Genomic DNA, 97,779 nt, shown 5'->3' with positions numbered 1-97,779 from the left:
AAAATCAGCAAGAAATAAAAAATTATCTTGAAAGTGGAATCCGAAAAACCTGAATTAATGTTTTTAGTGGACAATCTTGTTTTTACCAAAAAAAAGAAGCTGTCCTTTTGAGACAGCCTCTTTTTTTAATTGGTCAAAAGCAATTATCGCAGTGCAAATCTTAATTTAAGACCATATGAAACAAGTCTGACATTACTGCTCAAATTTGTATCAAATATGCTGTTGTATCCTAATTCTACAGGCAGCTCAGGATTGTATTGTACAAGATGTTTATCTCCGCTTTTATCGTAGATATTATTTAAACCGTAATCAAAATAAACACCAATGTATATTGAATTTCTGTTTCCGATAACTTGTTTCAAACCTGTTTCAAAAGTTGCTGAATATGAAACTTTGGTATCAAGGTCGTGTTTGTTTGTGACTAAATTATCAGTGCTTGCAAAACCTGCAAAGGCTGGTGAGAACAATTCTGCATTGTATTGTGGATAATAACCGCTCGTTGTTACATTTTGAATAGTCGTTTGATAACTTCCGCCTGAAGCGAAACCAATTTTACCACCGGCCGCAATATAAAATTTTGATGTACCCGGAGTTTCAAATTGTATTGTGATTGGAACATTAATATAATCCATTTTTTGTTCTTCTCTTAAATTAGCAGCTCTGTATCTAAACTGGAAATTTTCATTTTCAGCGTCAGTAGCTGCATATGATCCTCCTAAGGAATTGAATTTTAAATCAGAACTGTAGGTTTGATATTCAACTCCAATTCCGATGCTTAATCCTTCATTTAAATAATAAGAATAACGAAAACCTGCGCTTACACCGTTTCCGGGTACTGTTTTTCCTGCTGAATTTGAATCGATATAGGAAAAAGGCCCTCCTAAAGAAATCGAGAATTCTTGTTTTTTATCCTGGCTATAACTATTTAAAGACGCTGCGAGAAATGCCGTAAAAATGGCAATCGATGTGATATAGCTGTTAATATTTTTTTTCATCTTAAGTTATTATATTATGCCAGTACTATTTTTATCTAGTACTGGCAGGGTTTATTTATTTTACAATTACCTTGAAAGATTTTTTGATATTTGGTGTTTCAAGAACTACCATGTACATATTGCTCTCAGTTGTTTGAGGTAATTGTATTTCGGTTTTAGCTGTAGATGATTGTACAGTTTTTACCAATTGGCCGGTAACTGTGTAAAGACTAATTTGCATTTTCTCTAATTCTTCTGCAGGGAAATCTGCTTCGACAGTAATTACTTTTCCAATTTCAATTGGGTTAGGATAAAGTTTTGCCTGCAGAGTATTTGTCAATGTAATTTTAGAAGCACATGCATACAGTACTTTTCCATCTTTAGTTGTCATTTTTACACTATAATCTGCCGTTGGGTCTAATAACGAAGTAATGCTGTTTCCTGCAGAATAATACTGACCGGTTCCTATTAGCTGTTCGTTTTTGAACCATTCGTAAGAAACAAACTCATAACCGCCATTTGTCTGCGGATTGTTATTTACAAGAAGTACGTTATTAAATTTCTGTTTAACAATGTCAAAGAAATTAAATGGTTTCACGATTATGATAGTGTATGTTGCAGATAAACTTCCGTCTTGTGATGTAATTGTTACATTCTGATTGTAAATTCCCGGTTTAGGAGTTTGAATTGTAAAATTAGCAGAAGGAGTTATAACTGCACCCGATTCATTTAAGACAGAAACAGTTGGATTTGTTTCTCCGCATGGCAGAACATAAAAAATTGTTTTTCCAGGGTTTTCAAAAGCTTTTGTTCCTATAGTGATTCTCTTAACATCGATATTGTTATTTAAGATAACTAACAATTGTGAAACATCGGCAGCAGGAAGATAATTGTTATCTCCAGCCTGATGAGCAGTAATTAATACTTCACCAGATCTTAACATATTTACTTCACCAGCAGCAGAAACTGTAGCAGGAGCCAGCGGTGTATTGTATGTTGATGTGTAAGTAACAGCTAAATTTGAATTTGAAGCCGCTGTTAAATTAAAAGTATTATTTGCTCCAAGTGTTTTAACCGGAATTGCACCAAATGTAATTTGCTGTGCAGCTTTATTAATAACAAGATTTGCCGTAAGAGTTACAACCGTACAATTTGGCGCACTAGCAGATGGTGTTATCGTAGCAGTAACTACATAAGTACCAGCATTTGTTGACGTATTATTTGCAGAATATGTAACAGTTGCTCCTGTTGGAAGATTCGCAACCTGCAGTGCATGAGCATTTCCATCATACGTAAATTGAGCGTTGCTAAAAGTTACTGCATTCAATGGAGAAGCAATTACTTTTATAGTTTGCGGCTGTGTTGTAATGTTTCCATTTCCGTCATCGTATTTCCATGTAATTACATAAGTTCCTGCAGCATTGTAGCTTAAAGGGTCAGTTGTAGTTCCATTTAGAATTCCGGCACAATTATCTGTAGCAGTTGGAATAGCGATTTCTGCTGCTAATACTGAACAATAGTTAGTAATTTCTGGAAGATTAGCTACAGTTGGTACTGGCGCCGTTACGTCTGGAGTTGTAATAATAGCTACAGATTGTGCTGCAGTACAACCATTGGCGTCTGTAATAGTTACAGTATAAGTTCCTGCACTTAATCCAGTTGCTGTTGCAGCTGTTCCTCCAGAAGGGGTCCAAGAATAAGTATAAGCTCCAGTTCCTCCGGTTACAGTTACCGTTGCAGTTCCGTTAGTTCCTCCGTTACAAGAAACATCAGTTTTAGATATTGTTGCCGCAAGAGCATTTGGTTCTGTAATTGAAATCGATTCTACTGTTGTACAACCATTAGCATCTGTAACTGTTACAAAATATTCTCCTGCGCTTAATCCTGCAGCAGTTGCAGCAGATCCTCCAGAAGGTGACCATGCATAAGTATAAGGTGCAGTTCCTCCTGCAGCAATTACTGTCCCAGTTCCGTTAGCCCCTCCATTGCATGAAACATCTGTACTAGTAGACGTTGCAGTAAGAACAATTGGTTCAGTAATTACGATAGACTCAGTTGCGATACAACCGTTAGCGTCTGTAATAGTTGCAGTATAAGTTCCTGCGCTTAATCCAGTTGCTGTTGCAGCTGTTCCTCCAGATGGCACCCAAGAGTAAGTATAAGCTCCGGTTCCTCCGGTTACATTTACAGCTGCAGATCCATTAGCTTCTCCATTACAAGAAACATCTATTTTAGATGAAGTTACAGAAAGGACAGAAGGCTCAGTAATTGTAACAGATTGCGTTGTAGTACAACCGTTAGCATCCGTAATAGTTGCAGTGTAAGTTCCTGCGCTTAATCCTGCAGCTGTTGCAGCTGTTCCTCCAGAAGGGGACCAAGAATAAGTATATGGTGCTGTACCTCCAGCTGCAGTTACCGTTGCAGTTCCGTTAACTCCTGCATTACAAGAAACATCTGTTTTAGATATTGTTGCTGCAAGAATTGCTGGTTCAGTTATAGTAACAGATTGCGTTGTAGTACATCCGTTAGCATCTGTAATTGTAGCAGCATAAGTTCCTGCACTTAATCCAGAAGCAGTAGCTGCCGTTCCTCCGGCTGGTGCCCAAGAATAAGTATATGGTGCAGTTCCTCCAGCTGTTGTTACAGCTGCGGTTCCGTTAGTTCCTCCGTTGCAGGAAACATCTGTTTTAGATATAGTTGCGGTAAGGATTGTTGGTTCAGTAATAGTAAAACTTTGTGTTGTTTGGCATGCATTTGCATCTGTTATAGTTACGGTATAAGTTCCTGCGCTTAATCCAGTTGCTGTTGCAGCAGTTCCTCCGGCTGGCGCCCAAGAGTAAGTATAAGCTCCGGTTCCTCCGGTTACATTTACAGCTGCCGTTCCGTTAGCCCCTCCATTACAAGAAACATCTGTTTTAGATGAAGTTACAGAAAGGGCAGCAGGCTGTGTAATAGTAATAGTTTCTGTAGTAGAACAACCATTAGCATCAGTAATTGTAGCAGTATAAGTTCCTGCGCTTAATCCAGTTGCTGTTGCAGCTGTTCCTCCAGATGGCGCCCAAGAATAAGTATAAGCTCCGGTTCCGCCTGTAACATTTACCGTTGCAGATCCGTTAGCTCCTCCATTACAAGAAACATCAATATGAGATGGAGTTACAGCAAGTACAGAAGGTTCAGTAATTGTAACAGATTGAGTAGTAGTACATCCGTTAGCATCTGTAATTGTTGCTGTATAAGTTCCAGGACTTAATCCAGAAGCAGTAGCTGCTGTTCCTCCGGCAGGAGCCCAAGAATAAGTATATGGTACAGTACCTCCAGTTGGAATTACTGTAGCAGTTCCGTTATTTAATCCATTACAAGTAACATCAGTTTGAGATGCTGTTGCAGCAAGAATAGCCGGTTCTGTAATTGTAACAGCTGCGGTTGTCTGACATGAATTAGCATCTGTAATTGTAGCAGTGTAAGTTCCTGCGCTTAATCCAGTTGCAGTTGCAGCAGTTCCTCCTGCAGGAGCCCAAGAGTATGTATATGCTCCAGTTCCTCCAGTTACATTTACCGTTGCCGTTCCGTTAGCTCCTCCATTACAGGAAACATCTGTTTGTGATGTTGATGCAGAAAGAATTGCTGGTTCAGATATAGTAAAACTTTGTGTTTTTGTACATAAGTTAAAATCTTGTATTGTTACAGTATAGGTTCCTGCAGCAAGACCATTTGCTGTTGCTGCTGTTCCTCCAGAAGGAGCCCAAGAGTAAATATAAGCTCCGGTTCCTCCTGTAACAGTAACACCTGCAGATCCATTTGCTCCTCCATTACAAGAAACATTTATTTGTGGATTTGGAGTTACTATAATTTCAGTTGGTTCTGTAATAGTAAAGTTTTTTACAATAGAACAGCCATTAGAAGATGTAATCGTTACAGAATAATTACCAGCTGTAAGATTAGTTGCTGTATCAGCATTTCCGCCAGATGGTGTCCATACGTAAGTGAAAGGTCCAGGTGCTCCACTTGGAACTACAGAGGCAGATCCTGTATTAGCACCAAAACATGATACATCAGTTTGTGAAGTAATTGCTGCTAAGCTATTTGTTGTAGTAATTGTAAAGTTTCTGGTTATTGTACAACCATTAGCATCTGTAATTACAACACTATTAGCTCCGGCAGTTAAACCAGTTGCAGTTGCAGTTGCAGCACCAGATGGTGACCATAAATAAGAATATGGAGCTGTACCACCGCTGACACTTACAGAAGCCTCCCCACTTGTTGAACAGGTTGCATTTATTTGATTTTGTGTAGCTAATAAAGCTGATGGCTGCGTGATCGTAAAGTTTTCTGTAATAGTACATCCATTAGCATCAGTAATAAGACAGCTATAATTTCCTATTGATAATCCAATAGCTGTTGCCGCAGTTCCTCCAGAAGGAGACCATAAATATGTATATCCGGATGTGCCTCCAGATACATTTACTGTAGCTGTACCAGTCGCATCTCCATTACAAAGAACATTGGTTTGTGATGGTACAGCAGATAGTACAGCAGGTTCTGTAATAGTAAAGCTTTGTGTAGTCTGACACAAATTGGCATCTATAACGGTAACAGTATAAGTTCCCGCAGGTAATCCGGAAGCTGTTGCAGCAGTTCCTCCAGAAGGCGCCCAAGAATATGTGTAAGCACCTGTTCCTCCTGTAACATTTACAGTTGCAGATCCATTAGTTCCTCCGTTGCAAGAAACATTTGTTTGAGAACCAAAACTTGCAGTAAGAGCAGCAGGTTCAGTAATAGTAAAGCTTTGAGTTGTTTGACATGAATTAGTGTCAGTAACAGTAACAGTATAAGTTCCTGCAGCCAGTCCAAAAGCTGTTGCAGCAGTTCCTCCAGAAGGTGCCCAGGAATAAGTATATCCTCCAGTTCCTCCTGAAACATTAACAGTTGCTGATCCATTAGCTCCTCCGTTACATGAAACGTTTGTAGATCCACCCGCAGTAGCTGTAAGAGCAGCGGCAGGCTCAGTAATTGTAAAATTTTGAGTAGTTTGACATAAGTTAGAATCAGTAACTGTAACAGTATAAGTCCCAGCTACTAATCCCGCAGCTGTAGCGGCAGTGCCTCCAGCAGGTGCCCAAGAATAGGTATATCCTCCTGTTCCTCCAGATGCAGTTACAGTCGCCGATCCAGTGTTCCCGCCAAAGCAGGCTACATTAGTTTGTGCGACTGGTGATGCTGTTAAAGCAGAAGGTTCAGTAATAGTAAAATTTTGTGTAGCCTGACATGAATTTGCATCGGTTATTGTAACAGTATAAGTCCCTGCAGCAAGACCAGTTGCGGTTGCAGCAGTTCCTCCTGATGGTGACCATGAATAGGTATAAGCACCCGTTCCTCCAGTTACTGCAACACTTGCAGATCCCGTTGAAGCTCCATTACATAAAACATTCGTTTGAGATGGTGTGGCTGCTAAGACAGCAGGTTCAGTAATAGTAAAGCTTTGTGTGGTTTGACATGAATTTGCATCTGTTACTGTAACAGTGTAAGTACCTGCAGCCAGTCCAGAAGCAGTCGCACTTGTTCCTCCAGAAGGCGCCCAAGAATATATGTAAGCACCTGTTCCTCCAGTAACATTAACAGTTGCAGATCCATTAGCTCCTCCGTTGCAAGAAACATTTGTTTGAGAACCAAAACTTGCTGTAAGTGACGCTGCAGGTTCAGTAATTGTAAAACTTTGAGTAGTTTGGCATAAGTTAGCATCGGTAACTGTAACAATATAGGTTCCCGCTCCTAATCCTGCAGCAGTGGCGGCAGTTCCTCCAGAAGGAGCCCAGGAATAAGTATATCCTCCTGTTCCTCCAGATGCAGTTACAGTCGCAGATCCTGTTGTACCACCAAAGCAGGCTACATTAGTTTGTGCGACTGGTGATGCTGCTAAAGCTGAAGGTTCAGTAATAGTAAAACTTTGTGTAGCTTGACATGAATTAGCATCGGTTATAGTAACAGTATAAGTTCCTGCGCTTAATCCAGTTGCTGTTGCAGCAGTTCCTCCTGATGGTGACCATGAATAGGTATAAGCACTGGTTCCTCCTGTAACATTTACAGTTGCAGATCCATTAGTTCCTCCGTTGCAAGAAACATTTGTTTGAGAACCAAAACTTGCAGTAAGAGCAGCAGGTTCAGTAATAGTAAAGCTTTGAGTTGTTTGACATGAATTAGCGTCAGTAACAGTAACAATATAAGTTCCAGCAGCCAGTCCAGTTGCGGTTGCAGCAGTTCCTCCAGAAGGCGCCCAGGAATAAGTATATGCGGCTGTTCCTCCTGTAACATTTACGGTTGCAGTACCATTAGACCCTCCATTACATGAAACGTTTGTAGACCCACCCGCAGTAGCTGTAAGTGCAGCAGCAGGGCTGCCTACTACGATACTATTTATAGTTGCAGTACATGTGTTATTGTCAGTAATTGTAACACTATAAGTTCCAGCGGTAAGACCTGTGGCAGTAGCGGTTGCAGCACCATTAGACCATAAGTAAGTGTATGGACCTGTACCCCCAGCAGCTGTAATTGTAGCAGTACCGTTAGTTCCTCCAAAACACGAAACCGGAGTTGAAGACGGTGTCCCGCTCAATACAGCAGCCGGACTGCCTACTACGATACTATTTATCGTTGCAATACATGAGTTATTGTCAGTAATTGTAACACTATAAGTTCCAGCAGTAAGACCAGTAGCGGTCGCAGTTGCAGCACCATTAGACCATAAATAAGTATAAGGAGATGTTCCCCCGGCAGCTGTAATTGTAGCAGTACCATTAGCTCCGCCAAAACATGAAACCGGAGTTGAAGACGGTGTACCGCTCAATGCAGCAGCAGGGCTGCCTACTATAATATTATTTACAGTATAAGTACATGTATTACTATCGGTAATTGTAACACTATAAGTTCCAGCTGTAAGACCAGTAGCAATAGCAGTGGTTTTTCCAGATGGAGTCCATACATATGTATAAGGGCCTGTACCTCCAGAAGCAGTAACGGTTGCAGTACCATTTGAACCTCCAAAACAAGAAACTGGAGTTGCAGCAGTTGTTGCAGCCATTGCAGAAGGCGGTCCAAGAACTGTGATATTATTTACAGTTAAAGTACAAGAGTTATTGTCTGTAATAGTTGCGCTATAAGTACCTGCAGTAAGTCCAGAGGCCGTTTGTGTTGCTGCACCATTAGACCATAAATAAGTATAAGGAGATGTGCCTCCAGACGGTGTAATTGTAGCAGTTCCATTAGATCCTCCAAAACAAATAACGCCTGTTGTAGAAGGTGTTGCACTTAATACTGCGGCTGGTCCGCCTACGACTATACCGGTTATTACTTTTTGGCAGGAGTTAGCATCAGTAATTGTAACACTATAGGTTCCAGCTGTAAGACCAGTTGCAGTTGCAGTTGTAGCGCCATTTGACCATAGATAGGTATATGACGGAGTTCCTCCAGTTGGAGTGGCAGTTGCAGTACCATTTGAACCTCCAAAACATGAAACAGAAGTTACTGAAGCTGTACCATTAAGCACTGTTGGCTGGTTTATTATAACATTTCTTGTTATTTGTGTTGATTCAGCATCTGTAACCGTTACACTATAGCTTCCTGCTATTAGACCAGTTGCAGTTGCAGTTGTAGCACTATTAGACCATAAATAAGTATAAGGAGTTGTTCCTCCAGAAGGGGTAACTGTAGCAGTACCATTACTGCCTCCATTACAGCTTACGTCTGTTTTTGAAAGTGCAGGAGCAGTTAATGCAGCTCCAGTGGTAAAAGTTAAATCACTTCCGTAACTTGTTCCTCCGCTGTTTATGGCATAAGCCCTAAAATGAATAGTTGTTGCAGCAGGAAGTCCTGTTACTGCATTACTAAACGTTCCTGTACCAGTTCCAATTTGAACTTTGTTATTTGCCGTAGTTGGATTTGCTGTTGTAGCCCATACGATACCTCTTTCTATAGAAGCATCTCCGCCATCAGCAGTTACATTACCTCCAAGTGTTGCCGAAACCGATTTGACGGCTGAAGCTGCAGTAGAAGTTACAGTAGGTGCAACCGCTCCGTTTGAGAACGCAAAATTATCAACCGCAAAATAATCATAATTACTACTTAGTTGAATATCAAGTTGATCTATTATTATATTAGTGTAATCAGCACTTCCATCAGTGGCAAAATTTACATTAAAAAATCCTTTGTTAGGGGCTGCATTTCCTATATCGGCTCCAGTAGTATTTTTTACTATAGTATATTTTGTAACTCCAGCGAGTTTTCCTGTAAAAGTCACGGACCCAGGAGCTCCATTAAAACTGACTCCAGGGTTCAGCCCAGAATTACCTGAAACATATACCCATAAGCTGCTAACCTTAAAGCTTCCAGTGGCATCTGTGATAGTTCCAGTCTGCCCCATACCACCAGTTACATTGTCGTCAGCAACTTGAATGAACTTATTTGAGCTATTATAACCTTGGCCTGCTAGTTGAAAAACAGTAAAGCTGATAAAAGTGCTCGTTAGATTAAATGTTTTGGTTCCATTTGTAAAAGTTGAAACCCCCGCAGTATAACTTTCAAATGTGTCAGTTGTCTGCGAATTAATATGCTGTATCGCAAAAAATAGCAGAATTAATAATAAGTAGAGTTTTTTCATAATTACGATATTAAATTTTATCTGTTAACATTGTGGCATTATATTTTTAACTTATATTTCTAACTTCAAAAAACACATTCTTAGAAGTTATAAAACATGTATAAAGAAGAACTTACGATTATTGTTAAATCTATCATTGAGGCAAATACGGTTAATGAGCATATAAAAAGTGCTCAAAAACTTTCAGATTTTTATAATGAAAATACAAAGTTCAAACATTCTGAAAGCAATGAAATTTCTATTAAAGGTGGTGTTGCCTTATCAAGTTCAGGGGCTGCAGACTGTGTTGATGATTATCTGCGTACTGTTTTTTTTATTAAAGGTGTCTACAAAGCTTTGATTAAATTATGTGCAGATTTTCCGGAGAGAAGTATTAATGTACTATATGCCGGCTGTGGGCCTTATGCAACTTTAATTCTGCCTTTACTTCCATTATTTAATAAAGAGAGGATTAATGCTGTTTTAATAGATATTAATAATTCATCCATTAAATCTGTCCAAAATCTTTTGTCAATTTTTAATCTGGAAGATTATAAAATGCAACTAGTAGAAGCAGATGCCACAACTTATATAAAGCCGGAAGATTTTAGTATCGATCTTGCCATTTCTGAAACTATGCATTATGCATTAACCCGAGAGCCGCAAGTCGCTATTACAAAAAATATTATGCAGCAGTTATCATCCCATTCCTTATTTATTCCAGAAGAAATAAAGATCGATCTTGCTTTTAGTTTTTTTGATTTTGAACCTTACCTTAAAAAAGCTGTATATGAAGGAAAGGGCCGCAAACAATTGCAGCCCTATTCACATAATGTATTTGTTGATAGATTATTTACAATAAACAAAGAACATTTCAGCAGAGAAAATCCAAATTCAATAATTGAAAGTAGTTTTTATATTCTGCCGGAAAATTTTGCCGATCATCCTGATGTATGCCTTTTTACTGAAGTTAAGATATATGAAGACATAGAGTTAAAAACTGCAGAGTCTTACATAACAAATCCTTATTGTCTTGTATCTATGTACAGTATCAAAGATTACTCAGAAATTCAATTGATATATGATTTTAGCGAAATACCGCAATGGTCATATAAATTAAAAGAATGATCTAAGTTTGAATATTAATTTCTTGATGGGAAAAGACCTGAAACGCAAATAATATAGTTTATTGCTAAATAAGGCTGCATTACAGATATTGGAATATTACCGCCAGTTGGACCTGTAGTAATAGTACTCGCTAAATTTACACTTGGAGTTGCCGTTGTAAAACCTAATGTAGGAGCAAAAGCTCTTGCTACTGATGACCCGGGTGTTGAAATTGAAGCACCATCTACCGGAACAGATAATGTTGAATCTGCACCGCTTACACCAATTGTACCAGGCCCTGCGTGTACGTGGGCAGGTAAATTAGAAGTTAACAGGCTCACATTTGGAGTACCAGCTGTTTCGCCTAGAACATAGCTGCCGCCTTGTGGGCTGTTTCCTTGTCCAATTGGTACGATACCTTGTAAGTTAGGTAAGGCAAATGTAGTTGTACCATTTCCACCATATGTGGTTCCTAAAATTGAAAATAAAGCAGTGTTTTGGGCAATAGACAATATTTGTCCTTGACAAAGCATAAAACCTCTTGGCGCAAAATTTCCAGCAAAAATTTTGATTACTCCTAAGTACTCTTCCATAATTTTTTAATTTAATAGGTTAATGTTAGTTTTTTTGAATTATTAATGATTTGTCGGGTCTGGTTAAAAACTCTGACAATTTTTTTAATACGACGCTAAATTACTTTATGTAACTATTTTTAAAACAGGTGTTTATACCTGATTTTTATACAGGATATATTTTTGTTAAAGCAAATCCCCTGCATTTTTAAATTAAATCACTAAATTTTTTGTGGTTTAATTCAAGTTTAAAATTAGATCTCTATAGGCTTAACAAGGAAAAATTTGTCATAAAACAGGTTTTTCTTGTCATGAAATTGCATTTTAACGAAGGCGTGTAAGGTTAATTTTATAAGGTTTTTTCGTGTAAAATAAAGTGAAAAAACAAACGGCTTAACTTGTAATTTTTAGTTTGAAGTAATCTTTTCGGAAAAGAATATAATAAAGGTAGATAAAAACTTACAAACAAAAACAAGTTTTTTATCAGATTTTTGCCTGTCAAGAAAAAGTATTTACAAACTAATTGATTGAATTACAGTAAAAACAAAAATAAACTGTCAGCAGCTATATACTCGTTACCTTATTATTAAGGATTGTGTAAGCTGCTGACAGTTTATTTTTTTTGAGCTTTAATCAAGAAATTTTACTCAGGTAAAACTGGTATTTACGAAACTGCTGGATGCTTTGTGCTATTTAAGCAGAATGTTCGTCTATTATATTTTTAACACTGCGAATAAAAATTTCAGTATCTATAATCTCTTCTTTAATATAGATATCATAATTAGTTAAATTAAATTGTTCAAGCATATCTTTTTTTAAATACTTTATCAGCGATTCAATGCTTCTTGTATCACTGTTATTATGTTTTTTCAGCTCACGCTGTTTACTTTCAAGGTAAGCTAGTGATTTTTTTAATCTTTGAATGCTTAATCTATCCACGCCGAATCTTTTTAATTTAACTTCTTTGCTGCAAACGTTTAAAATGACAATCAAGTTTGTCATTTTTTCAAAAAATAAAATTTTTTAGCCAAATATAATTAACTATTTCTACTATAAGAAACTGAAATAGTATTAGTTATGTTAGTAATGAATTATGGTTGTTTTTTTGTTTTTTTTTCTTCCAAGCCAAATTAAAAAACCGGTAACTGGCAGTGTCGCTGCAAAAATACAAACCAAAAAAGCCAGAGCTTTTGTTGGATAACCGTAAATACTTCCGGTATGAATTGGAAAAATTAAGCGTCTTACTTTATCACCATTGCTTAATTTTTCGTAAGGCCTGGTTTTCAGGATTTCACCGGTATATTTATCAAAATAGACTATACTTGAAATATTTGGTATCGATTTTTCGAGGTTTAATTTGATAACCATAATACTGTTTATCGTATCAGATGGAATTCTAATCTGCGTATCACCTTTATATTTGTAAATACTGTCTGTTTTAGAAAACAGGGTTTGATAGAAATAAGTTTTATCGAGATTAGGATCAATTTTCGTTGGATTTTCTACTTTGGCCGAAGGTTTCTTTGTGGTTCCATCCGCCAATAAATAAATCGTACTTTCAAACCATTTAAAAGACCATGTTAAACCCGTTAAGGAGATTATGAGAAGAAAAAGAAAAGCATAGAATCCAAAAGTCGAGTGAAAATCCCAATTGACCCTTTTAAATGAAGCACTCCATTTTACGGTTAATCGTTGTTTTAGGTTTTTCATTTTCTTCGGCCACCATAAAATGATTCCTGAAATCAGCATAAATGCGAAGATCAGACAGCTGCAGCCAATGATAAATTTTCCAACATCGCCTAACATTAAATGACGGTGTAAATCTAAAACCACCGAAAAGAATCTGCTTTTTTCAGGCATTTTACCCAAAACTTCTCCAGTGTAAGGATCAACAGAAAAAATCTGATCTTTCTTATCCATATCAGTTCCGGTAATAATTACCGTTCTTTCAGGATCATCAAAAGTCTGGACACGATCTAATTTTTTGATTGAATATTTTTGCTGAATATTTTTAATATAAAAATCAACCATCATTTTTTTTGTTCCAATTTCCGAAACCTTATAGAATTCAGGATTTACAAATTCGTCGATTTCATCTTCAAAAACAAGAATACTTCCGGTAAGTGCGGCAATAAAAACAATTAGCCCGGATGCAAGTCCGAGCCAAAGGTGTAATAAGCCAATATTTTTCTTAAACGTTTTATTCATATTAAATAGGTAATTTCAAAAGTGTTTTCAAAATATAAATAAAGCATTTATTAAAACGAATATCCTAGCGTTAGCAGCCAGTTCGAAGGCGCACCAGGAAACAAACGAATATAATCGTAACCTCCAACCCAATACGTTTTGTTGGTTATGTTGTTAGCATTCAGCTGAATTTTAAATTTATTAATGCTGTAATACAAAGCAGCGTTAAACAAAGTATAACCCGGAATTGTCTGTGTTACAGTCTGGCTTAAGTTACGGGTAGTTACGAAATTGCTCCCAAAAGCAAGACCAAAATCTTTCAAAGCACCGTCTGTAAAGTTATAACGTGTCCAAACATTTCCTTGTTGTTTTGGAGTATTAGGTTTTTGTCTTCCAATTTCAGTGGCTGTAGGACTTTCTGTAATTGCCGCTTCGTTGTATGAATAAGCTGCAGAAATACTCCAGTTACGTGTGATGCTTCCGTTTACATCAATTTCAATACCTTTTGATTCTTCTTCACCAATTGATCTCATTAAATCTGGATTTGTTGGATCGTTGGCCGGATATAAAGTGTTTTTCTGCTGAATTTTAAATAAAGCTACAGTCACAAAAAGTTTTTCTTTAAACCAAGAAGATTTTCCTCCAAATTCTACCATATTACTTTCTAACGGATCAAACGGACCTCCCGCATTTGGATTTGATAAAGATGATGCTGTCTGTGGATTATATCCTTTTACGTAAGTTCCGTATAAATTAATGTTCGGATTAAGTGTATAAGTCAATCCAAAACGAGGAAGAAACGAATGCTGTTTTACTTTCTTTTCAGTGGCTTTTTTGTAGTTTTCCTTATCAGTATATTCGTCGTAACGAACTCCGATTAAAGCCTGAAAAGCACCAAATTTAATATGATCCTGAAGGTAGATTCCATATAAAGAATAATAAGTCGGGTCAAACGGACGAGCAACATAAAAATATTTGCTCATATCTTTTAACTGCTGTGAAGCCATTGGGTTTGTTAAATCAAAATGCGCCACATTTGGAACCGGATTTCCTTTTGAATCTAATAAATATAGATTCTTTTTTGTCGGGTCATACGTTGCAATTGATCCGTTATTAGCTGCATTTCTATATCCCGTTGCCTGCAATTGAGAACCTCCAGGCGGAACATGTTCTTGTGCATAATCATAACCGGCAATTAAATTGTGGTCTAAAGCCCCTGTTTTTGCCTGATATTTAAAGAAAGCAGAAAGATTATCAATATAACGTTTGCGTTTGCGTTGAAAAACCTGCATTTCAATTGCCGTCGGAATTGTTGATCCGTCTCCGGCAGAAGCATATTTATTAGCCCCTCGATGTTCCAAAAGATCTTCTGTATAACCTGTACGAATGTATGAAGCAGAAAACGAGAAACGATCTGTAAACTGATGATTCAATGAAGTTGTAACAATATATGTTTCTTCATTTAAATAATCATTTGTTGAGTTTAATGAATTAGAAATTTTTGTCGAATATAAATTATTTTCATAAGTCGACTGCCCGCGGTCTAAGTTACTTTTCGAACCTGTATAAATCAAGTCGAAGTTTACACTTGTTTTATCATTTGGAAGAAACGAAAGGGAAGGAGCAATGACAATATTTTTGTCGAATTGTAAATCTCTAAAAGAATTAGCGTTTTCATAACCTAAATTCAAACGGTATAAAAGTGATTTATCTTCTGTTAGCGGTCCTGTAAAATCGGCTAAAGCCCTTAAAGTATTAAAACTTCCAGTTGAAAAACTTATGCTGTTAGCAGCCTGATCAAGAGGTTTTTTAGTAACTCTGTTTAAAACCCCGCCAGGTGAAGCATTTCCAAATAAAGCAGATGAAGGCCCTTTTAAAACCTCAACACGCTCTAAATAGTTTGCAAGAGGTTGTTTCCAAAACCCTGTAGAAGTCCTCATTCCGTTAAGCAGCTGTGTATTACTTCCTCCATTAATTCTAAAACCTCTTATCGAAATATCATCATAAAAAGTAAACTGACTCACACCGCTGAAGTTTTTTACAACTTCGCCTACCCGAATAGAACCCTGGTCTGCGATTAACTCTTTTGTGGCATACGACACAGCCTGAGGAAGATCTTTTAAAGCAATTTCTGTTTTGGCACCAATAAAAGATTTCGTGTTTTTATACGATTTCTCTTTTCTTCCCGTAATTTCTACAGTCTGTAAGGTATTAATGTTTTCTTGTAAAACTATAGAAAGGTCAAGGTTTTCATTTTCATGCAATTCAACTGTTTTTTCCTGAACAGAAAACCCCATTGCCGAAAAATAAATAGTATAATTTCCTGGTGTTAGATTATTGATTTCAAAATTTCCTTTATCGTCAGAGGCAGCACTCTTTTTAGGATTTTTGATAGAGATTGAAGCATAAGAAACAGCTTCGTTACTTTCGGAAGTTATTTTTCCGGTAATTTTAGCATTTTGCGCCTGACCTAAATTTAAAAAGGCAAGAAGAAAAAATAAATAAATAAATTTCATGGCTGGTAATTATTTTGATTTTATGCTGCAAATCTATGTTTATTTAGATTAATTACAAATAATTTAAAATTAAATAATCAGTATATTTTAGAATAATTTTAAGAAATCGATATAGTACAAAAAAAAATGAAATAAGCCTCTTACAAAAACAGAAGAGGCTTATAGATTTTTTATTTCTGATAGAAATTATTGTTTGTGATATAACCGAAGTGATGGAAAAAATAATTCGATATAAAAAGGATATTAACTTTCATTAAAAAACACAAAAACCGATGAAATTATGCCCGGAATAATTCCTGTTTTGATAAAAAAAGAACAATTCCTGCCAATGTAAGTTATGATATTATACTCAGATTTAGCCCGAATTATCAAACTATCATTTTCTCTTTAGCCGCTTTAACCAGACCATCCAGCCAATCCTGATGTCCGTTGATCATTGGATTTGGTTTAGTGTTTGCTAATTCTATGGCTGGTTTTCCAATTTGCGATTCCTGAGTTAATATACGTACTCTTCCTCCGGGCAAATCTTCAATAAGCCATGCATGAATAACATTTATTTTTGTTTCTAAATCACTTCCGGCCCAGCCGTGCCATGCTATTCGCGCCGGCTGCCCTGATTTTGGTGCAGTAAATTCCGTAATCTGTGCTTCTACAGGAAAACCAAAAGTTTTAAACCGAAAGCGGGCGTTGTCGTAAAGCACTTTATCTTCTTTATTAATAAATTCGATATCTGCTGAGTTATTGTAATATTTAGGCCAGGCAAAAGGATTGCTTAAATACGGCCAAATTTCGTTTGTGGTTAATCCCGCCGCAATAACTTCATTTGAACAATAATTATCAGTCGTTCCCGGAAGGTATTCCTCTGGCCAGTGAATTGAATTTTGCATCTTTAAAATGTTTATTATTAATACTATAAAAATTATAGTTGCAAAATTATTTATAGTTAATTAGTTTTGCAATAACTATCAAATAGGATAGGTATAAAAAAATAAACGATGGCAAAAGGAAATGAATGTACAGGAAATTATGTAAAAGTTGACGGAAGAAGTTATCCGTGTACAGTAAGTCTGGCAATGGATTTAATTGGAGGAAAATGGAAAGCCGTAATTTTGTATCATTTAAAAGACAATGAAAAACGATTCAGCGAATTGCGGAAAGAAATCCCGTTAGTGACCGAAATGACTTTGAGCTTACAGCTAAAGCAGCTTGAAAAAGACGGTTTAGTAACCCGAAAAGTCTATGGAGAAAAACCACCGATTAAAGTAATTTATGAAATGACAGATTTTGGAAAAACTTTTATTCCGGCACTCGAAGCGATTACCAGCTGGGGAAATCAGGTAGTAATCGAAAAAGGGGAGTTTGTTACAGAAGATTAAATCTTAATTTCTCTATTTTTAATATGACTTCTATATGAATTCGTCTTTTCGATTTCTTTCCATATTTATGAAATCATATAAGTTATATATGGTAATTTAAGTTTTCCAGTTATTTAAAATCTACAAAGACACAATTTTTTTGTTTCACACAAATTTACCCATAAAGAATCTGCTAAATCTGCGTGAAACAAATAGCAGTTTTATAAATAAAACTTAATGCCTTACCATCTTAGCTGCATTATAAACAAAAATATTAAATTAAATCATAAAAATGAAGAAATATTTTTATTTATGTATTTAACTACGTAGTTTTGTGAAGCAAAAATTTAAATATCATGGAGCCAAAAATTAAACCTGTAGAAAACCAATATTCAAACACCATTGTCGATTTAATATTAAACATTCAGCAAAAAGAATTTAATGTACCCATAACTATTGAAGACCAGCCTGATTTGTTTAATATCAATAATTTTTATTATGCCACGGGCGGAGGTTTTTGGGGAGCTTTCATAAATGATGAATTAGTGGGAACGATTGCTTTGGTAAAATTTTCTGATACTGAAGCGGCGATAAGAAAAATGTTTGTAAAGAAAGAATTTCGCGGAAAAGAGTTTTCGATCGCGCAGAAATTATTAGAGACTTTAACCGCATATTGCAAAGAAAACGGAATCAATGATTTATATTTGGGAACCGTTTCAATATTAGAAGCAGCATTGCGTTTTTATGAAAAAAATGATTTTGTGCGAATCGAAAAAGAAAAGCTTCCAGAAGCCTTTCCGTTAATGGCACCAGACAATATATTCTGTCATTTAACTTTAAAGAAATAAAGATGAACATTATAGACGAATCAGGTATTTTGGCTATTTCGACCCGATTGCAGCGATTGAGTGAACAATTACGGAAAGACGGCGCTTTATTTTATAAATCGTACGGGATTGATTTTGAACCCAAATGGTTCCCTGTAATCTATACCCTGCATTATAAAGAGGTTTTAAGTGTAGTTGAAATCGCTAACGAAATTGGTTATACACATCCATCAACAATAAGTTTATTAAAAGAACTGGAAAAACAAAAACTGATTCGTTCTAAAAAAGATAAAATCGACGAACGTAAAAGACTTATTCAGCTTACCACAAAAGGGCAGGAACTAATCGAACAAATGAAACCCGTTTGGGATGTTATGAAAAAAGCCTTAAGTGATATTGCCGATAACCAGAATAATCTGCTTAAGGCCATTAATGAAGCCGAAAATAAAATAATGCATCAAAGCTTTTTACAGCGTGCTCTGCAGTTAAAAAGTGAAGGGGAGAAGTAAAAAAGAAAAAGCGATCTTATTAGGATCGCTTTTTTTGGTTAAAACATTTAAGTGGAACAAAACAATATTTTAAGAATGATAAACTCAACATGCTCCAAAAACAAATACCATTTGAATTTACTCCATTCCGCAAATATCATTTATTAAATATACGATAAAAGCTACAATTTAGATTTAAATGTATTGTTAAATTTTGTAAATATTTTTTTATTCGCAGCAACTTTGTTAAAGTTTTGAACTTTGACAAGGTTTATCTGCGGTTTTAAAATTTTGCAGAATCGCTATATTTTTGTTTTATAACTGTAAATTGATATTTACGTATCTTTATAAAATAAAATTATAATTATGACTATTCAGCAGTTAAAATATATAGTAGCCTTAGACGAAGAACGCCATTTTGCTAGAGCAGCCGAAGCTTGTATGGTGACACAACCCGGACTTACGATTCAGTTAAAGAATCTCGAAGAAGAAATTGGGATCAAGATTTTCGATAGAAATAAAGTACCATTAACACCTACAATTCCTGGAATGGAGATTATCAATAAAGCCAGAAAAATTCTTCGCGAAGCCGATGAAATTAGGGATTTTGTAGTGAATGAAAAAAATCTTTTAGAAGGTGAGCTCAAGCTTGGCATTATTTCTACTTTATCGCCTTATCTAATTCCGCTGTTTATTAAAGCGATGAAAGAAGCCGCTCCAAAAGTAAAATTCATTATAAGAGAAGCCAATACCGGACAATTAATGAAGGATTTAGAAACCGGAACGCTCGACGTTGTTATTATGGCAACGCCAGCCGGAAACCCAAATTTAATTGAACATCCTATTTTTAAAGAACCTTTTGTAGCATATTTAAATGAATTACATCCAATGGCAAATGAAGAATTTTACGAACTTCAGCCAACCGATAAAGCCGAATTGTTACTGCTTCATCATGAATTCTGTTATAACGCTCAGTTATTGGACATCTGCGGACTAAAAGCTTCTGATAAAATAAAAGAACAGTTTACGTACGATATCAGTTCAATAGAAACCTTAAAAAATCTGGTCCGCGCACAATTAGGATTTGCGATTATTCCGCAGCTTTCTATTTTAAACGAAGCAGCATCGGGACTTTTTAAACCTTTTAAAGAGCCTATTCCGGTAAGAGAAATCAGTTTAGTAGTTTCAGATTCATTTTCGAAGAAATTATTACTCGAAAAAATGAACGAAGCCATTTGGAACTGCCTTCCTGATTCGCTTAAAAAAGATTTTGCCTATCGAAAAATACGCTGGAACGATTCGCCTTATTTTTTGAAATCAGTAAGTAAGTCTGCCTAAAAAATTAAATTCCAATATTTTAAATTCCAAATTCCAAATTCCAAATTTTGATGAGGCCTGGAATTTGGAATTTCAGATATTGGAATTTATCTAAAGTTCTTGATATTTAATTAGCTTAATGTTACAGCTAAAGTAATTTCGGTGTTTAATAATTTTGAAATCGGGCAGATTTCTTTTGCCTTTTGAGCTGTTTTTTGAAAATCTTCTTCAGAAATCCCCGGAACTTTTCCGTTAAGTTCTAACTGAATTAAAGTAATTGTACCATCTTCAAAAGTTACTTTTGCAGTTGTGTCTAAATCTTCGGGAACAAATCCGGCTTCAGATAATAAAAAGCTTAACTGCATTGTAAAACAGCCAGAATGTGCTGCTGCGATTAATTCTTCCGGGTTTGTTCCTACACCTTGGTCAAAACGGGTTTTAAATGATAATTGTGCATTATCTAGTGTTGTGCTTTGTGTACTAATGGTTCCTTTTCCTTCCATTCCAGTACCTTTCCAGTTTGCGTTTGCTCTTCTTGTAAATTTCATGATTTCTATTTTTATAAATTATTTTTTAAAACTATCAAATCATTTCTTTGATTTTGATGAGACAAAGTTATGGTGATGATGTTTATTAATCAAATTAATAATTTTTAACCATTATAAAATAATTTTATAACAATGATTTTAGAAACCTCTTAAAATAATACAGTATAATGTTTTGTACGAATTATACTTTTTTTTGTTCCAATATCGTTTTTATTTGTAAGAAAAATATTTATATTTGTTTTAGCGATTTTCTTTTTCCGAATTTTAGTAGCATTAAATTAAGCATTCAGTTTTGCTCTTTAATTTTAATTAAGACAGAAAACGGCTTATTATCTTGTTTCATTTTAGAATATGAAACCAAGTAGATGTTTGATTTTTAGGTTTATAGTTTCCGTCAACTTAATTTAGACTTATAATTTTTACGAGAATCCTACAAAAAGTAAATTTTTCAATAAATAGTAATCAAATTTTTAATTTATGAAAAAAACATTTCTAATAGTTGTATGCAGTGTTAGTTCAATTTTTTTCTCTTGTAAGAAAGATCAAAATTCTGATCAGTTAGGTTCTGAAACTGCTCAGACAGATGCTAACACACTTATTGATAACGGCTGGCCGAGGGAAGCAGAAAATAACGGCACAAAACTGGTTTATTATCAGCCTCAGGTTGATGATTGGAATGATTATAAAGAAATTACGGCCAGACTGGCTTTTTCTTTAACTCCAAAAGACGGGAAAGAAGTGTTAGGAGTAGCTTCTTTAAAAGCTTCAACACTGGTAGATAAAGATAACCGAAACGTTTTTTTTAGAAATATTGAAGTAACTGATGTACGATTTCCTTCCCTGGATGAAAAAGCAGTTCCTCAAATGGAAAAATTGTTTAAAGAAACACTGCCAAAAGGCGGCGACCCAGTTTCGGTAGATCGTATTATGGCAGATTTAAGCCAAACCAAAAGTCCTTCAAAAGGAATTGCGGCAAAAAATGATGCCCCAACAATTTTTTACAGCACAAATCCGGCTGCTTTGGTTATAGTGCAGGGCGAACCTGTTTTGGTACCTGTAGAAAAATCAGATTTGCAATATGTAGTAAATACAAATTGGGACCTGTTTTTTGATAAAACAGCAAAAGATTACTATTTACTGGCAGATAATGTTTGGCTTACTTCAAAAAAAATAGATTCAGACTGGGTAAAAACTACTAAACTTCCTTCTGGTTTAAGTAATCTTCCATCTGGGCAAAATTTTGATGATGTCAAAAAAATGATACCGCCCCCGTCATCTGGTGCTGCACCACAGGTTTTTTACAGCAATAAACCAGCAGAATTAATTGCAGTAAACGGAAACCCTAAATTTGTTAAAATAGACGGGACAAAATTGTTATACATCGACAATACCGAAAATGATGTTTTTGCCAATGAAGCCGATGGTCAATATTATGTTCTATTATCAGGCAGATGGTTTAAATCTAAAGAATTAACAGGACCTTGGACTTATGCAGGTAATAACCTGCCTGCTGATTTTGCCAAAATCCCTAAAAATTCACCTCGTGCAAATGTACTGTCATCTGTACCGGGAACACAGGAAGCCAAAGATGCAGTAATGCTGGCGCAGGTTCCTACAACTGCCATTATAAAGAAATCCGATGCCGAAGCAAAGGCAAAAGTTACTTATGACGGAACCCCGCAGTTTAAACCTATTGAAGGTACAAAAATGCAATACGCAAGCAATACACAAGACAAAGTTATAAAAGTGGGCGATTTGTATTATTTATGTTTTCAGGCAGTTTGGTTTATGTCTACAAGTCCAAACGGACCTTGGGAAACAGCTGCTTCTGTACCAAAAGAAATTTACACCATTCCGCCAACTTCGCCTGTGTATAATGTAACATATGTTACACAAACTACAACCGATACAACTGTAGAGAGCAGTACAACAGCAGGTTATTTTGGAGCTTTTATTGTAGGCGCAACTGTGGGTGCAATATTAACGTATGGTACAGGATATTACTATCCACCTTATGTTTATTATGGAGGATTATATCCTGTTTATCATCCGTGGCCTTGCAGTTATGGCGCAGGCGCTGTTTACAATCCGTGGACAGGTGGCTGGGCGGCCGGAAGAAGTGTATACGGGCCTTACGGCGCTGCAGGAACATCAGCTTGGTATAATCCGGCAACAGGAAGATACGGACGTTCTGCAAGTGTTCAGGGCTGGTATGGCGGTCGTACTGCTGCAAGTACTTATAACCCTTGGACTGGAAATTATGCCAGAACCAATCAAGGCCATAATGCGTATGCGCAATGGGGACATTCTGCAGCTACAAATGGCAATCAATGGGTGCAGACCGGTCACGTTACTACCCGACGCGGAACAGCAATTGGTTATGAAACTTCTGGTGGAAAAGAAGGTGTAATTACGCATCACAGAGGCGGAGGAACCACAATTCATACCAATAATAATGTATATGCAGGTCATGATGGGCATGTGTATAAAAAAGATGCTAACGGAAACTGGAGCCATTACAATAACGGAAACGGAGGCTGGTCACAAGCTGGTACTCTGGGTTCTACAAGCAAATCTGGCGGAGCTGTTGAACATACTAAACCAAGCCAAGGACTTGGTGCAAATGGGGCAGGAGTTCAGCGCGATAATCAAAACCTTGGTGGAGAAAACCGTTTAGGTGAAGGCGCACAGCGTGATAACCTTTCAAGACCAGATCAAGCGCTTGGACAGCCGAGTAAACCACTTGGAGAAGCAGGCCATTCTGACATAACAAACGACCTGGATAGATCTGCTTTATCCAGAGATCGCGGAGAATCGCAAACCCGAAATTTTCAAAACTTCCAAAGAGACGGAAGCCGTTTAGGCGGTGGTAATTTTGGAGGCGGCGGAGGCTTTAGAGGAAGAAGATAAATAAGATTTATGGTTAATTACAATTAGGAAAATCAGGAATGGCAGTAATATGCCAGACCTGATTTTTTTTATTAAAAATCCCAATTAAAAATTCTAAATTTCAATGCAATCTTGTCATTTCGAGGAACGAGAAATCGCACTAGAAACTCTACAAAGATTGGCGGCATTTATTAAAAATCCCAATTTTTAAATTCCAAATTCCAACGCAATCTTGTCATTTTGAGGAACGAGAAATCGCACTAGAAACTCCGCAAAGAAAAGCGCCAATCTTTGTCGATATACAAGTGCGATTTCTCCTCCGTCGAAATGACAATACTGTGAAAACTTGAAACATAAAACCTGAAACAAAACAAATTCCCTATATTTAACATTCAAAAAATCAGACAAATGAACTATAAAAAACTTTTATTTTGTCTTTTATTTACAGGACAAATTTCTTTTGGACAAACAAACCCGGACATCAGTTTAAAACAATTAAGTAAACAGCATCAGTTTACTAAAATGGATAGTTTGAACAATAAAGTAAAAAGTAAAGATTATTATTTCTATAAAGGCTTATATGCCAATGTCTGCAATAAACCCAAGTTGTCAAATATGTATTTAGACAGTTTGAAAAACAACGAACTGACCAATAGTTACGAATTTGCGAAGCTGAAAAATGATAACTATATAAAACTCTTTAATTACAATTTGGCTTATACAGCTTCTAAAGTTTTAACCCTTAAATTTCAAAAACAATATAACAAAGACGAACTTCAGGACGAATTAAACACACAGCGAATCTGGCAGACTTTACGCAATACGCGTGTGCAGACAATCGATAAATTTTCGAAAATTTCAATTGCTGCGGTAAAAGACAAAGCAGGTTTAATTACAACAGAAGTTACCGCAAATGGAATGCAGTCCAGTTTTGTTTTTGATACCGGAGCCGGAATTAGCTGCATTACCGAAAGTATGGCGAAGAAAATGGGAGTTAAAATTCTGCCGGATAATAATATTTCTGTGGCGAGTTTTACGGGACAAAAAAACAAAGTTAGTATAGGTGCTGCACCCGAAATTAATTTAGGCGAATTGAAAATTCATAATGCAGTGTTTTTAGTTTATCCTGATAAGGCTTTTACATTTGCAGACGGCGCTTATGTCATTAACGGAATTATTGGTTTTCCTATAGTAAAAGAGTTAGGAACGATTACGATTGAAAAAGACAAACTGACCTTTTCTAAAGAATTAGAGGCCAATACAACCGAAAAAAACTTATTTGTAGACGAACTTAGAGCCATTGTAATGCTGAAGTATAAAGGCAAAACCCTGCCGTTTAATTTTGACAGCGGAGCAAAAGAAAGCCTTTTCAACAAGGCGTTTTACGAAACCTTCAAAACCGACCTTGACCGTATGGGTACTTTAGAAACGACTAAATCCTCCGGCGCTGGTGCAGAAGTTGTTTCTACAGAAGTTTTGGTTTTAAAAGACCAGCAAATATATCTTGGAAAAAAATTAATTCAACTCCCAAAAATGGAAATTGACCAAAAGGATTATGGCGTTTATGGTGAAGTAAATTTTGGAAATATTGGGCAAGATGTATTGGGACAATTTGAAAAGGTTGTGATTAGTTTTGATGGGAATTATTTGAGGTTGGAGGGTTAAAAAAATGGAAAAGGAAATAAAATTAATGGGTCCTAAAACTATTCCATTTTGTTTTTAATTTTCCAGCCAAATAAACTTCCATAAAATATAAATCATAATCATTTTCTTCTGGAATAACGATTACTCTAAAATTTTTAATTTTTGATTGTTCTTGTTCTAATTCTGAAACTGATAAAGTATTTCTATTTTCTATATACTGTAATCTTGTTTTAGCCATTAAATATGCTAGGGAAGCTTCATTGTGTTTTTTACCCCATGTATGCTGATATAACCTTCGAAAAACTGTTCTTGAAATTCCAATATAGATTGGCTCAAAGATATTTTCTGTATTTAGATCTCCAAAAATATACAAACCTTTTACTTCGTTCTTATTTATGTTTTTTGTCTTCAAAAATGCATTGCATTCAATTCCTAACTTATTTAAAAAGTCTTTTTGTTTATGACCTTTATTCTCCAGATATAAATCTTTTATTAAAATACAGTTTTTATTTAAGAAAGCTGTTTGTATTTGTAAAGCTAAGTTTTCGCATTTTTGAATAAGTTCTTTAATATCTTCTGGGAACTTCCCTTTTTTAAATTCTTCCAATATGTTATGCAATTTATTTATTATTACTGAGGAAATGCTTGTTAACAATTTATAAAAATAATGTATAATTATTAAAAAATTGCATAAAAAAAAACCGTATAAATACTTAGTGTTGATCTTAATTTTAGTGTTATAATTGCTTGTAAATTAATATTGTATGAATTACGGTTTTCCGTAATCAAAAGAATTGAAAAATATAGATATTCGCCTAATGTAAAATTATAAATAGTATCATAATTTATCTATAGACTGTGATCCATAAAATTTTAGAATATTCAAGAGCAATAAAAGTCAAATCAATAATATCATAAGTTATGTTATTTTCAGAATATCAGTTAAAGGCAAAAAAAACAATTCAAGATTATATTAAAGGAAAAGAAGCGAATAAAATTGTTCCTTTTTTAGGTTTGATTGGTGAAGCAGGTTCAGTTTTAACTGAATTGAAAAAAAATTTGCGAGATGGGAATGCTTACACTAATTATACAAATAAGCTTGAAGAAGAACTAGGGGATGTTCTTTGGTACATTTCTACTATTGCTACAGAGAATAATTTATCTTTAGAAGATATTGCTAAAAGTAATTTAAATAAAATTAAAGACAGATTTGATTTAGAACAATCTGAAAATTTTATTATTTACGACAATGATTATCCCGAATCGGAGCAATTTCCAAGAGAGTTTGAGGTTGAGTTTTTAATTATTGATGAAGAAGGAAAAAGTAAGGTGAGGGTGATGAATAATACAACAGAAAAACAATTAGGAAACGATATAACCGATAATTCTCATAAAGAAGATAGTTATAGGTTTCACGATATTTTTCATTTTGGTTATGTTGCTTTTTTGGGATGGTCCCCTGTTATTAGAAAATTAATGGGTATTAAAAGAAAAAGTCATTCAGCCACTGATGAAGTTGAAGATGGAGCTCGTGCTGCAATAACTGAAGAGCTTATAAGTCTATACATTTATAGTTTCGCAGTAGATCATCAGCTTTTTAAGTACAGCGATAACGTAGATAGTGAAGTGCTAAAAACTATTCAAAAGTTAGTTAGTGGAATTGAAGTTAAAAATTGTACTCAAAAACAGTGGGAAACAGCTATAATAAATTCATATAAAGTTTTTAATGAATTAAAAACAAATAATGGAGGAAGGGTTTTAGTTAGTATTAAAAATAAAAAACTTATTTATCTTGGTAAAAGTTAAGTTTTAAAGAAATTAGTAAATGACAAAAAGTACTCTTAGATCAAATTCTGTTTTAATATTTAATAAAAAAATAAAACCTAAACCAAGTATTGTTTATGATACATACTGGAATTTTTTAGCTGAAAGACAGAATATTTTTTTTAAAAGATTAAATAAAAATGAGAAATTTCCGTGGTCAAAAGATCCTATATTAAATGATTATAAATTTACAAATGTTTATCGAGCAACAGACCGAGTAAGTCAATATTTAATTAAGAATGTTATATATAAAGGTAGTCAAGAACCAGATGAATTGTTCTTTCGAATAATTTTATTTAAAATTTTCAATAAAATTTCAACTTGGGAATTTTTAGAAGAAGAACTTGGAGAAATTACATTTAAAAATTATGCATTTTTTAAATATGATAAACTACTATCAGAATTATTAAAAAATAAAGTTTCGATATATTCTGCAGCATATATTATGGCTTCAGGAAAATCAAATTTTGACTACGAAAGAAAGCATCAAAATCATTTGAAGTTAATTGAAGTAATGCTAAAGAATAATATTGCTGAAAAAATAAGAGATGCTAAAAATATGGATGAAGTTTTTAAAATTTTCTTGTCATATCCAACAATTGGAGATTTTTTAGCTTATCAATATGCAATAGATATTAATTATAGTTCATTAACTAATTTTAGTGAGATGGAATTCGTAAAAGCAGGACCTGGTGCTAAAGATGGTATAATAAAATGTTTTAAAGATTTAGGTAATTATAATTTCGAGGATATCATTAAAATGATGGCTGATAATCAATTTAGTGAATTTGAGAGATTAAGCATTAGTTTTAAAAATTTATGGGGAAGAGATTTACAATTAATCGATTGTCAAAATGTTTTTTGTGAAGTAGATAAATATTCTAGGGTGTTTCATCCAGATATTATTGGCCTTTCAAATAGGACACGTATTAAACAAAAATTTATTTTGAAAGATAAGAATCAAATTGATTATTTCTTTCCTCCTAAGTGGGGTATTAATGAAAAAATTTAAGAAATGAGTACGTCTAAAAATGTTTTTATTAGTCATCATCATAAGGATGATCAGTCTGTAAGTGATTTTACAAAATTATTAAAAGGTAAAGACTATGATTTACGCAATAGCTCTATAAGAATAACTAAAGAAAAAAACAAGGAACGTTTGGAAAACAAACAAATTCCGAAAGCAACTCTTGAAAGGTTATTAACTATGAAAATGCGTTGGGCAGGAACTGTTGTGGTTCTTATTGGTTCACAAACGCACTCTAGAGAATGGGTTAATTGGGAGATTGAGCAAGCGTCAAAACTAGGTAAAAGAATTATTGGCGTATTTATGCATGGAGGTAAAGATGCCGATATTCCTGAAAATTTAGAAAAATATGGAGATGGCTTAGTAGGTTGGAATTCAGATAAAATAATTGATGCATTAGAAGGTAAAGAAGTTGGGTGGTGTAATTCAAGTGGAGAATCACGCCCACCCGTGAATGTTCTGAAAAGAATTGGTTGTCAATAATGAATATTTATTCCTATAAAATAACTAGAGATTATGGATTCGCACCAAATCCATTTGGAATTTATTGCACTTTGGCATGTTGTAAACCTCATATAAGAAAAAAGGCTGTTGTTGGTGATTGGATTATAGGTACAGGTGCCGTACAAAATGGATTACTTAATCATTTGCTTTTTCTAATGAAAGTAACTGAAAAAATAACGTTTCAGGAGTATTGGAATGATGATAGGTTTAACTATAAAAAACCTGTTATTAATGGAAGTTTAAAACAAATTCATGGAGATAATATCTACTACTTTCAAGATGATAAATGGTTCCAAGTAGATTCTCATCATAGTTTGCATAATGGGGAAGAAAATGAAAAAAACCTTATTCAGGACTTAAGTGGAGAATATGTTTTGATATCAGATTATTTTGTCTACTTAGGAGATAAATGTTTAAAAGTTCCGGATGCATATTTAGAATTATGTCCAACTTCTAAACAGCGTGATTATATTACAATTAGAAATGAAGAATTAGTAGAAAGATTTATAAAAAGTATTCTTGAGAAATATGATTTAGGTTTAATTGGTACACCAATCAATTGGAGGGAGTACAAACAGTTACAATTACTTTAAACAAATGGCATTAAATAGATATTACTATCCCACAAAGTACAAATCAAGAAGTGAAGTTTTAAATTTAGGAATAAAATGTGTGTTTATATCACATCAACAGAAAGATAAAGATGCCGCGAAAAAAATTGCAGATTATTTAATAAGTGCAGGAATTGATGTTTATTTTGATGATTATGATACAGATTTAAAGTACAACCACCAAGTAAACAATGCAAAAGCAGTTACTGATTCCATTAGAAAAGGAATTAATAATAGTTCTCACATGCTTGTTGTTGTATCTCCTAATACATTATATTCGACTTGGGTTCCATTTGAGATCGGATATGGATACGATAAAACAGCTTTGTATGCATTATGCTTGAAAGGAATTCCCAAAGGGGGATTACCAGAGTATGTAAAGACAGCAACAATTATTAGAGATATTTACGACACTAATAACTTGATTGAAAATATTTCAGGAGTCAAAAAAGAAATACTTTTTGAAGTAAAGATGATGAGCGATTATGGAGATCAAAAAAATCCTTTAAGTGATGTGATGGATAGTTTAATTAGTGAAAGTTATTAATATGAAATGGGCTGATTTTTGTGTTAGTAAGTTAACATTAAACGACAAAGGGTTTATTGAATCGATTATTTATTATGAAGATTTTGGGGAAAATCTTAGCTCAAATTCATATGATCAAAATAGAAATTGGATGGTGGAAAAAATACGATCTGGAAAAACTTTTTGTTCTATAGAATTAGATAAAGATGGTAAATGGAATAAAATAGGAAATTTTTCATTTAATAATAATTTATTTAGATGGTATGAGATTCCTGAAAATATAACTAAAAGGAAGAGCTTTATTAGTTATTATCATTTAGAAGATCAATTATTTAAAGAAAGATTTAAAAATATTTTTGCAGATCTAATAATACATAAATCTGTTGAAGATGGTGAAATAGATTCTGATAATTCAGATGGATACATTAAACAGTTAATACAAAATGATTATTTAGCAGATACAACTGTATTAATAGTTTTAATTGGAGAAAACACAAAACATAGAAAACATGTTGATTGGGAAATTTCAGGGGCATTAAATCCAAAAATTGGAGATAAATGTGCTGGTATTTTAGCATTAAAACTACCTTCTCATTCTAATTATAACACTGGTAAGCACACATATTCTAAATTACCGGCCAGATTAGCTGATAATTTAAAATCAGGATATGCAATTATTAGAGATTGGACAGATGATAGAATTAAAATACAAAAATATATTGAGTTAGCATTTGAAAAAAGAAATACTAATTATGATGATAGAGATAACTCTAGACTTCAAATGACCAAAAACACGAATGAAAATAATTAATTATCCACTAAATATTTATGTTGTTTGGCATCCAGATTCTTTAATCGGTAAAAGAATTGCTGAAGATTTGTATTCAACATTTTGTAGAGATTATCAAAATCCATTATCCAGAGGAATTAATATTCCAGTTTATTTCAGGTATATAAAACTTGATAGTGATATGCCATTAGATATTGATATAACTAATGCTGAGAAAAATGCTATAATTCTATTAATTGATGAAGAATATTTTTTAGATCAGAATTTTCGTAATTATACGGAAGAAATTTCAAAAAAAATAGATCATAATAATAGAGTTTTTCCTATTTCACTTTGTGAAAAAGCATATTCTATTGGATGTAATTTAAGTACACTTCAATTTACTGATGGAACTAAATTTTTTGATAAGAAACTAAAACTGAATAAAGAGAAGCATCTTATTAAATCAATTAAAAAAATTAAAACAGAACTTTTACATGATTGTTCTAGATTACTTTTAAATTTTCATCCTAAACAAAACGACAAGGAAAATCATCGAATAGGCTCACCTGTAAAACTTTTTCTAAGTCATGCAAAGAAAGATGGCGAAATAACTACTATTAGATTTAAAAAATTTATTCAAGACAATCTTAAATTAGACGTTTTTTTTGATACTGTTGATATTGCAAATGGATATGATTTTGCAGAACAATTTGAAAACGAGATAAAGCATTCTGCTTTAGTAGTTTTTCATACTGACGAATATTCAAATAGGGAATGGTGCCGAAGAGAAGTATTAATAGCGAAAAAACATAAATCTCCTATAGTAGTTGTTCACAATATAATTGAAGGAGAAAAAAGAGCTTTTCCTTATCTTGGTAATGTTCCTACTACAGTAATATTTGATGATGAGTTAATAGGGTTTTATAGGATTTTGAATTTGACACTATATCAAGTACTTAATAACTTATATCAAAATAGACTGTTGGAATATTACAAAGATATTTATAAGACATCAGGTAGTGAAATTAAAACTTTGACATCACCTCCAGAGTTATTTAATTTTCTTGATATTAAAAAGTATAAAATAGGGTTGAGTAAAAAGTTAATTATGTTATATCCTGATCCTCCTTTAGGAATTGAAGAATTAAACATATTAAATGAATTAGATGAGGACGTTGAGTTTACAACTCCTATTAATTTGAATTTATGAAAAAAGGAAAAATAAACATTTCAGGTGTAGAGTCAGATTTAGTTGAAAAAACAAATGAGAATTTAAAAACAAATGGAGTTTTAAATGGAAAGAAGATTGCTATATCTGTATCTTTAAATGAAGATTTAGAAAGGTTAGGATTTTCTGAACAACATCTAAATGATATTTCGATTGAAATTGCTAGGTATGTAATATCAAATGAAGGAACAGCTATGTATGGTGGAGATCTGAGACATGGCGGGTTTACTTATTTCTTTTCTGAATTATCAAATCAATACAAGAAGATAAACGATAAAATATTTAGGTTCATTAATTACTTTGTGTTTCCAAATACTAAAAAATTGAATCGTGATGTTAGAATTGATTTTTATTCAAAACAAATTGAAATCAAAGAAGTTGTTCTTTCTTCTAGAATTGTAATTGATGAGACAAAAGAGTATATGCCATTTGAAAATTTTGAAGATCGATTTATTATTTGTGAATGCTTTAAAGAGATGAGAATTCAAATGGCTAAAGATTGTGATGCTAGAATTTTAGTTGGTGGAAAAGTAATGAATTACATGGGGTACATTCCAGGAGTAATTGAAGAAGCTTTGTATACTTTAATAGAAAATAAGCCTCTTTATTTAATTGGGGGTTTTGGAGGTGCAAGCGAAAAATTGATTAAACTAATTAAAGGAGAAACAGTTATTGAATTATCAAATAGTTTTCAATACAATAGTGATTTTTTATTAAAATATAAGGATTTTGTACATGATAAATATAATTTTTCGGACTATGTAACTTTAAATAATGAGTTTTTAAAATTTGATTTAGAAAAATTATCGAAATTAAATAAACTAAGTATTGAGGAGAATATGATTCTTTTTTCAAGTAAAAATATACATGAGATTTTATTTTTAATAATGAAAGGCTTGAAAAGTCTGTAAAATTAAAACCCTCAACCATAAAAATGACCAAGGGTTTTAATTTCAAAAGTAAAATAAACTTGTTACTCCACATCCAAATAAGGATTCAAAATCTCGGCTAGTTCATTCAACCAATAAAAACTATTTTCAAGTTTATCAATTTCTTGCTGCAGGGTTTCATTTTCTCTTATTAAACTTAAAGAAAGAACAAAATTTGCCTGCCTTAAGGCTTTTGCCATTTCTTCTGGCGTTACGGTTTGATTGAAGAAATTAGAAAGCCTGATTTCGGCTTCTTTGGAAAGGGTTTTGGTACTCATAAAGTGAAGAATTTAAGAATAAAAACCCTCATACCTTAGCAGTCTTACGCTTCTTCACGGCGTCAAAGTCCTTTCGGAACTTTACTACATAGCACAAGGGCAAATTTTAATGTCGTCTTAATGTGAAGATTTAAGAAGTTCAAATATAATTAAAAATATTATTATAAGAAAAATAATACATTTTAAATATTTCTTCTAAATCAATTTTCCACAAAATCTTCTTATGAAAATGAGTGCTCTAGCCCTGATCGAAGCGACATCCTTTTGTGCCGGGGTTCGGCACAAAAGATACAGCGTAGAGCAGGAATCAGCTCCTTAAAAATCAAATACGAATATATAAAATGGAAATGAAAACCTAAGCTTCAATAATGCTCAAAATTGTCTTTGGAATTTCGGTGAAAGCTTCAAAAGAATAAGGTTTTATAAGATATCACAGATCGTACTACGTTTGAAAATTTGAATTAATTTTAATTTACTGAAAATCAATACCTTGTATTGGTTGTAAAAAGTTTTTTTAAATAAAAGGCAAAAAAGCAATTTAAAACACTACTAATTATGTAGAATTAGTATATATTTGTATCACAGAAAAATTCTGAATGATACTTATCCAGAAAGACTGAGGGAGTAGGCCCTGTGAAGTCTTAGCAACCTGTTGCCAAATAAGGTGCTAAATCCTTCCCGCCTAGCGGGACAGATAAGAAAGATTGGCGCAAATCTGAATAAGGTCATCATTGTTAAAATTATTTATTTTTTAAAATGAAAACCAAACTACATTTTTTACAAGACAGTGACGAACTTTTGAATTCAATTTTCGAAGAATATAGTCTTACTGGTTTTCGAATGCGAAAGCATTAATTTCTCTCTAATTTCTTTTAAACACCATTTGCTGAAGGCCTTTTAATATTGACCTAAAGGAATTCAGGATGATAATTTAACATGGATGCATGTTCCTGATTTACTTTTCTGGAACAGCGCCATTGCTAAACTATATGGTGTAAGAGCTATTCAGGGAAATTATTTAGTCGATTCAAGAGGAATAATTGCAGCAAAAATCTTCATGAAGAAGAATTGCAATAAACGCTTAAATCACTTTTAGGGCAGGCAGATTAGTTTTTTTAACACATAGAAACATAGATTATATTCTAAATAAAAGAGATTGTAAAAAATCTAGATTTTCACACATAGCTATGTTCTATGTGTGTTAAAACAAGTGAAACGCCTTTGAACACAAAGAAAAACCATGTTTGGATGTGTTTAAAAAAATCAATCAATAATAAAATTTAGTTAATTAAAATGATAAAGGAAATGAGTGGTATTGAAACAACAACAAAGCCAGTAGAATTAGAGTGTTACTTCTCTAAATTTAGAGAAAATACAATAGGAGTAGATCACCGCTTTAAATCGGTTTATGGAAAGCAAAACCTGCTTTATGCAGACTGGGTTGCCAGCGGAAGATTATATGCACCAATTGAGGAAATTATGCTCAACAAAATTGGCCCAATGATTGCCAATACGCATTCACTTTCCAGCCAGACAGGAAAAACATCAACTTATGCTTATCAATATGCGAGAGATATAATTAAAAAATCTGTTAATGCCAATGGTTCTGATGTTTTGGTAACAACAGGAAGCGGAATGACGGCGGCTTTGTCAAAACTGCAAAGAATAATGGGTTTGCGAACAAATGATGCAGAAGACAAACCTGTTGTTTTTATAACTCATATGGAGCATCATTCTAATCAGGTTTCATGGTATGAAACTAATGCCGATGTTGTGATTCTGCCTCCAGATGAAAATAATTTAGTTGACCCCAAAATTCTTTCTGAAGAAATTAAAAAATATGCTCACAGAAGCTTAAAAATAGGTTCGTTTACAGCTTGTTCAAATGTTACGGGAATTATTACGCCCTATCATGAATTAGCCAAAATTATGCATCAAAACGGCGGACTTTGTTTTGTTGATTTTGCAGCTTCGGCACCGTATGTCAAAATCGATATGCATCCAAAAGACCCAGAACAACAGTTAGATGCTATTTTCTTTTCTCCGCATAAATTTTTAGGCGGACCGGGAACCTGCGGTGTTTTGGTTTTTAACGAAAAATTATACAAAGCAGATTATCCTGATAATCCGGGCGGCGGAAATGTAAAATGGACAAATCCTTTAGGGGGATATTGTTATAGTGAGGTTATAGAAGTTAGAGAAGATGGCGGAACACCAGGTTTTCTACAAGTAATAAGGGCGGCTTTGGCTTTAGAATTAAAAGATAAAATGGGAGTTACAAACATTAAAAACAGAGAAAAAGAACTGCTTGCAGTTTGTTTTTCAAGACTTCAAAAAATAAGGGGTTTATCTATTTTAGGAGACTTAAAAACAGAAAGAATCGGCTGTGTTTCCTTTGTAATCGAAGATATTCATTATAATTTAATCGTGAGGCTTTTAAATGACCGTTTCGGTATTCAGGTTCGCGGCGGCTGGTCATGTGCAAGTACTTATGCGCATTATTTGTTTAATATAAACGAAAAGAAATCAGCCGTAATTACAAATGAACTTTTGGAGAAAAATCAAATCAATAAACCAGGCTGGGTACGTTTGTCACTGCATCCGATTATGACAAATGACGAGCTTATATTTATCTGCGATGCAATTGAGCAGGTTGCTTTGCATTATAAAAAATGGCAGAAAGATTACGAATATAATTCGGCAACAAATGAATTTGAAAACCCTGAAATTAAAGAAACTATAGCCGAAGAAGTAAATGAATGGTTTAAGTTATATTGAATGTTTAAATATATAGAAACACAGGTTTTTTTTAGTTTGTATAAAGGTTAATCAATATTTGTCATTCTGAGTAATGAGGAATCGCACACGTAATTCTACAAAGATTGTCGATATTCTATACGGAGTTTCTAGTGCGGTTCCTCATGTGTTTTTGTTTGTGCTTCAAATTTTCCTTTTGAAGCTTATATTAGGCCTAATTGTCTCGCTTTATTAATAAGCTCAGTATCGCCGCCTTTTTCTAATAATAAATGGCTTTTAATATTTGCTTTTCGTTTTTCAATTGAACTCATTGAAAGCGGAATATGATTTGGAATATTAACGGTTTTAACGCCTTGTGACAGAAGAATTAAAATCTGGCTGTCATATTCATCCCAATTTAGGTTTCGATGCGTTAATTTCTTCTGAGATTTTACAATTTCATCACTGTAGATCATTTCTCCCATTAGAATCTTTTTGCAAATAGCAGGGAAGGATTCAAAATTAACTTCACTTTTTGATATAAACCCGTCGGGTGCTATACTTTTTACAATTCTGTTTACTATAAAGGCTTCTGTATGCATTGTTAGTAATAAAATTTTGCATGAAGGAAGTGCTTTCCTAATTATTAAAGCCAAATCAATACCATTGGCAATATTAAATTCTTCATAGGGAGGCAGATTAACATCCAGAATTGCAAAATCGAGTTTGGTGTTCTGCTTTTTAAGCAGCATTATTTTTTTATAGGCTGTCTCGCAATTGTATTCTTTTAGGAAGGTGGGTTCAATTGTATCAAAGCATTCATCAGACAGAAGGTTAACATAACTGTCTACCGTCATAGGATGATCATCAACAATTAAGATATTAAGTGACATTACAGTAAAATTTATGAAAAAGTAAACAATTTTACGGATTTTCCGTAAAATATGCAACTTTTTTAAATGTTTTTTTGCAAAAACATAAAAATAACATACCATGAAAAGTAAAGTAATTCGTATTCTTTTTGCAACGGCCTTAGTAATGAATTTATCTTGCACAGCTGATGATCTTGACAACCAAGATTTTAATTCAACCGAAAAAAAAAAATTAAGTGAGAGTGAAAGCAGTATAGACGAAGCTGCTAATTCAAAAACAATTGACTCTTTAATGGTCAGCCATAATTTGCAAATGAGTGCACCAGATGGAGATCCGCTAAATCCAAAAATTAAATAAAGCATGTTTTATCTTATTTTCTGAAGACTATAATACTGAAATTGAAGTATTATAGTCTTCTTTATTTATAATATATTTGAATTTAATTTATAAAGTATCATTTTGAGATTTAAATCGAAAATATATATTCCAATACTTCTATTAACAGCAGTAATTTTATTAGTGTTTTATAATAGACGAATTGAATTAAAAATCAGGAATCAAAATCAAAATACTTTTGATACGGAATACTTTAACAAAATTTCAGGAACAGAAAAAGAAAGGTATTTAGATTCGCTTGTTAGTGATTTAAAGTATCAAAAAAATGACTCTGCTGTTAGAAATTTATATTTAAAAGCAGGAGAGGAATATTATTATTTAAATAATATAAAAAAATCTCATTCATCCAGCTTAACGGCTTTAAAATTATCCAGAGAAGAAAACGATAGTTCCAGAATAGCAAAATCCCTTTATTTTATTGGTGACTGCTACGAAAGCACCCAAAAAGACAGTGCCTACTATTTTTATCTGCAGGCTCAAAAAATCTATCAAAAGATTCACGACTACAGCAAGTTAGGGCAAATGTATTTTAATAAAGCTTATGTCCTTTTTTATGATGGTAATTATGTAGAGTGCGAAGTAGAATTAACCAAAGGTCTCGAATATCTAAAAGATTCAAATAATATAAAATTGCTGTATTCATGCAATACCTTAATGGGGAATTGTTTAGAAAAGCTGTTTATGTACGACCAGGCTTTAAAATACCATCAGCTTGCGCTGCGAAATTTAAAAGCAATGAAAAAAAATAATACAGATAGTGATGAAGTAAATAATTTCAATATATCCTCTGTAATTAATATTTGTAATTTATATGATTTAAAAGGCGATTATTCTAAATCAATAATGGAATTAAAGCCTTTGCTGACTAAAGATTTAAGAAAGAACTGGCCTCGGTTTTATGCCATTGTTTTGTCTAATCTGGCTTATTCTAAAATGAAAAATAAAGAATATAAAAATGTTGAATCAATGTTTTTAGAGTCTCTAAAAATTGTAGACAGTTTGGGATACACTTCTGATGTTATGTATAAAAAAATTCATTTAGGAGAATTTTATCTGACACAAAAAGATTCTTTAAAATCCTTAAAAACGCTGCAGGAGGCTTATAGAGTGTCCATTAAATTAAAAAATACTAACGAAACTTTAAATACATTAAAACTGCTTACGAGAATAGACAGCAGGAAAAGACTGTTTTATGCCAACCAATATATTGCAATAAGCGACAGTATAAACAGTATACAAAGCAGAACTAAAAATAAATACGCCAGAATTGAATATGAAACCGTAAAGGTTGAAGATGAAAATAAGGTTTTGACTAAAAAGAACTTTTATATTTTAATCTTTTCTTTTGCTTTGTTTCTCGCTTTGTCGGCAATTTCGGTAGCTATTTATTTAAAATATAAAAACAAAGAATTAAGATTTGTAAAACAGCAGCAGAGTGACAGTGACGAAATCTATCAGCTTTTGAGCGAACAGCAAAATAAAATTAATGCAGCAAAAGAAGAAGAAAAAAATAAAATTGCAAAGGAGCTTCATGATGGCGTAATGAACAAGGTATATGGAGTAAGAATGAATTTGGGTTTCTTTAATTCTAAAACAGACGAAAAAACGATAGAAAAAAGAAAGCAGTATATATTTGAATTACAGAATATTGAAAATGAAATCAGAACTATTTCGCATGATTTAAACCAGGATTCTTTTTTAGAAAGCAATGACTTCAATACGTTGTTATCTAATTTAATTAAAAGCCAAAACGAGATCAGTAAAACAGAGTTTAATTATTTTGTAGATGAAAGATTTGAATGGGAGCAGGTGCAGAATATTTATAAAATAAATTTTTACCGCATTATTCAGGAAGCGCTTCTAAATATTCATAAATATGCCAAAGCCTTAAAAGTCGATGTAAAAATAGATTTGATTGATAAAGATGTTTTGCAATTATCGATTATTGATGACGGTGCTGGCTTTGATATCAATACAGCAAAAAGAGGAATTGGCTTATCTAATATAAAAGAGAGAACCAACTCTTTAAAAGGAAACTTCGAAGTAAAATCTAAACCGGGCGAAGGCACCGAAATCATTGTAACTTTTACTATTTAATTGAAAAATAAAGAGATAAAAAAATAAGTCTTATTTTGTTGCTCTTCAGACTTTTAGATGTCTTTTTTTGGTTTAATTCAGACTAATTTTGCTTTGTTAATTTGATTTAAAATAAAACAAATCAAATTAATGAAATTTTGACTTTACATTAAATTAAAATACTTGTCATGAAAATATACAGCTTAATTTTTTTATTTTTTACAATTAGTTTTTTTGGAAATCCTGTTGAGATTAAAAATGATAATCCGCCCTTAAGCCCGGAAATGGAAAGACTTAATGCGGAACTTTTGGATGTGAGAGCAATGATTAAAAAAAATGCTTCTTATAATACAAAGATTGCCTTCTTTATCGATATGAGAATTAAATCTGGTAAAAACAGATTCTTTGTCTACGATTTAGAAAAAGATGAAATTATAGACCAAGGACTAGTTGCAAACGGTTTTGGTTCTGAAACTAATGTTAGAGGAGAATTAAAATTTAGTAATGAACCCAATTCAAAATGTACATCATTAGGAAAATATATTGTGGGTAAATCGTATAGAGGAATGTTTGGTAAATCTTATAAATTAACCGGTTTAGATGAAACAAACAGTAATGCTGCAAAAAGAGCAATTGTATTGCACTCTTATTCAGCAGTTCCAAATGAAGAACAAGATTATTATATAGCAAACAGCCACGGATGCCCAATGGTGAGCGAAGCGTTTTTTAAGAAATTAGAAAAAATAATAGACAGCTCGAAGTCTAATATTATTTTGCATATCTATTATTAAATTATGAATTATAAGTTATGTGTTTTGAAATATGAGTTTTGAGTTTTTAAGTTTGAGTTATGGATTATAGGTTATGAGTTTCAACTTCTAACCCATAACCCATAACTCTTAACTTATAAAAAAGGATTAGCCGTGTGCTGCAACAGATACATCAGCCCATTCTTCCCAGGTTTTTAGTTTTTCCTCATATGTTTGTTTTGCAAATGGTAAAGCTATTTTTCCTAAAAATAAACGTAAAGGCGGGTTTTCAGCTTCAACTAATTTAATGATTGCAGGAACTGTCGCGCTTACTTGTCCAAAAGTATCTGGATCGTGCCCGTCTGCAAGTGCTTTTTTGATTCCGTCATAAGCAGGAATACTCTCGCTGTGAAATCCGTTGCCCCAAATATCAGTATAATAACCATTTGGTTCAACCAAAGAAACATTGATTCCGAATTGTTTTACTTCAGATGCCAAAGTTTCGCTTAAACCTTCAACAGCAAATTTTGAAGCATTATAAAGTCCGATAACAGGTAAAGTTGCAATTCCTAAAATAGACGAAACCTGAATAATGTGTCCGCTTTTTTGGTTTCTCATAATTGGTAAAACAGCTTGTGTTAACCATAAAGTTCCAAAGAAATTAGTTTCAAATTGTGCTCTTGCTTCTGCTTCGCTTGCTTCTTCTACAGCACCGTTTAAAGCATAACCTGCGTTATTGATTAAAATATCAATTGTTCCGAAATGATTTTTTACTTTTTCAACGATTGCAAATGAATCATCGCGTTTATTAACATCAAGTTTTAGTGGTAAAAGTGCGTCTCCGTATTTTGCTTTTAAATCGTTTAATGTATCGATATTTCTCGCTGTTGCAGCTACTTTATATCCTTTTTCTAAAAATGCTTCTGTCCAGGCTTTTCCAAATCCTTTTGATGCTCCTGAAATTAAAATTGTTTTTGACATGATTTCTTAAATTGTTAAATGTGAATTGTTAATTGTGAATGATCTTATTTTAATTGGTATTGTATTTTTTATTGATATTGTTATTTATAAATATGACTGATCGGTCATTTTTTTGATAAAAAAAAATTAGATACTGTTTTGGTCTATTAAATTTTTTAGGGTCCTGATAATGACTTGCATTTTATCATTATTTCCAGACATTCTTGACATTAAATGTCCGCCTTCGAGCATGGCAAAGATTACAGTTGCAAAATCAGCTGGTTTTAAATCAGGTTTAAATTCGCCGTTTGCAATTCCATTTTCGATAATGCCGGAAAGCTGCACTTGACCGGAACGAATGGCGCTATTGACTTTCTCTTTTACGATTGGGTTGGTATCATCGGCTTCCGTTCCAAAATTTAATAACGGACAGCCTCCAATAACCGGCGGCTGAAGTGCATCACTAAAGAAATCTATATATGCAAATAATTGTTCCTTTGATGTTTTGGTTTTACTTAATGCTGTTTGAAGTTTAGCTGTTAAAACTTTTACATTATGATCGACAGCGGCACAGGCAAGTACTTCTTTATTTTCAAAATGTACGTACATACTTCCTTTAGACAGTTTGGTTGCTTCCATAATATCGCTCATAGAAGTAGCTGCTATCCCTTTTGTATTAAAAATAGGAGCGGCTTTTTCTAAAATAAATTGTCTGGTTTCTTCACCTTTTGCCATGATAGGTTTTATTTAACGGTACAAATATATGACCGATTGGTCATATTTGCAAACAAAAAAAAGAATATTTTTTAAAAAATTTCAAAATGTGCCTGTTTATGAGGGATTTGTAAGGGCAGTAATTAGTTTTTTATGTTCAGGATATTGGGCAATTAAGGTATTTCGATCTCCTAAAAAGTAATTGTTAGGATTAAAAGGAGGTGCCATCGATACGCCCATTAAACTCCAGGAATCTTTACTTTTAATTCTTGACCCAATCCAGGTTCCGCCCGGAATTACTTTCATAGGTTTTCCGCCTTTGGCAATATCATTACTAAAAATGCAGACTTCAGATTTTGGTGTATGACCTTCAGGATATAATAAAAGCATTTCTACAGGCTTTCCGGCATAAAAATGATACAGCATATCTCCTGTAACTTTATGCATAATAGAGCAGCGGGAATTATCCAGAAAATAATAAATGGCACTGCAAGGAGAGTTTTCTACAGGCGGAATAGGGTAAGTATTGGCAAAATAACCGCCTTCGGTACTGTTTAACTGCAAATTGAGCAGTCTAATTATTTCAGATGCTGGTGACATAATATTGATATTTAATTGGTTAGTTTAATTTTAAATAGTAAATCCCCGAAGATTTATACTAAAACTTCGAGGATTTGAATTAGTAAGGAATTATACTCTGGTTCGGTTTATTGGGCTGATGTCTGTAAGCTTTTTTGTTGGATTAAATGGTGAACCAACGCTTTGCTGAAAATTAAAGTAGTTGTTTGGGTCCACTTTCTTTTTAATTTCTAAAAGACGTTTGTAATTGCTTCCATAATATTGCTGTGCCCAGTTGTGCTGCAAAGGATCAATATAGTTTACATAAGCTCCTGTAGCATTTCCGGCATCAGATAATCTTTCGAAGAATTCATAAGCCCATTCAACATTTTTCAGCGTGTCGCCAGGTTTGTCTAAATCCCAGATGGCTTTAATTTCCGGAATAAAACGACTGTTTCTGTGTACATAGGCCGTTGCATCGGCAGCAACATTTTCGATTGCACCGCCGGCATGTGTCCAAACAGCAAAACTTTCTGCAGATGGAGCTTTGCTCATTGAATCTACAATAACCTTTGCGACTTTATTGTTCATTCCGCCTTTTGGAAGAACGGTAGAACGGATGTACGAACTTCTTCCGGCAACTCTTGTGGTGTAACCGTTGTAGAATTCCCAATCAGGAAGCGTCATATTAAACAAATCGGCATTAATTGGTTTTAGTTTCAAAAGCCCCTGAAGCAAATCAATTCCTTCGGCACCATCACCATTAAAAACCGGAGTTAAGCCCAGCACTTTTACATTGGTCGTTTTATCAATTAGGTCTTTTTGATTTCCCATAAAACCATAAACGGCCATTGCATTTGGTACGGTTTCAACCCAGTCGTTGTAGTAGCCTAAAACATCTTCGGCCATTTCCAGCGGGTATCGAATTTGTCCCACTAACATTTTTTTGCTTAATGGTTTACGAACTCTCATTTCCATTTCGACTACAATACCAAAGTTTCCGCCGCCGCCGCCAGAACAAGCCCAGAAAAGATCAATATCTTCTGTAGATGTACTGTGTACACCAATGTGACGCAATTCGCCATCTGGAGTAACGATTTTTAAACTTTCAAGATTATCGATACTCATTCCGTACGAACGGGAAACAAAACTATAACCGCCGCCAAGCATAAATCCCGGAGGCGCAACAGTAGGGCAGCCGCCTCCCACAGGAATTAATCCTGTATTGGTTGCCTGCATGAATTTGTAAACATCGTACCAGATTACGCCCATTTCTGCCGTAACGGTTTCTTTTTTAGGATTGAATGTAATTCTGTTTAAATTTTTCATTGCAATTACAACACCGCCTTCATTAAGACAATATCCGGCAGCACTGTGTCCGCCGCCTTTTATTGAAAATGGAAGATTATTAGTGATGGCAAATTTTAATCCCAGTCTCACATCTTCAACTACGGCAGGAAAAATGATTAAACGCGGTCTGAATTGAATTCGTCCGTTATCAATTTTTATAACTTCTTCATATTCTGAATCTCCGGGCTGAAGCACATAGCCGCTCAGTTCACGGACTAATTCCTGAATTGCTGTTTCTATCATGATTTTTAGTTTTTTGGGTTAATTTTTTATCTGGTAAGCGAATACACTTTTGACTGATATTTTATATAAGAATCAAAAATGTACGTGTTGTCAATCATTCCGGCTGTTGCAGGAAAAAAATCTTCGTGCTTTTTGCTTGTCAGATAATCATCGTACGCTTTTTTACTTTCGTAGATAATTGAAACCGCAACATCAAAATTTCGAACAGAAACATTTCTTTTAATGTCTGTTAATCCTCCGGTTGTAAACAGTTGAATTCCCGGATGCCCTGATAAATATTCTACACAGATATCCGTAAACTTTTTAATGTTTTCCGGCGATTTATCTTTTAGAGAGAAATACAGGTCATGAAACATACTTTGCGGATAATTTCCATCGGCACCAATAGATTGTGGTTCTGATGAATTTCCACCAATAATAAGATTCGTAACATAAGCATCCATAACTCGTCTTGTTGTGCCCGGAACCCATCTGTTTACATCGATAACAAATTGATTGTGTGCAGAATCATTTGAGTTATACACATTAAAAGCATCTTCATTTACAAAAAGCTGATGCATGGCAATGTCATAATTAAGATCATTTTCAGGGCGGATCATATCATCTGCTCTTACGCCAATCCAGAACGAAATCATTCCAACAGATTCAGAAAGGTATTGTCTGGCTTCGGCCATATAGGCTTCTACAATGCCTTGAGTATTACTTGTACCCAAATTGAAGTACGTGCTGTGCAGCAACATGGGTGCGTTATTTGAATTTTCCATTTTGAATTTCTTTTAAATGTTTTTAGTTGATTTTTCTTCAGAATTTATTGCTGAAGACGAAGTGTTGCTACTGAAATATGAGGCCATTTAATTTCGACAACGCTTCCATCTGGGGCAAAAACGGGGAAATCAAGGATTACGGTTTGTGTATACTGCAATTGAAAGAATTTTGAACCATCTTCATTTTGAACGGTTTCTATCCAAAAAATTGCCGAAAGACTATTGGCATTGGCATTTACATTTACAAACGGAATGTTTGTAATCCCGCCAACAGGAGCAGTTGCGCCTGGAGTTGCCACACCATCAATTGGGTTTGCATCTAAAAAGATTACGACTGTTTCAATAATATTTTGTCCTTTAATGGCATTTTCCAAAAGGATATTCGGGTTCATAATTACTTCTTTTGGAATTCCCGGAGGAGGAACGGCATTTACCAATTGTGATAAATAAGTTTCGCTGGTATCGTTTACTCTTTTTCCGTTTACAATAAAAAATGGAGTAGGATCTGCCACTTCAAATTGCGGCGGGCCGTTTACAGTAAAAAAAGTTCCCTGAGCTAAAATTGAATCTCCGTGCGGAATTGAACCTAATCTGGCGATACTTGGCTGTACCGCCGGATCAGTGCCGCTTGGAAGATTTAAGAATAATCCCGTTTCTAAATGAATTCCGTTTTGACCACTTGGAAGATTTACATCGTCTACTTGCTGTAAGTAATGCAGTCCTTGAAAAGTTATATCAGATTGTGCGTTTCCGCGATTGATAATATCACCTCCAATGGATGAAAAAGTAAAAGTTTCTGCCGTTGAATTTAATATGATTTTAAATTTATCAGCCGGCGGCGGACCCGGTTTTGCCTGATTCATATTTGGAACTTCAATGATATTGAATCCCGGGCCAACCCAGGTTCCAACTAATGATTGTAATACACCAAGATTAACTGGGGCAGTTTCTACAGCTTCGGCTTTAAATTTTGATTTAAGTCCTTTATTGACTGTTTTTGTTTCCAGCTTTTCTAAACCCGACAGGTTCAGATTTGCTAACGGATTGTTTTGTTCTAATGCCATTTTATTTTTTTTTGAATTGATTTTGTTTTTGATAGGGTATAAAATTGTTTAGAGGATTTAAAGTGCTTTTCGACTAAATCCCTGAATCTGAAATAATACTTCAGTGGTCATGAAAACATTTGGCGGTGTACTAAAATCACTTAGAAATAAATCGCCGTAAGTTTTTACAAATTCTGTGAATATGGGACCGTTTACATGTTTAAAAAAGGCATCCTGATTTTCATAAACTTCCCAAAAAATAACCTGACCCTGTGGCGGGGTCGGAAGACTTTTTTGGTTGAAATCTGGAACGTGAACCATATACAATAAAGTTTCCGGTTCGTTTTCCTGAACATCTTTTGCCAATTGAATTAAAGCAGTTTTTGCTTTTTCTTCATTTCCGGGCAAAATGGTCCATTTTGCTTCAAGTGGGTAATACATAGTTTTTTGAATTATTAGTTATTAATTATGTGTAGATGTGCCGTTAGGCACAAAATATCGGTAGAAAATATAAGTTGAGAATAAGTTCAGCGTGCCGTAGGTACGCTACAAACAAAGTACAATTGCGAATGCCGATATTGAGTGTCTAACGACACATTTACACCATTATTCGTATTACACTTCTACATATTCAAATGTTGGCCCTGCGCATTCGCCATTTTCAAGCGGAATGTTTAGTAATTCCAGCGCTTTGTATTTAAGTTCATACATTACTGTAATTCCTTTAATAAGAAGGTCAGGTTCACCGCTTACCGCATCGTTAATTCCGTTTAGAAGCTGTACATATACTTTGTTAAAGTCTTTGGCTTTTTCCAGCAATTCAGGATTATGTTCGTAATCTTTCATTTTTGGATTTGCTTTCATGTTATAAACAGAAGACCAGCTTACTGTAAATGGCTTACCTGTTGGAATACTTTTTACAGGCATTTGAAAATTGGTATCATTGGCGCTGTACATTCTTCCAAAACAGATTTCCTGAAACTTGAAATAATGTGCATATTCAATATCTTCTCCAAACAAAACCTGCTCCGTTGCAATAGTTCCGTCGATACCTTCACCTTGGCCTACGATTTCTCCAATCGCTTCTTCGGCATCTTCATAGGTTACTACTTTTGTGATTTTACCGCCGCTTCCATAATAATGTTCAGGAGTAATCTGGCGTTTTGGATCTCCAATAAAAATTCCGCCCGGAGTTGTTTGATTTAAGCGAAGCAAACCATAACGAATCGCTTCATAAAACTGGCCGATACTATCAAAATGTCCGGTAATTGGAGCTTTAGGATCAGAAGGTCTCTCGATTGTTGAAAATTCATCTATTGCTTCTCTGGAGAATTTTAGAAGATGAACCTCAAAAGGCGGCGATCCTTTAGGAACTTCCGGAACAATACCGCCCGGAAGCGGAGTAGGGTAAACTGGAATAATATCTTTTACATTAAAAAGTTTATCGCCTTTTTTTATCGTTTTTGGATCTGTAATGGCATTAAGAATATTTGAAACCAAAACCATGTGCAGCATTTCTTCCACAACAACGCTTCTAATAAGTGCTGCCGCTTCGACATTGCTGCCTTCTTTAATAGTATAAAGTCCGCATAAATAAGGAGGAATCGTTGAAAGCTCTAATTGTAAAGCGGTTCTAAGACAATCCTGAAGATGTTTAAGGTCTTTGATGTAATTTTTTACATCTTTCTTAGCCATTTTCAACGATGTTTTCAATGTACTTTTTTTGGCTATTGCAGGTGCGTCGGCATTGAATTTATTATCAGCAATAAAGACATTATCTGTAGCAACGGAGTAAACCTCTTCGTTAATATCCAGGTCAGCAATTGGTTTAATTAGCTTTTGACGATTTGGATTGTTCTTTTGAAATAATTTATTTTCCATAATAGTTATTGTTCAAGTTGTTGAAGGATAGCTTCTGCCGCTTTAAAAGTTAGGGCAGACATAGTTAAGGTTGGGTTTGAAGTTCCAAGGGTTGGCATATTTCCACAGCCAGCCAAGTACAAGTTTTCGTGATCCCATGTACGCATGTTAGCATCAACAACAGAATCTTCTTTTGAGAATCCCATTCTGTGCGTTCCAACAATGTGTCCGGCACCAGCAAAAGTGTAGCCTTTGCCTTTGTAAGTCACATAATCAGCATCTGAAGCCGGATTGTATGAAGTAAAATCTTCGATACCGCATTGGCTGAACATTTGCTCAGAAACAATTCCCGATGCTTCAAAAGCTTTTAGCATATATTCTGTTGCTTTATAATGAATTACAGGTCTGTAATTGCCAATGTTATCTTTGTATTCAGGATCAATTGTTACACGGTTATCAGGATCTGGAGCCTGCTCACATTCGAAGTGTGTAAAGAATTGTCTTGTAACCAGATTTTCGATTTTGGCGCGAAGTTCTTTTCCAATAATGCCTTCATTAACGGCATTAATAACATCAGTTCCAGGCGATCCGGTTGGCCATGCCCAGCCCCAGTTGTCCAGCGGTAAAATCCATGCGGCGTGATTTTTACGAAAATCTCCATCTCTAAAAGTTGGAATGTTAGAAGTAGAACCCGGACCACGATACGGATAAATAGGATCTTTTGATAATCCCCATCTTAAAACCGTCATGTGATCCATCAAATTACGTCCAACCTGATCGCTGCTGTTTGCCGCTCCTGACGCTAATAATAATTTAGCATTTTCAATCGCACTGCAGGCCATTACATACAATGTTCCTTTTGCCGTATGTGTTTCGTATTCAGTAGAACTTCCTTTGATGTAGGTTTTGTATTCAACACCGTTAATCCAGTTTGAAGTTTCGTTGATTAACAATCTAGAAGCTACGGCTTGTGTTTTTACGACAAGATTTCCCATGTCGCATTTTCTAAATGTTTTTAAGGCATTGTATTTCGCCTGAACCGGACAAATTGGTACGCAGCTTGCATTTCCTTCGCAGCGCTGACCTGTATATTGATCCCAGTTTGAGCCAACAGGGTTATAATCTTCAGCATCATTTTTAATAAGTTCCAATGTTTTTGCAGCAGGATTCCATTCTACACCGCTGATATTGTAATTAAGATTCGGAATTGAATTTCGTCCTTGCGGTGTACTGATACAAGACAATTCGTAAGTTTTGCCATTAAGTTTAATTTTATTGTTTTTATCAATTACCTTTTTCATTACGCCGTCAAGGTAACTTGTTGGAATACCTTTCATTGGAAACACATAATCTTTACCGAAAATGTTTTTTTCTTTGATAGGATAATGCTGATCTTCTACATTTCCTGAAACGCCAATTTCGTTTTCGGCCATTTGATAATAGCGGGACATATCTTCATATTTGATAGGCCAGTCTACACCAACACCGTATTTAGATTTCATTACAAAATCGTTTGGCAGCATTCTAAGTGTAGTTCCAAGCCAGTGCAGTGTTGTTCCGCCCGGTGCTCTGGTATTATCACTTGCAAAAGGAAGCGGTCCCATCTGCACCAAATATCCTTTTGTTGAAGGTTCGTTTTTTGGGATTTTCTGAATGTCAAGAACATTTATAGATGGAGCATCTTTTATGTTCGGATAAGGTGAATTCGGAACTTTTGCAGAAGCATTATAAAACGTATTAAGATAATCCTGATAGTTTTTATAATTAGCATCCTGATCCATTGCTATACCTGCAGAAAGACCTGCTTCCAGCATTAAAACTTTTTTACCTGCATTGGTAAGAACCTTTGCTATTATTGATCCGGCAATACCAGAACCAACAATTACTACATCATAATTATTTTCCATTTGATGATTACCTTTTTGTTATGAATTTTTTACTGTAAGCGGACGTTCTGCCCATGAACCGTAACCAGGTTGTTTTGCTCCCGGCGGATGTGTATGTGCCGCATTCCACATAAGCCCCTGAATGTAAGAAGCTGATGATACTACATCGTTGCCCCAATTTCCGGTATACCAAAGGATAATGATGTTTTTTGCCAATCCGTTGTAAGCTGAAGCAGCCATGAATTGTGAGGCTAAAGCAGCTTCAATGTTTTTTTTGGACTTGTCATTTAAAAGCGCATGAACATCAAGAAAGAAATAATCTATGTCTTGTTTGTCCATGTTTTTCTGGATCGTGTTGTAGTAGGTTTCCAGCATTCCGGTTGCTTTGAGTTCAGTTTTACTGAAACCCGTAAGAAGCGCCGAAACCTCTAAAAAGAGTTTAATGTGGGAATTAGGTTCCATGATGTTAGTTTTTGAGAATTAAAGGGTTAAACATTGTTGTTATTGATTAGTTTTTTTGATATAACATGTTTAAGTCCAATATACTAACATAAGTACGTTGTGTATAGATGCAGTGATTCCTCCAAAAGTAAAGGCTGGCTTGTACCATTGGCTGTTTCAGCAAGTTTTGAAGCATAAGTATTAGTAGCGTTACCTAGCTTCGACACAGTAGTATTAGTTTTGATATTGAGCCTTGTTTTTTCTACTAAAATTACTGGAGATATAAAAGGACTATTGATAAATTGACACAGGAGTAAGATTTTATGTCATAAAAGAGATAATTTTTGGTACTAAAACTTTTATAATGTTAGATTAGTTGTTAAAAGTTTGAAAAATTAACATTAGCTTAAAGATTATAACATATTGAAATTGAGTTTTCTATGAGGTTATAATTAGTGTCGGATGTAAAAAGAGTTTTTATTCGGCTGGGTTATAAGCATAAAAAGGCTGTTTTAAAAATCGAACAACCTCTATGTTATTTTAGATGTTTGTATGTTCTGTAAGAACATTTCATTGGTAGAAAATTACATTGTTATAACGGGTTACGTTCCGTAGGAACGTTTGATTTAGACATTGTTTTTAATAATCTGACCTATCAAACGTTCCTACGGAACGCAAATGTGGCTGGTTTTTATTTTTTCTACCTATGAAACATTCCTATGGAATGATAAATCTGACATCAAAAAGTGACCAATTAAGTCACTAAAGACTAACAAAAGATTTATAACAAAAAAGCTGCCTCGAATTTTGAGGCAGCTCTTTACTATTTGTGAATTTGTTTAATTCTGAAGAATAAAATTCAGATTAAAGTTTATTCGTTTTGGTATCAACAATTTTACTTACTCTAAATACTAAAAAGATAGTAAGTAACATAATTCCAGAAGCCGTCATTGCCAGAATATCATAATGTTCTAACGGTGCATAGCTGTCTTTTTGATAAATGATTAATCCGGCAATTACAGCACCAAAACCTCCGGCCATTTGTTGTAAAGAGGAGTTAATACTCATAAATGCACCACGATCCTGAGGATCTGGAATAGCAGAGGTTAAAGTCGTTGACGGAACCATTCTGCTCATTATTGCTGCCATCATAAATACATTGATAAGCAGTACAATCCAAAATGGAGTTGGGCCAAATTGAGCGTAAATGTTTATTAGAATCACAGCAGATATTGTAGCTAATGCAAAGATTTTAAATTTATTTACTTTATCGCTTAATTTACCAATAAAAGGCATTGTAATTAAAGTTGCAATTCCGGTAATCATAAATAATAATGGCAACTGCTCATTTGTTACTTTAAGGTTGTTGATAGCAAACGCACTTCCGAAAGGCATCATCATAAAACCTCCAATAGAAAGCAGGGCAGTAGCTAAAAATCCAACCTGATAATTCTTTTTAGAAATAGTATGTATCAAATGTTTCAAGGCTGTTTTTTCTTGTTTCAAATGTAAGTGCTCCGTAACAGGTTTTAATTTTACATATAAAATTATTGTGATAATAGCCGCCATCGCTGCGATCCATAAAAACGGAACGTGCCAGCCCCAGGCATTTGCAATGTATAAACCAATCGGAATTCCGAGAACCTGACTCACACCAAATCCCATTTGGATAAATCCCATTACTTTACCTCTTTGCTGCAGGCTGAATAAATCGGCCACAATAGCAAGAGAGATAGAACCAATTACACCGCCAAATAATCCGGTGAAAACGCGCGCCGCAACCAGCAGAAAAAAGTTTGGTGCCAGGGCGCAGAAAAAAGTTCCGATTGTAAATCCGATGTAAAAGAAAAGCAGTAATTTTTTTCGGTCGAATTTATCTGCAAAACCAGCCGTAAGCAATCCGGAAATTCCGGCACTAAAAGCGTAAGCAGAAACGGCAATACCAAATTGAGATGCCGTAATTTTTAATGTTTTAATCATAATATCCCCAAGCGGCGACATTACCATAAAATCGAGTACAACTGTAAATTGTGTCATGGCTAAAAGAAATATTACCAGTTTTTGATAGCCATTAAAACTGGGTGCGATAGTTTGTTTTTCGTTCATATATTATTGTAGTTCTCTGCAGTCAAAATTGTGAAAATTCAATAAATCAATAATTTGATCTGCATTTAGTTTTTCGCTTATAATTCTTAATACACAATCAATATCTTCCTGATCAATACTCCATTGCAGTATAGATTTGTTTGCGTCTAAAAAGGTTGCGATTTTGTTTTTACAAGTTTCTGTTTTTACATTAGTTGCAAATATCAATACATTCATAACATAAAATTTAAGGTGTTAATGCTTTAATTACTAAGCGAAAAGCTTCTTGTTGTATTTCATTTGTTAATTTAAATGGAGTGGTGCCTCCAAGTCCTTTCCCTTTTTCATGAAAACGAAGTAAATTGTACAACGGGCCATAAGCAATACTCCAGAAAACCTCTTTTGATACGGGTACGATTTCTTTTCTTTCGATTGCTCCATGCAAAAACTTCGTCATGATTTCTTTGAGTTCAATCAAACTTTCGTTAACGATATATTCACCATAATTAGAATTTTGAAGAATTTCCCAGCAGGCAATTTTATCAGTGTTTTTCAGCATAAACTCTGATCTGTTTTCCCATTGCTTGGCGAGTCCTACTGCAAAAGGCATATCAGGCGAGAAATCTTTAAGCGAGCTTTTAAAAAAGTAAGTGCCCATTTCAGTTCCAATTTTTTTAATTAGATCTTCTTTGTCAGCATAATAAATATAAAGTGTTGCTACAGAAATACCGCATTCTTTGGCAAGTTTGTTCATTGCAAAGCCTTCGATGCCATACTTTACAATCATTTCTATAGTTTTTTCTTTAACTAATTCTTCTTTATTAATGTCTCTTGTTCTCAAATGAAAGGATTTTTATATTGAATTGATCACAAAGATATAATAATAAATGAATGTTTGTTTATTTATAAAAAAATATTTTTCAAAATTTACAAATGTTGATTCCAAATATAATTTTACTATTTTTACTCTTAGCAGCTATCATACAGAACAATTGTTAGGTATGAAATACTGAATTGTTTTATTAACCTAATTATTTAAAAAATGAAAAAAAACAACGATTTTGGTTTGTTAATACTTCGTATTACAATTGGATTTTTAATGCTTTTGCATGGTATTTCAAAATTTAAAGGCGGTTTAGATTTCATAAGCGGAATGCTTGTTGAAAAAGGACTTCCGGGTTTCTTTGCTTATGGAGTTATCGTAGGTGAAGTTTTGGCACCAATCTTAATTATAATTGGTTTTAGAACCAGAATTGCTGCTTTGATTTTAGCTTTCAACTGTTTAGTTGCAGTTTTAATGGCACATAGTCAGGATATTTTTAAAATAAGTGATCACGGAGGTTGGGAACTGGAACTTCTGGGATTGTATTTCTTTACGGCAATTGCTTTGTTTTTTACCGGAGGAGGAAAATTTAGTATTTCAAAAAAGAATAATTGGGACTAAAAGAACCTAAAATATAAAAATATAAGCGGCCGTTTGAGCCGCTTTTTATTTTAAATTTATAGGTTTAAGGCATAAATAAAACCGCTCCGCCATTTGCAGAAAGCTCCAGATTATAGGAAGCGTTTTCCAGTTTTTTACTATTGAATTTTGATTCAGCACCTTCGCCATCAGTTATTATAGAAACATTTTTGCCTTTCAGCATTGGTAAATTCACCGTGATGGTTTTTGCTTTATTTTCACCATTGATTGCGGCAACATACCATTTTGTATTTTTTCTGCGGGCAATTACGCAATATTTGCCCGGATAGCCGTCTATAAAAAGTGTTTCATCCCAAACCGTTGGAACATTTCTCAGATAATCAAATAAGCAGGCTGGTTTTTCAGTTAAGTTTTCAGGTGTTAATCCCCAATGTTGTATTGCCGAAAAGAAAACAACTGCTGTTGCCATTTCAAAAGCATCAGTAGTCTGGCGAATAGTACCTTTGTTTGGTTCACGATGCAAACGTTTGTTAAGAAAAACAGGACCAAAATCCATTGAAGCTACTGCATTTCTTGTAAAAGGGTAAATAGCTGCAGTCGAAGGATATCTGTCACTAAATGCCTGCTGAAAAACTAAATTTTCTGATGCAAGTACAGCTTCACTTGTCATATAATTAGGATACATTCGTTCCCAGCCGCGGGGCAGGGTAGTACCATGAAAATTGATATTCAGTCCAAATTCTGCAGCATCAGTAAGTATATCATGATAAAGTTTCATAGTCTGCTGTTTGTCTCCGCCAAAAAAATCTATTTTTAAGCCTTTTACCCCAATTTGCTGCAGCCATTGCATTTCTGCACGTCTGGCTTCTGGCATACTCATTTTGTCTTTTGGTGTTTGTGGGGCAGTATTCCAGTTTCCATTTGAATTGTACCAAAGCAGTACACCCACATTTTTTGATTTAGCATAATCTATTAATTCGACTATTTTTTCTTTTCCAATATTAACATCCCAAAGCGCATCAATTAAGATAAATTCGCATTTCATAGTGGCTGCAAGATCAATAAAAGTTTTTTGGTCTTTGTAGTTGCAGCTTTCATCCTGCCAGACAATCCAGCTCCAGCTTGCGCGGCCTGCATTGAATATTTTTGAAGTTTTTATAAGCGGTTTCACAACATCTGTTGAAACTGTTGATTCAACAATTGGTTTTAAAGTTTTGCCAAGTGTTATCGTTTTCCATGAAGTCTGCATAGGCAGAACTCCAGAGGCTGTTATTGGTCCGTTATGGTTGTTTTCGCCTTCTTGTGGAAAAACAGCCGTATAGATTCCATCTGGAGATGCATCACTCAATCGGGTTCCTGGATAATTACCGCTGATGCCAGTTTCGGAAATTAAAAGCCAGCCTTTATTTTCGACGTGAAATAGTGCCGGAAAAGTAAAACCTAATCCGTATTGCGATTTCGATGCAATAGGTTCTTCTCTCGTATATTCTTCTTCATATGATGGTTTTGTTTTCTCCCAGCCGCTTAACGGAGGAGCCTGCGGTGTAATAAAAGTGGTCGATTTTAAAGGAAGTTTAAAACCTGTAATTTCATTTTCGATGATACAGTTCCCATTGTTTTTTTTGCTTTTCGGTATTAAATAACTAAAAGCGACATCTGTATTGGTAACTCTGAAAATGATATTAAGAGTATCATTAGCAGTATTTGTAAAGATGCATTTAATTTCATTTGCCTTATAATTCACCTGACTAACTTTAGAGCGATCTAGTATATAAGATTCTTGAATTTTAGCTGTTTTACTGCCAATCAATTTAAGTCCTTTTGTAAAATCTCCTGCGGAACTCATTAATCCTAAAGGCGACTGTTCGAGGAATTCTTCTTTTTGATGAAATATCTGGTAGTAAGCAAGACCATTAACTACTGAAACTTCAAGTTTTATATTTTTATCGGGGCTTAATGTTGAAAGACGCTGTGCCTGAAGCGAATTTGAAATTGTAAATAAAAGGAAACTAATAAGGAGATATCTCATTTTTTGTGGCATTTTGGTTGGTTAGTAAAGTATAAAGTTTTAAAAACGACAATAAGTGTAAAAATAACACTATTTTTTCTAAAGAAAAATTACGGGAAGGGAAGTATTTGAAAAATTTGTGATTTTTAGAATTGATTTATTTAGGATTTCCTAAAAGCAAAAAAGAGGCTGGCTCAAAAGTAAAATCAAGCTGTTGAGAATCGCGTAAATGGAAAATTTCTCCGATAGGTATCCGAATAAAAAAGAGGCTGTCTCGACTTTTGAGACAGCCTCTTTTTTTTTGCTTTTACTTGTAATTAGAATTTTGCTGCAAACTGCCGGGCAAAATTTTCCAATTTTATTTTTCCATCAACAGCTGCTTTGCTTGCTGTAAAATGTTCGATGATTTTTCCGTTTCTTAAGCCGGTTCCCATTTCGGCATATAATTTGGCAATTTCTTCTGGTATTCCGGCCTGTGCCATTCCTTCAAGGGCCTGCTCATCTGTAAATTCTATCCAAGGCAGTTCTGGTTTTGCAATTGCAGTTCCCAAAACTTTTGCAGCTTCACCCGGAGTACGAACATCACTAATAATATATCGGATATTTTTTCCAGCCGGAGTATGCTGTAATTCTTCGGCTGCAGCCTGTGCAATATCCTCAGGATGCACATACGGGATTTTTATATCTGATGGATAATTAGATCCGATAATTCCGGCCCCTTTAACTAGCGGAACATCATTATAAAAATTAGTAAAGAAGAAACCTGCTCGTAAAAAAGTGACAGAAGTATTTAGTTCATTATACAATTTTTCAATGTTATGAAGCCCTGTAATTGGCCCGGTTCCAGATGGTAAATCAGCACCAATACTGCTTAGCATTACAACTCTTTTTACCTTAGCTTCTTCAATTGCTTTTGCAAACGATTTACCGGCTGCAGTTGTATTTGCGATTACATTTGCTCCTCCTAAATTTGGCGGTGTCATTGCAAAAAGCGCATCTGAACCCTTTAATGTTTCCAGTAAAAAAGCGGCATCGCTTACAGAACCTATAGCAGCTTTTGCACCCAGATTTTCTATATCTGTTTTTCTGTCTGGATTACTGCTTATTACGGTTACGTCGTGACCGGCATCAACAAGTTTTGCGGTTAATGGTTTTCCTATGTTCCCTAAAGAACCTGATACTATAATTTTCATGTTAAATAATTTTTTTATTACTGTCACAAAGGTATCTTTGTACTTACTTTTATACAAGTACTTACCCTATAGTATGTATCATGACAGCAATTAAAGTATCATCGACAATTCAGGAAAATAAGCAGTACGCACTGGAAAAATGCCCTGTAACTTTTGTAATGGAAAAAATAGGTGGTTATTGGAAACCCATAATTCTTTGGCATTTATCAGAAGGCAATAAACGCTACAGCGAATTAAAAAGAGCAATTCCTGCTGTTACCGAAAAAGTGCTTATTCAGCATTTAAAACAATTAGAAGCAGATGGTCTTGTGATTAGAGAAGCAAAACCAGTTGTACCTCCTTTTGTAACTTACAGACTTAGCAGTGCCGGAGAAGGTTTACTGCCTGTTATTGAGGCAATGGCTGCCTGGGCTTTTAAGGTTAAGGATGGAGAGTATTCGTAGGTTTTTTTTAAGGTACAAAGTGACAGAGATACAAAGTGACAAAGGTTTCAAATTAGTATCTAATTTGGGATTTTTCTTTGTCAAAGTTTTTAAAAAAAAACTTTGCATCTCTGTCTCTTTGTATCTATTATTTTTTTAATAGTATAATTCTTAATTGTTGATAATATGCTAATAAACAGTTAATAACTAGTGCTTTGGTTTCTATATACTTAAATATGCTAATGTTTATATTTGATAAAGAAATAGTTAAGGGATTAATTTAAATATTAATATATGGAACGAGCTATAAAACTAAAAGTACGCAAAGAATTAGACGGACGTGAGCAGTTTAATGTAATTAAGTTAAAAGGCAGTTTAATCTCCAAAGGCTACACTGAAATAATACATATATTAGATCAGGACGAAAATTATCATATCAATTCTTTTGCAACTTCTGCAGAAAGCAGAAATGAAGTAAAAGATTTTATTGCTGATTTTATTTCCAGCCAAAATCTTGCCGACGCTGTTACTGTTTTCAAATAAAGAAATTATTTTGCGCCACAAAAAAAGCTATCTGATTTCAGATAGCTTATATGATTATTTATTAGCAGGGAGCTTATAATGGCCGGTCATAGCTCTCCAGGTTTTCTTCTTCATCTTCGTAATAATTGTCATCTTCATCATAAAGGCTGTCATCATCATCTTCATCGTCCCAGGAAACATTATTGCTTTGACCTCTAAAATATTGGCTGATTTCCTGATCACTGCATATTGTTATGGAATCATATAAACAAAAAGATTCTTGGTTTCTAAATGTAGTTTCTTCATTTTGAAAATCCGGATCATATCGACGGTCATTTTCTTTTACTTCAAAATCCATGATATCAGTATTTAGAGGTTAATAATTCCGCTTAAATTTTTATCATATATTACAAAACTTAATGCGGGATGGTAAATATAAGGCTGTTAATCATAATAATTTTATAGTTTAAAATTTAAAAGTTATATAATTCACATTTTCAACGTATTAACTTTTTTTGAAAAAGAAACCCCTGAATTATAAGGCGAACTAATTTCCATTTCTTTAGCAGGACAGCTATTAATTTTCTTCTTTCCGGTTTCTTTTATTCTATTGGTAACAAACAATACGAAATGTTAATACAATGTTTCATAATCCTGCTGTTTTATTAATGTAAACGTAACCTAACCGACCTACCCTCATTTTTAATTTTGAAGACATATTATTAAACAAACTATTGTAGTATATGTCATTTTTTAAAGTAAGAATACTTCACAAAATAAATGTTTTCGCAGACATTATTTTCCTGGCCAACAATAATAAAGTGAAGTATTATGTATAAAGGTTATTCTGATGAAGAACTTGTTGAATTATTAAAACAAGGAAAAGATAAAGCTTTTGACGAACTGTATTTTAGATACCGTGATTCACTGGTGCGTTTTGTTTACATGAGGATGAAATCAATTCCAATTTCTGAAGAAATTGTTCAGGAAGTTTTTACCACCATCTGGGAACGACGTAAAACAATTGTAATTCAAAAAAGTTTTGCAGCATACATCTACACTTCAGTTCGCTATACAACCTTAGATTATATCAAATCGCACACGGTAACAGATCAATATATTCAGGAAGTTTTAGACCGAAATACCGTTTCTTATAACAGCCATAATGCAACCGAAGATTCTATTTTTTATGATGAATTACAAATAGCGGTTGATAAAGCAGCCTCGTTACTTCCTAAAAAATCAAAAGAGGTTTTTATTCTCAGCCGGATCAAACATTATTCTAATAAGGAAATTGCTGATGAACTTAACGTTTCAATCGATACGGTAAAATATCATATCACGTACGCCTTAAAATTTATGCGGACTTATTTAGGAGAGTTTAATTGATTTTAAAATTTCTGAAGTGATAAGCTAACTTTTTTTCTTAACAAAAGCGTAACCTTTTCAACCTACCTGAATTTTCAATTCCCAAGACATACTATTAAAGACATAAAGAAATTATAATGCCTGATAAATTAAAACAAGAAATAAAACATTTTTTAGGAGGGAAGTATTCTCCAAAAGGACAAGAAATGTGGAATAAATGGTACGATAGTACCAATGAAGTTTTTGAGAATATGGAGACCATAAAATCAGATCGTTCAAAACTAAAAAAGGAATTAAGACAAATAAAGAAATCAAACACGGTTATTTTTCTTCAAACTAAATACTGGGCAGCTGCGGCTTCATTACTGATTTTATTTGGGCTTTCTTTTTTTGTTTACCAAAAATCAATAAACGCTGTTGAAACTAAAGAATATGCGGCAAAGTTAGGTGAACATGCTAAACTAATATTAAGCGACGGAACACAAATTTGGCTGAATGCCGGAAGCCGTTTAAAATATCCAAAAGAATTTAAAGGAGATACGCGTGAAGTTTACCTTACCGGCGAAGCTTTTTTTGATGTGGCTAAAGATAAAAAACATCCGTTTATAATCCATACCGATAAAATGGACACCAAAGTATTGGGAACGAGTTTTAATGTTCAGGCATATCCAGACCAAAGAACACAGGAAGTTTCTGTTATGACCGGAAGAGTAAACGTAAAATCGACCGTTACAGAAGAAAATGTATACGTAACTCCGGGTCAGAAAGTGGTTTTTAAATCAAAAAACAACAAACTGCAGGCTTTTAAAGATGTTCCTGTAAATACCATTTCGTTATGGCGCAAAAATATAATTGTTTTTGAAGATACGCCAATGCCGGAGGTTATCGCAACCATAAACAGAAACTACAATGTTGCCATCGAAATTAAAAACAAAAATCTAAACGCACTTAAAATAAACGCCTATTTCAAGGAGCTCCCTGTAGATCAGGTTGTGGCTCTTGTATGCAATATTGTAAACGCCGAGTATAAAGTTGAAGGCGGGGTTTATAAAATACAATAGCAATTATTAATTGTGAATTGTTAATTATGAATTATGAGTTAAAAATTAAAAGCCAAAATAAGAATCTAAAATCTGAATTCTAAAATCTAAAATTAAAACCAAATCTAAAATCCAAAAACTATGAATGAAAAACAAAAGCGGTACGTCGTAAAGTTTCAAAGCATTAAAAAAGCTGTGTGGGCAAAAGTAATCCTGTTTATTGCTTTGTTTTTTAGCGGATTAATAAATGCCGGAAATATTGATTTTGATAAAAAAGTGACCTTAAAAGTAGAAAATGAAAGCTTGAAGAATGTTTTTCAAAAAATTGAAAATCAGGCTAATGTGCATTTCATGTACGAATCAAATCAAGTTAATACGAACCAGAAAATCAGTTTAAAACTTACAAATGTTAAACTGGAGCAGGCATTAGATAAAATATGCAGTAATTTTTCTCTTCGATATGAAATTGTAAGCAACAATATTGTAATCAAGAAAAGTGTAAAAGTTGCAGCAGCAGATCAAAACAAAATTACTGTATCGGGAACTGTTTTTGGCGGAGACGATAATATGCCGCTGCCGGGAGTAGGCATTAAAGATAAAGGTTCTAATGCAGCAGCAGCAACAGATTTTGACGGGACTTTTAAAATGGAAATCAACGCGTCTGAGGCAGTACTTATTTTTTCATACGTTGGTTATGTAACACAAGAAGTGAAAGTAACAAAATCAGAAAATATCACTGTAAAATTAGCAGCCGATATGAAACAGCTTCAGGAAGTTGTGGTGATGGGTTACGGAAGCGTAAAAAAGAATGAAGTTTTAGGATCTGTTGGTTCAGTTTCTATGAAAGAAACATCAAGCAGAACATATAATAATGCGGGTGAATTATTGCAGGGAACTGTGGCCGGTGTTACCGTTATCAACGGCGGAGGAGACCCAACAGCTTCGCCAACAATCAATATTCGCGGTATTGGATCTTTAAACGCAGAAACTCCGTTAATTGTTCTGGACGGAATTATTTACAGCGGTTCATTAAATACTATAAACCCAAATGATATTGCTTCGATAAATGTTTTAAAAGATGCGGCATCGGCGGCGATTTACGGAGCGAGAGCTTCTGGAGGAGTAATTTTAATTACGTCTAAAAAAGGAATTTCGGATAAAATTAATGTAAACGTTAATTATCAGGGAGGTTTTCAAAATGTGGCTAAAAAACTGGAGGTTTTAAACGCTGCAGAATATGCTGATGCCATGAACACAGCAAGAGATAATGCTGGTTTACCAAGAATTCCTGCTTTTGATACAGCTTTTGAACCAACTGCAAGAACAACAAAAACAAACTGGATGGATGAAATTTTCCGTACAGGAGAAATTCAGGATTTATCTATTTCGATAAATGGTAAAACAGAAAAATCAAATTTCTTTCTTTCCGGAAGTTATAGAAGAAACGAAGGTATTTTGCTAAATACTTTTGGAAACCGTTATACAGTAAGAGCTAATTCATCTTTTAAACTGGCTCCTAACTTTACAGTTGGAGAAAATTTATCCTATTCCTTAACAGATGGCCAGTCTGCCAATACCTCAAGTGCCTATACAGGAGCTATTTTAGGGGCAATTTTTTATCCGCCAAATGCAACAGTTTACAGAGAAGATGGTTCTGGACAATTTGGAGGAGTTCCTGAAAAATATATTGGTTCTTATGGAGACGTTATTAATCCGGTTGCTTACTTAAAAAGATTAGATAACAGAAACCCGGTTTCTACGGTTTTGATCAATCCTTATGCAGAATGGGAAATTATCGAAGGTTTAAAAGTGAAATCAAACTGGGGTTATACCAGAATACAAGATAACGCAACAGATTTTACGGTTAAAATTACTGAACCGGGAAAAATATTCGATTTTAACAGACTGACCAAAAAGTCAATGACAACTACTGATTTATTAAGCGAGCAGACTATATCTTACGAAAAATCATTAGGAAAACACAACTTCAAGGCTTTAGCAGGATACACCTTTCAGGAAACCAAAAGAGATTATTATACAGTAGAAGGAACTGGTTTTGATAACGAAGATCCGTCTCAGCGTTATTTACTGAATGCAAAATTAATTCAGCAGACCGATGCAGGTTTATCTGATGAAATTATTTCTTCTTATGTTGGAAGGTTAAACTACGATTTTAATCAAAAATATTTATTATCAGGAATTGTACGCCGCGACGGAACTTCAAAACTTTTGCAGCAAAACCGTTGGAAAGTATATCCATCAGTTTCGGCAGGATGGTTAATTTCTGAAGAAAGTTTCATGAAAAGCATCAACCCAATTGTAAGCAATTTAAAACTTCGTGCAAGCTGGGGACAAATAGGGAACTTAGGAAATCTTGGACCATATCAGTTTAGTGTGCCTTTAACACAAACAACAGCTTTAATTGGAGCAGCTCCGGTCATCAATTATGGTTATTCTGAAAGAGAACTTTCAAATCCAAATTTAAAATGGGAAAGTTCAGAGCAGACCAACATTGGTTTAGATTTTACGATGTTGAACAATTTTTTATTAGGTTCTGTCGATGCTTATATAAAAACAAACAAAGATATGTTGGTTCGTGATCAGCTTCCGGGGGTTTCAGGAACTCCACAGGGTAGAATTGTAAATTCAGGAGATGTTGAAAACAGAGGTATTGAAGCAAGTTTAACATACCAAAAAACACGCGGGGAATTTAAATTTGATGTAACAGCAAATGCAGCATTTTTAACAAATAAAATTGTTTCTATTAAAGACGATTTAACTTCACTTGAGCCTTTAAACTTAAGCCGTGTTCGTAGTTTACCATTATCGAACATTTATCAGGTTGGAAGCCCGGTTGGCGCTTTTTACGGATATGCAACAGACGGATTATTTCAAAGCACTGCGGAAGCAAAAGCCTACGTAAATTCGAAAGGAGTGGCATATCAGCCAAATGCAGTTGCCGGAGATATTAAATTTAAAGATGAAAACGGAGACGGTGTAATTAATAACAGCGACAGAGTAGTACTTGGAAGTCCGTTTCCTAAAACAACTTACAGTTTAAACGCCAATTTCAAATACAAAGGATTCGATATGAATATCTTTTTTAACGGAGCGGTAGGAAACAGTGTTTTCAACGCCGTTAAATATACAGGTTTAAATGCTTCTTTCCCGGGTTACAATTTATTGGCTGAATCTAAAGATGCATGGTCGCCAACTAATACAGATACTAATATTCCGGTTCTTTCTGCTACAGACAACAACAATAACTTTGGCCGAATCTCAGATTTTTATATTGAAGATGCTTCTTTCTTAAGATTAAAAAACGTATCAATAGGATATACAGTTAAAGAAAATTGGTTAAACGGAAAAGCAAAACTAAGATTCTTTATTTCTGGACAAAACTTGTTTACAATCACAAATTATTCAGGAATGGATCCTGAAGTTGGTCTTAGAAACTTTGGAATGGATGTAGGTAAATACCCGCTTTCACGTATTTATATGACAGGTGTAAACGCTACTTTTTAAAAATATAAAATAAACAAAATGAAAAAATTAAGTCTTTTATTATTAAGTTTTGTGCTATTGGTAAGCACCTCAGCTTGCGAGAGTGAACTTGATGTTATTCCGCAGGGAGCGCCGTCAAGCGGAAATTTCTGGAAAACTCCGGCAGACGCACAAGCAGGAGTAAATGCTATTTATGCGTTGTATTCTGATGATAATATGTACGGTCGTGGTTTCTTTTGGTTAAACAATGCCAGCGACGACATTGGAACAAAGCCAAGACAAAATGCAGAACGTATTAAAAACTTTATTGTTGACGGATCAGAATCTGATACAAAAGATATCTGGAGGCTTCATTATGAAATTATGAAACGCTGCAACGACGTAATTCGTAATATACCAAATATTCCTCTTGATGAAAAAACAAGAAACGGAATGCTGGGCGAAGCTTATTTTAATCATGCTGTAATGCATTTAGAATTAGCGTATCATTATGGAGATGATCGTGCCGGAATTCCTATTCAGGATAGAGAAAACTTTACTAATGTTTATGTTCCTCGCGCTAAAAACGTTGGAGAAAACTACGCTTATATCGCCGCCGATTTAAAAAAAGCTGCTGATTTATTACCGTATTTTGATGAGCTTACGCCTGACAATTACGGACGTGCGCACAAAACTGCCGCATGGGCTTATTTAGTTCGTACGTATTTGTATGCTAAAGATTGGGATAATGCTATAAAATATGCGAACATGATTGTAGCAAGCGGAAAACATAAACTGCTTGACAATTTTGAAGATGTTTTTAAAATTAAAAACAACTGGTCTACAGAATATATCTGGTCAGTAACTTCCAGCGCAGAAAACACAGGTCTTGGCTCAATTTTCCCCGGAGTTTGTTTAGAAGATAAAGGCTGGGGAGCTTATAATGGCTGGGGAAATTTTTATCCAACAAAAGAATTGTTTGATACCTATGACCCAGCTGATAAAAGACGAAGCGCTACCATACTTCAAAAAGGAGATAAATTCGTTTATTTTGGACAAGAAGTAACGTTTAATGAAGGAAGTTATACTGTAAGTTCAAGTAACAGAACGGGTTATCAGTTTAAAAAATATATGGAGCCGTTTAGTTATCCAAAAACCAATTCGGGAGCTGTAGATATTCGTTACGTAAATGCAAATGGAGACAAACCTTCAACAGCTTTAAATGTTCCGCTTTTACGTTATGCAGATGTGCTTTTAATGCTGGCAGAAGCAAAGTTAATGAAAGGTCAAAACGCAGATACCGAAATCAATTTGATTCGTCACCGTGCAGGTCTTAGTGATATTGCCGGAGCTACATTGACTGATTTAAAAAGAGAAAGAAGATGCGAATTAGCAGGTGAGTGGACAGACCGTCATTTTGATTTAGTTCGCTGGGGTGATGCTAAAGAAGCTTACGCAAAACCGCTTCACCATTACAACGGAACTGTAATTTATCCGGCTCGTAATTTCAATCCTGCTATTCACCATGTGTGGCCTATACCGCCAGATGAAATTGCAGTGAGCAAAGGCGCTTTGACTCAAAACCAAGGATGGTAGTATTTAATTATGAATTTTGAATGCTTTATCCATAACTCAAAATTCATAACTCAAAATTTAATTAGTTTGTTTGTTTATTTTTTTTTTACGCTGCAGGCTCGTTGTGGAGTCTGCAGGCGGTAAAAAAATAATCGACAGCATTAAATATTATAAAACCAGTCTTTTTTGAAGGACTGGTTTGTGTTTATAAAGTTTGTCATTCCGAGGAACGAGGAATCGCACTAGAAAATCCGTATAGAGCGTCCCCAATCTTTGTAGAGTTGCGTGTGCGATTCCTCGTTCCTCGGAATGACAAACAAACATTATGATAAAAAAACATTTTCAATGAAAAAAATATTCACCCTTTTCTGCCTCCAATTCTTCCTGTTTGTACAAGCACAGGAATATACTTCCTCCAACATTCATTCGCATAACGATTATGCAAGTCCGCTTCCGTTTTATGGAGCATATTCAAACGAAACCGGCGTTATCGAAGCCGATGTTTTTGTAATAAATAATGAATTATTTGTTGCGCACAACTTTAAAGATATTACACCTCAGAATACACTTAAAAGCATGTATCTGGAACCACTTTCTTTAAAATTAAAAAGTTTAGGAAGTAAAGCATATCCAAGCAATAAACCTTTGATTTTTATGATTGATATTAAATCAGATGCCGATGCTGCGCTGAATGTTATTGCGCAGCAGTTAAAAGCATTTCCTGATATTATTGTAAATAAAAACATTAAGGTTGTTATTTCTGGAAACAGACCAAACCCTGCACAATGGAAAAATTATCCTGAATTTATTTATTTTGACGGAAGGCTTAACGAAGAATATTCTCCGGAACAATTAGCTCGTGTTGAAATGATCAGTGAGGATATAAAAGTGTTTACGCCCTGGAACGGTAAAGGTGTTTTGACACAAGCTGATTTAGAAAAAATTCAGGCAGTGATTAAAAAAGTCCATAATCAAAATAAAAAAATAAGATTTTGGGGTACAGCAGATAACGTAAATACATGGATGACTTTGATGAATTTAAAACTTGATTTTATTGGTACCGATAATGTTTCTGAGCTGACACATTTTATTAATAATATCAAATCGACGTTTTACCAAAATACAGAGTTTAACCAAGCGTATGTTCCTAAAAATGTTTCGGCTTTCGCCAAAAAGAAGCCTAAAAATGTTATCCTTTTAATTGGTGACGGAATGGGATTAACGCAGATTTATGCTGGTTACACGGCCAATAAAGGGCAGTTAAGTCTTTTTAATATTCCAACACAGGGACTTTCTATCACAAAATCTTCTGATAGTTATATTACAGATTCTGCCGCCGGAGCAACAGCAATGGCAACAGGACATAAAACCAATAACAGATTTATAAGTGTTGATGAAAGCGGAAAACCTTTGGAATTAATTACACAGCAATTGGCCAAAAAGAATTATAAAACAGCGATTATTTCGGCAGGAAATATTACAGATGCGACTCCGGCCGCTTTTTATGCACACCAGCCGGATAGAAGTTACAACGAACCTATAGCAAATGATTTCCTGAGTAATCCGTCAGATATTTTAATTGGCGGCGGAACAAAAGAATTTAAAGCCAGAAAAGACGGGATAGATTTATCTAAAGTATTGGTTGAGAAAGGATATTCTTTTTCAGACAAATTCAGTGCTTTAGATACTATTAAAAATAATAAATTTGTTATTGCAGATGATGCAGCGGTAGTTTCAATGAAAAATGGAAGAGGAGATTTCTTAACTAAATCTTTTGCTAAAACAGTAAGTATTTTTGCAAAATCAAAAAATCCGTTTTTTATCATGGCCGAAGGTGCGCAGATCGATTACGGCGGACATCAGAATAATGTGGAATATGTGGTTCGCGAAATGCTTGATTTCGACAAATTAGTAGGGCAGGCAATGGAATTTGTTGATAACAATCCTGAAACTCTTTTAATCGTTACTGCAGATCACGAAACAGGCGGACTTTCGTTAATCGACGGAAGTATTGAAAAAGGTTACGTTCACGGAAGTTTTAGTACAAATGATCATACGGCAGTTTCAGTCCCGGTTTTTGCATACGGTGCGGGTACTCAGAATTTTGCAGGTGTTTATCAAAATACCGAAATTTATACTAAAATAATAGAAGCAATTACTAAAAAGTAATGTTCTAAAAAAAGCAAAGAGGCTGTCTCAAAAGTCGAGACAGTCTCTTTTGCTATAATTATTTTTTTGTTTTTAGTAACTCAATTAGTCACTTTTTGATATCCGATTTATCATTCCATAGGAATCTTTCGTAGGTAGAAAAAAAATAAAGATCTCCGCATTTACGTTCCGTAGGAACGTTTGATAGGTCAGATTATTAAAAAACAATGTCTAAGCCAAACGTTCCTACGGAACGTAATCCATGATAACAATATAATTTTGCTGCCGACGAAGTGTTCCTACGGAACAAGGAAATACATAAAACAATAAAGAGGCTGTCTCGACTTTTTGGGGGCAGTGCACTTTTATTTATAAATTTATTTTCTCCAATATAAGTCCTATTCTTTGGCTTACGGTTAAATCTCCTGATATTTTTAAAATAGGAAAATTGAGAGTTGTTAACCACTTTTCATGAGCTTTTAGGTTTCTGCTGGCAATTCCTTTGCTATCATCATAATCTGAAGCCCAGCTTATAAAATCCTCAAATTGTTTTATTCTTTTCGGTTCGGTATAAATTACGTTTCCGTATCTTTCAAATTCTCTTTTCTTCAGACGTTCCATTCTAATTTCTGGTGGAATGTGTAAAAAGATCACTAAGTCAAAATCAGGAAAAATATTTTCTCCCCATTCAAATATAGAACCTCCAAGAATCCAGTTTTTCTGATTTTTTAACTCTAATTGTATTGTAGAATTTCTCTCTTCAGGATCTCTTCTTATTGTAAAAGGAGTTTCTGTTTTCTCCCAAAAATAGGCATCGCTGTCAAAGTAAGGTATGTCTAATTTTTTGGACAATGCTTCGCCAGTTGTCGTTACGCCGCTTCCGGATGCACCAAAAATATGAATTTTCATTACTAAGAATTACTTACTGATTTGTGCATCAAAATTACAAATCTTTTAATGATTTACTAATACAGCAATTTTTAGAAATGCGAAAACCTTTTGTAAAAACCCCTTAAATTCAGGAAAGAGGTTTCAATATTAATAAATTATTAAATGACCAAATTGTAAAAAATAAGAATAAATGTTTATTATACTTTTGTAAGGCTCTTCTTTAACATTTAAAATTGCATTATGAGTTCTAATTTGATATTAAGGTTGCGTGCGGGAGATGATTCTTGTTTTAAGGAAATATATGAGTTGTATCATTTTAAAGTTTTTTGTTTTGTCAAAAAATACACTGCGCAGCTTGCAGATTCAGAAGATGTAACGCAAAATGTTTTTATTCACCTTTGGAAATACCGTGCAAAATTAGACCCAAATGTTACGCTTGAAGCCATTCTGTTTAAAAGTTCTAAACAGGAAATCTCAAAATGGTATAAAAAGCAAAACCGAATTTTTTCTGTAGAAGACGATCAGCTGATTAAGGAACTCGACAGTGCCGCTGAACCAGATGAAGATATTAGTTCGCAGCTGGAAAAAATTGAATACCTGCTTAATAAAATCCCTGAAAAAAGAAGAAAAATATTTAGTCTTCATAAATTCGAAGACCGCAGTTATAAAGAAATTGCGGTTGAAATGAATATGTCTCCAAGTGCCGTAGCCAACCAAATATCAAAGACATTACAATTTTTAAAGAAAAACTCGATAAAGAACCATGAGCTTTATTGGTTTGCACTTTTCTTTATCAGTCAATCTGAATTTATTGCATATTAGTTTGTCAGAAATGACAAAAACACGTTTTATGCTGCCAAATCTTCTCGCAGATTAAGAAAACGTTAATAGTAGCAATACCCCGTGACATTTAAAAGAATGAAAATCTAATGTAGTTGAATCGGGGAGATTCGCGCATGATTTTCGATTCTAAATAAATCTAAATGAAAAATAAAAAATTAAAAGAAGAATGGAATGCTATACCCAACAGAGGTATTCTTCCAAATGATACAGAAGCCCGAATGTGGGATAATATTCGAAAGGCAACCATTCATAAATATAGAAACCTTTACAATTGGGCAGCCGTGGCGTGTGCCGTAATTGTTCTTTCTATTGGAAGTTATCATTCTTTAAACCGATTGGATTTTTCTAAACCAAAAATTACTTCAACAATAACTTTTAAAGATGATATACGTCTTATATCGCTGCCTGACGGCACAAGAGTCTGGCTAAATCAAAATACAGAAATTGACTATCCAGCAAAATTTTCAAAAAAGGAACGAAATGTAACTTTAAAAGGTGAAGCCTTTTTTGAAGTAAAGCGAGATGTTTCCCGTCCGTTTATAATTACTTCGGGAGCTGTAAAAACAACTGTTTTGGGTACTTCATTTAATATCAAAGCCTACAATGACAATGATGCACAGGTAAGTGTGAGGACAGGAAAAGTAAAAGTAGAAAGTACACAAAATACTGTTTTTCTTGAAAGAGGCTATAAAGCGGTATATGCTGATAAAACTTCTGTAGTAAATAAAGAGAAAACATCCAGTTTCGAACCAGAGTGGAAAAAAGTTTTACTATATGTTGACGGTTTAACCCTGGATGAGGTAATTACAACGCTTAAGCGCGATCATAAGTTTACGGTGAATTACGTTGATGACAATTTAAAAAATCTAAAAATACAGGGGACTCTGGACACTCGACAAGGCTTTTATGAAACACTGCAAACAATCGCTTTTGCTTTAGAAATTCATATAAGCCCCGCAGGAAATAGTACTTACATAATCAGTAAATAGCATTTAAAATGCAATTTCTGTCTTACAGCCATTATTTTAAAATAATAAAATAATTAACGCAAAATATCTCATTAAAATTAATTACATAAACTAACAATTTCAACTATGAACAATGATTTTTCCAGGCATTATTTTACTGCCATCTGGATTTTGTTTTTGGGATTTCTTCTCGGAACAAACACTATTTATTCGCAAACAGGAACCGTATCGGTTGATTTTAAAAACTCTTCGCCTCAAAAAATCATTGATAATTTAAAATCACAAACGCCATATCAATTTGTTTATCAAAAAGATCTTGACCTGAGTTTTCCGCTTGTTACCCTAAAAAAAGATAATGTAACGATTGATGAAGTTCTAAATGATTTACAAAGTTTAACCAATTTAGATTTTAGAAGAACGGACAATAATATTGCGATTAAAAGAAACGACGCAGTTAAAAAAAAAAGGAGAGGGAAAATTACTGGAAAGGTAGTTGACAACAACGGGCTTTCGTTACCGGGAGCGAATATTAAAGTTGTTGAAACAGGTTTCGGTACACAGTCAGATATTGATGGTAATTATATTTTAGAGTTAGAAGCCGGAGAATACACAATAGAGATAAGTGTGATTTCTTTTCAAACCCAGAAAATTACGAATGTAAAAGTACAAGAAGGAGAAGATACACCGCTGGTTGTTTCTTTGCAGGAAGATGCACAATCGCTAAATGAAGTAATCATTGTACAAAACTATAAACAGGCTGCGGCTTCGGTTGAAGGAATGCTGTTGCAGCAAAAAAAAGCGGCGCAGTTTTCTGATGGTATTTCGGCAGAACAAATTGCAAGAACGCCGGACAGAGATGTAGCGGCTTCATTAAAACGTATTACAGGGGTTACAACAGTAAATGATAAATATGTTGTAGTACGCTCAATGGGTGAGAGATGGAACCAGGCTGTTATGGACGGAATCGCTTTACCAAGTACAGACGCTTATCAGCAAAATTTTTCTTTTGATATTATTCCAACAGCAATGGTAGAGAGTATCGTGGTAAGCAAATCTGCAACTCCGGATATGTATGCAAATTTTGCCGGAGGGTATGTAGAAGTAAAAACAAAAGATATCCCAAAAGAAAATTTCACCAATTTCTCGATCAGTAATTCTTATAATAGCAAAAGTACCTTTAAAGAAAGGCTGACAAGACAGGAAGGCGATTATGATTATTGGGGATTTGATGACGGAAGACGTGATTACCCTACTAATCACACAACAATAGACCCGCCAACAACAGAGGCAGCATCTGGGCCTTTTATTGATTATTCGAAGCTATTTACCAAAGATAATTTTAGTACTTATAAAACGTATGGAGCGCCGGGAACTACGCTTCAGTTTGGTTTAGGGCGTGTTTATAAATTAAAAGACAATAACAAATGGGGGTTTGTAGGTTCTTTTATTTTTAAAAACACGCAGGAAACCTTAGAAATTGAGCACACACAAAGAGGAAGTTACCAAATGAATTCTGAGTTTACTCCAGAGAAGGACAACTCAAGCTATTCAACTTTTACAAAATATGCGTTTAGAAATTCAGGAAACAACTATAATTATAATTCAACATTAGGCGGTATGTTTAACGCTGCAATCCAGCTTGGCAGCCATAAAATTACAATGCGCAACACCGTTATGCACATCTACAATAATCAATTGACACAAATCAGCGGCTGGGCCGATGGAGCCTATTCTATTCAGGAAATAGTAAGCGGCAGTATTTTACCTACTACATCAGAGTCTAATTATCCGGTTTATACAACTTTTATTCAAAATAAAATCGAGGGAAATCACAAATTGGATAAACTTGAAGTAAATTGGTACGGAGCATACGGAAATGTTACAAAAGATACTAAAGACGCGACATTTGTAGATATAGGCAGGGAAAGAGTAGGCGATGATATTGTGACAAACTATAGTGTCAATAATAACGGAAACAGATTTCCGTTTAGTCGAAGTTATTTTACAAATGATGAAGTAGATTACAACTGGGCCGTAAATTTTAAGTATGCTTTTAATTTTAGCGATTCTTTTACAAACGATATCAAAGCAGGTTATTTTGGGACTTATAAAAAAGCAACCAATCAACAGGAATCTGCAAAATTAATTACGGTTGGCCAACCGACAGCTTTTGCAACAATTTATGAGCCATTGCCGGAATTTCTTGATGGATCAAATTATTATTATGGCGGTTTTGGCTGGCAGAAATATGGCATCTATGGTAATAGATATGTTGGAGACGTAAAAGTGCATTCTCCTTATTTAATGCTCGATGATAAAATTGGTCAATACATAAGATTTGTTTGGGGAGTAAGGGCAGAAAGTTATTTATATACTCAAATAGAAAGCCAGTCTGAAACTCCAGATGGTTTTTCAGATGTACAGGGAGATGATAAAGTATGGCAATTTTTGCCATCGGCTAGTTTAATTATCAGCCCGACTAATAAAATGAACGTAAGATTGGGTTACAATAAATCAGTTTTACGTCCGCAGTTTGCAGAACGTTTAAGTATTCCATATTATGACCCGCTTCGTGCTGCTAAAATATACAATTATACAGATGGATTGGTTTCAAGTGTTGCCAACAACTATGATTTAAAATTAGAATGGTTTCCTTCCGGCGGTGAAATTTTATCTTTTGGGGTTTATCATAAAGATATAGATAATCCAATAGAATCTGTTGGATTTTTAAATCCATCGGGCGTTAGGGATATCTATAATATTAATTCAAACAAGGCTAAACTTTGGGGAGTTGAATTAGAATTTTATAAAAGTCTTTCATTTTTAGGAGAAGGTGATATTTTAAAACATTTGTTTGTTTACGGAAATGCTTCTGTAAATGATACCAAAGTTACTTCATACGTAAATCTTGATGGTACAGGCGGACTTTATGAAGCAAACAGACCGCTTTACGGGCAGTCGCCTTATACTTATAACTTAGGAATGGATTATATAGGCGAACGTTTTGGATTCAGCCTTAGACATAATGCCATTGGAGATCAATACATTTTAGTTGGTTTTGACTATTCGGCAGAAGAGATTCGTATGCCTTATGCGCAAACAGATGCGCAGTTGAGTTATAAATTTTTCAAAAAGAAAGACCTGCAGCTAAAATTTAGTATAAAAAATATGTTTGATGCGGGCGTTCAGACTTACAACAATACAAACAGCTATAGTAAAATAGAAGAGGTTCCTGTAGGATCAAATCCAAGGTCAAGATACAGCCTCGGAGCCAATGCAACCAATAAATATGACCCGGATATTGATCAGGTAGTTTTTAAATCATTTGCAGGAAGAACGATTAGTATTTCGCTGAATTATGATTTTTAAGATTAGCTATTGTTAATACTAAATTCATAATCATAAGTATTTTCCTGCTGAATATTAAGAAAAAGTTAACAATAAAAAACACCCATGATATTCTGCAATTTTAAAAGCTAATACTAATAAATAAGCTGGTTGGGTAAAAAACAAATGCTCTTTTTGCTGAGAGTATTTAAAATGTTCTTCGAAAAATTTAAACATATAAAAGAATGAAAACTGCAGATATACGGAATCTTCAATTTAAGCCAAAAATATAAAAGTAAAGAAGGCATTAGGTTTATCATATCCAAAGACATTTATCTTTTTGTGTATTTAAATTTTAAAGAGAACTGAAGTTGATCCTTTCATTGAAATGAAAAAAATCCTAATAGTGAAAGATGGAAGTTAGGTAAGCTCCCCCGGACGGTAAAACGGATGTGTTTGAAAAAACAAATTTACCAAAAACGAGAAAGACCTGAGGAAAGAAATTTTGCTGCTCTCTCCAAAGGCCTAGTTTAATAGCAGCAAATATAGCAATAATTAAATTATTATGAAAAAATTTTTTATGTTCGCAATTGTAGCTCTACTTGTGAGTTCTTGCCAAAATGATGATTCTTCTGCGGATTCTTCTTTTTCTATTAAAGCTGCTGGGGCTGACTACAGCGGATATCCTGCAACAGTACAAACTGTAAGCGGTGATATTACAACAAACACAACTTGGACAAGTGACAAAGTTTGGGAAATTAACGGAGTAGTTCGTGTAAAATCCGGAGCTACATTAACAATCCAGGCTGGTACTTACATTAAAGCAAAACCTCTTGCTGCAGGTGTTGCTACCGGAGTTCTTGTAATTACTAAAACTGGTAAAATTAATGCACAAGGAACTGCAAATGCTCCAATTATTTTTACAAGTTACAATTTATTAGATGGCAACGCTGGAACTACAGCAACTCCTGGAGACTTTGCTGGTGTTGTAATTTTAGGTGATGCTCCGGTAAATAACGGATCTGTTACTAATATTATTGAAGGATTAGGTGATCAGCCTAATGTTTCTGATTTTTACTATGGCGGGGCTAACAGTACACATAACGGAGGAACTATTTCTTATGTTCGTATCGAATTTGCAGGACGTATCCTGGATGCTGCAACTGGTGTTGAAATCAATGGTTTAACTTTTGGCGGTGTTGGTTCTGCTACTGTTGTTAACCATGTTCAGGTATCTTACGGTAGAGATGACTCATTTGAGTTTTTTGGTGGAACTGTAAATGCTACACACTTAGTTTCTTTTGCACCAGATGATGATAACTTTGATTTTGATTTAGGTTATACAGGAACAATCACAAAAGCTATTGCACTTGCTGATATTAATTCTACTCATAGTACAAGTGGTACTGCACCAAACTTAAGCCCGGATTCTAATGGTATCGAATTAGACAACAATGCCGGAGGTACTTCTACAGCGCTTATTACTCGTCCTGTTATTTCTCAATTATCTATTATCGGTGTTAGTACTCCTGCTGCTGCTAATTCGTACGAAAATGGTATTCACGTACGTAGATTAGGGCAAATAAGCCTTACTGATGCTACTGTAACTGGATACAACAGAGGAATTAACTGGGAGGCCCCTTCTTTATCATCTAATTCTTCTTGGTCAGCAATATCAATCCATGGATATGTTAACCCAGTATTGCCAACAACAACAGTTTTAGGTTTTGGAAATACTACATCAACTGTTAACCCGGGAACTAAATGGTCATTAACGCAGCCATTCTTTAATGATGGAGCTTTAAACTTCACTGGTGCTACAGGTGCATTTAAAACTGAGGCGCTTTGGACAAATACTTGGACTAAGTTTACAGGTTTCTAATTATAAGGTTAAGCAATATTTAATTCAGCATGGGCAGCATTCCTGCCCATGCTTTTTACAAATAAAATATGAAAAAAATTATACTATTATTTTTATTACTAATGATTACAACTGTATCATCTGCCCAGTTTACAATTTGGGAAGATGATTTTGAGGATGGTGATGTTTCAGACTGGACTTTATTAGATAAAGATGGTAACGGCAGTAACTGGAGTGCCCGAAAAAACATCCAGTTTGATGAAAGTACAGGCGGTATTAAAGACGGTAATGTAAATATATTAGGTACTTATAATATTGACTTAAACACAGGCGCACCGCTTGAAATTATAGAACAAAACTGGGCCATGCTGCCGGCAGTAGATTTATCGTATTACAGCGGAAAAATTGAATTGAATTTTACTGCGCAGATGGCTATTTTCAGCGGAAGCAAAAACATTTTAATTTATGGAGGAACATCTCCGGACCCAGCTTCAGCGACACTTTTAGGAACTATATATCTGGAAAGAGTGTCACAATTAGATGCAGAATTTAAAGATTATGTTGTAGATATTTCGCAGTTTACAGGAAACCAAAACGTTTACATTTCCTTATTAAATGAAAACACCAATTTTGTTGGATACGAAGTCGATAAAGTATGGATTACTGCCGAAGCACTATTGGGTGTTGACGATTTTGATAAAAATAATACTATACGCCTTAAACAAAATCCTGCTGCCGAAAATTTAGAATTAGAAATAAGCGAGCAGTTTCTAAACGAAAATTTTTCAGCAAAAATTTACAGCTCAGCAGGATTGTTAGTGAAAAGTAATGCAGATTTAAAAGAAAATATTTCGGTAGCGAATCTTCCGCAGGGAATCTATTTTCTGGTAATTTCAAATGATACAATTTCAAAAAAAATAAAATTTATCAAAAAATAAATAGATAATTATTTTCCGAAATAATTATAAAGACAAAATATAAAATATGAAAACTAAAATTGTTCCAATACTTTTATTTTCAATTGTACTTATCCTTTGCCAGGCCTGCATAAACGAGGATATGGTTCCTTACTATGAAAAACAGCAGCCCGGAAAAGTTGTAATACGCGGTTATAATGCCCAAAAAGATTCTATACAGATAGCGGTAGACGGAAAAATCCTAAAGGAAGCTAAGATTGATGCCTATATAAAAAAAATTGCCAAAGATCACGAATTTGTATTTTATTCAGATAAAGCTAAAGTGGTTGAAATTACCAATAAAGTAAGCAAGCAGCTTCTTTATTCATATAAACTAACAACCGCAAAACCTATTGATACAATCTCTTTTTATACAAAAGAAGATTTATGGATTGAAAATGTTCTGGCGGCAAAACCCGGTAAAATAACGCAGACTGGTTATGCCGGTTTTAAATTTATTTTTCCAACACTAAATAAATATTCTGCAAGCGGTTATACCGGAAAACTAGACGGAATTATGCGCAAAGTAAATGGAGAAGTAGTAGGGGTAGTAAAAAATATTGGTAAAGATACTTACAGCGATTTTATAGAATTTCCGTCAAGTCTGCCTCCAATTATCAGAATGGAACTTGTTAAACACAATACAACCGAATCTTATATAAACGGCAGGCAAGTAATTACAGTTATGCTGATGTTACCAAACAAATCAAGATTAATAGTATTGGATGAAAGAAAAGATCAAAGTGGAAAATTTTTGAACGTAGATGCCAGTTTGAATTTAGTAGATTATTTTGATTTTTAATTACCTGAATCATTTAATTAATTCCCTAAAATAGTATAATGAAAAACTGTTTGCATAGTAGGCTGTCTTTTTTATTTTTTGCCCTGTTTCTTATTTCCTGCGAAAGCACAGATGGGCCAATAGCGTACGAAGAAAACTCAAATGAATATGTAAACGACTGGATGTACAATCAAATGAAAAGGTATTATTTATGGAATAATGCAATAAAAAATCAAGGTAATTTAGCATTGAATCCAAAGGAATATTTTAAAACATTACTGCAGTCTGAAGATATTTATTCCTACGCATTACATCCAGAAAAGCCCGAAACTGCACCGCAAAGCCTGAGAAGTAAATTTGGGTTTGACGTAAGTTTTATAACATTTGAAGGAAAATATTATGGTGTAATATTATATGTTTTAGAAGATTCTCCGGCAAAAAATAACGGTCTTCAAAGAGGTCAGTTTATAACCCATGTCGATGGAGTTGAACTGAAACTTGAAAACTATGACAAACTATATACTGCCATGACTGCAGAAACGCAGCTGGATTTAAAATTAGTTTCCTATTCAGCTCAATCTGGTTTTACTAACCCGGTATCAGTTTCAATATCGCAGGGCTTTACATTTTCGCAGCCCATTACATATCAGGTAATAGAAGATAAAAATACTAAAATTGGCTATGTAAACATTCCGCATTTTGATGTTGGACAAGCCCAATTGTATTTGCAGCTATTTCAGGAATTAAAAAGCGCATCGATAACGGAGCTTGTTTTAGATTTAAGATATAATGGAGGAGGAGATATCTCCTCTGCAGCAGCATTAAGTATAATTTTGGCCCCAAACATAAAAGCAGAAGATCTTTTTATAAAATTTGAAGGAAATCAAAACGGAGGAAATGTTGACCAGTCTTTTGCTGAGGCTTTAAAAAGCAATGAATCCTCAGTAAGTTTTGATGCTTTGCGCAATTCGCATCCTTCGATTAATAAAGTTTATATTTTATGCGGAAAGCGCACAGCATCGGCATCAGAACTTATTATTAATAATCTAAAACCCTATATGGGAGTTATTACAATTGGCGAAAAAACATTTGGTAAAGATGTAGCAGGATTTCCAATTGCAGACGATCGCAATCCGGCCAAAAGAGGCTGGGTATTATATCCTTCCATATATAAATTATTTAATGCCAGACATGAAGGTAATTATTCAAAAGGAATAAATCCCGAAATCTATTTAAATGAATTGCAGCAGCCGGAAGTATATCTTTTAGGCAATCGATCTGAAACTTTATTGCAAGGAGCTTTAAATAACATATCAGGAAATACAAATAAAATAAAAACAGAAGCTGTACAATCATTGCCGCTCAGTGCAATAAGTACAGATATAGACCCGCTTTTGCAAATTACACCATGAAAATTATAAATAAATTGATCTTTTGTTATGCAGGGAATTGATAACATCGAGCATCGAAAATTGCTGCAAATATTTGAGAAGTATAAAGATGAAACTATTGCAGTACAAACAACATCAGAAGATGACCTTAAGATTTACCAAAACATGGAAGAACTCGATGTTTTGTACAATTGTTTTAAAATCTTACTGGCAGAATTACAAAAATGTACCAGAGATTATGAACTAAAGAAAAAATCAACCCGCAGTATCATTCATAAAAATTTAAGAAAAATAAAAACTGAAACGGAGAAGAAATCATAACAGGAAAATTATGTTTCAGGATTTATTATAGAAGATAGTTCCTCTTTTTTTATCTGGCGAAAGGGCGTTCTGATTTTATTAGCCCTAAGTTTTATTTTTTTTATTTGATATAGACAGTCACTTAGTAATGTCTTTATTTCTAAATAAGAATTATTATGAAAAGAACTGATATTATGTTTTAGTTTTTCTATATGGTTTCCTGCTGTTATTAAATCCGTTTCAAATGTTTTTAATAAACCAATTTCTATATTTTTATTCTTTTTATAATAATGAATACAATTATGCAGATCTTCAATTTGTCCCGTAAAATCAAAAATGGCTTTTTTAGAAACCGCCCGGTGGTAGTAATACGAAAATTCTAACGGATTAAATTCAATTACTTTATCAAAATCCTCAATTGCTTTATAATGATGATCCAGTTTTTGAAAACAGCTCGCCCTTAATTCATACGCTGTCGAGTCAAATTCATAATTCACCACATTATCTAAATGAACTATGGCTTCCTGAAAACGGCTGGTCGAATAAAGCTCTTTTCCTTTTTCTAAATTCACTAAACTTTCTTTAAGGTTTGATTTAAAAAACCGGTCCTTAAATTTTGTTTTTAAAGTCACGAACCATTTCATAATTTTAAATTTAGAAAGTTATATTATTCAGTTGACTAATTTTGATAGGATGCTAAAGTTAATAAAAAATTAATACACAGGACATTATAAAATTGATTTAAATAAAAAAGCCTGACTTTATAGTCAGACTTTTGTTACAATAATCAATTTGGAATTTGAAATTTCCAATATTGGAATTTATTTTTGAGAAGCAGCTATAACCACTTATGTAACTGCTTCAGGCTGTGACATAAATACTACTTCAAGAATTCAATGCGAATGCAGTAATTTTAACCATGATTTTGTCATTTCAGAAACTATGAAAAATACACTTTCAGAAAATAATTTGATAACCTATATTCATCAGGGCGAAATACTTTTGCGGGGAAAAGCAAAGCCAATGAAACTATATACTGTTGATTTTAAATTTTAGTTCAGACGTTCTGTAGTTTCGATTCTTAAACAATGCTCTGTACCTAAAAAGAGAGGATTTCCATGTTTTTCTGACCAAAAACCATCCAGTACATCTTTAGTAATGCATCGGTAAACTGCAACCCCTTTATAAGTTTTGCTGTCGTCGCCTTTGTAACTAAAATTAATTACCAGAATATTATCTTTAAAGAAACCATGACCTTTTTGTACTTGTGCATTATTGATAAACCATTTTGCAATAATTCTATTATTATCGTCTAAGGATAGGTTTAAAGTGCCTTTGTAAGTAATGTGATTACCCTCTTCCTGATTACTTCCGGAAATGGAATAATCACCAATTAAATCTTGTATTGTCATTTATTTTCTGATAGAGAAATTGATAATTTTTATTAATTTGTTTTTTGAATGTCTGGAAACAATAGAAATACAAATCTGAACAAATTTAGCACAAAATAAACTTTTAAATTTTCACTGAATTATACTTAGTAAATTTCAAGTAATAATTTAAACTATATTCACTGATTTAATATATTTAAAATTTTGAGTTTTGTAAAACCTAAACAAATAGTCATAAATAATAAGTTCATACATTCTTTGTTTAGAAGTATATTGTCTATTAAGCATCATATGAATATGACTTGCCAGAAAAGATTCTAATGGAATTTCGATTTTAGCTTTAATTTCTAAAGTTTTCTTAGCGATATTTTTGGATTTTTTATTTACAATTTTTGCTATTTCCTTAAAATTATCATGTGATGCAGCTGATAGAAATTCATTAATTTGCGGATATAACGATTGGTAGCTTTTAGACATTTCTTTTTTCTGTTCTTTATCTACGTCAAATTCTATTTTGAAAGAAGTTTGTAAATTATTCATTAATGATAATTTTTCCTTGTCTGATAATCTAAAGGAATTTAAAAAAGAATCAATAGCATAAAAGCTAAACAATAACTGAGTGTCCTGCGAAGCAAATTGAGATTTAAGTTTGATGCAGCGCAAAGTCATTTTACTATCCTCCCAAAAAAGGAATTCTGAATCTAACATCGTGTTTTTGCCATACCTTTCTATTTCTCTTTTATAAGTATCGGTTTGTATATTCCAAACTAAATTTTGCTCTAATAACTCATTAAAAACAGGATAAAAAGATTTAATAACTGTAGTTAGATGCTTTGTATCGCTTACCAAAAAACGAATACGAAGATGCTCTTCTGTGTCTTTGTAACGAATAAAGAACCATTTTTGAATGATCTTTTTGCGTTGTAAATTTGAAATAATAGGCTTTAATTTTTCTAATAAAATATAATCAGATGTTTTCACACCAGTATAAATTTTATAATAAAGCCATTCACTGCCCAGGCAAAAATCTCTTTGCATTTTTTACGCTTTTTCTTTGTAATAAGATAATACAATCTGGTTAGAAAAATGCTCTCCAGCATTGTTTTGGACCATTGATTTTTCTGTAAATAAAAATTCTTCAAGAAAAAAATCTTCTTTTTGTTTAATTGATTTTAGGAATAGTTCAATACAAATTGTTGATTCAAAATCGAATAACAAAGTATTGTCAGAATTAACCCAATTTGCAAATCGCGGAATATTTCGTTCTAATCTCCATTTTAAAAATTCTTTTGGTAAATCATTTTTGCTGATCGTATAAAATAGAATGATTTCGTTTTTTTTAACCCTCCATTTTGCTTTTGATAGTATAATTTCGCTATAAATAACTCTTGGAAAAAAGTCATAATGAGATTCCAGTATTCCCCAATTAAAAGAAGAAACGGGTTTGATGTCCTGTAATTGAAGATGGCATAGAAAATTATAAATAGGAAGTGAACTGCCTGATGAAAAATTATGCGCATTTGATAAACATGGCATTATTTCTTTATTGTGTTTTTTTGAGCGTAAAACAATTTTATTTGATTTAACAGATATAAACAAATCTGTCAAATCTAAATTATCTTCCTGAGAAACACCTGGCTTACATAAATAACTAATTTCATGTTTTCGAAGAACAGGTCGTTTTAATATATTTCCTGTTCTGGACTCTGGAATGTGTACGACTTCGGCTAGAATCTTATCGTGGTGATATTCGTTTTCTTTTTTAATAATTTCCTTTGTGAGATTATAGATTTCGCTATTGCCATTGCAGAAACGGCCTAATAATTTTGCAGCGCTTATACTTCCTCCAGATAATAAAGCAATTTGTTCATTATTAAAAAGTTCAATAATTACCGAAAAAGTTACAGGAATATCTTTTAAGTCAGTATCAAAATCAGGAAAATCTTTTTCGGTGAGTACGATGCTTTTTTCTCCTTTAAAAATACAATTATGAAGTTTTTTCTGCAAAATTAAATCAATCGACGTCCAGATCTGATTTTTTTCGTCTGCTTTCTTAGACTTAAATGAAAAATTTTCCAGTATTTCGTGGCTGTCATTCATTTCATGGTTTTGCAAATAACCAATTCCTGTTTCAGTATCTAATACGGTACTTAAAGGCAGTTCTTTAGATTCATATCTTTTAATAAAAGCCTTTTTAAAATTTTCCAGATTTTCGACTTTTTTATGTTTCTGAATACCGTTTAAAAACTGAATTGCTCCTGACACTCTTTGGAAAACTTTTTTATCTAAGTTATTTTTTGAAGCCAATATGTTTAAATCGGTTTGAAAAAGATATTTTTCTTCATGATTAGTTCCAATTTTCTCGATTGCTTCCTTAATTTCTGCATAAACTTTTTCAGGTGGTGACAAATTACGATCTAAATGAGAAAGTTTTTTGTTTAGGCTCTTAAACAATTCAGTTTCCTTACTAAAAGAAGGGATTGCAGCGAAGATATTAATTACTCTTTTCCATTCATTGCTTCCGGTTATAACCGCGTCTAATTCACTTATTAAAAACTGAAAATCTATTAGTTTAAAAACAAACGCTTCGGCTTGTTCTTTTTCAGAATCATTAGCAGCTAAAAATGAAATCATTTTATTGATAGTGATTCCTGATTTTGCCTCGAGTACTATTTGTTCTAACAGTTCAGATTTGCGTAATGCAGAAATGTTATGCTCTCGTTTTGCATTGACGTATTTATATTCGATAAAACGATAAAAATCGCCTATTTCGTAAATTGATGAGTTAGGAAAATATTTTAAATGCAGCGCAGCTTCTTTTCTTTTTGCAATATCCTGAAGCATTGCAACCCAATATTGCATATCAAATTGTGTAAATCGTTTATACTTATAAAGAGATTCTAATGTTATATTGGTTTCAGAATCAAGTTTTCCGACTGAACAACCTGCGAATAAACCAAAAGGAGTACAGCGAGAAGACATTCTCGCTGTATATTTTAAAAAAGTAAGTTCTAAAGCCTGTTTTTTTTCGTTGAAGAGGGAAGAAGTTTCCAGTGTCCATTTGTCCAATTCTCTTCGTAATTCAGGAGAAGCTAAATTAATGGCTTCTTTTACTACAGCATTTTTGTAAAATTCTTTTGCTTTTTCAGATGAATAATTTTCAATTAATTCCAGGTAAGATGACAATGGAAACAAAGGTGTTCTAAGAACATATTCTGGAAAAGGTGTAATTTTATAATGGGACATTATTTGTTTTTACTAACTTTTTCAGCAAGTTTCATTGCATTATAAACGTTTAGAACTTTACCGGATTTTGATAATTCTGAAAATGGAACTTTCTTGTCTTTTGTACCGGGTACAATTACTTCAAAATTATAAGATGTTCCTGAATCGAGAATAATTTGTTTTACTTGTGCAGCTTTTAGGTTCGGATAGTATTGCCAGATTAATGCTGCTGTTCCGCAAACCATTGGTGCTGCCATTGAAGTTCCTGAATCAAATTTATAAGTATTACCTGCACTTGTGGAATATATTTCTTCTCCCGGTGCAAATAAATCGACATTCTCTTTTCCATAATTAGAAAAGTCAGAAACAAAATTATCATTCATTTTATGAGTAACAGATCCTACATTGATAAAATTCGAACTTACTTCTTTAAAATTTTCAAAATCATTATCATTTGGATAACATGGATTTATATCAATATTAACACCATCATTTCCTGCGATATGAACTAACAATACATTATTCTCTTCGGCATATTTTATGGCTTCAAATACCCATTCTTTATGTAAAGAGAATTCTTTGTAAAAAGACATATTAATTATTTTTGCGCCATTATCTACCGCATATCTAATAGCCATAGCTATATCCTTATCATGTTCATCTCCAGATGGAGAAATATTTAAAGGCATAATTTTTACATCTTGCAGAATTCCTTTTATACCTATATTATTTTCTCGATTAGCTCCAATTACTCCAGCCATTTTTGTACAATGATCCTGAAATGGTCTATGGCCTGCTTTATTATTACTTACATTATTATTGCCATAACCTTTTTCTAAAATAGTAGGATTATCACCTATCAATAAGCGCTCATTATAATCTAAATTAAGATTCTTATTTATAACTGAATCCAATTGGGTTTGCATTTCTAAAATGTCTTCCAAAGTGTTTTGATTCATCTCTAGACTAGACATCATACAACCAATTAATGCTCCTAAATCTCTATCATTATCATCGCGTCTTTGCTTAAAAGTTTTATCATTTATCTTATACTTTTTATACATACTATCTAACTGTTTGAATGTATAATCCTCTTTAGGAAAAAAGTATTTTAAAGTGTCTTTTGCTATTGGAAAAAGTACAGCTTTATAATTTAAAGATTTAAACCAATTTCTGTAATACTTATTTTTCTCTTCCAGTTTTTTTAAAGCTCTGTGATATTCTTTATACTTGTATTGATCTTGAGTGTTTATTTGAAATTCCGTTTTATTTTTAAATAATAGCGCCCAATCTCTTACTATACGTACATATTCATAATTACTCCACACAACATAACCGCCGCTTTTAGTTCCTGTAAAACTCCAGCCATTTATATCATCTATATAACCATTATGGTCATCATCAATGCCATTGTTAGGAATTTCTTTTTTATTTGTCCAGATTTGTCCTTGTAAATCTTCATGTTTCAGATCAATTTGTGTATCTATTATTGCAACAATGATATTATTATTTTTAGGTTTCTTTTTGTTTAAAGCAAACCATTTGTCCAATGAAATCCCTGGAATAGTATCTTCCATATAATCTTTTTTGTACCAGGTTTGTAATTCTGATGCTTTAAGCTCGTTTTTTTGATTTAACTTAACATACGAAACACTTGAATCATGTGTTGGTTTACAACTCATTAGAATTAAAAAAAATAAGATTACATTGTAAAATGGTTTCATCTGCTTTAAATGATAATTTTTAATACTTTTAAATTTTCTTAGCAATCTCCAGATGAATGTCCACCTTTGTTACCAGTTCCATCAATCGTATCGTCTCCAGGAGCTTTTCCCCCTTTAATTATATGCAAATTCTTCAATTTTGCTACTTCAAATTTTTCTAAATTAAATTTTTTAATTGCTTTGTTTTCTTTTTTTTGTTTCATTTTTATAGATTTAAACGTATTGTTATAACTGCAAATATATAAGGTACTTATTCATGAATTATAAAATAGTGTGTTATGCTTATCGAAATTCAGGAATTTCGAGTTTGTTAATGTTTTAAGTGTTTGTTAATTAGTGGTTTGTGTTCCTATGCCCAGTTCTTTAATGAAATAAGTTGGTTTTATACCAGTTTTTTTATAAAAAGCCGTTGAAAAAGATTCAGCATTGTTAAAACCAAATTCTAGTGCTAGTGCCTGAATCGTATATTTTCGTAGTTTATTATTTTCTTGTAATTGACTAATAGTATAGTCAATTCTTAAATCATTTATATATTGCGTAAATGATTTTTTCTTGTATACGTTCACTATTTTAGAGACATATTTTGAGTTTGTCTCAAATACGGTAGATAGCATTTGCACAGTAATATTAGATTCCAGATATCCTTTGTTACTTTCAAAACGACTGAGTTTTTCCAAAATCTGATTAATTAACTCTTCTGCAATACCAATATCTTCAATTTTTACCGTACTATCTTTTTTAACCTCAAAATCGTCATTGATTTTGGTTTCGTTTATTATTTTTTCAAATCTAGATCGATATTGTTTTTTTGTTTTATACTGATATAAGGCAAAACTTCCTAAACTAATAATTGTTAAAAGTAAGAATGCAAAGCCCCAATTCGTTTTTATTTTATCATTGTTAAGTGAAGCAATAAGATTTTCTTTATCAGAAATTAAATGGGGAATGTCATATTCTTTATTCACCAACTTATTCAATTCACGATAATTTTTCTTTAAAATACTATCTATAGACATATAAACCGTAATATATTTTAATTGATTTTCCTTATCTCCTGAGTTTTTATAATAGGTTATCAAATACGGGTATCCATCTACAAACTCAGTGCTTATTTCTTTTGTTATTTTGTATATAGAATCTACTTTAATAAAGTTTTCTGCTGCTTTTGCTTTTTTTCCTAATCCATCATAAGCTTTTCCTAAATAATAATAAGCAGCTAATTCATTGCCAACATTTTCATACTTAATCATTTTAGGCAATGCTTTATTAATACTGTCTAATCCAGCTTTATAATTTTTTTTTAATACTTGATTTGCTCCTTCATTTAATATGAAAAGATATTTGTACTCTTCATTCTTAGTTATGTGAGATTCTTTATACCCTATTTTATTATAATATGTAGTTGAATCTGTATTATATAAAGATTTATGACAATCTGCCAATCCAAAAAGAATACCCTGATATCTTCTGGAATATCTAGAATTTCTTACATCTATACTTTTATAATATTTGTAACATTCTTTATAAATTTCTAATGCCTCATTATAATCGCCTAAATCTTCTGACTTAGTTATACCTATATATTCTCTTACTACATAATAATAATCGGTATTCGTTTTAAGTGCAATCTTTTCTGCTTCATTATAATTAGCCATAGCCTCTTTAAATTTATACTGCATTTTAAGAAAATCTGCTTTTTCACAATAAGCAGCTACAGGAAAGGATCTATCGCCTGTGTTTTGGGAATATTTAATAACACTATCCAAATACATAATTGCCTTATTGACATCGGTTTTATAATATAAAAGGGCAATTTGATAATTAGCTCTTGCTTTTCTAATATTATTATTTTCTCTTACAGCCTTGGTCATATATGCCTTTGTATATAGTATTTGTTTTTTGGGATTACCTACATTATCAAAATACAAATCATGTAATTCATCATAAGATAATTTTGTAAAGTCTTTTTCCTTAGTCTGGGCATTCAATAGTAGGGGAATGAATAGTAAAATAACAGTTCTAAGAAGTTTGTAAGAAATCATGTGCAATTGTTTTTTGTAAAAATAGAGCATATATGCATAAAATAAGAATAAGAGATCATGTTTTTTGCGTTTTTTTAAGTTGTTGTAAACAAGGTGTTTGGGATGTTTTTTGCCTGGAATTCCTGAATTTCTTATCGACATTCCTGAATTTCGATTTACATAGTTTGTGAGAAATAACCTTTAGCTCTAGTTTTGGACTTGTAAATGTGAAACAATTTTTAGCGAAACATTTATTTAAAAAGTATATGATTTTTAAAATTTAAATCTTTTACTTTTTTCTTCATTTATTGATATTCTCAAAAAACCGCAACCCGTTGTTGTCTTAATTATTGAGTTTGAGATAGAAGAAGGAAATAATTTAAGTACAAATTATTTTGCAAATGGCCAGTTGTAGAAGAAATGTATTCTAAATAGATGCTTGCAAGCAAGCCGATGGCACGGATTATATGTCAATATTATTTATTGTTATTAAAATTAAAAACTATGAAATTAAATTTAGATGCTTTAAAAGAAAGAGCAGAAGCTATTGCTTCAGAAGAGTTATTAGAGAGTATTTCTGGCGGAATAATGGAAGCATGTCACGATTCAAGACCAGCTGATCCTGTTCGCACAGTTCCATGTGATAATATATAACTTTTTTATACTGTCTGAAAATACAACTTTCAGACAGTATTTTTTCAATTAAAATTAATATGAAGCCAATATTATTGTTTTCTCTTATGTTCTATTCGATTTTTAACTATGCAATTAATCCTAAGAAAGAGTATATATCTACACCAAAAGAGTATAATATTCAATACAAAGAAGTAATTGTAAAGAATAATGACGTAGAAATTTGTGCTTGGGTTTCTGAACCCAATGGAAATAAAATAAAAGGAGAGAAAACTAAAACAGTTTTACTTGCTTATGGTGATTATGGTAATATGTCTTATTATTTGCCATATATTTCGTTTTACACAAAATTAGGATTCAGAGTTATTTCTTTTGATTATCGCGGTTTTGGAAAAAGTTCTTCTTTTCAAATAGATTCTAAAAGGCTTTTTTATGAAGAATTTTCAAACGATATGAAAAATGTTTTAGCATACTTCAAAAGAGATTTAAAAATAGATAATATTGGAATAGTTGCTCTATCTATGGGTACAATTGCAACAGTATTAGCTGTACAAGATGAAAAAACTGAATTTATTATTGCTGAAGGATGTGTTTACGATGTAAACATTACAATTGAGCGATTAGAAAAAGCTAAACAAAAAGAGATAATTAGTAATTCTGATTATGAACTTCCTAAGAAGTGGCAAAAAGTTGAATCAAAGATTTTAATTTTTGTAGCTAAAAATGATATTATAACAAATTTAGAAGATGGTCAAAATATTGTATCACAAAATGTTTCTAAGCGAATGTTAATTGCTTATGAAGGAGATCATTTGGGCATGCTGAATAATACCTCAGAAATAGAATATTATGAAGAAAAAATTAATCGATTTGTAAATGGAAATTAAATATTATTTCAAGAAGTATTTGACAATATATAAAGCATTAAATAAAATTTGTATTGGTTTTGTAGGTAATGATAAAAGTTATTTGGAAATAGAAAATAATGTAGAAAATTACAACCTTTTAGAAAGAATGCTTAAAAATGGAATTTATGAAAGTGACTTAAAAAGATTTCCTTTTTATGATTTAAACAAGAAGGGATTTCTGGAGACTGCAGAATTTATATCCAATTCGAGAAGCAACCTTTATTTGAACTATTTATCAGGCGATGATACAAGCGAAAAAGCCAAAGAAAAAAAACTGTTGATATTTGGAGCTGGCGGAGGAGGAAGTACATTAATATATCTATTAGCACAATTTGGTTTTAAAAATATTCATATTGTTGATTTTGATAATGTAGAGAGTACAGATTTATTAAAAGTGATAACTTTTGATAAACTAGATATTAATCAGAAAAAGACAGAGTCTTTAAAGAAAAAAATTAAAGAAAATTTTTTAATAGATATTCAAACGCACGATGCAAATCTTTTTGATAAAGAAGAACTAAGTACTTTTATTAAGGATATAAAGCCAGATTTTATTGTTAAAGCATGCGATCCAAAAGGTATGTTTGTAAAGAATCTCAATGAAATTTGCTTCAGTGAAAAGATCCCGTATATCATGATGGCATATTCATACGAATTTATTAAGATTGGACCCATATATGTTCCTGATATAACATCATGTAATGAATACCTCTCAAATTATGCGAGTAAAACTTATGGAGAACATTATAAAACAGAATATTTTGAAAGAATGTTTGGTGAATATCTTTTTCATCCATCTATCTCATTTAATATTAATATCCTGTCATCATTAATTTTTAAGGAAATACTTTTTTTCCTTTTAGAACAATATCAACACTGCCAAACCATAGGAAGATTAATTGCTTTAAATCCTCTAACTCTGAAAACGCAAAGTGTATTAATTAATTGTAATGAAGATTGTAAAATATGCAAAGTTTAATAGAAAATAAAGAAGAAATTATAGATACAATTAAGTTATTAATATATAAACAAAATCCAGATCTCTTTAATAACTTACATTTTGATGATGACAATACATTTAGTGATCCTTTATTGTTTGCATATTTTAACTCTCACAAATCTAAAGTTCTTTCAAATGAGTTGCTGATAGAAATTATGCAGGGATATTTTATAAAAAAATCTACACTGGGTATAAAATATTCACATAACAAAAATGAAATAGCATATTTACCAGAAATAGGTTATTTTCAAAATAGTGAAAAAGTAGAAGATATTCTTTTGATTGAAGGATTTGAGATTGTGAAAGAAATTCACCCGCTTCTTGAAAAATATTTTGTTCAATCATATAGAGGACATATTGTAAACCCTAATCCGATATATAATTCTGTTTGGTATAATAATTATAAAGAACTTGAAAAAGCAATTATAATAATAAAAAAGTTTTTACCTGATTTTTATCAGGAACTTGTTTTTGCAAACAAAAAAATATACCTGCATGACAATTCTCATATTTTAAATTTTACTACAATTGAAACCCTAGGTATGCTTTATTTATATGTTTTAGGCAAAAACAATATTATTTATTTTATTGAAGAATTAATTCATCAGGGGTCTCATAACTTTTTATATTATAAAATGCATGCTGTAAAAGATTTCTTTATTATCGACGCTCTAAATACTATTATGCGAGATTTAACTGGAAAAGAGTGGGATTACAGAGATCTTTTTGGAGCTTTTCACGGTTTATATACAGTTACAAGAAGAGTAGAATGTTTTGATTTATTGTTGTCGAAGAATGTTTTCTCAGGTAGAGAAAAACATGAACTATTAGGCAGGTTTGCAGATCAATTTAACAGATTCAGAACAGGTTTAGAACTTTTAAATTTAAATAAAGTTTATACTCAGAAGGGAGTAAAATTTTATCAAGAATTAGATTTACGATGCCATACAATACTTGATAAATATAGAAAACTTCCATCATATTTTAACTTAAGTAATAGAGATCTAGATTTTAGATATAAGGATTTTTGTGTACTTAATTCATATAATGAATTCCTTAAAAAAGAAAACGAAGGATATTTTAATTTTAACTAGGATAAAAAAATGATAAAAAAAATAATTTTTCCGGCTCTGTTACTTTTGTTTATTCCTTCAGCATTTGGGCAAACTAAGTATATAAATATTCCTGTTTATATTAAAATGCCAAAAGATACTTTAATTGCAAACAATCTGAAAAATTGTTTAAATGGTTTTTTAAGTGAAAAAGAAAAAAACAATAATGAGAATGCTTATGTTTTAAAGGAAGACCTATTAGAGACCTCATTACTTTTAGATGAAATTAAAGGGATTGAAAAAAGTAATAAATATAAAGACGAAAATTTCTATAAAGGATATTTAACCAATATAGTTCCATTAGATAATAATAACTACATAGTTCAAATTTCCTATATTGGTTCAGCAGAAGGTTTACCTATTTTGGGCGCAAGCTTTGAACTTTTGGCAAAACAAAAAGATAATAAATTCTACTTTTTATCTCCTTTGAAAAGAAATACAGCTTCTTGGAAAAGCAAAAAAATAAAGAACTGTACATTTCACTTTAAAAATTCTTTAAATATTAAAACCGCATCAGATTATGTTGAAACAGTCACTTTATTTGATAAAAAACTAAATGCCCCAAATAAAGACATTGAATGGTATGGCTGCAGTGATTTACAGGAAGTTTTGCAAAACATAGGGGTAAATTATAAAATTGATTATAATGGATTAAGTTTTAATTCATTGAATGCTACTGAAAACAATACAACTTTATTAGTGAATGGTACAAATAATGAGCATTTTGACAGTTTTGATCCGCATGATTTATGGCACGAACGTGTTAGAAATGTAATAGCCCGAAATAAAATAAACAAACCCGTTGATGAAGGTTGTGCTTATTTATATGGCGGAAGCTGGGGAATAGGCTGGAAACAAATTTTGGCTTCATTTAAAGAAAAAATAGCCTCAAATCCTAATATTGATTGGCTCTCGACCTATGACGAATTTTATAATTTTGGAGAGAGCAGGGAGAAACATTTATTAGTTCCTTATGTAATCAATGCTTTAATCATTCAGAAAATTGAAAAAGAAAAAGGTTTTCCGGCAGTTATGGAATTGTTGAGCTGCGGAAAATATGAAAAAGGTAATGATAATTATTTTAAAATACTTGAGAAACTAACAGGCATTAATAAAGGTAATTATAATGATCGCGTTTGGGCATTAATTAAAGAAAGCAAAGTATAATACATGATTTAAAAAAAAACTTATTTTAAAATTTTGAAGCTTTAAATACATTATAAAAAAATAATAATGAAAAGTATCCTGCTAATAATTTTTATTAATATCTCGCAGTTCATTTATCCTCAAAGTAATTTAGAAATAAAAAAGAAGCAAGATGCCATAGTTCTGGAGTATGTAACTAATTGTGCAGAACGTTATAATTATAACTATCAAATGTCGGAGTGGCAAAATTGCTTAGATGAAGGATTAAAAAAAGATAGTACAATTGCCTCTTTATGGCAGGAAAAAGCGATGCCATATTTTAAAACCAGAAAATATGAAATTGGTATGAAGTTTATTGATAAAGCTGTTCAATACGACCCGGAACAATGGCAGCCTTACCGGGCTTTTATCAAATGTATTTTTGCTAAAACCTATAAAGATGCAATTGTAGACTTTCAGGATTGTATTAATAAATATGGTAATGGATACAGAATGGATCATGCCTATAGCTTTTATATTGGCCTATGTTATCTGCAACTAAATGAATACGAAAAAGCAGAAAAAATATTCAAAGAATATAACGACGATTTATTTAAAAACAGACAAGGTCTGGAACATCCTACAGCTCTATTTTACTATGGGATTGCAAAATATGAGCTAAAAAAATGGGATGAAGCAATTGCATTATTTGATAAAGCATTAAAAGTATATCCTAATTTTTCAGATGCGAAATGTTACAAAGCGGTATGTATGGCAAGATTAGGAACTAAAGAAGAAGATATTAAAGCTTTATTTAAGACTGCGAAAGAAGATGCAAAGCTTGGTTATACGATAAATGAGGATAATACTATATATGAAATGTATCCATATCAGGTGAGATGGAAATTTTAACATTCCTGTAATCATAAATTGAAAAAAGCAATTATAAAAATCGTTTGGGATTAATTAAAAGAATAAAATAAATAAATGATTAAAACTTTTTTTGAAGATCTTAAAAATGTATTTAGGAGTCCGGATTTAATTTATAGTAATATTAAATTTAAAGGATTTATTATCTACTTTTTAATTATTCAATTGTGCTTTTTTGTTATGTCTTTTCTAACGTTCATAATGGCCGATAAATTTAAACTTATTATTCATTTTGACAGCCAAGCGCTTTATTTTCTAAATGTCGTTATTATTGCACCTTTAAAAGAAGAACTGCTTTTAAGGTCGTTTTTAAAGAAAAGCAGGATAAATATTGCTTTATTTCTAAGTATGTTAACTTGTTTTTTTCTTGACCATACTATAAAAGACAAGATTTTAATCTATTTAATTAGTTTTTCATCTTTACCTATATATTATTTCATATTGAGGTTTTGTATAAAACAATATTATTTTCTTAAATCATATAGTAAAAATCAACTGCTATTTTTAGTGTATTTCAGTTCAATTTTATTTGGGCTGGCACACATTGTAAATTTTCAATTAGATATAAATCAACTCTCAATCAATTTGTTTTTTTTTATTGATAATAGTTTCACTTCCAAAAATATTTGGTGGATTTATATTTGCTATGTATCGAATTAAATTTGGCATATTCCAATCTTTCTTATTGCATGCTTTTACTAATTTATTATCTTATTCTTTTATCAAAATAAAATTCTTTAAAAATAATTAAAACATGGAAAAAGCAAATTTTGAAACCAACTTTATGAACATAAAAGAAAGTAAAGTATTGTAATGATAAAAAAAACTTTCCCCCATTTCAGGCAATTAGATTATCGAGACTGCGGACCAACCTGCCTGAGAATGATTGCTAAATACCATGGCAAAACCTTTTCGCGAGAATTTTTACGGGATAAAGCAAACATTACGAAACTTGGCGTAACAATGGCAGGAATTGCCGAGGCCGCAGAAGAAATAGAAATGCGAACTCTGGGAATGCGAATTTCTTTAGAAAGTTTAATAAATGAAGCTCCAACTCCCTTTATTGTTCCGTGGAGACAAAAACACTTTGTTGTAGTGTACAAAACATCTAAAACAAAAATCTGGATCGCAGACCCGGCTCAGGGTTTACTTGTATATTCTCATGAAGATTTTAAAACCGCATGGACAGATACTATTGATGCCACAGGATTTGTTTTAATTCTTGAACCTAATACCAAATTTCACGAACAGAATGATGACAAAGAAACTTCTAAAGGATTTTCCTTTTTATATCCTTACTTTAAGCCCTATAAAAAACTAATTTATCAAATATTTATAGGATTATTTGTAGCAACTATAATTCAGTTTATCCTGCCATTTTTAATGCAGTCGATAGTTGATGTTGGTGTAAATAATCAGGACATTCCGTTTATTTATTTGATATTGATTTCGCAGTTTGTGCTGATTTTATCACAAACTTTAGTTAGTGTTTTTAGAGAATGGATTCTAATACATATAACCAGCAGGTTTAACATAAAAATGATTTCAGATTTTTTATATAAAATGATGAAACTGCCTGTAAATTATTTCGAAACAAGAAATTCAGGAGAACATTTACAAAGAATTACAGATCATACCCGCATCCAGAATTTTATTTCTTCGTCGAGTTTGAATATGGTTTTTTCGATGGTCACTTTTGTGCTGTTTAATGCAATTCTTGCTTATTATGATTTAACGATTTTTCTCGTATTTATAATTGGAGCAGCTTTGTATGTGGGATGGACTTTCTTTTTCTTAAAAAAAAGAGCAGAATTAGATTTTAAAAGATTTGATCAATTATCACAAAATCAAACTTCACTAATTCAAATTATTAATGGAGTAAGAGAAATTAAAGTAAATAATTCACAACGAAAAAACCGCTGGAAATGGGAATTTAACCAGATCAGTTTATTTAAAACATCTTTGAGTACATTGAAATTAGCACAATATCAAACTATTGGAGCCAATTTTATAAATGAATTTAAAAACATCATTATCACATTTCTTTCTGCTAAAGCAGTTGTCGACGGTAATCTTACACTTGGTATGATGACATCAATTCAGTTCATAGTAGGGCAGCTTAATATGCCCCTTGGAAATTTTGTTCTTTTTATCCAGTCCTGGCAAGATGCAAAAATTAGTTTAGAACGTTTGTCTCAAGTTCATTTAAGAGAAGATGAAGATGTTGTTTCGGCACATAAAGCAAAAGAATTACCAAATGATAAGTCTATAATTTTAAAAGATTTATCCTATCGTTATGGTGGGAAATCTTCGCCTTTAATTTTAAAAAATATTAATTGTGTTATTCCAGAAGGAAAAACCACAGCTATTGTTGGTGCCAGTGGAAGTGGTAAAACGACCTTAATGAAATTATTATTAAAGTTTTACAACCCCACGAAAGGAAGTATCAATATTGGGCCAATTGATTTAAACGATATTCATAATGATTACTGGCGTTTGAATTGTGGCGCAGTAATGCAGGATACTTTTATGTTCAATGATAGTATTGGGGGAAATATTTCAGAATCTGAGCAAAATGAGTTTATTAATAGAGAGAAGTTAAACAATGCAGCCTTTGTTGCTAATATTGAAGATTTTATTGAAAAACTGCCAAATAAATATAATACAGAGTTAGGAACTTCAGGAATACGTCTAAGCGGTGGACAAGAACAACGGATTATGATTGCCAGAGCAGTTTATAAAGACCCATTTTATTTATTTTTTGATGAAGCAACAAGTGCACTCGATGCAAATAATGAAAAAGTAATTATGGAAAACCTAAGCAATTTTATTCATGGAAAAACAGCTATAATTGTAGCGCACCGTTTGAGTACAGTAAAAAATGCAGACAATATCATTGTTCTCGAAAACGGCGAAATAGTAGAACAAGGGAGTCATAATGATTTAACACAGCTAAAAGGGAAATATTACTCATTGGTTAAGAATCAATTAGAACTAGGAAATTAAAATGGAAGAAGTAAATGACGGTTTAAAAATATACAGTGAAGAGGTGCGAGATGTTTTGTCTGATCCACCGCAAGCAATTCAAAAGTGGGGTAATACTATATTACTGCTATTTGTAATAATCTTGTTTTTAATATCATGGTTTGTTAAGTATCCGGATATTATCTCCTCGCAGATTGTGATAACAACAAATATTCCTCCTCAAAAATTAGTTGTTAAAACATCGGGAAGAATTGAGGCTATTTTAGTTAAAGATAAAATCTTTGTTACAAAGAATACTGCTTTAGCCATTCTAGAAAATTCTGCAAATTATAATGACGTATTTATGCTAAAAAATATTTTAGACACAATAAATATAAATAAGGTTCAATTTCCATTTGATAAATTAAATTCAGTTCAGCTTGGCGAAGTAGAAAGTGCATTTGCAAACTTTAAGAAAGAATATGTTGCAGACGAATTAAATATGAAACTTCAGCCATATCGGATTGAAGGAAAAGCTCAGGATTATGAGTCCATTCAACTGCGAGAACGCTTAAATCTACTAGAGTCACAAAAAGAAATTAATCAAAATGAATTAGTCCTTCAGAAAAACGAATTAGACAGATATGAAGTTTTATTTCAAAAAGGAATATATGCTTCGCAGGAAGTAGAAAAACAACGATTACTTTATTTACAAGCTCAAAAAAGCTATAAAAGTTTTCTTAGTACAATTTCGCAGTTAAAATCTTCCTTAAATGAATTAAGCCGAAATAGCAAAACAACACATATAAACGAAAGTAAAGAGTTTATAAATCTTGAAAACAACAAAATTCAAGCATTATATCTATTAAAAAAAGCAGTTAAGGATTGGGAGTTGAATTACGTTTTACGGTCTTCTATTAATGGCAAAATCAGCTTTTTGCAAATTTGGTCCGAAAATCAATCTGTAGAAGTTGGATCAACCATTTTTGCTATTATCCCAAATAAAGAAAATGGCTATGTTGGAAAAGTTAAAGCGGCGGCGCTAAATTCAGGTAAAATTAAGGAAGGTCAAAATGTAAACATAAAACTGGCAAATTTTCCAGATAGAGAATTTGGAATAATAAAAGGTAAAATACAAGCCATTTCATTAACTCCAGATAAAGATGGAAATCTATTAATTGATGTTTCATTGCCTAAAGCATTAGAGACCTCTTATAAAAAAAGCATTCCTTTTCAGCAAGAAATGCAGGGGAATGCAGATATTATAACAGAAGACTTAAGATTAATTGAAAGACTTTTGTATCAGTTTAGGGGTATATTTCAGAGATAATATAAAAAACAAAAAAAAATAATATTGCGTCCATTTTTAAAAGAACTTAATTATAAATTTAAAACAACATGTAATTATGACTCCTATCAAGGTAAATGGAATTAATAATTTGACTAAATTTTTTATTTTAATATTTTTTTTATTTCTCATAATGGGATGTAAAACCATAAAACAAGAAATTCTTAGTCATAATTATATTGTAGGCGAAAAAAATAAAGGTGATTTATTTTATAACGACTCTATTGATGTTTCTATCGATTTTTTAGAGAATACCATTTATGATGATCTTTCTAAGATTAAAAGAAGCAGTTTCAAAAGTGAATTGAGAGGTATTAAAGAGGTTTCTGTTGACAATTTAATTTTAAGTAGTAAAAAAATAGATGATGAAATGAAAATGTACTATTTTTTTGAAAAAGTAGAAACTCCAATTGATACATTATTGCATGAAAGACTTATAAAAAATGATATTATAAATGGAGTAGTAATATGTGAAAAACAAAAAGGTAGAAAAAAAATAATTTGTGTTACAAAATCTTTGAAAAATAGAGATGATGTTTTGAGGATAAACAATGAAAATATGAAGAGAGTTTATTTAGATTCTACTAATTTAAAAAAAATTACATCTTTTAATATTTTTAATTATTATACGAATAATTGTATAAACTTTCTTCAAGGAAGAGATAAGCTGCAAAAAGCGCCATTTACAAATCCTAAACGAAGTATTTGGAAAAAGACATTTATTATGACTCTTAATTCTTTTATGTCAAATAATAAAGAATATGATGAATTGATAAGTAATCATGAAAATGAAAAAGATCACTTTGATAAAACAATAGAGTTTGCATTATCATTAAAGGGGGTTAAAAAAAATGATTCTGTTTTTACATCAATTTCAGAACTGGCAAAAAATAATCAAGTTATTATGCTTAATGAAGATCATTTTTATCCAAAACACAGATTATTTGCGATGCAGCTTTTAGATGTTTTAAAACAAAACGAATTTACATATTTATCAATTGAAGCATTTACTCCTAATAGAGAAGGAGATACTACAATTATCCCTAACTCTAAAAACGGTCTATATACTAAAGAACCTTATTTTGGACACTTTATAAGAAAGGCAAAAAAAATGGGATTTACTATTGTAGGACACGAAAATTATGACAGTAGTATTGACAGGGAGATTGGACAGGCAAAAAATATAATGAAGATATTAGAAAGAGACCCAAAAGCAAAAATATTTGTTTATGCTGGTCATGGACATATAGAAAAAGAAGGAGAGAGACGTCATATGGCAAGTTATTTTAGAGAATTCTCTAAAATAAATCCTATTACAATCAACCAAGAAGCATTAATTAGTAAAACAAAAGAAAATCTTGTTTTAATCCCCAAATCAGTTTTTGAGAAGGATACTTTAATGAAATCTAGTG

General features: G+C 33.0%; 80 protein-coding genes and 1 riboswitch (1 of these 81 running past the window's edge). Of the genes, 44 read left to right on the top strand and 36 right to left on the bottom strand.

Going from position 1 to position 97,779, the window contains the following annotated elements; genetic code table 11:
• Positions 1–143 precede the first annotated feature (143 nt).
• Both LUU93_RS15365 and LUU93_RS15360 read right to left on the bottom strand, forming a co-directional pair.
• A complete protein-coding gene (locus tag LUU93_RS15365) occupies positions 144–995 on the bottom strand; it encodes an outer membrane beta-barrel protein (RefSeq protein WP_232682051.1) in 852 nt (283 codons plus the stop codon).
• Between the two features lie 55 nt (positions 996–1,050).
• Complete coding sequence (locus tag LUU93_RS15360) at positions 1,051–9,624, bottom strand: T9SS type A sorting domain-containing protein (RefSeq protein ID WP_232682050.1); 8,574 nt, start codon at positions 9,622–9,624, stop codon at positions 1,051–1,053.
• A 96-nt stretch (positions 9,625–9,720) separates the two neighbouring features.
• Between LUU93_RS15360 and LUU93_RS15355 the strand changes: the two genes are divergently transcribed.
• Positions 9,721–10,731: an SAM-dependent methyltransferase gene (locus LUU93_RS15355; RefSeq protein ID WP_232682049.1), complete on the top strand. Its 1,011-nt coding sequence runs from the start codon at positions 9,721–9,723 to the stop codon at positions 10,729–10,731.
• Positions 10,732–10,745: 14 nt separating this feature from the next.
• Here the strand turns inward: LUU93_RS15355 and LUU93_RS15350 are convergent, their stop codons facing one another.
• From LUU93_RS15350 to LUU93_RS15330, 5 genes are all read right to left on the bottom strand, one after another.
• Positions 10,746–11,303, bottom strand: a complete 558-nt coding sequence (locus LUU93_RS15350; RefSeq protein ID WP_232682048.1) for a phage tail protein — start codon at positions 11,301–11,303, stop codon at positions 10,746–10,748.
• Between the two features lie 672 nt (positions 11,304–11,975).
• Entirely contained in the window at positions 11,976–12,284 is a 309-nt protein-coding gene (locus tag LUU93_RS15345) for a hypothetical protein (RefSeq protein ID WP_232682047.1), read from the bottom strand.
• Between the two features lie 78 nt (positions 12,285–12,362).
• On the bottom strand, positions 12,363–13,490 hold the full coding sequence (locus LUU93_RS15340) for a PepSY-associated TM helix domain-containing protein (RefSeq protein WP_232682046.1): 1,128 nt from the start codon (positions 13,488–13,490) through the stop codon (positions 12,363–12,365).
• Positions 13,491–13,540: 50 nt separating this feature from the next.
• Positions 13,541–15,985 (bottom strand): TonB-dependent receptor, encoded by a 2,445-nt coding sequence (locus LUU93_RS15335; RefSeq protein WP_232682045.1) that lies wholly within the window; start codon positions 15,983–15,985, stop codon positions 13,541–13,543.
• A 368-nt stretch (positions 15,986–16,353) separates the two neighbouring features.
• Positions 16,354–16,872, bottom strand: a complete 519-nt coding sequence (locus tag LUU93_RS15330) for an SRPBCC family protein (RefSeq protein WP_232682044.1) — start codon at positions 16,870–16,872, stop codon at positions 16,354–16,356.
• A 108-nt stretch (positions 16,873–16,980) separates the two neighbouring features.
• Between LUU93_RS15330 and LUU93_RS15325 the strand changes: the two genes are divergently transcribed.
• The 4 genes from LUU93_RS15325 (at position 16,981) to LUU93_RS15310 (ending at position 19,993) form a co-directional block, all read left to right on the top strand.
• Complete coding sequence (locus LUU93_RS15325; protein WP_232682043.1) at positions 16,981–17,361, top strand: winged helix-turn-helix transcriptional regulator; 381 nt, start codon at positions 16,981–16,983, stop codon at positions 17,359–17,361.
• 335 nt (positions 17,362–17,696) lie between these two features.
• Positions 17,697–18,188: a GNAT family N-acetyltransferase gene (locus LUU93_RS15320; RefSeq protein ID WP_232682042.1), complete on the top strand. Its 492-nt coding sequence runs from the start codon at positions 17,697–17,699 to the stop codon at positions 18,186–18,188.
• Between the two features lie 2 nt (positions 18,189–18,190).
• Complete coding sequence (locus LUU93_RS15315) at positions 18,191–18,676, top strand: MarR family winged helix-turn-helix transcriptional regulator (RefSeq protein WP_232682041.1); 486 nt, start codon at positions 18,191–18,193, stop codon at positions 18,674–18,676.
• 345 nt (positions 18,677–19,021) lie between these two features.
• Positions 19,022–19,993: a hydrogen peroxide-inducible genes activator gene (locus LUU93_RS15310; protein ID WP_232682040.1), complete on the top strand. Its 972-nt coding sequence runs from the start codon at positions 19,022–19,024 to the stop codon at positions 19,991–19,993.
• 110 nt (positions 19,994–20,103) lie between these two features.
• On the opposite strand, the gene LUU93_RS15305 is transcribed toward LUU93_RS15310, so the two are convergent.
• Entirely contained in the window at positions 20,104–20,520 is a 417-nt protein-coding gene (locus tag LUU93_RS15305) for an OsmC family protein (protein WP_232682039.1), read from the bottom strand.
• Positions 20,521–20,997: 477 nt separating this feature from the next.
• Here LUU93_RS15305 and LUU93_RS15300 point away from each other — a divergent pair, with 477 nt between their 5' ends.
• Positions 20,998–23,430 (top strand): dermokine domain-containing protein, encoded by a 2,433-nt coding sequence (locus LUU93_RS15300; RefSeq protein ID WP_232682038.1) that lies wholly within the window; start codon positions 20,998–21,000, stop codon positions 23,428–23,430.
• A 387-nt stretch (positions 23,431–23,817) separates the two neighbouring features.
• Positions 23,818–25,074, top strand: coding sequence for a retropepsin-like aspartic protease (locus tag LUU93_RS15295; protein WP_232682037.1), 1,257 nt, complete (start codon positions 23,818–23,820; stop codon positions 25,072–25,074).
• A gap of 22 nt (positions 25,075–25,096) precedes the next feature.
• On the opposite strand, the gene LUU93_RS15290 is transcribed toward LUU93_RS15295, so the two are convergent.
• Positions 25,097–25,660: a hypothetical protein gene (locus LUU93_RS15290; RefSeq protein ID WP_232682036.1), complete on the bottom strand. Its 564-nt coding sequence runs from the start codon at positions 25,658–25,660 to the stop codon at positions 25,097–25,099.
• Positions 25,661–25,974: 314 nt separating this feature from the next.
• Between LUU93_RS15290 and LUU93_RS15285 the strand changes: the two genes are divergently transcribed.
• The 8 genes from LUU93_RS15285 (at position 25,975) to LUU93_RS15250 (ending at position 32,456) form a co-directional block, all read left to right on the top strand.
• The gene (locus LUU93_RS15285; RefSeq protein WP_232682034.1) at positions 25,975–26,859 is read left to right on the top strand and encodes a nucleoside triphosphate pyrophosphohydrolase family protein; all 885 of its coding nucleotides are present in this window, start codon (positions 25,975–25,977) and stop codon (positions 26,857–26,859) included.
• Positions 26,860–26,878: 19 nt separating this feature from the next.
• Positions 26,879–27,889, top strand: coding sequence for a nucleotide kinase domain-containing protein (locus LUU93_RS15280; RefSeq protein WP_232682033.1), 1,011 nt, complete (start codon positions 26,879–26,881; stop codon positions 27,887–27,889).
• Between the two features lie 3 nt (positions 27,890–27,892).
• Positions 27,893–28,387: a TIR domain-containing protein gene (locus LUU93_RS15275; protein ID WP_232682032.1), complete on the top strand. Its 495-nt coding sequence runs from the start codon at positions 27,893–27,895 to the stop codon at positions 28,385–28,387.
• Positions 28,387–29,001, top strand: a complete 615-nt coding sequence (locus LUU93_RS15270) for an Nmad2 family putative nucleotide modification protein (protein ID WP_232682031.1) — start codon at positions 28,387–28,389, stop codon at positions 28,999–29,001. The genes LUU93_RS15275 and LUU93_RS15270 overlap by 1 nt, the downstream gene beginning before the upstream one ends.
• Before the next feature lie 79 nt (positions 29,002–29,080).
• Complete coding sequence (locus LUU93_RS15265) at positions 29,081–29,566, top strand: toll/interleukin-1 receptor domain-containing protein (RefSeq protein ID WP_232682030.1); 486 nt, start codon at positions 29,081–29,083, stop codon at positions 29,564–29,566.
• Between the two features lies 1 nt (position 29,567).
• On the top strand, positions 29,568–30,356 hold the full coding sequence (locus LUU93_RS15260) for a TIR domain-containing protein (protein WP_232682029.1): 789 nt from the start codon (positions 29,568–29,570) through the stop codon (positions 30,354–30,356).
• Positions 30,343–31,527, top strand: coding sequence for a toll/interleukin-1 receptor domain-containing protein (locus tag LUU93_RS15255; RefSeq protein ID WP_232682028.1), 1,185 nt, complete (start codon positions 30,343–30,345; stop codon positions 31,525–31,527). Before LUU93_RS15260 ends, LUU93_RS15255 begins: the two co-directional genes overlap by 14 nt.
• Entirely contained in the window at positions 31,524–32,456 is a 933-nt protein-coding gene (locus LUU93_RS15250; RefSeq protein ID WP_232682027.1) for a hypothetical protein, read from the top strand. The genes LUU93_RS15255 and LUU93_RS15250 overlap by 4 nt, the downstream gene beginning before the upstream one ends.
• Before the next feature lie 62 nt (positions 32,457–32,518).
• Here LUU93_RS15250 and LUU93_RS15245 read toward each other — a convergent pair whose 3' ends face one another.
• A complete protein-coding gene (locus tag LUU93_RS15245) occupies positions 32,519–32,752 on the bottom strand; it encodes a hypothetical protein (protein ID WP_232682026.1) in 234 nt (77 codons plus the stop codon).
• A 600-nt stretch (positions 32,753–33,352) separates the two neighbouring features.
• Positions 33,353–33,453, top strand: a riboswitch (SAM riboswitch).
• A 604-nt stretch (positions 33,454–34,057) separates the two neighbouring features.
• Here LUU93_RS15245 and LUU93_RS15240 point away from each other — a divergent pair.
• Positions 34,058–35,530: an aminotransferase class V-fold PLP-dependent enzyme gene (locus LUU93_RS15240; protein ID WP_232682025.1), complete on the top strand. Its 1,473-nt coding sequence runs from the start codon at positions 34,058–34,060 to the stop codon at positions 35,528–35,530.
• A gap of 182 nt (positions 35,531–35,712) precedes the next feature.
• Here LUU93_RS15240 and LUU93_RS15235 read toward each other — a convergent pair whose 3' ends face one another.
• The gene (locus LUU93_RS15235) at positions 35,713–36,381 is read right to left on the bottom strand and encodes a response regulator (RefSeq protein WP_232682024.1); all 669 of its coding nucleotides are present in this window, start codon (positions 36,379–36,381) and stop codon (positions 35,713–35,715) included.
• A gap of 100 nt (positions 36,382–36,481) precedes the next feature.
• Between LUU93_RS15235 and LUU93_RS15230 the strand changes: the two genes are divergently transcribed.
• The 3 genes from LUU93_RS15230 to LUU93_RS15220 all read left to right on the top strand — a co-directional run bounded on the left by LUU93_RS15230 (position 36,482) and on the right by LUU93_RS15220 (position 39,624).
• On the top strand, positions 36,482–36,718 hold the full coding sequence (locus tag LUU93_RS15230; RefSeq protein ID WP_232682023.1) for a hypothetical protein: 237 nt from the start codon (positions 36,482–36,484) through the stop codon (positions 36,716–36,718).
• 102 nt (positions 36,719–36,820) lie between these two features.
• Positions 36,821–38,854, top strand: a complete 2,034-nt coding sequence (locus LUU93_RS15225) for a tetratricopeptide repeat-containing sensor histidine kinase (protein WP_232682022.1) — start codon at positions 36,821–36,823, stop codon at positions 38,852–38,854.
• A 167-nt stretch (positions 38,855–39,021) separates the two neighbouring features.
• The gene (locus LUU93_RS15220; RefSeq protein ID WP_232682021.1) at positions 39,022–39,624 is read left to right on the top strand and encodes a murein L,D-transpeptidase catalytic domain-containing protein; all 603 of its coding nucleotides are present in this window, start codon (positions 39,022–39,024) and stop codon (positions 39,622–39,624) included.
• Positions 39,625–39,750: 126 nt separating this feature from the next.
• On the opposite strand, the gene LUU93_RS15215 is transcribed toward LUU93_RS15220, so the two are convergent.
• The 14 genes from LUU93_RS15215 to LUU93_RS15155 form a co-directional block, all read right to left on the bottom strand.
• A complete protein-coding gene (locus LUU93_RS15215; protein ID WP_232682020.1) occupies positions 39,751–40,563 on the bottom strand; it encodes an SDR family NAD(P)-dependent oxidoreductase in 813 nt (270 codons plus the stop codon).
• Positions 40,564–40,689: 126 nt separating this feature from the next.
• On the bottom strand, positions 40,690–41,277 hold the full coding sequence (locus LUU93_RS15210; RefSeq protein ID WP_232682019.1) for a TetR/AcrR family transcriptional regulator: 588 nt from the start codon (positions 41,275–41,277) through the stop codon (positions 40,690–40,692).
• Positions 41,278–41,373: 96 nt separating this feature from the next.
• Positions 41,374–41,856, bottom strand: a complete 483-nt coding sequence (locus tag LUU93_RS15205; protein ID WP_232682018.1) for a cupin domain-containing protein — start codon at positions 41,854–41,856, stop codon at positions 41,374–41,376.
• A gap of 90 nt (positions 41,857–41,946) precedes the next feature.
• Positions 41,947–43,407 carry an FAD-binding oxidoreductase gene (locus LUU93_RS15200; protein WP_232682017.1) on the bottom strand — a complete coding sequence of 487 codons (1,461 nt, stop codon included), beginning with the start codon at positions 43,405–43,407 and terminating at the stop codon, positions 41,947–41,949.
• Positions 43,408–43,433: 26 nt separating this feature from the next.
• Positions 43,434–44,171, bottom strand: coding sequence for a Dabb family protein (locus tag LUU93_RS15195; protein ID WP_232682016.1), 738 nt, complete (start codon positions 44,169–44,171; stop codon positions 43,434–43,436).
• A gap of 44 nt (positions 44,172–44,215) precedes the next feature.
• Positions 44,216–45,235 (bottom strand): heme-binding protein, encoded by a 1,020-nt coding sequence (locus LUU93_RS15190; protein ID WP_232682015.1) that lies wholly within the window; start codon positions 45,233–45,235, stop codon positions 44,216–44,218.
• 57 nt (positions 45,236–45,292) lie between these two features.
• Positions 45,293–45,655, bottom strand: a complete 363-nt coding sequence (locus LUU93_RS15185; protein ID WP_053472730.1) for a putative quinol monooxygenase — start codon at positions 45,653–45,655, stop codon at positions 45,293–45,295.
• Positions 45,656–45,829: 174 nt separating this feature from the next.
• On the bottom strand, positions 45,830–47,095 hold the full coding sequence (locus LUU93_RS15180; protein WP_232682013.1) for a ferritin-like domain-containing protein: 1,266 nt from the start codon (positions 47,093–47,095) through the stop codon (positions 45,830–45,832).
• Positions 47,096–47,100: 5 nt separating this feature from the next.
• Positions 47,101–48,981, bottom strand: a complete 1,881-nt coding sequence (locus LUU93_RS15175; protein WP_232682012.1) for a GMC family oxidoreductase — start codon at positions 48,979–48,981, stop codon at positions 47,101–47,103.
• Between the two features lie 18 nt (positions 48,982–48,999).
• Entirely contained in the window at positions 49,000–49,422 is a 423-nt protein-coding gene (locus LUU93_RS15170; RefSeq protein WP_232682011.1) for a sugar dehydrogenase complex small subunit, read from the bottom strand.
• Positions 49,423–49,505: 83 nt separating this feature from the next.
• Positions 49,506–49,628 (bottom strand): hypothetical protein, encoded by a 123-nt coding sequence (locus tag LUU93_RS21720; protein ID WP_255669493.1) that lies wholly within the window; start codon positions 49,626–49,628, stop codon positions 49,506–49,508.
• 637 nt (positions 49,629–50,265) lie between these two features.
• Positions 50,266–51,507 (bottom strand): MFS transporter, encoded by a 1,242-nt coding sequence (locus LUU93_RS15165; protein WP_232682010.1) that lies wholly within the window; start codon positions 51,505–51,507, stop codon positions 50,266–50,268.
• A 3-nt stretch (positions 51,508–51,510) separates the two neighbouring features.
• A complete protein-coding gene (locus tag LUU93_RS15160) occupies positions 51,511–51,723 on the bottom strand; it encodes a hypothetical protein (RefSeq protein ID WP_232682009.1) in 213 nt (70 codons plus the stop codon).
• A gap of 10 nt (positions 51,724–51,733) precedes the next feature.
• On the bottom strand, positions 51,734–52,327 hold the full coding sequence (locus LUU93_RS15155) for a TetR/AcrR family transcriptional regulator (RefSeq protein ID WP_232682008.1): 594 nt from the start codon (positions 52,325–52,327) through the stop codon (positions 51,734–51,736).
• Positions 52,328–52,528: 201 nt separating this feature from the next.
• Here LUU93_RS15155 and LUU93_RS15150 point away from each other — a divergent pair, with 201 nt between their 5' ends.
• On the top strand, positions 52,529–52,930 hold the full coding sequence (locus LUU93_RS15150; RefSeq protein ID WP_232682007.1) for a DoxX family protein: 402 nt from the start codon (positions 52,529–52,531) through the stop codon (positions 52,928–52,930).
• Positions 52,931–52,994: 64 nt separating this feature from the next.
• On the opposite strand, the gene LUU93_RS15145 is transcribed toward LUU93_RS15150, so the two are convergent.
• Complete coding sequence (locus LUU93_RS15145; RefSeq protein WP_232682005.1) at positions 52,995–54,938, bottom strand: glycoside hydrolase family 97 protein; 1,944 nt, start codon at positions 54,936–54,938, stop codon at positions 52,995–52,997.
• Between the two features lie 296 nt (positions 54,939–55,234).
• Positions 55,235–56,110, bottom strand: coding sequence for an NAD(P)H-binding protein (locus LUU93_RS15140; RefSeq protein WP_232682004.1), 876 nt, complete (start codon positions 56,108–56,110; stop codon positions 55,235–55,237).
• Between the two features lie 80 nt (positions 56,111–56,190).
• Between LUU93_RS15140 and LUU93_RS15135 the strand changes: the two genes are divergently transcribed.
• Complete coding sequence (locus tag LUU93_RS15135) at positions 56,191–56,553, top strand: winged helix-turn-helix transcriptional regulator (protein WP_232682003.1); 363 nt, start codon at positions 56,191–56,193, stop codon at positions 56,551–56,553.
• Between the two features lie 273 nt (positions 56,554–56,826).
• Entirely contained in the window at positions 56,827–57,075 is a 249-nt protein-coding gene (locus LUU93_RS15130; protein WP_232682002.1) for a hypothetical protein, read from the top strand.
• Between the two features lie 73 nt (positions 57,076–57,148).
• On the opposite strand, the gene LUU93_RS15125 is transcribed toward LUU93_RS15130, so the two are convergent.
• Complete coding sequence (locus LUU93_RS15125; protein WP_232682001.1) at positions 57,149–57,412, bottom strand: hypothetical protein; 264 nt, start codon at positions 57,410–57,412, stop codon at positions 57,149–57,151.
• A 473-nt stretch (positions 57,413–57,885) separates the two neighbouring features.
• Between LUU93_RS15125 and LUU93_RS15120 the strand changes: the two genes are divergently transcribed.
• From LUU93_RS15120 to LUU93_RS15100, 5 genes are all read left to right on the top strand, one after another.
• Positions 57,886–58,443, top strand: a complete 558-nt coding sequence (locus tag LUU93_RS15120) for an RNA polymerase sigma-70 factor (RefSeq protein WP_232682000.1) — start codon at positions 57,886–57,888, stop codon at positions 58,441–58,443.
• 116 nt (positions 58,444–58,559) lie between these two features.
• Complete coding sequence (locus LUU93_RS15115; protein WP_232681999.1) at positions 58,560–59,483, top strand: FecR family protein; 924 nt, start codon at positions 58,560–58,562, stop codon at positions 59,481–59,483.
• A 120-nt stretch (positions 59,484–59,603) separates the two neighbouring features.
• Complete coding sequence (locus LUU93_RS15110; RefSeq protein WP_232681998.1) at positions 59,604–62,987, top strand: SusC/RagA family TonB-linked outer membrane protein; 3,384 nt, start codon at positions 59,604–59,606, stop codon at positions 62,985–62,987.
• A gap of 18 nt (positions 62,988–63,005) precedes the next feature.
• On the top strand, positions 63,006–64,541 hold the full coding sequence (locus LUU93_RS15105; protein ID WP_232681997.1) for a RagB/SusD family nutrient uptake outer membrane protein: 1,536 nt from the start codon (positions 63,006–63,008) through the stop codon (positions 64,539–64,541).
• A 324-nt stretch (positions 64,542–64,865) separates the two neighbouring features.
• Entirely contained in the window at positions 64,866–66,689 is a 1,824-nt protein-coding gene (locus LUU93_RS15100; RefSeq protein WP_232681996.1) for an alkaline phosphatase, read from the top strand.
• Between the two features lie 348 nt (positions 66,690–67,037).
• On the opposite strand, the gene LUU93_RS15095 is transcribed toward LUU93_RS15100, so the two are convergent.
• Positions 67,038–67,577 (bottom strand): ATP-binding protein, encoded by a 540-nt coding sequence (locus LUU93_RS15095; protein WP_232681995.1) that lies wholly within the window; start codon positions 67,575–67,577, stop codon positions 67,038–67,040.
• A gap of 222 nt (positions 67,578–67,799) precedes the next feature.
• On the opposite strand from LUU93_RS15095, the gene LUU93_RS15090 reads away from it, so the two are divergent.
• The 8 genes from LUU93_RS15090 to LUU93_RS15055 all read left to right on the top strand — a co-directional run bounded on the left by LUU93_RS15090 (position 67,800) and on the right by LUU93_RS15055 (position 78,007).
• A complete protein-coding gene (locus tag LUU93_RS15090) occupies positions 67,800–68,381 on the top strand; it encodes an RNA polymerase sigma factor (RefSeq protein ID WP_232681994.1) in 582 nt (193 codons plus the stop codon).
• A 161-nt stretch (positions 68,382–68,542) separates the two neighbouring features.
• A complete protein-coding gene (locus LUU93_RS15085) occupies positions 68,543–69,391 on the top strand; it encodes a FecR family protein (RefSeq protein WP_232681993.1) in 849 nt (282 codons plus the stop codon).
• A gap of 105 nt (positions 69,392–69,496) precedes the next feature.
• Positions 69,497–72,739: a TonB-dependent receptor gene (locus LUU93_RS15080; protein ID WP_232681992.1), complete on the top strand. Its 3,243-nt coding sequence runs from the start codon at positions 69,497–69,499 to the stop codon at positions 72,737–72,739.
• Positions 72,740–73,262: 523 nt separating this feature from the next.
• Complete coding sequence (locus LUU93_RS15075; RefSeq protein WP_232681991.1) at positions 73,263–74,579, top strand: beta-helix domain-containing protein; 1,317 nt, start codon at positions 73,263–73,265, stop codon at positions 74,577–74,579.
• Between the two features lie 68 nt (positions 74,580–74,647).
• Positions 74,648–75,496, top strand: a complete 849-nt coding sequence (locus tag LUU93_RS15070) for a T9SS type A sorting domain-containing protein (protein WP_232681989.1) — start codon at positions 74,648–74,650, stop codon at positions 75,494–75,496.
• 46 nt (positions 75,497–75,542) lie between these two features.
• Complete coding sequence (locus LUU93_RS15065; protein WP_232681988.1) at positions 75,543–76,316, top strand: hypothetical protein; 774 nt, start codon at positions 75,543–75,545, stop codon at positions 76,314–76,316.
• A gap of 38 nt (positions 76,317–76,354) precedes the next feature.
• Positions 76,355–77,707: a S41 family peptidase gene (locus tag LUU93_RS15060; protein WP_232681987.1), complete on the top strand. Its 1,353-nt coding sequence runs from the start codon at positions 76,355–76,357 to the stop codon at positions 77,705–77,707.
• Positions 77,708–77,734: 27 nt separating this feature from the next.
• Entirely contained in the window at positions 77,735–78,007 is a 273-nt protein-coding gene (locus LUU93_RS15055) for a hypothetical protein (RefSeq protein ID WP_232681986.1), read from the top strand.
• Between the two features lie 8 nt (positions 78,008–78,015).
• On the opposite strand, the gene LUU93_RS15050 is transcribed toward LUU93_RS15055, so the two are convergent.
• The 7 genes from LUU93_RS15050 to LUU93_RS15020 form a co-directional block, all read right to left on the bottom strand.
• Positions 78,016–78,630, bottom strand: coding sequence for a tetratricopeptide repeat protein (locus tag LUU93_RS15050; RefSeq protein WP_232681985.1), 615 nt, complete (start codon positions 78,628–78,630; stop codon positions 78,016–78,018).
• A 408-nt stretch (positions 78,631–79,038) separates the two neighbouring features.
• A complete protein-coding gene (locus LUU93_RS15045) occupies positions 79,039–79,398 on the bottom strand; it encodes a hypothetical protein (RefSeq protein ID WP_232681984.1) in 360 nt (119 codons plus the stop codon).
• A 147-nt stretch (positions 79,399–79,545) separates the two neighbouring features.
• Positions 79,546–80,415 (bottom strand): thiopeptide-type bacteriocin biosynthesis protein, encoded by an 870-nt coding sequence (locus tag LUU93_RS15040; protein ID WP_232681983.1) that lies wholly within the window; start codon positions 80,413–80,415, stop codon positions 79,546–79,548.
• Positions 80,416–80,418: 3 nt separating this feature from the next.
• Entirely contained in the window at positions 80,419–82,623 is a 2,205-nt protein-coding gene (locus tag LUU93_RS15035) for a lantibiotic dehydratase family protein (protein WP_232681981.1), read from the bottom strand.
• Positions 82,623–84,284, bottom strand: coding sequence for a S8 family peptidase (locus LUU93_RS15030; protein WP_232681980.1), 1,662 nt, complete (start codon positions 84,282–84,284; stop codon positions 82,623–82,625). The genes LUU93_RS15035 and LUU93_RS15030 overlap by 1 nt, the downstream gene beginning before the upstream one ends.
• Positions 84,285–84,364: 80 nt before the next feature.
• Positions 84,365–84,529 carry a hypothetical protein gene (locus tag LUU93_RS15025; protein WP_232681979.1) on the bottom strand — a complete coding sequence of 55 codons (165 nt, stop codon included), beginning with the start codon at positions 84,527–84,529 and terminating at the stop codon, positions 84,365–84,367.
• Positions 84,530–84,655: 126 nt separating this feature from the next.
• A complete protein-coding gene (locus LUU93_RS15020; RefSeq protein WP_232681978.1) occupies positions 84,656–86,368 on the bottom strand; it encodes a helix-turn-helix domain-containing protein in 1,713 nt (570 codons plus the stop codon).
• Positions 86,369–86,851: 483 nt separating this feature from the next.
• Between LUU93_RS15020 and LUU93_RS15015 the strand changes: the two genes are divergently transcribed.
• The 9 genes from LUU93_RS15015 to LUU93_RS14975 all read left to right on the top strand — a co-directional run.
• Positions 86,852–87,001, top strand: coding sequence for a hypothetical protein (locus tag LUU93_RS15015; RefSeq protein WP_232681977.1), 150 nt, complete (start codon positions 86,852–86,854; stop codon positions 86,999–87,001).
• A gap of 59 nt (positions 87,002–87,060) precedes the next feature.
• Entirely contained in the window at positions 87,061–87,867 is an 807-nt protein-coding gene (locus LUU93_RS15010) for an alpha/beta hydrolase family protein (protein WP_232681976.1), read from the top strand.
• Positions 87,857–88,867, top strand: a complete 1,011-nt coding sequence (locus tag LUU93_RS15005) for a ThiF family adenylyltransferase (protein WP_232681975.1) — start codon at positions 87,857–87,859, stop codon at positions 88,865–88,867. The genes LUU93_RS15010 and LUU93_RS15005 overlap by 11 nt, the downstream gene beginning before the upstream one ends.
• Positions 88,855–89,982 carry a hypothetical protein gene (locus LUU93_RS15000; RefSeq protein ID WP_232681974.1) on the top strand — a complete coding sequence of 376 codons (1,128 nt, stop codon included), beginning with the start codon at positions 88,855–88,857 and terminating at the stop codon, positions 89,980–89,982. Before LUU93_RS15005 ends, LUU93_RS15000 begins: the two co-directional genes overlap by 13 nt.
• A gap of 9 nt (positions 89,983–89,991) precedes the next feature.
• The gene (locus tag LUU93_RS14995) at positions 89,992–91,167 is read left to right on the top strand and encodes a hypothetical protein (RefSeq protein ID WP_232681973.1); all 1,176 of its coding nucleotides are present in this window, start codon (positions 89,992–89,994) and stop codon (positions 91,165–91,167) included.
• A gap of 66 nt (positions 91,168–91,233) precedes the next feature.
• Positions 91,234–92,037, top strand: a complete 804-nt coding sequence (locus tag LUU93_RS14990; protein WP_232681972.1) for a tetratricopeptide repeat protein — start codon at positions 91,234–91,236, stop codon at positions 92,035–92,037.
• A gap of 831 nt (positions 92,038–92,868) precedes the next feature.
• Entirely contained in the window at positions 92,869–95,061 is a 2,193-nt protein-coding gene (locus LUU93_RS14985; protein WP_232681971.1) for a peptidase domain-containing ABC transporter, read from the top strand.
• Between the two features lies 1 nt (position 95,062).
• Positions 95,063–96,349 carry an HlyD family secretion protein gene (locus LUU93_RS14980; RefSeq protein WP_232681969.1) on the top strand — a complete coding sequence of 429 codons (1,287 nt, stop codon included), beginning with the start codon at positions 95,063–95,065 and terminating at the stop codon, positions 96,347–96,349.
• A 76-nt stretch (positions 96,350–96,425) separates the two neighbouring features.
• On the top strand, positions 96,426–97,779 hold the 5' portion of the coding sequence (locus LUU93_RS14975) for a hypothetical protein (protein WP_232681968.1). Its footprint extends 311 nt past the window's final position; the window shows 1,354 of its 1,665 coding nt (coding positions 1–1,354); the start codon lies at positions 96,426–96,428; the stop codon falls past the right edge of the window.

It is taken from the genome of Flavobacterium soyae (genome assembly GCF_021245985.1).
Lineage (GTDB): Bacteria > Bacteroidota > Bacteroidia > Flavobacteriales > Flavobacteriaceae > Flavobacterium > Flavobacterium soyae.
Note: the sequence above shows the minus strand (reverse complement) of the source record. Positions and strands in the feature narration are given on the sequence as shown.

Coding starts and splice junctions, on each gene's coding strand:
- LUU93_RS15125 (WP_232682001.1), bottom strand. CDS start 57,412: ATGGATTTTGAAGTAAAAGAAAATGACCGTCGATATGATCCGGATTTT.
- LUU93_RS15160 (WP_232682009.1), bottom strand. CDS start 51,723: ATGAATGTATTGATATTTGCAACTAATGTAAAAACAGAAACTTGTAAA.
- LUU93_RS15135 (WP_232682003.1), top strand. CDS start 56,191: ATGACAGCAATTAAAGTATCATCGACAATTCAGGAAAATAAGCAGTAC.
- LUU93_RS15035 (WP_232681981.1), bottom strand. CDS start 82,623: ATGTCCCATTATAAAATTACACCTTTTCCAGAATATGTTCTTAGAACA.
- LUU93_RS15090 (WP_232681994.1), top strand. CDS start 67,800: ATGAGTTCTAATTTGATATTAAGGTTGCGTGCGGGAGATGATTCTTGT.
- LUU93_RS15275 (WP_232682032.1), top strand. CDS start 27,893: ATGAGTACGTCTAAAAATGTTTTTATTAGTCATCATCATAAGGATGAT.
- LUU93_RS15255 (WP_232682028.1), top strand. CDS start 30,343: ATGAAAATAATTAATTATCCACTAAATATTTATGTTGTTTGGCATCCA.
- LUU93_RS15015 (WP_232681977.1), top strand. CDS start 86,852: ATGAAATTAAATTTAGATGCTTTAAAAGAAAGAGCAGAAGCTATTGCT.
- LUU93_RS15010 (WP_232681976.1), top strand. CDS start 87,061: ATGAAGCCAATATTATTGTTTTCTCTTATGTTCTATTCGATTTTTAAC.
- LUU93_RS15140 (WP_232682004.1), bottom strand. CDS start 56,110: ATGAAAATTATAGTATCAGGTTCTTTAGGGAACATAGGAAAACCATTA.
- LUU93_RS15295 (WP_232682037.1), top strand. CDS start 23,818: ATGAACTATAAAAAACTTTTATTTTGTCTTTTATTTACAGGACAAATT.
- LUU93_RS15365 (WP_232682051.1), bottom strand. CDS start 995: ATGAAAAAAAATATTAACAGCTATATCACATCGATTGCCATTTTTACG.
- LUU93_RS15260 (WP_232682029.1), top strand. CDS start 29,568: ATGAAATGGGCTGATTTTTGTGTTAGTAAGTTAACATTAAACGACAAA.
- LUU93_RS15195 (WP_232682016.1), bottom strand. CDS start 44,171: ATGGAAAATTCAAATAACGCACCCATGTTGCTGCACAGCACGTACTTC.
- LUU93_RS15000 (WP_232681974.1), top strand. CDS start 88,855: ATGCAAAGTTTAATAGAAAATAAAGAAGAAATTATAGATACAATTAAG.
- LUU93_RS15350 (WP_232682048.1), bottom strand. CDS start 11,303: ATGGAAGAGTACTTAGGAGTAATCAAAATTTTTGCTGGAAATTTTGCG.
- LUU93_RS15115 (WP_232681999.1), top strand. CDS start 58,560: ATGCCTGATAAATTAAAACAAGAAATAAAACATTTTTTAGGAGGGAAG.
- LUU93_RS15330 (WP_232682044.1), bottom strand. CDS start 16,872: ATGCAAAATTCAATTCACTGGCCAGAGGAATACCTTCCGGGAACGACT.
- LUU93_RS15060 (WP_232681987.1), top strand. CDS start 76,355: ATGAAAAACTGTTTGCATAGTAGGCTGTCTTTTTTATTTTTTGCCCTG.
- LUU93_RS15325 (WP_232682043.1), top strand. CDS start 16,981: ATGGCAAAAGGAAATGAATGTACAGGAAATTATGTAAAAGTTGACGGA.
- LUU93_RS15085 (WP_232681993.1), top strand. CDS start 68,543: ATGAAAAATAAAAAATTAAAAGAAGAATGGAATGCTATACCCAACAGA.
- LUU93_RS15230 (WP_232682023.1), top strand. CDS start 36,482: ATGAAAAGTAAAGTAATTCGTATTCTTTTTGCAACGGCCTTAGTAATG.
- LUU93_RS15110 (WP_232681998.1), top strand. CDS start 59,604: ATGAATGAAAAACAAAAGCGGTACGTCGTAAAGTTTCAAAGCATTAAA.
- LUU93_RS15080 (WP_232681992.1), top strand. CDS start 69,497: ATGAACAATGATTTTTCCAGGCATTATTTTACTGCCATCTGGATTTTG.
- LUU93_RS15340 (WP_232682046.1), bottom strand. CDS start 13,490: ATGAATAAAACGTTTAAGAAAAATATTGGCTTATTACACCTTTGGCTC.
- LUU93_RS15315 (WP_232682041.1), top strand. CDS start 18,191: ATGAACATTATAGACGAATCAGGTATTTTGGCTATTTCGACCCGATTG.
- LUU93_RS15150 (WP_232682007.1), top strand. CDS start 52,529: ATGAAAAAAAACAACGATTTTGGTTTGTTAATACTTCGTATTACAATT.
- LUU93_RS15200 (WP_232682017.1), bottom strand. CDS start 43,407: ATGATAGAAACAGCAATTCAGGAATTAGTCCGTGAACTGAGCGGCTAT.
- LUU93_RS15300 (WP_232682038.1), top strand. CDS start 20,998: ATGAAAAAAACATTTCTAATAGTTGTATGCAGTGTTAGTTCAATTTTT.
- LUU93_RS15175 (WP_232682012.1), bottom strand. CDS start 48,981: ATGGAAAATAATTATGATGTAGTAATTGTTGGTTCTGGTATTGCCGGA.
- LUU93_RS15250 (WP_232682027.1), top strand. CDS start 31,524: ATGAAAAAAGGAAAAATAAACATTTCAGGTGTAGAGTCAGATTTAGTT.
- LUU93_RS15335 (WP_232682045.1), bottom strand. CDS start 15,985: ATGAAATTTATTTATTTATTTTTTCTTCTTGCCTTTTTAAATTTAGGT.
- LUU93_RS15120 (WP_232682000.1), top strand. CDS start 57,886: ATGTATAAAGGTTATTCTGATGAAGAACTTGTTGAATTATTAAAACAA.
- LUU93_RS15030 (WP_232681980.1), bottom strand. CDS start 84,284: ATGAGTTGTAAACCAACACATGATTCAAGTGTTTCGTATGTTAAGTTA.
- LUU93_RS15055 (WP_232681986.1), top strand. CDS start 77,735: ATGCAGGGAATTGATAACATCGAGCATCGAAAATTGCTGCAAATATTT.
- LUU93_RS15210 (WP_232682019.1), bottom strand. CDS start 41,277: ATGGCAAAAGGTGAAGAAACCAGACAATTTATTTTAGAAAAAGCCGCT.
- LUU93_RS14985 (WP_232681971.1), top strand. CDS start 92,869: ATGATAAAAAAAACTTTCCCCCATTTCAGGCAATTAGATTATCGAGAC.
- LUU93_RS15100 (WP_232681996.1), top strand. CDS start 64,866: ATGAAAAAAATATTCACCCTTTTCTGCCTCCAATTCTTCCTGTTTGTA.
- LUU93_RS15145 (WP_232682005.1), bottom strand. CDS start 54,938: ATGAGATATCTCCTTATTAGTTTCCTTTTATTTACAATTTCAAATTCG.
- LUU93_RS15180 (WP_232682013.1), bottom strand. CDS start 47,095: ATGGAAAATAAATTATTTCAAAAGAACAATCCAAATCGTCAAAAGCTA.
- LUU93_RS15280 (WP_232682033.1), top strand. CDS start 26,879: ATGACAAAAAGTACTCTTAGATCAAATTCTGTTTTAATATTTAATAAA.
- LUU93_RS15040 (WP_232681983.1), bottom strand. CDS start 80,415: ATGCAAAGAGATTTTTGCCTGGGCAGTGAATGGCTTTATTATAAAATT.
- LUU93_RS15240 (WP_232682025.1), top strand. CDS start 34,058: ATGAGTGGTATTGAAACAACAACAAAGCCAGTAGAATTAGAGTGTTAC.
- LUU93_RS15020 (WP_232681978.1), bottom strand. CDS start 86,368: ATGATTTCTTACAAACTTCTTAGAACTGTTATTTTACTATTCATTCCC.
- LUU93_RS15220 (WP_232682021.1), top strand. CDS start 39,022: ATGAAAATATACAGCTTAATTTTTTTATTTTTTACAATTAGTTTTTTT.
- LUU93_RS15185 (WP_053472730.1), bottom strand. CDS start 45,655: ATGTATTACCCACTTGAAGCAAAATGGACCATTTTGCCCGGAAATGAA.
- LUU93_RS15205 (WP_232682018.1), bottom strand. CDS start 41,856: ATGTCACCAGCATCTGAAATAATTAGACTGCTCAATTTGCAGTTAAAC.
- LUU93_RS15245 (WP_232682026.1), bottom strand. CDS start 32,752: ATGAGTACCAAAACCCTTTCCAAAGAAGCCGAAATCAGGCTTTCTAAT.
- LUU93_RS14990 (WP_232681972.1), top strand. CDS start 91,234: ATGAAAAGTATCCTGCTAATAATTTTTATTAATATCTCGCAGTTCATT.
- LUU93_RS15310 (WP_232682040.1), top strand. CDS start 19,022: ATGACTATTCAGCAGTTAAAATATATAGTAGCCTTAGACGAAGAACGC.
- LUU93_RS15360 (WP_232682050.1), bottom strand. CDS start 9,624: ATGAAAAAACTCTACTTATTATTAATTCTGCTATTTTTTGCGATACAG.
- LUU93_RS15165 (WP_232682010.1), bottom strand. CDS start 51,507: ATGAACGAAAAACAAACTATCGCACCCAGTTTTAATGGCTATCAAAAA.
- LUU93_RS15105 (WP_232681997.1), top strand. CDS start 63,006: ATGAAAAAATTAAGTCTTTTATTATTAAGTTTTGTGCTATTGGTAAGC.
- LUU93_RS15270 (WP_232682031.1), top strand. CDS start 28,387: ATGAATATTTATTCCTATAAAATAACTAGAGATTATGGATTCGCACCA.
- LUU93_RS15130 (WP_232682002.1), top strand. CDS start 56,827: ATGGAACGAGCTATAAAACTAAAAGTACGCAAAGAATTAGACGGACGT.
- LUU93_RS15215 (WP_232682020.1), bottom strand. CDS start 40,563: ATGTCAAAAACAATTTTAATTTCAGGAGCATCAAAAGGATTTGGAAAA.
- LUU93_RS15190 (WP_232682015.1), bottom strand. CDS start 45,235: ATGGCATTAGAACAAAACAATCCGTTAGCAAATCTGAACCTGTCGGGT.
- LUU93_RS15075 (WP_232681991.1), top strand. CDS start 73,263: ATGAAAAAATTTTTTATGTTCGCAATTGTAGCTCTACTTGTGAGTTCT.
- LUU93_RS14995 (WP_232681973.1), top strand. CDS start 89,992: ATGATAAAAAAAATAATTTTTCCGGCTCTGTTACTTTTGTTTATTCCT.
- LUU93_RS15095 (WP_232681995.1), bottom strand. CDS start 67,577: ATGAAAATTCATATTTTTGGTGCATCCGGAAGCGGCGTAACGACAACT.
- LUU93_RS15050 (WP_232681985.1), bottom strand. CDS start 78,630: ATGAAATGGTTCGTGACTTTAAAAACAAAATTTAAGGACCGGTTTTTT.
- LUU93_RS15025 (WP_232681979.1), bottom strand. CDS start 84,529: ATGAAACAAAAAAAAGAAAACAAAGCAATTAAAAAATTTAATTTAGAA.
- LUU93_RS15045 (WP_232681984.1), bottom strand. CDS start 79,398: ATGACAATACAAGATTTAATTGGTGATTATTCCATTTCCGGAAGTAAT.
- LUU93_RS15345 (WP_232682047.1), bottom strand. CDS start 12,284: ATGACAAACTTGATTGTCATTTTAAACGTTTGCAGCAAAGAAGTTAAA.
- LUU93_RS15235 (WP_232682024.1), bottom strand. CDS start 36,381: ATGTCACTTAATATCTTAATTGTTGATGATCATCCTATGACGGTAGAC.
- LUU93_RS15320 (WP_232682042.1), top strand. CDS start 17,697: ATGGAGCCAAAAATTAAACCTGTAGAAAACCAATATTCAAACACCATT.
- LUU93_RS15070 (WP_232681989.1), top strand. CDS start 74,648: ATGAAAAAAATTATACTATTATTTTTATTACTAATGATTACAACTGTA.
- LUU93_RS15355 (WP_232682049.1), top strand. CDS start 9,721: ATGTATAAAGAAGAACTTACGATTATTGTTAAATCTATCATTGAGGCA.
- LUU93_RS15005 (WP_232681975.1), top strand. CDS start 87,857: ATGGAAATTAAATATTATTTCAAGAAGTATTTGACAATATATAAAGCA.
- LUU93_RS15065 (WP_232681988.1), top strand. CDS start 75,543: ATGAAAACTAAAATTGTTCCAATACTTTTATTTTCAATTGTACTTATC.
- LUU93_RS14980 (WP_232681969.1), top strand. CDS start 95,063: ATGGAAGAAGTAAATGACGGTTTAAAAATATACAGTGAAGAGGTGCGA.
- LUU93_RS15170 (WP_232682011.1), bottom strand. CDS start 49,422: ATGGAACCTAATTCCCACATTAAACTCTTTTTAGAGGTTTCGGCGCTT.
- LUU93_RS15305 (WP_232682039.1), bottom strand. CDS start 20,520: ATGAAATTTACAAGAAGAGCAAACGCAAACTGGAAAGGTACTGGAATG.
- LUU93_RS15285 (WP_232682034.1), top strand. CDS start 25,975: ATGTTATTTTCAGAATATCAGTTAAAGGCAAAAAAAACAATTCAAGAT.